124 protein-coding genes, 1 pseudogene and 2 riboswitches (2 of these 127 running past the window's edge) are annotated in these 115343 nt (G+C 43.3%); of the genes and pseudogenes, 96 read left to right on the top strand and 29 right to left on the bottom strand.

Going from position 1 to position 115343, the window contains the following annotated elements; translation table 11 throughout:
* The 7 genes from K2225_RS13605 to phoU all read left to right on the top strand — a co-directional run.
* Nucleotides 1-886: the 3' portion of an MFS transporter gene (locus K2225_RS13605; protein WP_220585250.1), read on the top strand. 350 nt of this gene lie to the left of the window's left edge; the window shows 886 of its 1236 coding nt (coding positions 351-1236); its start codon lies beyond the left edge, outside the window; it ends in the stop codon at nucleotides 884-886.
* A gap of 85 nt (nucleotides 887-971) precedes the next feature.
* Nucleotides 972-3119: a peptidoglycan D,D-transpeptidase FtsI family protein gene (locus tag K2225_RS13600; protein ID WP_220585249.1), complete on the top strand. Its 2148-nt coding sequence runs from the start codon at nucleotides 972-974 to the stop codon at nucleotides 3117-3119.
* Nucleotides 3120-3331: 212 nt separating this feature from the next.
* On the top strand, nucleotides 3332-4315 hold the full coding sequence (locus tag K2225_RS13595) for a PstS family phosphate ABC transporter substrate-binding protein (RefSeq protein ID WP_220585248.1): 984 nt from the start codon (nucleotides 3332-3334) through the stop codon (nucleotides 4313-4315).
* A gap of 79 nt (nucleotides 4316-4394) precedes the next feature.
* Nucleotides 4395-5342 (top strand): phosphate ABC transporter permease subunit PstC, encoded by a 948-nt coding sequence (gene pstC / locus K2225_RS13590; protein ID WP_220585247.1) that lies wholly within the window; start codon nucleotides 4395-4397, stop codon nucleotides 5340-5342.
* The gene (pstA, locus tag K2225_RS13585) at nucleotides 5342-6220 is read left to right on the top strand and encodes a phosphate ABC transporter permease PstA (protein WP_220585246.1); all 879 of its coding nucleotides are present in this window, start codon (nucleotides 5342-5344) and stop codon (nucleotides 6218-6220) included. Before pstC ends, pstA begins: the two co-directional genes overlap by 1 nt.
* Before the next feature lie 22 nt (nucleotides 6221-6242).
* Nucleotides 6243-7091 carry a phosphate ABC transporter ATP-binding protein PstB gene (pstB, locus tag K2225_RS13580; RefSeq protein ID WP_220585245.1) on the top strand — a complete coding sequence of 283 codons (849 nt, stop codon included), beginning with the start codon at nucleotides 6243-6245 and terminating at the stop codon, nucleotides 7089-7091.
* Nucleotides 7092-7111: 20 nt separating this feature from the next.
* Nucleotides 7112-7771, top strand: coding sequence for a phosphate signaling complex protein PhoU (gene phoU, locus K2225_RS13575; RefSeq protein ID WP_220585244.1), 660 nt, complete (start codon nucleotides 7112-7114; stop codon nucleotides 7769-7771).
* A gap of 108 nt (nucleotides 7772-7879) precedes the next feature.
* Here phoU and K2225_RS13570 read toward each other — a convergent pair whose 3' ends face one another.
* Entirely contained in the window at nucleotides 7880-8329 is a 450-nt protein-coding gene (locus K2225_RS13570; protein WP_220585243.1) for a hypothetical protein, read from the bottom strand.
* Nucleotides 8326-8712: a hypothetical protein gene (locus K2225_RS20090; protein WP_255574537.1), complete on the bottom strand. Its 387-nt coding sequence runs from the start codon at nucleotides 8710-8712 to the stop codon at nucleotides 8326-8328. The genes K2225_RS13570 and K2225_RS20090 overlap by 4 nt, the downstream gene beginning before the upstream one ends.
* A 183-nt stretch (nucleotides 8713-8895) precedes the next feature.
* Between K2225_RS20090 and rpmG the strand changes: the two genes are divergently transcribed.
* The 5 genes from rpmG to K2225_RS13540 all read left to right on the top strand — a co-directional run bounded on the left by rpmG (nucleotide 8896) and on the right by K2225_RS13540 (nucleotide 12647).
* Nucleotides 8896-9045 (top strand): 50S ribosomal protein L33, encoded by a 150-nt coding sequence (rpmG, locus tag K2225_RS13560; RefSeq protein WP_035509116.1) that lies wholly within the window; start codon nucleotides 8896-8898, stop codon nucleotides 9043-9045.
* Nucleotides 9046-9144: 99 nt separating this feature from the next.
* Nucleotides 9145-9714 (top strand): 5-formyltetrahydrofolate cyclo-ligase, encoded by a 570-nt coding sequence (locus K2225_RS13555; RefSeq protein WP_220585242.1) that lies wholly within the window; start codon nucleotides 9145-9147, stop codon nucleotides 9712-9714.
* 93 nt (nucleotides 9715-9807) lie between these two features.
* Nucleotides 9808-10791, top strand: coding sequence for an L-lactate dehydrogenase (locus K2225_RS13550; RefSeq protein WP_220585241.1), 984 nt, complete (start codon nucleotides 9808-9810; stop codon nucleotides 10789-10791).
* A gap of 30 nt (nucleotides 10792-10821) precedes the next feature.
* The gene (locus tag K2225_RS13545) at nucleotides 10822-11007 is read left to right on the top strand and encodes a hypothetical protein (protein WP_146812846.1); all 186 of its coding nucleotides are present in this window, start codon (nucleotides 10822-10824) and stop codon (nucleotides 11005-11007) included.
* A 110-nt stretch (nucleotides 11008-11117) separates the two neighbouring features.
* On the top strand, nucleotides 11118-12647 hold the full coding sequence (locus K2225_RS13540) for a rhomboid family intramembrane serine protease (RefSeq protein WP_220585240.1): 1530 nt from the start codon (nucleotides 11118-11120) through the stop codon (nucleotides 12645-12647).
* Here K2225_RS13540 and K2225_RS13535 read toward each other — a convergent pair.
* Complete coding sequence (locus tag K2225_RS13535) at nucleotides 12644-13495, bottom strand: hypothetical protein (RefSeq protein WP_370632765.1); 852 nt, start codon at nucleotides 13493-13495, stop codon at nucleotides 12644-12646. The genes K2225_RS13540 and K2225_RS13535 overlap by 4 nt on opposite strands.
* A gap of 136 nt (nucleotides 13496-13631) precedes the next feature.
* On the opposite strand from K2225_RS13535, the gene K2225_RS13530 reads away from it, so the two are divergent.
* From K2225_RS13530 to K2225_RS13505, 6 genes are all read left to right on the top strand, one after another.
* The gene (locus tag K2225_RS13530; protein WP_220585238.1) at nucleotides 13632-15113 is read left to right on the top strand and encodes a spore germination protein; all 1482 of its coding nucleotides are present in this window, start codon (nucleotides 13632-13634) and stop codon (nucleotides 15111-15113) included.
* A 65-nt stretch (nucleotides 15114-15178) separates the two neighbouring features.
* Nucleotides 15179-15397 carry a YqgQ family protein gene (locus tag K2225_RS13525; RefSeq protein WP_220585237.1) on the top strand — a complete coding sequence of 73 codons (219 nt, stop codon included), beginning with the start codon at nucleotides 15179-15181 and terminating at the stop codon, nucleotides 15395-15397.
* Nucleotides 15394-16350 carry an ROK family glucokinase gene (locus K2225_RS13520; RefSeq protein WP_220585236.1) on the top strand — a complete coding sequence of 319 codons (957 nt, stop codon included), beginning with the start codon at nucleotides 15394-15396 and terminating at the stop codon, nucleotides 16348-16350. The genes K2225_RS13525 and K2225_RS13520 overlap by 4 nt, the downstream gene beginning before the upstream one ends.
* A gap of 297 nt (nucleotides 16351-16647) precedes the next feature.
* Nucleotides 16648-18528 carry an LTA synthase family protein gene (locus K2225_RS13515; protein ID WP_220585235.1) on the top strand — a complete coding sequence of 627 codons (1881 nt, stop codon included), beginning with the start codon at nucleotides 16648-16650 and terminating at the stop codon, nucleotides 18526-18528.
* A 256-nt stretch (nucleotides 18529-18784) separates the two neighbouring features.
* Nucleotides 18785-19471, top strand: coding sequence for an ABC transporter ATP-binding protein (locus K2225_RS13510; RefSeq protein ID WP_220585234.1), 687 nt, complete (start codon nucleotides 18785-18787; stop codon nucleotides 19469-19471).
* A gap of 13 nt (nucleotides 19472-19484) precedes the next feature.
* The gene (locus tag K2225_RS13505) at nucleotides 19485-20273 is read left to right on the top strand and encodes an ABC transporter permease (RefSeq protein WP_146812854.1); all 789 of its coding nucleotides are present in this window, start codon (nucleotides 19485-19487) and stop codon (nucleotides 20271-20273) included.
* Nucleotides 20274-20327: 54 nt separating this feature from the next.
* Here the strand turns inward: K2225_RS13505 and K2225_RS13500 are convergent, their stop codons facing one another.
* The gene (locus tag K2225_RS13500) at nucleotides 20328-20501 is read right to left on the bottom strand and encodes a DUF2759 domain-containing protein (protein WP_307725367.1); all 174 of its coding nucleotides are present in this window, start codon (nucleotides 20499-20501) and stop codon (nucleotides 20328-20330) included.
* Nucleotides 20502-20685: 184 nt separating this feature from the next.
* Here K2225_RS13500 and K2225_RS13495 point away from each other — a divergent pair, with 184 nt between their 5' ends.
* Entirely contained in the window at nucleotides 20686-21309 is a 624-nt protein-coding gene (locus tag K2225_RS13495; RefSeq protein WP_220585233.1) for an MBL fold metallo-hydrolase, read from the top strand.
* 61 nt (nucleotides 21310-21370) lie between these two features.
* On the opposite strand, the gene K2225_RS13490 is transcribed toward K2225_RS13495, so the two are convergent.
* Nucleotides 21371-21616 carry a DUF2626 domain-containing protein gene (locus K2225_RS13490; protein ID WP_146812856.1) on the bottom strand — a complete coding sequence of 82 codons (246 nt, stop codon included), beginning with the start codon at nucleotides 21614-21616 and terminating at the stop codon, nucleotides 21371-21373.
* A gap of 246 nt (nucleotides 21617-21862) precedes the next feature.
* On the opposite strand from K2225_RS13490, the gene K2225_RS13485 reads away from it, so the two are divergent.
* Nucleotides 21863-22246, top strand: coding sequence for a Spx/MgsR family RNA polymerase-binding regulatory protein (locus tag K2225_RS13485; RefSeq protein WP_146812857.1), 384 nt, complete (start codon nucleotides 21863-21865; stop codon nucleotides 22244-22246).
* A gap of 31 nt (nucleotides 22247-22277) precedes the next feature.
* On the opposite strand, the gene K2225_RS13480 is transcribed toward K2225_RS13485, so the two are convergent.
* From K2225_RS13480 to comGA, 7 genes are read right to left on the bottom strand one after another with little or no spacing between them, the layout of a single operon-like run.
* Nucleotides 22278-22652: a hypothetical protein gene (locus K2225_RS13480; protein WP_220585232.1), complete on the bottom strand. Its 375-nt coding sequence runs from the start codon at nucleotides 22650-22652 to the stop codon at nucleotides 22278-22280.
* Nucleotides 22615-23037, bottom strand: a complete 423-nt coding sequence (locus K2225_RS13475) for a ComGF family competence protein (protein WP_220585231.1) — start codon at nucleotides 23035-23037, stop codon at nucleotides 22615-22617. Before K2225_RS13475 ends, K2225_RS13480 begins: the two co-directional genes overlap by 38 nt.
* Nucleotides 23021-23353, bottom strand: coding sequence for a type II secretion system protein (locus K2225_RS13470; protein ID WP_220585230.1), 333 nt, complete (start codon nucleotides 23351-23353; stop codon nucleotides 23021-23023). The genes K2225_RS13475 and K2225_RS13470 overlap by 17 nt, the downstream gene beginning before the upstream one ends.
* Nucleotides 23340-23792 carry a competence type IV pilus minor pilin ComGD gene (comGD, locus tag K2225_RS13465; protein ID WP_220585229.1) on the bottom strand — a complete coding sequence of 151 codons (453 nt, stop codon included), beginning with the start codon at nucleotides 23790-23792 and terminating at the stop codon, nucleotides 23340-23342. The genes K2225_RS13470 and comGD overlap by 14 nt, the downstream gene beginning before the upstream one ends.
* Entirely contained in the window at nucleotides 23764-24078 is a 315-nt protein-coding gene (gene comGC / locus K2225_RS13460; RefSeq protein WP_220585561.1) for a competence type IV pilus major pilin ComGC, read from the bottom strand. The genes comGD and comGC overlap by 29 nt, the downstream gene beginning before the upstream one ends.
* 19 nt (nucleotides 24079-24097) lie before the next feature.
* The gene (locus K2225_RS13455) at nucleotides 24098-25150 is read right to left on the bottom strand and encodes a type II secretion system F family protein (protein WP_255574533.1); all 1053 of its coding nucleotides are present in this window, start codon (nucleotides 25148-25150) and stop codon (nucleotides 24098-24100) included.
* On the bottom strand, nucleotides 25104-26114 hold the full coding sequence (comGA, locus tag K2225_RS13450) for a competence type IV pilus ATPase ComGA (protein ID WP_220585228.1): 1011 nt from the start codon (nucleotides 26112-26114) through the stop codon (nucleotides 25104-25106). Before comGA ends, K2225_RS13455 begins: the two co-directional genes overlap by 47 nt.
* A gap of 95 nt (nucleotides 26115-26209) precedes the next feature.
* Between comGA and K2225_RS13445 the strand changes: the two genes are divergently transcribed.
* Nucleotides 26210-26692, top strand: coding sequence for a shikimate kinase (locus K2225_RS13445; protein WP_220585227.1), 483 nt, complete (start codon nucleotides 26210-26212; stop codon nucleotides 26690-26692).
* 48 nt (nucleotides 26693-26740) lie between these two features.
* Nucleotides 26741-26923 carry a YqzE family protein gene (locus tag K2225_RS13440; RefSeq protein WP_089651741.1) on the top strand — a complete coding sequence of 61 codons (183 nt, stop codon included), beginning with the start codon at nucleotides 26741-26743 and terminating at the stop codon, nucleotides 26921-26923.
* A gap of 63 nt (nucleotides 26924-26986) precedes the next feature.
* Here the strand turns inward: K2225_RS13440 and K2225_RS13435 are convergent, their stop codons facing one another.
* Both K2225_RS13435 and K2225_RS13430 read right to left on the bottom strand, forming a co-directional pair.
* Nucleotides 26987-27808 carry a YqhG family protein gene (locus K2225_RS13435; protein WP_220585226.1) on the bottom strand — a complete coding sequence of 274 codons (822 nt, stop codon included), beginning with the start codon at nucleotides 27806-27808 and terminating at the stop codon, nucleotides 26987-26989.
* Nucleotides 27805-29448 (bottom strand): SNF2-related protein, encoded by a 1644-nt coding sequence (locus K2225_RS13430; protein ID WP_220585225.1) that lies wholly within the window; start codon nucleotides 29446-29448, stop codon nucleotides 27805-27807. Before K2225_RS13430 ends, K2225_RS13435 begins: the two co-directional genes overlap by 4 nt.
* Nucleotides 29449-29615: 167 nt before the next feature.
* Nucleotides 29616-29705, top strand: a riboswitch (glycine riboswitch).
* Nucleotides 29706-29708: 3 nt separating this feature from the next.
* Nucleotides 29709-29800, top strand: a riboswitch (glycine riboswitch).
* A 64-nt stretch (nucleotides 29801-29864) separates the two neighbouring features.
* Here K2225_RS13430 and gcvT point away from each other — a divergent pair.
* Genes gcvT through gcvPB form a run of 3 tightly spaced genes read left to right on the top strand, consistent with a single transcriptional unit; the run spans nucleotide 29865 to nucleotide 33789 of the window.
* Nucleotides 29865-30965 (top strand): glycine cleavage system aminomethyltransferase GcvT, encoded by a 1101-nt coding sequence (gcvT, locus tag K2225_RS13425; RefSeq protein WP_220585224.1) that lies wholly within the window; start codon nucleotides 29865-29867, stop codon nucleotides 30963-30965.
* Nucleotides 30966-30983: 18 nt separating this feature from the next.
* Nucleotides 30984-32333, top strand: a complete 1350-nt coding sequence (gcvPA, locus tag K2225_RS13420) for an aminomethyl-transferring glycine dehydrogenase subunit GcvPA (protein ID WP_220585223.1) — start codon at nucleotides 30984-30986, stop codon at nucleotides 32331-32333.
* The gene (gene gcvPB / locus K2225_RS13415; RefSeq protein ID WP_220585222.1) at nucleotides 32326-33789 is read left to right on the top strand and encodes an aminomethyl-transferring glycine dehydrogenase subunit GcvPB; all 1464 of its coding nucleotides are present in this window, start codon (nucleotides 32326-32328) and stop codon (nucleotides 33787-33789) included. The genes gcvPA and gcvPB overlap by 8 nt, the downstream gene beginning before the upstream one ends.
* Before the next feature lie 318 nt (nucleotides 33790-34107).
* Here the strand turns inward: gcvPB and K2225_RS13410 are convergent, their stop codons facing one another.
* A complete protein-coding gene (locus tag K2225_RS13410; protein WP_089651747.1) occupies nucleotides 34108-34488 on the bottom strand; it encodes a rhodanese-like domain-containing protein in 381 nt (126 codons plus the stop codon).
* A 371-nt stretch (nucleotides 34489-34859) separates the two neighbouring features.
* Here K2225_RS13410 and K2225_RS13405 point away from each other — a divergent pair, with 371 nt between their 5' ends.
* From K2225_RS13405 to K2225_RS13395, 3 genes are all read left to right on the top strand, one after another.
* Entirely contained in the window at nucleotides 34860-37433 is a 2574-nt protein-coding gene (locus K2225_RS13405) for a vitamin B12-dependent ribonucleotide reductase (RefSeq protein WP_220585221.1), read from the top strand.
* Between the two features lie 243 nt (nucleotides 37434-37676).
* Nucleotides 37677-38108: a transcriptional regulator MntR gene (mntR, locus tag K2225_RS13400; RefSeq protein WP_146812877.1), complete on the top strand. Its 432-nt coding sequence runs from the start codon at nucleotides 37677-37679 to the stop codon at nucleotides 38106-38108.
* A gap of 195 nt (nucleotides 38109-38303) precedes the next feature.
* Nucleotides 38304-39191: a patatin-like phospholipase family protein gene (locus K2225_RS13395; RefSeq protein ID WP_146812878.1), complete on the top strand. Its 888-nt coding sequence runs from the start codon at nucleotides 38304-38306 to the stop codon at nucleotides 39189-39191.
* A gap of 31 nt (nucleotides 39192-39222) precedes the next feature.
* Here K2225_RS13395 and K2225_RS13390 read toward each other — a convergent pair whose 3' ends face one another.
* Complete coding sequence (locus K2225_RS13390; RefSeq protein WP_220585220.1) at nucleotides 39223-39630, bottom strand: SA1362 family protein; 408 nt, start codon at nucleotides 39628-39630, stop codon at nucleotides 39223-39225.
* A gap of 346 nt (nucleotides 39631-39976) precedes the next feature.
* On the opposite strand from K2225_RS13390, the gene K2225_RS13385 reads away from it, so the two are divergent.
* From K2225_RS13385 to spo0A, 27 genes are all read left to right on the top strand, one after another.
* On the top strand, nucleotides 39977-40492 hold the full coding sequence (locus K2225_RS13385) for a YqhR family membrane protein (protein WP_220585219.1): 516 nt from the start codon (nucleotides 39977-39979) through the stop codon (nucleotides 40490-40492).
* 45 nt (nucleotides 40493-40537) lie between these two features.
* Entirely contained in the window at nucleotides 40538-40999 is a 462-nt protein-coding gene (gene aroQ / locus K2225_RS13380) for a type II 3-dehydroquinate dehydratase (RefSeq protein WP_220585218.1), read from the top strand.
* A complete protein-coding gene (locus K2225_RS13375) occupies nucleotides 40996-42057 on the top strand; it encodes a M24 family metallopeptidase (protein WP_220585217.1) in 1062 nt (353 codons plus the stop codon). The genes aroQ and K2225_RS13375 overlap by 4 nt, the downstream gene beginning before the upstream one ends.
* Before the next feature lie 18 nt (nucleotides 42058-42075).
* Nucleotides 42076-42633, top strand: a complete 558-nt coding sequence (gene efp / locus K2225_RS13370; RefSeq protein ID WP_220585216.1) for an elongation factor P — start codon at nucleotides 42076-42078, stop codon at nucleotides 42631-42633.
* 420 nt (nucleotides 42634-43053) lie between these two features.
* On the top strand, nucleotides 43054-44031 hold the full coding sequence (gene spoIIIAA, locus K2225_RS13365; protein ID WP_220585215.1) for a stage III sporulation protein AA: 978 nt from the start codon (nucleotides 43054-43056) through the stop codon (nucleotides 44029-44031).
* On the top strand, nucleotides 43976-44485 hold the full coding sequence (spoIIIAB, locus tag K2225_RS13360; RefSeq protein ID WP_220585214.1) for a stage III sporulation protein SpoIIIAB: 510 nt from the start codon (nucleotides 43976-43978) through the stop codon (nucleotides 44483-44485). The genes spoIIIAA and spoIIIAB overlap by 56 nt, the downstream gene beginning before the upstream one ends.
* A gap of 49 nt (nucleotides 44486-44534) precedes the next feature.
* Nucleotides 44535-44741 carry a stage III sporulation protein AC gene (gene spoIIIAC, locus K2225_RS13355; protein ID WP_008637060.1) on the top strand — a complete coding sequence of 69 codons (207 nt, stop codon included), beginning with the start codon at nucleotides 44535-44537 and terminating at the stop codon, nucleotides 44739-44741.
* Nucleotides 44742-44744: 3 nt separating this feature from the next.
* A complete protein-coding gene (spoIIIAD, locus tag K2225_RS13350) occupies nucleotides 44745-45137 on the top strand; it encodes a stage III sporulation protein AD (RefSeq protein ID WP_146812886.1) in 393 nt (130 codons plus the stop codon).
* Nucleotides 45138-45156: 19 nt separating this feature from the next.
* Entirely contained in the window at nucleotides 45157-46329 is a 1173-nt protein-coding gene (gene spoIIIAE, locus K2225_RS13345) for a stage III sporulation protein AE (RefSeq protein ID WP_220585213.1), read from the top strand.
* Nucleotides 46330-46339: 10 nt separating this feature from the next.
* Entirely contained in the window at nucleotides 46340-46939 is a 600-nt protein-coding gene (gene spoIIIAF, locus K2225_RS13340) for a stage III sporulation protein AF (protein ID WP_220585212.1), read from the top strand.
* Nucleotides 46932-47561, top strand: coding sequence for a stage III sporulation protein AG (gene spoIIIAG, locus K2225_RS13335; protein WP_220585211.1), 630 nt, complete (start codon nucleotides 46932-46934; stop codon nucleotides 47559-47561). The genes spoIIIAF and spoIIIAG overlap by 8 nt, the downstream gene beginning before the upstream one ends.
* Nucleotides 47562-47573: 12 nt before the next feature.
* Nucleotides 47574-48125 (top strand): SpoIIIAH-like family protein, encoded by a 552-nt coding sequence (locus tag K2225_RS13330; protein ID WP_220585210.1) that lies wholly within the window; start codon nucleotides 47574-47576, stop codon nucleotides 48123-48125.
* 450 nt (nucleotides 48126-48575) lie between these two features.
* Entirely contained in the window at nucleotides 48576-49082 is a 507-nt protein-coding gene (accB, locus tag K2225_RS13325; RefSeq protein WP_220585209.1) for an acetyl-CoA carboxylase biotin carboxyl carrier protein, read from the top strand.
* A 16-nt stretch (nucleotides 49083-49098) separates the two neighbouring features.
* Nucleotides 49099-50457, top strand: a complete 1359-nt coding sequence (accC, locus tag K2225_RS13320) for an acetyl-CoA carboxylase biotin carboxylase subunit (RefSeq protein WP_220585208.1) — start codon at nucleotides 49099-49101, stop codon at nucleotides 50455-50457.
* Between the two features lie 15 nt (nucleotides 50458-50472).
* Nucleotides 50473-50877, top strand: a complete 405-nt coding sequence (locus K2225_RS13315) for an Asp23/Gls24 family envelope stress response protein (protein WP_220585207.1) — start codon at nucleotides 50473-50475, stop codon at nucleotides 50875-50877.
* A 160-nt stretch (nucleotides 50878-51037) separates the two neighbouring features.
* Nucleotides 51038-51415: a transcription antitermination factor NusB gene (nusB, locus tag K2225_RS13310; protein WP_220585206.1), complete on the top strand. Its 378-nt coding sequence runs from the start codon at nucleotides 51038-51040 to the stop codon at nucleotides 51413-51415.
* A 22-nt stretch (nucleotides 51416-51437) separates the two neighbouring features.
* Nucleotides 51438-52289, top strand: coding sequence for a bifunctional methylenetetrahydrofolate dehydrogenase/methenyltetrahydrofolate cyclohydrolase FolD (gene folD, locus K2225_RS13305; protein ID WP_220585205.1), 852 nt, complete (start codon nucleotides 51438-51440; stop codon nucleotides 52287-52289).
* Nucleotides 52290-52300: 11 nt separating this feature from the next.
* Nucleotides 52301-53653, top strand: coding sequence for an exodeoxyribonuclease VII large subunit (gene xseA, locus K2225_RS13300; protein ID WP_220585204.1), 1353 nt, complete (start codon nucleotides 52301-52303; stop codon nucleotides 53651-53653).
* On the top strand, nucleotides 53643-53879 hold the full coding sequence (locus K2225_RS13295; RefSeq protein WP_089651772.1) for an exodeoxyribonuclease VII small subunit: 237 nt from the start codon (nucleotides 53643-53645) through the stop codon (nucleotides 53877-53879). Before xseA ends, K2225_RS13295 begins: the two co-directional genes overlap by 11 nt.
* 3 nt (nucleotides 53880-53882) lie before the next feature.
* Complete coding sequence (locus K2225_RS13290; protein ID WP_370632759.1) at nucleotides 53883-54761, top strand: polyprenyl synthetase family protein; 879 nt, start codon at nucleotides 53883-53885, stop codon at nucleotides 54759-54761.
* 705 nt (nucleotides 54762-55466) lie between these two features.
* Nucleotides 55467-56066, top strand: coding sequence for a hypothetical protein (locus tag K2225_RS13285; RefSeq protein ID WP_220585203.1), 600 nt, complete (start codon nucleotides 55467-55469; stop codon nucleotides 56064-56066).
* Between the two features lie 18 nt (nucleotides 56067-56084).
* Nucleotides 56085-57977, top strand: a complete 1893-nt coding sequence (dxs, locus tag K2225_RS13280; protein ID WP_220585202.1) for a 1-deoxy-D-xylulose-5-phosphate synthase — start codon at nucleotides 56085-56087, stop codon at nucleotides 57975-57977.
* 4 nt (nucleotides 57978-57981) lie between these two features.
* On the top strand, nucleotides 57982-58806 hold the full coding sequence (locus tag K2225_RS13275; protein WP_220585201.1) for a TlyA family RNA methyltransferase: 825 nt from the start codon (nucleotides 57982-57984) through the stop codon (nucleotides 58804-58806).
* Between the two features lie 63 nt (nucleotides 58807-58869).
* Nucleotides 58870-59319, top strand: a complete 450-nt coding sequence (ahrC, locus tag K2225_RS13270; RefSeq protein WP_089651776.1) for a transcriptional regulator AhrC/ArgR — start codon at nucleotides 58870-58872, stop codon at nucleotides 59317-59319.
* Nucleotides 59320-59335: 16 nt separating this feature from the next.
* Entirely contained in the window at nucleotides 59336-61060 is a 1725-nt protein-coding gene (gene recN, locus K2225_RS13265; RefSeq protein ID WP_220585200.1) for a DNA repair protein RecN, read from the top strand.
* Nucleotides 61061-61295: 235 nt separating this feature from the next.
* On the top strand, nucleotides 61296-62546 hold the full coding sequence (gene spoIVB, locus K2225_RS13260; RefSeq protein ID WP_370632758.1) for a SpoIVB peptidase: 1251 nt from the start codon (nucleotides 61296-61298) through the stop codon (nucleotides 62544-62546).
* A gap of 238 nt (nucleotides 62547-62784) precedes the next feature.
* Nucleotides 62785-63564 (top strand): sporulation transcription factor Spo0A, encoded by a 780-nt coding sequence (spo0A, locus tag K2225_RS13255; RefSeq protein ID WP_220585199.1) that lies wholly within the window; start codon nucleotides 62785-62787, stop codon nucleotides 63562-63564.
* Nucleotides 63565-63602: 38 nt separating this feature from the next.
* Here spo0A and K2225_RS13250 read toward each other — a convergent pair whose 3' ends face one another.
* Nucleotides 63603-63884, bottom strand: a complete 282-nt coding sequence (locus K2225_RS13250) for a hypothetical protein (protein ID WP_220585198.1) — start codon at nucleotides 63882-63884, stop codon at nucleotides 63603-63605.
* 207 nt (nucleotides 63885-64091) lie between these two features.
* On the opposite strand from K2225_RS13250, the gene K2225_RS13245 reads away from it, so the two are divergent.
* On the top strand, nucleotides 64092-65441 hold the full coding sequence (locus tag K2225_RS13245; protein WP_220585197.1) for an aspartate kinase: 1350 nt from the start codon (nucleotides 64092-64094) through the stop codon (nucleotides 65439-65441).
* Between the two features lie 228 nt (nucleotides 65442-65669).
* On the opposite strand, the gene K2225_RS13240 is transcribed toward K2225_RS13245, so the two are convergent.
* The 3 genes from K2225_RS13240 to K2225_RS13230 are packed head-to-tail and all read right to left on the bottom strand — an operon-like array spanning nucleotide 65670 to nucleotide 68596.
* Entirely contained in the window at nucleotides 65670-66410 is a 741-nt protein-coding gene (locus K2225_RS13240; RefSeq protein WP_255574529.1) for a 3'-5' exonuclease, read from the bottom strand.
* Nucleotides 66410-68317 (bottom strand): DUF294 nucleotidyltransferase-like domain-containing protein, encoded by a 1908-nt coding sequence (locus K2225_RS13235; protein ID WP_220585196.1) that lies wholly within the window; start codon nucleotides 68315-68317, stop codon nucleotides 66410-66412. The genes K2225_RS13240 and K2225_RS13235 overlap by 1 nt, the downstream gene beginning before the upstream one ends.
* A 42-nt stretch (nucleotides 68318-68359) precedes the next feature.
* Nucleotides 68360-68596, bottom strand: a complete 237-nt coding sequence (locus K2225_RS13230; RefSeq protein ID WP_220585195.1) for a DUF2627 domain-containing protein — start codon at nucleotides 68594-68596, stop codon at nucleotides 68360-68362.
* Between the two features lie 135 nt (nucleotides 68597-68731).
* Between K2225_RS13230 and K2225_RS13225 the strand changes: the two genes are divergently transcribed.
* The 8 genes from K2225_RS13225 to K2225_RS13190 all read left to right on the top strand — a co-directional run bounded on the left by K2225_RS13225 (nucleotide 68732) and on the right by K2225_RS13190 (nucleotide 78812).
* Nucleotides 68732-70807, top strand: a complete 2076-nt coding sequence (locus tag K2225_RS13225; protein ID WP_220585194.1) for a sigma 54-interacting transcriptional regulator — start codon at nucleotides 68732-68734, stop codon at nucleotides 70805-70807.
* Between the two features lie 102 nt (nucleotides 70808-70909).
* Complete coding sequence (yqiS, locus tag K2225_RS13220) at nucleotides 70910-71812, top strand: phosphate butyryltransferase (RefSeq protein ID WP_220585193.1); 903 nt, start codon at nucleotides 70910-70912, stop codon at nucleotides 71810-71812.
* Between the two features lie 13 nt (nucleotides 71813-71825).
* Nucleotides 71826-72929 carry a branched-chain amino acid dehydrogenase gene (bcd, locus tag K2225_RS13215; protein ID WP_220585192.1) on the top strand — a complete coding sequence of 368 codons (1104 nt, stop codon included), beginning with the start codon at nucleotides 71826-71828 and terminating at the stop codon, nucleotides 72927-72929.
* Nucleotides 72930-72943: 14 nt separating this feature from the next.
* Complete coding sequence (gene buk / locus K2225_RS13210; protein WP_220585191.1) at nucleotides 72944-74029, top strand: butyrate kinase; 1086 nt, start codon at nucleotides 72944-72946, stop codon at nucleotides 74027-74029.
* Between the two features lie 15 nt (nucleotides 74030-74044).
* On the top strand, nucleotides 74045-75466 hold the full coding sequence (lpdA, locus tag K2225_RS13205; protein ID WP_220585190.1) for a dihydrolipoyl dehydrogenase: 1422 nt from the start codon (nucleotides 74045-74047) through the stop codon (nucleotides 75464-75466).
* A 19-nt stretch (nucleotides 75467-75485) separates the two neighbouring features.
* Nucleotides 75486-76478, top strand: coding sequence for a thiamine pyrophosphate-dependent dehydrogenase E1 component subunit alpha (locus tag K2225_RS13200; protein ID WP_146812912.1), 993 nt, complete (start codon nucleotides 75486-75488; stop codon nucleotides 76476-76478).
* Between the two features lie 15 nt (nucleotides 76479-76493).
* Entirely contained in the window at nucleotides 76494-77477 is a 984-nt protein-coding gene (locus tag K2225_RS13195; protein ID WP_220585189.1) for an alpha-ketoacid dehydrogenase subunit beta, read from the top strand.
* A gap of 18 nt (nucleotides 77478-77495) precedes the next feature.
* Nucleotides 77496-78812, top strand: coding sequence for a dihydrolipoamide acetyltransferase family protein (locus tag K2225_RS13190; protein ID WP_220585188.1), 1317 nt, complete (start codon nucleotides 77496-77498; stop codon nucleotides 78810-78812).
* An 88-nt stretch (nucleotides 78813-78900) separates the two neighbouring features.
* Here K2225_RS13190 and K2225_RS13185 read toward each other — a convergent pair whose 3' ends face one another.
* Nucleotides 78901-79389, bottom strand: coding sequence for a hypothetical protein (locus K2225_RS13185; protein WP_220585187.1), 489 nt, complete (start codon nucleotides 79387-79389; stop codon nucleotides 78901-78903).
* Nucleotides 79390-79613: 224 nt separating this feature from the next.
* Between K2225_RS13185 and K2225_RS13180 the strand changes: the two genes are divergently transcribed.
* From K2225_RS13180 to K2225_RS13170, 3 genes are all read left to right on the top strand, one after another.
* Entirely contained in the window at nucleotides 79614-80045 is a 432-nt protein-coding gene (locus K2225_RS13180; protein WP_220585186.1) for a BrxA/BrxB family bacilliredoxin, read from the top strand.
* Between the two features lie 132 nt (nucleotides 80046-80177).
* Nucleotides 80178-81128 carry an aromatic acid exporter family protein gene (locus tag K2225_RS13175; RefSeq protein ID WP_220585185.1) on the top strand — a complete coding sequence of 317 codons (951 nt, stop codon included), beginning with the start codon at nucleotides 80178-80180 and terminating at the stop codon, nucleotides 81126-81128.
* 35 nt (nucleotides 81129-81163) lie between these two features.
* Nucleotides 81164-81682: a L,D-transpeptidase gene (locus K2225_RS13170; RefSeq protein ID WP_220585184.1), complete on the top strand. Its 519-nt coding sequence runs from the start codon at nucleotides 81164-81166 to the stop codon at nucleotides 81680-81682.
* Nucleotides 81683-81743: 61 nt separating this feature from the next.
* Here K2225_RS13170 and prli42 read toward each other — a convergent pair whose 3' ends face one another.
* The gene (prli42, locus tag K2225_RS13165) at nucleotides 81744-81857 is read right to left on the bottom strand and encodes a stressosome-associated protein Prli42 (protein WP_226590761.1); all 114 of its coding nucleotides are present in this window, start codon (nucleotides 81855-81857) and stop codon (nucleotides 81744-81746) included.
* A gap of 177 nt (nucleotides 81858-82034) precedes the next feature.
* On the opposite strand from prli42, the gene K2225_RS13160 reads away from it, so the two are divergent.
* From K2225_RS13160 to K2225_RS13115, 10 genes are all read left to right on the top strand, one after another.
* A complete protein-coding gene (locus K2225_RS13160) occupies nucleotides 82035-83690 on the top strand; it encodes an acyl-CoA mutase large subunit family protein (RefSeq protein WP_220585183.1) in 1656 nt (551 codons plus the stop codon).
* Nucleotides 83691-83705: 15 nt separating this feature from the next.
* Complete coding sequence (gene mce, locus K2225_RS13155) at nucleotides 83706-84518, top strand: methylmalonyl-CoA epimerase (RefSeq protein ID WP_220585182.1); 813 nt, start codon at nucleotides 83706-83708, stop codon at nucleotides 84516-84518.
* Between the two features lie 2 nt (nucleotides 84519-84520).
* On the top strand, nucleotides 84521-86068 hold the full coding sequence (locus K2225_RS13150; RefSeq protein WP_220585181.1) for an acyl-CoA carboxylase subunit beta: 1548 nt from the start codon (nucleotides 84521-84523) through the stop codon (nucleotides 86066-86068).
* A 70-nt stretch (nucleotides 86069-86138) separates the two neighbouring features.
* Nucleotides 86139-87263 carry a M20/M25/M40 family metallo-hydrolase gene (locus tag K2225_RS13145; RefSeq protein ID WP_220585180.1) on the top strand — a complete coding sequence of 375 codons (1125 nt, stop codon included), beginning with the start codon at nucleotides 86139-86141 and terminating at the stop codon, nucleotides 87261-87263.
* Nucleotides 87264-87415: 152 nt separating this feature from the next.
* On the top strand, nucleotides 87416-88663 hold the full coding sequence (locus tag K2225_RS13140; protein WP_220585179.1) for a DNA polymerase IV: 1248 nt from the start codon (nucleotides 87416-87418) through the stop codon (nucleotides 88661-88663).
* A 59-nt stretch (nucleotides 88664-88722) separates the two neighbouring features.
* A complete protein-coding gene (locus tag K2225_RS13135; protein ID WP_089651799.1) occupies nucleotides 88723-88851 on the top strand; it encodes a YpzI family protein in 129 nt (42 codons plus the stop codon).
* An 18-nt stretch (nucleotides 88852-88869) separates the two neighbouring features.
* Complete coding sequence (locus tag K2225_RS13130) at nucleotides 88870-89019, top strand: small acid-soluble spore protein P (RefSeq protein WP_089651800.1); 150 nt, start codon at nucleotides 88870-88872, stop codon at nucleotides 89017-89019.
* 120 nt (nucleotides 89020-89139) lie between these two features.
* Nucleotides 89140-89364 (top strand): DUF3892 domain-containing protein, encoded by a 225-nt coding sequence (locus K2225_RS13125; protein WP_089651888.1) that lies wholly within the window; start codon nucleotides 89140-89142, stop codon nucleotides 89362-89364.
* Nucleotides 89365-89586: 222 nt separating this feature from the next.
* On the top strand, nucleotides 89587-90288 hold the full coding sequence (locus tag K2225_RS13120) for an ABC transporter ATP-binding protein (RefSeq protein ID WP_220585178.1): 702 nt from the start codon (nucleotides 89587-89589) through the stop codon (nucleotides 90286-90288).
* Entirely contained in the window at nucleotides 90285-92519 is a 2235-nt protein-coding gene (locus K2225_RS13115; RefSeq protein ID WP_220585177.1) for an ABC transporter permease, read from the top strand. The genes K2225_RS13120 and K2225_RS13115 overlap by 4 nt, the downstream gene beginning before the upstream one ends.
* 92 nt (nucleotides 92520-92611) lie before the next feature.
* On the opposite strand, the gene K2225_RS13110 is transcribed toward K2225_RS13115, so the two are convergent.
* From K2225_RS13110 to K2225_RS13090, 5 genes are all read right to left on the bottom strand, one after another.
* Nucleotides 92612-93973 carry an aldehyde dehydrogenase gene (locus K2225_RS13110; RefSeq protein WP_220585176.1) on the bottom strand — a complete coding sequence of 454 codons (1362 nt, stop codon included), beginning with the start codon at nucleotides 93971-93973 and terminating at the stop codon, nucleotides 92612-92614.
* A gap of 15 nt (nucleotides 93974-93988) precedes the next feature.
* Entirely contained in the window at nucleotides 93989-94912 is a 924-nt protein-coding gene (rnz, locus tag K2225_RS13105; RefSeq protein WP_220585175.1) for a ribonuclease Z, read from the bottom strand.
* 105 nt (nucleotides 94913-95017) lie between these two features.
* Entirely contained in the window at nucleotides 95018-96034 is a 1017-nt protein-coding gene (gene namA / locus K2225_RS13100) for an NADPH dehydrogenase NamA (RefSeq protein ID WP_220585174.1), read from the bottom strand.
* A complete protein-coding gene (locus K2225_RS13095; RefSeq protein WP_220585173.1) occupies nucleotides 96031-97251 on the bottom strand; it encodes a glycosyltransferase family 2 protein in 1221 nt (406 codons plus the stop codon). The genes namA and K2225_RS13095 overlap by 4 nt, the downstream gene beginning before the upstream one ends.
* Nucleotides 97193-97939, bottom strand: a complete 747-nt coding sequence (locus tag K2225_RS13090; protein WP_220585172.1) for a glycerophosphodiester phosphodiesterase — start codon at nucleotides 97937-97939, stop codon at nucleotides 97193-97195. Before K2225_RS13090 ends, K2225_RS13095 begins: the two co-directional genes overlap by 59 nt.
* An 82-nt stretch (nucleotides 97940-98021) precedes the next feature.
* Here K2225_RS13090 and K2225_RS13085 point away from each other — a divergent pair, with 82 nt between their 5' ends.
* Together K2225_RS13085 and K2225_RS13080 are read left to right on the top strand one after the other, a co-directional pair.
* Nucleotides 98022-99647: a M20/M25/M40 family metallo-hydrolase gene (locus K2225_RS13085; protein WP_220585171.1), complete on the top strand. Its 1626-nt coding sequence runs from the start codon at nucleotides 98022-98024 to the stop codon at nucleotides 99645-99647.
* Nucleotides 99648-99656: 9 nt separating this feature from the next.
* Nucleotides 99657-100181 carry an AAA family ATPase gene (locus K2225_RS13080; protein WP_220585170.1) on the top strand — a complete coding sequence of 175 codons (525 nt, stop codon included), beginning with the start codon at nucleotides 99657-99659 and terminating at the stop codon, nucleotides 100179-100181.
* A 53-nt stretch (nucleotides 100182-100234) separates the two neighbouring features.
* Here K2225_RS13080 and K2225_RS13075 read toward each other — a convergent pair whose 3' ends face one another.
* Nucleotides 100235-101758 carry an AbgT family transporter gene (locus K2225_RS13075; RefSeq protein WP_220585169.1) on the bottom strand — a complete coding sequence of 508 codons (1524 nt, stop codon included), beginning with the start codon at nucleotides 101756-101758 and terminating at the stop codon, nucleotides 100235-100237.
* 223 nt (nucleotides 101759-101981) lie between these two features.
* Here K2225_RS13075 and K2225_RS13070 point away from each other — a divergent pair, with 223 nt between their 5' ends.
* From K2225_RS13070 to K2225_RS13010, 13 genes are all read left to right on the top strand, one after another.
* Nucleotides 101982-102947 carry an MBL fold metallo-hydrolase gene (locus K2225_RS13070; RefSeq protein WP_220585168.1) on the top strand — a complete coding sequence of 322 codons (966 nt, stop codon included), beginning with the start codon at nucleotides 101982-101984 and terminating at the stop codon, nucleotides 102945-102947.
* 4 nt (nucleotides 102948-102951) lie between these two features.
* Entirely contained in the window at nucleotides 102952-103746 is a 795-nt protein-coding gene (locus K2225_RS13065) for an SDR family NAD(P)-dependent oxidoreductase (RefSeq protein ID WP_220585167.1), read from the top strand.
* Between the two features lie 220 nt (nucleotides 103747-103966).
* Entirely contained in the window at nucleotides 103967-105241 is a 1275-nt protein-coding gene (locus tag K2225_RS13060; RefSeq protein WP_220585166.1) for a Y-family DNA polymerase, read from the top strand.
* Nucleotides 105242-105303: 62 nt separating this feature from the next.
* Entirely contained in the window at nucleotides 105304-105636 is a 333-nt protein-coding gene (locus K2225_RS13055) for an iron-sulfur cluster biosynthesis family protein (RefSeq protein ID WP_146812937.1), read from the top strand.
* Entirely contained in the window at nucleotides 105633-105857 is a 225-nt protein-coding gene (locus K2225_RS13050) for a YqkE family protein (protein ID WP_115822387.1), read from the top strand. The genes K2225_RS13055 and K2225_RS13050 overlap by 4 nt, the downstream gene beginning before the upstream one ends.
* Nucleotides 105858-106062: 205 nt before the next feature.
* Nucleotides 106063-106236, top strand: coding sequence for a hypothetical protein (locus tag K2225_RS13045; RefSeq protein WP_220585165.1), 174 nt, complete (start codon nucleotides 106063-106065; stop codon nucleotides 106234-106236).
* Nucleotides 106226-106567 (top strand): TIGR04104 family putative zinc finger protein, encoded by a 342-nt coding sequence (locus tag K2225_RS13040; protein ID WP_220585164.1) that lies wholly within the window; start codon nucleotides 106226-106228, stop codon nucleotides 106565-106567. Before K2225_RS13045 ends, K2225_RS13040 begins: the two co-directional genes overlap by 11 nt.
* A 66-nt stretch (nucleotides 106568-106633) precedes the next feature.
* The gene (locus tag K2225_RS13035) at nucleotides 106634-107083 is read left to right on the top strand and encodes a hypothetical protein (RefSeq protein ID WP_220585163.1); all 450 of its coding nucleotides are present in this window, start codon (nucleotides 106634-106636) and stop codon (nucleotides 107081-107083) included.
* Nucleotides 107084-107143: 60 nt separating this feature from the next.
* Entirely contained in the window at nucleotides 107144-107905 is a 762-nt protein-coding gene (locus K2225_RS13030; RefSeq protein WP_220585162.1) for a class I SAM-dependent methyltransferase, read from the top strand.
* Between the two features lie 10 nt (nucleotides 107906-107915).
* Complete coding sequence (locus tag K2225_RS13025) at nucleotides 107916-108125, top strand: DUF3951 domain-containing protein (RefSeq protein ID WP_220585161.1); 210 nt, start codon at nucleotides 107916-107918, stop codon at nucleotides 108123-108125.
* A gap of 408 nt (nucleotides 108126-108533) precedes the next feature.
* Nucleotides 108534-108935 (top strand): VOC family protein, encoded by a 402-nt coding sequence (locus K2225_RS13020; RefSeq protein WP_220585160.1) that lies wholly within the window; start codon nucleotides 108534-108536, stop codon nucleotides 108933-108935.
* Between the two features lie 75 nt (nucleotides 108936-109010).
* Entirely contained in the window at nucleotides 109011-109337 is a 327-nt protein-coding gene (locus K2225_RS13015; protein ID WP_255574525.1) for a YnfA family protein, read from the top strand.
* Between the two features lie 14 nt (nucleotides 109338-109351).
* Entirely contained in the window at nucleotides 109352-110284 is a 933-nt protein-coding gene (locus K2225_RS13010) for an alpha/beta fold hydrolase (protein WP_220585159.1), read from the top strand.
* Here the strand turns inward: K2225_RS13010 and K2225_RS13005 are convergent.
* Entirely contained in the window at nucleotides 110281-111417 is a 1137-nt protein-coding gene (locus K2225_RS13005) for a DUF2515 family protein (RefSeq protein WP_220585158.1), read from the bottom strand. The genes K2225_RS13010 and K2225_RS13005 overlap by 4 nt on opposite strands.
* Nucleotides 111418-111714: 297 nt before the next feature.
* Here K2225_RS13005 and K2225_RS13000 point away from each other — a divergent pair, with 297 nt between their 5' ends.
* The 4 genes and pseudogenes from K2225_RS13000 to K2225_RS12985 form a co-directional block, all read left to right on the top strand.
* On the top strand, nucleotides 111715-112191 hold the full coding sequence (locus tag K2225_RS13000; protein ID WP_220585157.1) for a GNAT family N-acetyltransferase: 477 nt from the start codon (nucleotides 111715-111717) through the stop codon (nucleotides 112189-112191).
* 11 nt (nucleotides 112192-112202) lie between these two features.
* The gene (locus K2225_RS12995; protein ID WP_220585156.1) at nucleotides 112203-112838 is read left to right on the top strand and encodes a putative glycolipid-binding domain-containing protein; all 636 of its coding nucleotides are present in this window, start codon (nucleotides 112203-112205) and stop codon (nucleotides 112836-112838) included.
* A gap of 240 nt (nucleotides 112839-113078) precedes the next feature.
* Nucleotides 113079-114005 carry a ferritin family protein gene (locus K2225_RS12990; RefSeq protein WP_220585155.1) on the top strand — a complete coding sequence of 309 codons (927 nt, stop codon included), beginning with the start codon at nucleotides 113079-113081 and terminating at the stop codon, nucleotides 114003-114005.
* Nucleotides 114006-114347: 342 nt separating this feature from the next.
* Nucleotides 114348-115343, top strand: a pseudogene (locus K2225_RS12985) (long-chain-fatty-acid--CoA ligase) (it continues 579 nt past the right edge of the window).

Raw genomic sequence — 115343 nt, 5'->3', positions numbered from 1 at the left:
TGTAGGGTATGGCTTTTATTGGCTTGCTTACAATGTTCTGACCTTTGAAATTACCGAGCCGGACACTCGGGATTTTTTCAATGGATTTCTTGGTGTGCTGCAATCTCTTGGTGGAATGACCGGACCGATACTTGCAGGTTATATCATTTCCAGGTTAAACAATTTTACTGGATATACCGTTATATTCACAATTTCTTTCGGATTGTTCATCATTGCGGTTCTTGTGAGTTTTGGTATATCAAGAAGAAAGGCTAAAGGGACTTTCTCCTTCCGCAGAATTGTATCAGAGAGAAAAAACAACTCAAATTGGAGGCGTATATTGAATGCTCATGTGTCGCAGGGCTTAAGAGAAGGGACCTTTTTGTTCGCTGTCTCCATCTGGATTTTCTTGATAACAGAGGATGAGTTATCTTTAGGTGTATTCAACTTGGTGTATTCTAGCTTTTCTTTTCTCTTTTACTTTCTTGTCAGTCGTTGGGTTAAACCCAGGCGAAGGAAGAAGGCCATGTTCATATCGGGATTGGCTTTATATTTGAGTGTATTGATTTTGCTCTTCAGTGATACGATGGCTCTCCTGCTTATTTATGCAGGGATCGCAGGAGTGTTTTTCCCCATGCTCTATGTTCCATATATTTCTTTGACTTATGATGTGATAGGGAAATCATGGAATGCTGCTGAAATGCGTATAGAGTATATTGTAGTTAGGGAGATTTTTCTTAACTTCGGGAGAGTGTTATCCATTGTGATTTTTCTCTTTGCGATAACCCTTATTTCTCCGGAAACTGGAATCCCCTATATCCTTTTGATTGTCGGAGGCGGTCATTTCTTCATCTATTTTTTTGTGAAGGGAATAGACACACAGTGCACAGAATCGTCACATAATTGAAACCAATAACCCATGAGCTTCATCTATTCTAAGGCGCATAAAAAGTGCTATAATGTATGAAGCATGATAAGAAGGAGAGGAGTTCATGGGAAAGAAGCACAAAAATAAATCCAAGCATAAGTCACACCTTTCTTTCCGATTGAACGTGGTGTTTTTTGTTGTATTCCTAATTTTCGCTGGAATTATACTCCAGCTCGGGGTCGTTCAAATTCTAAATGGGGAAGAGGCCCAGGAAGAAATTGACCGTACAGAAAACACAACGACCAGCATACCAGTACCGAGGGGAGAAATGTATGATCGGTATGGCCGTGTAGTGGTTGATAACCAACCTTTGTACTCGATTACCTACACACCCCCAAAAGGTGTTCAGCCGAAAGACAAGCTCCAATTAGCTGAAGAAATATCGAAGTATATAGATATGGAGTATGAAGGGAAGTTAACGGACAGGGATCTTAAGGAGTACTTCTTTCTTCAAAACCAGGAAGAAGTTACGGCGCGTATTGAAAATGAAGACACATCAGAATTAGATAATGGTGAAGTCTATCAACTTCAATTAGATAGCATTAGACAAGGTGAAATTGCCAGCTATGATAACCAAACGAAAGAAATCATCGCAATTAAGAAGGAATTAGATAAAGCCTATGCGCTTGCACCTCACGTTTTGAAAAACACGGATATTTCTGAGAGAGAATATTCTGTCGTTGCTGAGCACTTAGCTGAGTTGCCCGGGATTAATGTGACATCGGATTGGGAGCGTACATATCCGTATGATTCTGTTTTCCGCAGCTATATTGGCAGTATCACATCGAAAGAACAAGGGGTACCGAGAGATCAACTTGATTATTTCATGTCGCTGGATTACAGCCGTAACGACCGTGTGGGAACAAGTGGGCTAGAGCAAGAGTATGAGGATGTCTTAAGAGGCACAAAAGAGAAGGTCCAATACGAAACAGACAAGAACAACAATGTGATCAATTCCAAGGTGATTCGTGAAGGAGAGAAAGGGAAAGATCTCGTCCTGACGATAGACATGGAGCTGCAAGAACGAGTCAACAAGATTGTTCAGGAAGAACTGGAAGCAGCGATTCGCAAAGCCCCTGGTCCAAACAGACATCTTGAGAATGCGGTTGCGGTCGTCTCTAACCCAAATACAGGCGAAATTTTGGCGATTACGGGTCAAACTTATAATAGAAATCCTGAAGAAGGGGAATCCAGATTTTCCGACACGTCACATCAGGCGCTCTATAATTCCTATATGCCTGGATCGGTAGTAAAAGGAGCGACTGTTTTGACTGGATTACATGAAGGAGCAGTGACACCTAATACTTGGATTAATGATAGACCTATCACAATAAGAAATGATCAAAAAAGTTCTTATACTTCAAATATAGGGACAGTAAATGATATTGCGGCACTTCAGCAGTCTTCAAACGTTTATATGTATTTCCTCGCGATGTATTTGGGTGGGAATTACAGTAACAATTATGATATGAATTCACTATCATTAAAAGAAGGCACGTTTGACAATTTCATATATAATTTTAACCAGCTGGGGCTTGGTGCAAAAACGGGTATTGATTTTCCGTATGAAGGTTTAGGGGTTACAGGCGAACCTGGGAACCCAGGACACATCCTGGACTTCTCTATCGGCCAATTCAGCACATATACACCGATGCAATTAAACCAATATGTATCCACTATAGCAAACGGTGGTGACCGCATGAGGCCGAGATTAGTGAAAAGTGTTCATGAGCCATCCCAAGAAGATGGACTGGGTCCTGTGTATAAAGATTATAGTCCTCAGGTCTTGAATCAATTAGAAATGGACCAATCATATATTGAAAGAGTCCAGGAAGGATTCAGACAAGTCGCTCAAACGAATCAGGGAACGGCCAGTCATGTGTTCTCTAAAGAACCTTATGCAAAATATAATATGGCTGTAAAAACAGGAACAGCACAATCATTTAAAGCAGTGTTTGATGAAAATGGTGAAAGAACAACCTATAAGAATCTTTTGAATAAAACCTTGGTTGGATATGCACCTTCGAATGATCCAGAAATTGCTTTTTCCATTGTCTCTCCTTATTTAGGAGAAGAGGCATCAAGCACATTTAATATAAGTAATAACATTGGCGCTCGGATTGGACAAGCGTATTTTGAATTGAAAGAGGAACGTAAGGAGAACGGAATACAAACGAATAATTCCGAAAAAGAAGCAGAAACTGAGGAGTGATACGACTTGTATCACTCCATTTTTTTATATTAACAGAAGAGTCGGGTGTATGATCTAACTATAAAGGAGGGATTATTCAACAAAATACGCCAATTTACAAAACCTTTACGTTTGGTTCATATGTCATTAAAACTCTCTCGTTAATATATAAAATGTGAGTTGGCCAAGCCGTCAAACACAAAACATAACCACAGAAATAGGGGGAGAAAGAAATGAAAAACTTTAAAAGTTTAGCACTAATGCTTATGTTCATCCTAGTGCTGGGAGTACTAGCAGCTTGCGGAGGATCCGAAGAGGAGCAGGCAGCTGAAGAAGGCAACACATCAGAAGAAGGTTCTGAAGGAGTTTCCGGACCAATCGCTATTGATGGTTCTTCTACAGTATTCCCGATCATGGAAAACTTGACTTACACTTACAATCAGGAAAATCCTGATGTGAATGTAACTGTGAACGCTTCTGGTTCCGGCGGTGGATTCAAAAAATCTACAGTAGGTGAGATTGATCTAAGTAACGCTTCTCGCCCTATTAAAGAAGAAGAAAAGGCAACTGCTGAAGAAAACGGCATTCAATTAGAAGAACTAGAGCTTGCATACGATGGTCTTTCTGTTGTTGTTAGTCAACAAAACGACTTTGTTGAAGAATTGACAATTGAGCAACTGAAACAAATCTTCCTTGAGTCTTCAGACGCTACTAAGTGGTCTGATATCAACCCAGAATGGCCTGAAGAAGAAATCAAAATCTTCAGCCCTGGACATGATTCCGGTACTTTCGACTACTTCAACGAAGTAATCCTTGAAGAAGAGCCAATGAAAGAAGGTTCTAACACTACCCTTTCTGAAGATGACAACGTACTTGTTCGCGGTATTGAAAATGATCCAAATGCGATCGGATTCTTCGGATATGCTTACTATGCTGAAAACGAAGATGTCTTGAAAGTTCTTGGAATTTCTGAAGGTGGAAACGAAGCTGTAAAACCAGGTCCTGAAACAATTCAAGATGGTTCTTACACACCACTTTCCCGTCCGCTATTCACTTACGTAAACGTAAATGCTTATAAAGAAAAAGCACAAGTTCGTGATTTCGTTGAGTACACTTTGAACAATGCTGGGAAAGCTGCTGAAGAAGTAGGGTATGTAGCTCTTCCTGAAGACAAGTATCAAGAGCAACTTGAAACAGCTAAAAGCTGGGCAGAGTAATTGATTTGAAAACCTAACAAGGAAGGTGAGACTTAATTTGGAGTCTCACCTTGCCTTATGGATGAGAGGAGTTTTTAACATGGACAAGGGGTTACAATCAGAGGGAAAAATGATTGACGTCCAACAAATGATTGAAAGGAATAAGAACAAGAAGAGTTTCGGGGAAAGAATAGAGAAAATCATTCCTTTTTTCTTGCTTCTTTGTGCTGCAGTTAGTGTCTTAACAACTGTAGGGATATTGTTTACTTTGTTGAGAGAGTCTATTGGCTTCTTTTCCAATGTGTCCTTAATTGATTTTTATACTGGAACAAGTTGGTCACCATGGTCCGGTGAATATGGAGTTGCTCCATTGATTGGTGGTACGTTACTCATCACTTTGATCGCCACACTTGTAGCTGTACCTTTGGGACTTATGTCTGCCATATTTTTGAGTGAATATGCAAATGATAAAGTAAGACGCGTCATCAAACCTGTTCTTGAAGTATTAGCAGGAATCCCGACGGTCGTTTATGGTTATTTCGCTTTGACGTTCATTACACCAATGTTTCAAGCTTTCATTCCTGATTTAGGAATTTTCAACGCCCTGAGTGGTGGTTTTGTAGTCGGAATTATGATTATTCCAATGGTTGCATCTCTTTCTGAAGATGCAATGAACTCTGTTCCTAACGCTTTAAGGGAAGGAGCTTACGGATTAGGTGCTACAAAATTAGAAGTTGTATTTAAGGTTGTACTACCTGCCGCCCTATCTGGAATCATTGCATCCATCGTTCTTGCAATTTCAAGAGCGATCGGAGAAACAATGATTGTAACGATTGCAGCAGGAGCAACACCTAATCTGACGTTCAATCCGACAGAATCTATCCAAACCATGACTGCTTTCATAGTACAGGCAGCCACAGGGGATACCACTTTCGGATCTACCATTTACTACAGTTTGTATGCAGTAGGAATGACATTGTTTGTTTTTACGCTTGTCATGAATCTTATTGCTCAGTACATTTCTCGTAAGTTCAGGGAGGAATATTGATGCTTGGTCAAAATGAACAAAATATCAAGAAACGTATGGAAGGGAGAGTAGCCTTCAACAAAATCCTAATGGTTTTGTTTGGTATGGCTACTGCAGTGGGGTTAGTCTTTCTAGTCTTACTTTTTTATCGTGTATTGACTCAAGGAATTGGTTATTTAAGTCTTGATTATATTATGAACTTTCCAGCACCATATCCAGAAAAAGCCGGTATTTACGCTGGGTTAATCGGTTCAGTATTCTTAATGATTATTGTTGCGATTTTCTCCGTTATCATAGGTGTTGCAACGGCAATCTATTTGGAAGAATATGCAGCAAAAAATAAGTTTACCGACTTTATCAGAGTGAATATTCAAAACTTAGCAGGTGTACCTTCCATTGTATTCGGTCTACTTGGTTTGACATTCTTCGTTTATATGTTTAATTTCGGGTATACACTTATTGCAGGGGGATTGACAATGGCTTTGTTGATTCTTCCAGTTATTGTAGTAGCGGCTCAAGAAGCTGTTCGATCTGTTCCAGCCGAAATCAAGGAAGCATCCTATGGTATGGGAGCTTCTAAGTGGCAAACGATCGCACGTGTGATTTTGCCAGCTGCTATTCCAGGTATTCTTACTGGTGCAATCATCGCTTTGTCTCGTGCCATTGGTGAGACTGCTCCACTAATCATCGTAGGTGCAGCCACTGCGATCTACACGTTACCAGATTCATTACTAGCTAAATACACGGTTATGCCGATCCAGATCTATAACTGGACGGGTAGACCACAAGAAGAATGGCAGTACGTTGCAGGAGCAGGAATTATTGTTCTATTAGCTGTTTTACTACTCATGAATTCAATTGCTGTTTTGATCAGAAACAAATATCAACGTCGTCTTTAATTAGGATGAGGAGGGTTTCAACATGAATAAAGTAATGGAAGAGAAAACAAATAAAAATGTAAATCAAGGGACAAAGAAGCCTGAGGTTAAAAAAGAGGGAATAAAAAAAGAGAACGCCAATAGTATTATCGAAGTCAATGATTTGAACTTATGGTATGGTTCAGATCAAGCGTTGTATGAAGTAAGCATGGATGTACCAGAAAAACAGGTAACGGCAATTATCGGACCTTCTGGTTGTGGGAAGTCTACTTTCTTAAAAACATTAAACCGTATGGTTGAAATGGTACCAATCGTTAAAACTTCTGGATCAATTAAGTATCGTGACCAGGAAATCTTCAGCAGTAAATATAAAGAGGAATACCTTCGTACGAAGGTAGGAATGGTTTTCCAAAAACCTAACCCATTTCCTAAAAGTGTTTATGATAACGTTGCTTATGGACCAAGAATCCATGGTATTAAAAAGAAAGAAATATTAGATCAAATCGTTGAGAAAAGTTTAAAGGGTGCTGCCATCTGGGATGAATTGAAAGATCGTCTTCACGAGAATGCATACGGCCTTTCTGGAGGACAGCAACAGCGTGTTTGTATCGCTCGTGCTCTAGCGGTTGAACCGGATGTGATCTTAATGGACGAACCGACTTCAGCATTAGACCCGATCTCTACAGCGAAAGTAGAAGAGCTTGTTCAAGAGTTAAAAGAAAAATACAGCATTATTATTGTTACACACAACATGCAGCAGGCCGCGCGTATTTCAGATAAAACTGCTTTCTTCTTAAATGGAGAATTAATTGAGTTCGCTGACACAGATGACTTGTTCCAGAACCCTCACGATAAGCGAACAGAGGACTATATTACTGGACGCTTCGGCTAATATTTACAGGGGGGATCTCTATGTCAATCCGTGTTCATTTCGAGGAAGAACTCGAAGACTTAAAGAAACAAATTAAAGAGTTAGCTCATGATGCGAAAGATTCACTTGACCAAGCGATTTATGTCCTGTATCAAAGAGACGTTGAGGCTGCAAAAAAAATTCTCGAAGATGATGCAGTTATCGATCGTAAGGAAGAAAAGATAAACGATGATGCTATTCTAATGCTGGCGAAGCAACAGCCGGTAGCAAGGGATCTGAGAAGGATCATTATTGCGATTAAAATTTCCAGCGATTTGGAGCGTATGGCCGATCACTCGACCAATATTGCAAAGGCGACGATTCATTTAGGTGAAGAGCATGGGATTGAAATTGATCCTGAATTGCGTGAAATGGCAGTCCTAGCCATGGATATGGTGGATTTGGCAATTAAATCTTTTGAGTATGAAGATATATCGCTAGCAAAAAAACTTGCTGAAATGGATGACGTTGTAGATAAAAAATATGGTTCGATTGTAAAAGAAATGCTGGAATTGACGGCGATTAACCCAGAACAAATCCAGCACATTATGCAGATGGCTTATGTAGCCAGGTATATTGAGAGGTTCGCTGATCATATTACAAACATCGGTGAGAGTATCTTCTATCTGGTGAAGGGAAGAACTTATGATTTAAATAAGTAAAAGAAGGGAAGACATGAATCGATTTTTCGATTCATGTCTTTTTTGTTTGCCGTTTAATTATGAATATTAAGGATAAGGAGAAAAAAAAACCGCACGAGCGCGGTTTTTTTACTTAGATGTTATGGCTTCGGCGATTTCTTGTAGGGACATTCCTGAATTTAGTGTAGCCTGACCAATCTGTATATAGCGGCTGTAATCATTTTCTTTCATGAAAGTTTCAAACTTGGCAGCATCCTCAATGATATTAGCCTGTATTAATTTTTTACTGATTTCATCTGTAGTTGTACCGGAGGCAATGTCAATAGAAAAAGTGGTTACAGGCTCCTTAATAGGGGGAGGAGGCGTCGCCTCATTCTTATTCTTTTCCTGCAAAGTCTTCCACTCATCCATCGTTACCGTTCGATACCCTTCACTTTCGAGCTGGTCAATCAGCTCATCCGTTTTATATTCTTCTTCTGCGGCTGTTTTGGGTGTAGCATCTATATTCCAATAGGATATAGCAAACACAAGCGTAGCTGTAAGTAATCCTAGGGCATAGGATTGTATCCATTGTTTCATGTTTGAACACCACCGCTTTTCTGCTGTTGGATCATCGAATGGATATCATGTTCGCTCAAGTTCGTCTGTTTTGCTATGTAATGGGTTTTATAGCCTTTTTGATACATGGATAAAACAGTATCGATTAAGGGAAGGCTTTGCCGGCTTTGAGGGGGTTCCACTTTCCGCGGGGATTGCTTCATGATTTCCTGAGTTAAATCTTCGGCCAGAAGCTCTTCTTCCAGGACCTTCATTTTCTTTTTGAGCTGGTAGTTGCTTTGCATCATTGTCATGTTGATCTGTTCGACTTGGTTTTCGAGTTCCTTCATTCGATCATTCATGAAGTATGAAAGAACAAAAAGGCCAATGCCAACTCCAGCCAATGTACCAATCACATAAATCACTCTGTATCACTCCTTTGGTTGTCCACATTTATTTATATCATAGAAATAGATGCGTGACTATGGGATATTTCACCGTTTTTAGAGCAATAACTACTTGAAAGGTTTACTCGTTTTTGGTATTATGAATTAGTCTGATAATGTGAATGAGACAGTGAATAGCTTTTATGATTAGGAGGAATAATAATGCGCGTAAACATTACACTTGCATGCACCGAAACTGGTGACCGCAATTATATTAGCACAAAAAACAAGCGTAAAAACCCAGAGCGTCTAGAGCTTATGAAATACAGCCCACGCGTAGGGAAGCACACGCTTCACCGTGAAACAAAGTAAGCAGTAGGATTATTTCCTACTGTTTTTTTTATATCTAAAGCTCTGCCGTGTCCTGGTCTATAAATGGGTGAACAAAGATTTGAAGAGGAGGGGCGGAAAATGGAGAAGAACGAATTACGGTTCAAAGGAAAAAAGATCCTCCAGGATATAAGTGTGAAGGAGAAATCTCATATAGAGGGAAAAATACATGAACGTTTGTTCAATAGTGAAATATGGAAGTTAGCCGATGTCGTGGGGGTCACGTTATCGCAAACGCATGAATGGTCTACAGAACCGATTATTGAAGAAGGCTGGCGGTGCGGGAAGAAGATGGTCGTACCCAAATGTATTCCAGAGACTAGAGAGATGAAGTTTTACCATTTGGAGAAGTATGATCAGTTGGAGAGAGTCTATTTCGGTTTAAGAGAACCTAAGCCTGAACAATCAGCGGTTGTGAGCAAAAACGATATTGATTTGCTACTTGTACCAGGGTTATTGTTTGATGAAAAAGGTTACAGAATAGGATATGGCGGAGGGTACTTTGATCGATTCATTGAAGGCTTTCGAGGGAAAACCTTGATGATTGCTTCCGAGCGACAAAAATATTCCCCACTTCCTTTGGAGGAGTATGACCAGAGAGTCGAATATGTCCTTACAGAAAAAGGCGTCCGTTCTACATACAATCTTTAATTGGAAGGTTGTCACAAAACATTCAATCATTGTGAAGTGTTGAGCAATCTTTTGGGTTATAATGAGGTTAGATTCTATTGAGGAGGGATTGGGTTGGAACATGTAAATCGAGTGGCATTGATCGGTACAGGTGCAGTAGGTTCGAGCTATGCGTTTGCTTTATTGAACCAGGGAGTTGCAGATGAATTGGTCATGATTGATTTGAATAAGGAGAAATCAGAAGGCGATGCCATGGACTTAAATCATGGTCTTGCCTTTGCGCCTGCAAATAAGAAGATATGGTTTGGGGATTATGCCGATTGTGAGAGCGCTGATCTTGTCGTCATTACAGCAGGAGCGAACCAGAAACCAGGAGAAACAAGGCTGGACTTGCTTGAGAAGAATACAGCCATCTTTAAGTCCATTGTTGATTCTGTTATGAAAAGTGGTTTTGATGGGATTTTCCTTGTAGCCACAAATCCTGTAGATATATTGACTTACATGACGTGGAAGTTTTCCGGTCTTCCCACTGAACGTGTGATCGGGTCAGGGACTATCCTGGATACAGCTCGACTACGTTTCAAACTAAGTGAGTATTTTAACATCGATACCCGTAATGTCCATGCGTACATTATGGGTGAACACGGAGATTCTGAGCTACCGGTTTGGAGTCACGCTAATGTAGCGGGGCGCTCTGTGTTTGATCGTATTAAAGACCACCCTCATTTGTATGATGTAAAAGACCTTGAAGGTATTTTTGAACAGGTCAGGGATGCAGCCTATCACATTATCGAACGTAAAGGAGCTACCCATTATGGGATCGCAATGGGTCTTGTTCGTTTAACGAAAGCAATTCTTCACAATGAGAACGCCGTTTTGACTGTGTCCGGTTATTTACAGGGACAGTATGGCATGGATGACCTATATATAGGTGTGCCTGCCATTGTAAATCGCAAAGGAATTCAAGAAATTATTGAATTGAACCTCGATCAGGACGAAAGGGACAAATTTCATGCAAGTGCTTCCTTATTAAAAGAGGCGATGGAACCTGTCATTCATAACAACGTGTATAAGGATGACGACTCAGGCGAAAAATAAGTTCACCTAATCATAGAAGAGGTGGATGAGATGCGTCAATTTTTCAGGTGGGTCATGATTATCGGTTCGGTTATAGCAACGGTTTATAAATACCGTTATAAAGCGTTGGACTTCGTAACGAAGGTCCCTTTCCTTCGTAAGCTCCTTGTCCGGTTGTCCATGAACATTCCTTGGATTCGGCAGAAATTTCTTTCTCAAATGTTCCGTGGGCTATGAATATAATGAGCTGTCAGGGTGTAATTCCTGGCAGCTTTTTTTGATGCTTTCAATTAGCTCCTTAACAAAGGGGCATGATATGATGTAGGTGTTATTGAGGGGGTTGCAACGTGTTTATTGAACAAGAGTATTATTTATGGAAACTTACCTATGACTTGGTTGTATCACAAGATTTTCAAGTGCTTAATATAAGTGCAGAGCGAGGAGAAGTTTGGCTTGAGAAAGAACAGGATTGGCAAACCCATGTCGTCCGTTTAACTCATAAACAAGTCAATTGGAAGAATGAGCTGCGGAGGGATCTGGAAAAATCCTATCGGCAGTTGTCTCAAAATAAAAAATTATTCCGTGGCGGCAAAGTCCAATTCCACGTTGTGTATATTTCGGAATACCCTCCTGTGGAAGAGTGGGAAAGTGTTGAAAACGACATCTCTTCACAAAAAAATCCAATTCTGCTTTACTATATGGATGACGAAAACAAAACAATAGAAAAGAAAAAACTTTATGATACCTTTGAATTAGATGAGCCTCTCATTGATCAACAGGTTAGTGAAGCAGAAATGGAGGCTATGCTTCCATATTTGAAGCATCAGCTTGTTAAGAAACAGCAAGATCAGAGAAAACAAATCATGTCGATCTTCGATTATGGCAAACCTCGAATGACCTACTTTTTACTAGCTGTCAATGTATTGATTTTTCTTTATATTGAATGGGTGGGTGACAGTACATCTGTGGAAACCCTCATCCAGTACGGTGCGAAATTTAATCCAGCAATAATGGAAGGGGAATGGTGGCGAATTGCTACATCCATGTTTCTGCATATAGGAATTCTCCATCTGTTTATGAATATGTTTGCCCTCTATTACTTAGGCACAGCCGTTGAAAAATTGTATGGAACGTGGCGTTTCACATGGATTTATTTACTTTCGGGTTTATTTGGTGGTGTGGCGAGTTTTATGCTGAATCCTCATGTGGCTGCTGGAGCATCAGGGGCCATTTTCGGGTTGTTTGGGGCGCTCTTGTTTTTTGGTGTCCAGCATAAACAGTTGTTTTTCCGAACCATGGGTTGGAACCTCATTTTTATCGTCATCCTCAATATTTCATTCGGACTGCTCGTTCCACAAATTGATAATGGAGCACATATCGGGGGAATGGTAGGCGGTTTTATTGCAACTGCAGCCGTACGCATGCCTAAACGGATGAACAGGTCCAAACAGCTGGCTGCTTTTGTTGTCTTTTTATTACTTATTTCAAGCATGGCGTACACAGGCTATGTGGGGCTATTCAATGATGCGAAAGGATTTAGTGAGGTACAGGAAACACAGGAGCTAAATCAATCGGGGGCCTATGACGAAGTGATTGAAATCACGAGTGAAGCCTTGGATAATCCGGGTCAATATGAAGCTGCTCTGCGTTTCAACAGGTCGTTTGCGTATTTACAAAAAGGCGAGACCGCTGCAGCCAGGCAAGAATTGCTCCGAGTTATAGAACTTTCACCTAATATGGCAGAAGCCCATTATAATTTAGCCCTCCTATACCAACAACTAGGAGAAGAAGAGAAAGCGGCTGACCATGCGGAACGAGCCGCTGACATTAACCCTGATCAAAAGGATTTTAAAGAGCTATATGAAAACCTCCGTTAATAAGACTGAATAAGGCGATGTTTTTTGCCGGTATCATCCTCATACAGGACAATTAAATGTTTACCTTTTTTATCAAAGAGAATAAGAGGAATATAACTTTGAATCGGGTGGGAAGATTTTGTATCACTTATGCCCAGCACATAGTTTTTATACAAACCTTCCCATAGTTGTCCTTTTATTCGCTCTGAGTCATCCTCATTCGTTCCAGGCAGCGGCTTGTCTTTATAGTCCGCTAGATCAGTCAAAGGGACGAGCGTGTAATCTTCTTTGTTGATGCCATAATACGTTAGCAGTTCCTCCCATTGCACTTCCAGTTGTTGCTGGATGGAATGGTTCAGTCTCTTTTTCCATTCTTCCTCCTCCTGATTTGCTGGTTCTTTGAATGCGGTCCGCTTAGAATGAGGGGAATCAATGACGTAAAGCTCGTCCTTCGAGCTTGCCTGTATGCTTTTAATCGGTCCACTATCTTCATGTATTTCCCCATGATGAAAAGAAATGGCCTGATATTTCTGACTATCTTCCCCGTGAAGAGACGTTTCCTTATTAATTTCTGATGTATTTTCCTCCCACTTGCTTACTACACCTTTTAGTCGTCCATTTACATATAAAAGGGAGACGTCCTGTCTCAAGTACATGGCTTTATCACTTTCAGAAAACATGTTCCATAGGATTTCATACTCGTCCTCGTCTTCTTCGGCAGCAAAATTCAAGGAAGTTCCGTACGATTGAAAATCACTTCCTTCGTCCAAAGGGAAATATTTGATGACCTCTTCTTCATTGAAGTATTGAGTATAAATTGCGATGAATATGGCTAAGGCCAATGGACCAAGTACCCAATGTACCCACACTTTTCTCAAACCATCATCTCCTCATACATCCTCTCTGCATAGGTGATCTATAGTTCAGGATATGTTCCGTTTTCGAAGGACATGCGTATTATCCTGCCTCTTCCTTGTGTATGAATAATTGGATTTGGAAGAAACTATGCGAAGAAGGTTAAGAGGAGGATGCGTTTTGGAAGAACAACGCTTATTTGATAGTTATGAAAAAAATGTATCGTATCTCAAAGATCGGCTAGGAGTGGAAGAAAGCTTTGATATGGTTCATCTCGATCTTGTCTACGCTGGTAGAGGTATGTCTTTATTCCTTGTAGACGGCTTTGTAAAAGATGATATTCTTCACTATTTAATGAAGCTCCTCTCAAGATTAGACCCTGATCAACTAGACCCGGATCCTCTTGAAAAGTTATTAAAAACCCATCTTCCTTATGTGGAGTTAGAGAAGAAAAAAGATTTGAATGCAGCTGCGGATTGGGTGTTGGCAGGTCCTACAGCACTGGTCGTCGAAGGCGTCGATGAAATTATTATGATTGATGCTCGTACCTATCCTGTTCGTGGGCTTCAGGAGCCTGATCTTGAAAGGGTAGTGAGGGGATCGAGGGATGGATTTGTAGAGACCATTATCTTTAATACGGCTTTAACGAGAAGAAGGATCAGAGACCGTTCGTTGAGAATGGAATATTTACAAGTCGGACGCCGGTCATTGACGGATGTGTGTATTTGTTATGTCAAGGATATTGCGGATTCCGATCGTGTCGAAGAATTGAAGAAAGTATTGCAGGATATTGATACGGATGCGCTCCCTATGGCAGAAAAGACCATTGATGAATATATCAGCGGTCGTTATTGGAACCCTTATCCAGTTATCCGGTACACGGAACGTCCTGATACAGCAGCTGCCCACCTTTATGAGGGGCATATTCTTGTAATTATTGATGGATCCCCAAGTGTGATGATTACTCCATCCACCTTTTGGCATCATCTACAACATGCAGAGGAATATAGGCAAAAGCCGTTGGTAGGTGCTTATTTGCGTGCCGTTCGCTTTTTTGCTTTCTTTGCGTCCATTTTCATTTTGCCTCTGTATTTTCTTTTTTCTAAACGGCCGGATTTGCTTCCTGAAGCTCTGGCATTTATTGGACCTACGGACACGGGAACACTGCCGCTCATCGTCCAGTTTTTAATTGCGGAAATAGGCATTGACATGCTGCGTATGGCAGCCATCCATACCCCCTCTACGCTGGGCACCGCTCTTGGTTTAGTAGCTGCAATATTAATTGGTCAAGTAGCAGTGGAGGTTGGCCTGTTTTCAAGCGAAGTCGTTTTATATTTAGCCCTTGCTGCAATTGGTACGTTCGCTACTCCTAGTTACGAATTTGGACTTGCTGATCGAATAACAAGACTTGTGCTGCTTCTGGTTACCGGCTTATTCGGATTAAAAGGATATGTGTTGGGAATAACACTGTGGCTCCTCTACATTTCCAGCATGAAGTCTTTCAAAACGCCGTACCTATGGCCATTTCTACCTTTCTCATGGAAGCCTTTAAGAGATGTGCTGCTTCGTTCTCCGATTCCTTTAAAAAACCGGAGACCGGCCTTTTTGCACCCAGATGACCCTGATCGTTAAGTGATCAGGGTTTTTACGTTTTCAAGTCGTCAAGGTATTGGTATAATAAATGGTGGTGATGAAGAATGAAAACGATTTATGACATTCAGCAATACTTGAAAAAATTCGGCACGATTATTTACATAGGTGACAGGCTGGCCGATCTAGAGATGATGGAGGAGGAAGTAAGGGAGTTGTACCAAGCCCAATGTATGCCTTCAGAAGACTATCAAATGGCCATCCTGCTTTTAAGAAGTGAAATGGCGAAACAAAAGGATCGTCAAACAGGGGAGGAAAAGCGATGAGTCAATATTATGTCGGCGCAGACATCGGTGGAACAACAGTAAAATTGGCTATTATTAAGGAAAACGGTACAATTACGAAAAAATGGGAAATTCCGACCAATACAGACAATCAGGGAGAAGCCATTCCTTCTGATATCGCAACGTCTATTTCAAACACTCTTAAAGAAGAGAACATTGATCCAAGTATGGTGGTAGGTATTGGCGCAGGAGCTCCAGGGTTCGTTGATACCACGACAGGTTATATTCATGAAGCCGTGAATATCGGTTGGAAAGATTTTGACTTCGGAAACCTTCTTACAGACTTGACAGGAATGGATGTATGGGTAGATAACGATGCTAATTTGGCTGCTTTAGGCGAAAATTGGCTGGGTGCCGGAGCAGGGTGTACGGAACTGATTGCGGTTACCCTTGGTACTGGTGTAGGTGGTGGCATTATTGCAAACGGCCAAATCCTTAATGGAGCTAATGGGACAGCAGCCGAACTCGGACATGTCACTGTAGTACCTAATGGAGGGGCTCCTTGTAACTGTGGAAAGACCGGGTGTCTTGAGACTGTTTCTTCAGCGACAGGTATTGTTAGAAAAGCAAAAGAAGCTGCGGATCAACATCCTGAATCTAAACTTAATAAGTATATAAATGAGGGAACGTTGACATCCAAAGATGTATTCGAAGCATCAAAGGCTGGCGATGAGGCAGCAAGTGCTGTGATTTCAGAGATTACAGATGTACTCGGAATGGCGATAGCAAACATGGCCATTGCCATCAACCCAGAAAAAATCGTGGTCGGTGGCGGAGTATCCAAAGCAGGAGATTTGCTGCTTGATCCCCTGGAAAAAGCTTACCGGAAATATGCTTTACCGAGAACAGCTGAAGCATCGAGCTTTGGCATAGCTGAATTAGGGAATGATGCAGGTGTGATTGGTGGAGCGTTCTTAGTTAAAAAGAATAAATAAAGAATTGGAGCCTCGAGGCTCCAATTTTTTTGTGGACGCACGTATAAAATTTGTAAAAATAATTTAATCGCTAGGACTTCTTTTTATCATGTTTTTGTCTTATGATAAGAAAAGCTCCACCCTGTCATTTTGAAAATGATGGAAAATATAAATTTCATGAAACTTTTATGGGACCATTTACGTCATATATGAAGAAAGAGTTTAATATGGATTATAAGTGGAAATTGTTAAAGAAGATTAGGAACCTGGTTAATTTTTGTTAAAATGGACCAGTATCGTACTAGAGGAGGAACCATGATGCAATGGAGAATGAAGAACATGCCATTATTTATCATTGCGACATTGTTATTTGGTCTGAAGACGTATGTCGTTTATAGATTCATGTTCGACTTATCGATAGAGAACCCAATGCAAGAATTCATACTTTTATTTAATCCGATTGCCAGTGCCTATTTGATTTTTGCTATTAGTGTATGGATGAAACCTAAAAATCAAATGAAATATTTACGCTGGACGACATTGATCGGTTCATTGGTCTTATTCTTAAACTTGATTTTTTATAGGAACTTTACAGACTTTATTACCATCCCCGTGCTCTTTCAAGGAAACAATGCCGCAGACCTTACAGGAAGTTTTTTGACATTGCTTCATATTGAAGACATTTTCATCTTTGCCGATGTAGCGCTTGTATGGTATTTGAGCCGCAACAAGTTTGACCTTACCGTAAAGCTGCCAAAACGGGGGAAAATCGCGGCTACAGCAGTTACATTTTTGCTTCTGGCCGGAAATGTTGTGCTTGCAGAGATTGAACGCCCAATGCTTTTTGTACGGGCCTTTGACCGCGAATATCTGGTGAAGAATATTGGGATCTACAACTACCATCTGTATGATGCAACGATGCAGACAAAAACTAAAGCTCAGCGCGTATTTGCAGACGGCAGTGAAATCAGTGAAATAGAAACCTATTTAAAAGAAAACTCTCCTGATCATACAAATAAAGATTCGGAGTTATATGGAATTGCAGAGGATAAAAACGTCATTTTTGTAAGTGTCGAATCTTTCCAGAACTTTCTGTTCGATTCAGAGATCAATGGGACAGAAACGACACCATTCCTTAATGATTTGAAACAAAGCAAAGATACCATTACTTTCGAAAACTTCTACCATCAAACAGCACAAGGAAAAACATCGGATTCGGAGTTCATTGTTGAGAATTCCCTTTATCCGTTGGGCAGAGGTTCTGTGTATTTCACACATGCAGGGAACGAATACAATGCTTTGCCTGAAATATTAAATGAAGAAGGTTACGAAACATCCGTTTTTCATGCCAACAACGCAAGCTTTTGGAATAGGGACGTCATGTACGACAATATAGGGTACGACCAGTTCTATGATGAGAAATCATACGAAGTCACACCTGAAAACTCTTTTGGTTGGGGTCTGGAAGACAAAGCATTTTTTGAGCAATCCGTTAAATATTTGCAATCACAGGAAAAACCGTTCTACAGTAAATTCATAACTTTGACTCACCATTTCCCGTTTGAACTTCCTGAAGAAAAAGCAAATATCGATAAATACGACTCTAATTCAAAAACATTGAATTCTTATTTCCAAACGGCTCGGTATACGGATGAAGCATTGGAGCAGTTCTTTCAGCAGTTGAAAGATGCCGGTATATATGAAGATTCCATTATCGTTCTAATGGGTGACCATTATGGAATTAGTGATTTTCACAATAAAGCTATGGGACAATTCTTAGGGAAAGAAGTGGATCCTTACGTACAAACACAATTGCAGAGAGTTCCATTTATGATCCACATACCAGGATACGAAAATGGCGGAGTACAGGACAAAGTTGTCGGTCAAATCGATGTCAAACCGACATTGCTCCATCTCCTTGGCATTGAAGAGAATGGAGATTTAACCTTCGGTGATAATATGTTTGCTAAAAAGAATAAAGGCTTCGTGGCTCTAAGAGACGGCAGCTTCATTACTGAAGATTATTTGTATTCAAATGAAACATGTTATGATCGCTCTACAGGAGAACCACTTCCTGAAGAGAATGCAGAAGCCTGCCAGCCCATCAAAGAAGAAGTGAGTAAAGAAATGAATTACTCGGATAATATCATTTATGGTGACTTGTTCAGGTTTTACGATTTTAACCAATCAGGAAAATAAGGAAAGGCCGCTAGGAGACCATCTTAGCGGCTTTTTTGGTGGGAGAATGAGAAATTTCCCGATAAATGAATGGTTTAGCAAGCGGCATCAGAAAATCAAATCATCTTCCTACTTAGAAATTTTAAAAAACTGGTAAGCTTTGAAAAAGGAACAATGTTAAAACCCCTTACCAGCTTTTACTTCGCTATTCACATAAATTCATACATATAAGGGTAATGATATTTACAAACAACGTTTTATGGAGAGTGGGAAAAGTATGTTTCGTTTTGAGCATGTATACCAAGGGGTTCTACAAGATATTAATTTTACAATTGAAAAGCAGGATAAAGTCATTCTTTTCGGCCCTTCAGGGGCGGGGAAGAGTACCTTATTATTCTTATTGAATCGACTGAATGACCCGGAGAAGGGGGACATTTATTTTAACGGGAAACCGATTGAGGAACATTCAATCACTGCTTTGAGAAAACAAGTGGGTCTCGTCCTCCAGGCACCTAATTTATTTCCGGGAACCGTGTTGGATAACATTAAATACGGCCCATCATTGTTTGGTGAATGGGAAGACCACCAAGGGAAAAAATTATTGGATTACGTTCAACTTCCTTCCGACTATTTAGAAAGAGACGTGGATCAGCTCTCGGGAGGAGAGAGACAACGGGTATCCTTAGCGAGGACATTGGCCAATTCACCAGAAGTTTTATTACTCGATGAGCCGACCAGCGCTCTGGATTATCGTACGGCAGAAGAAATTGAAGAGGTACTGGAGTGCTTGATGGAAGAACATCAGCTGACTATGCTCATGGTTACTCATAATTTGAATCAAGCACGGAGACTCGGGAACCGTGGGTTGTTTATTAGTGATGGGAAAATTGTAGAAGACGGAAAGATACCAGATATGTTTGATCAGCCGAAAACAGAAGAACTTGCGAAGTTTTTAGAGCAGTAGGGAGGAAGAAGGTTTGGAACCAGAAATTTCGAATCAGTCGTTATTCTTTTTAATTATATTCGTCATTGTTCCTTTAGCTTTGTCTTATTATTATCAGCTTGGTGTAAGCAAAAATGTTATCTGGTCCACGGTAAGAGGAACGGTCCAATTGTTTGCCATCGGATACATATTAACATTCCTTTTTGATCTACCCGCCCGTTACGGGATTCCTTTTATGTTGACAGTCATGATTATCATTGCGACTTTTCATGCCAGGCAAAAGGGGAAGGACTTGCCTTATGTTGGGTTTATACTTTTTGGAGGACTTTTAGCTATAGAAGTTGGGGTGCTAAGTTTGTGGCTCTTGTTTGACATGATTCAGTTCAGACCTTCTGAGGTCATCCCCATGAGCGGCATGGTCATTGGTAACAGTATGACTGCTATGGGGCTGGCTCTTGAACGGATGAAGACTGAGTTCAAAGAGAACAACGGCCGGTTGCTCGCTTCCTTATCCTTAGGGGCAGAACCGAAACAGGCCTCTCACCTGATTGTTCAAAATACATTGCATGCTTCTTTGATACCTAACGTGGACAGGCTGAAAACCATCGGCCTTGTTCAACTTCCGGGAATGATGACTGGTTTGATACTTGGCGGTGTCTCCCCAGTTATGGCTATCAAGTATCAGTTAGTCATCTCTCTCAGTATTTTTTCTTCCGTTTCATTAAGTGCTATGTTCATCACATTATGTATGTACAGGTACTTTTTCAACAAAAACAAGCAGTTGTTGCAAACGGACGAAGAGATTAGAAGTTCTCGTTCATAATAGGAGCCCCGTAAAAAAGCAAGCAGACCTGATAGGTCTGCTTGCTTTCACTGTTTAACCGAATAAGTTGTACCAGATGGTCATGACTGAGAACCATCCGAAAATCAATGCTGATGCACCTGCAAAAAGAACAGCAAAGAAGTTTTTTGTTTTAAGTTCACGGAAAATTGCCCAAACACATAGGATTGTTACGAGTAAAAGAAGAATAGCTGTTACCAAATTCAGCACCCCCTAAGTCTCTTTTCATTATTATCATCCATAAAGGATAGATGTTATACTATATGTAGTTATTATTGGTACTTATCTATTCTATAGTATAAACAAAAAAATGTCGAGTTATCTACATCTTTTTTACCTATTGTACGATTAAGCCGGTAATTTGATAAGGAAATAATTAAATGAGGTGTAAAGAATGAAGAAAATAACCAGGTTACCGCTCGGTCCGATAGCGACGAATGCTTATGTCATTCATGAAGACCACAAAGCGCTGGTCATCGATCCGGGTGGGGATTTTGAAAAGTTACAGAACTACTTAAAAGAAAGAAAACTTGAGGTCATTGCTGTGCTGCTAACCCATGCACATTTCGATCACATTGGAGCTGTGGACGCAGTAAGAGATGCTTATGACGCTCCAGTGTACATACATGAAAAAGAAGCAGAATGGTTGGGGGACCCGGAAAAGAACGGCTCTGCATTATTCGGTTTAGGTGAAATTACTGCCAGGCCAGCCGATCACTACTTTGAAACAGGTCAAATGCAAATTGGAGACTTCCCATTTGAAGTTCGTCATACTCCGGGACATTCTCCGGGAAGTGTTTCCTTTGTCTTCAGGAACCAGCGTCTCACGATCGCTGGAGACACTTTGTTTCAAAGAGGTATCGGGCGTACCGACCTTCCTGGTGGCAGCCGTGAAGAGCTTGAGAAAAGCATTAGGGAACAGCTCTTCTCTTTACGTAATGATATGCGCATCTTTCCGGGACATGGTCAGCCGACCACAATAGGCGAAGAGCGGGAAGAGAACCCTTTTCTTAATTAATGGGTCATGAAAAACGTTAAAAAAGAACCTGTCACCCTCCATAAGGGTGACAGGTTCTTTTTTAGTGTCCGCCAAATCCTGGTACTAAGATAAAGGAACAATAATACGTAAATCCAATCATGAAGACTGTCAAGTATGAGAAGAATATGTACACATACATACGTTCTGACAGCTTAAGGTAACCAATAGTAAGGAAAAAAGCCGTTTGAACTAGTGATAATAAGGAAGCTTCCATCATATCGCCTGTATAGAACATGACAGCGAAGATACCTGTCCAAAAGGCCAGTACTCGAAACATTCGATCCATGCTTTTTCCCCCTCCTTTTCTATCGTTAAACTATCATTCATATTATAAACGACCCGGATACAATTGTAAATAAAACGTATTCATCTTTCATTCCTCAGTATTTGTATTCCCGCATGTCCTTATTCCTTAACCTTTCAAGTTGTGAAAATTATTTGTCTAATTATAAAAAGGAGTTTAAAATATTGTACAAAGGTTATACAATCAATATACAATAAAGCTATACAAAAAAAGCGAGGAGCGTTAAACATGGAAAAGTTAAAATTCTACACATACCCAAGTTGTACATCCTGTCGGCGTACGAAATCATGGTTAAAGAGTCAAGGGGTGGATTTTAACGAACAGCACCTGTTTCGTGAGACTCCTACCGCTGATGAATTAAGAAGAATCCTATCACTAACCACCCACGGAATAGATGAAATATTAGCGAAAAGAAGTAAGGAATTTAAAACGCTCGACCTTGATGTAGAAGACCTGACCTTGAATGAATTTCTAGAGTTGGTGATCGAGAAGCCTAAGCTGTTAAGACGTCCGATTCTCACAAATGGAGACAAGTTAGTCATCGGCTATGATTTGGATGGACTTCGTGGGATCACTGATAAACGGATGGAATATAAACAAAACATTTCATAAAGAATCGTCCCTCTTGAGAGGGGCGATTCTTTTAAGGGGTGTGGAAAGTTCTAACCTGAGAACGATGATCACCTACTACTATATCCGATAGGCATACCCAATGAGTTTCTCCCCGTGTGCATTCCGTTGTGCTTTCACCATCAGGTGTATAATAGGCAGTAGAGTATTTTATTTGATTGACCGGAACGGTCTTTAATCCTGTATCCAATTTCATTCGTGAAAAGTCTAGGATGTGTTGTTTTACAATAGAAGATTGATGACTACTGACTAGAAGAAGGTGGTTCTTATACTGATTGATGGTTGTAAATGTGACAATGAGTAGTAAAAAGCAAATGATAAGCACCCAGGGGAAGATGACCCCGCGGGCATTATGGAAGATGGATTTTTCTCGTGTAAAGTTGGTCATGAATTTCCACCTCCATAAGAATGGAAGGAGATTTATATTCAAAAGATATGGATTCTATATTTTGAATAAGTGTTTCATGGCCCGATCCGTCAACGGTTCGCCTGAATGTTCCCCCATATTTCTCCATGACGATATGTCGATCTTGTTTATCCATGATAGAAAGGGAATGATCTAAGAAGGTATAGGAACGGCCCTGGTTGATTTCCCATTGGATGACTGCGCTCAACTGATCAATCGATAATTCGGAGTAATAGTCATTTCCTTTCATTAAGGTAAATAAGGGGACGGAGATCGTAAATAGGATCAAAGTTGTCATGAGGGTGATCAATACTTCCGCTAAAGTGAATGCTCTTTCACCTGCACTTGACCTATTCCCGTTTATCATGCAAACAGAACTCCTTGTTTTCTTTTCTCTGGTTTTTCCACGACGCACAGCCTCTTATCCATTCTTCCTCTTGTGTGATGACTAGAGTGATTTCATGTTTTAATTGATGTTTGGATGTATAAGGAAGTGGACCATTTCTTGTCCTGTGTTCGAAGAATTCATTTTGGATCAATTTGGTGGCTTGCCTTTCTATTTGAAGGTCTTTCTGCGCAACCCTTAATTCAGTGAGCAAAGGAAGCGTAAATAATGTGATGACCATCAGAAGGATAAAAGCACTCAGGGTCTCAAGCATCGTGAAGCCCTCAGATTTCCTCAATACGTAACCTGCTCGATCCGAAAGGGAGGACGATTTTATATGTTTTATTTGGAGCATACAGGTACATCGTTCCTGCTCTTTGGATCATTCCCTTTTGATTGAATCGGACCGTTGGGTGTAGGGTAGTCAATCGGACCACCCAATGATCAGGAAATTCCCTAGTGAAAATTGGTTTTCTTTCTTTAGCGTCATATAGCATATACCCTCCTGAGTCTTGGTCGAAAATTAATGAATAGTAAACATGTTCATTCATGGAAAGGTGTTGGGTAAGGAGAAGGTCTTCCTTTAATTGTTGAAGGGTCATGTTGGCTTCAAGTTCCTGGTAGGTACGGTATTGCAGTGGAATAAAACAGGAAAGGAGAATGGACCAGCATAATAAAACGATAACTATTTCTGTAAACGTGTACCCGTTATGTTCCTTCTGCTTGGACTTGTTCACTTACTTTTCCTTCTGCACTTATGATCAATTTCGTACCATCTGGACATGTGTCCTGAGATACATAACCTTCATCGACCAATATTTGCATAGAGGCCGGGAATCCCCCTGTTTCAATAAAGTACGCCTGAGCTTGAGCCTCTACAGTTTTTTGTAGTGCTTCACACCCCTTTGATTTTACAGAATCACTGTTCTTAGACAAGTTGGGAATTGTGATGATCAGTAGTACAGAGATGACAAGCAAAACGATAAGCATCTCAATTAACGTGAACCCTTTTTCGTTTTTTATCACGACGGTTCCTCCTCGTTTAAATTTGGTTCATCCATTGGTATAGAGGCAGCATGATGGATGCGTAAATCAAAATGATGACAGTGGCGATGATGATGAAGAAAGCAGGTTGAATGACATGGAGCCATGTGGTTATTTTTTGGTTGAGGTATTCCATGAAGAATTCATTAAGAAGTTCAAGTTCATCCTTTAACGTCTCTATGTCGTTGGTATGGTGAAATATATTGGTGAGTTCCGGTCTAAATAAAGGGCAGCTGTAGACAGCTTGAGCAAAAGTTTTGCCGTTGGAGAGTTCATGTAGTAATTCCTTACAGTAATGAGAGAGCAATTCGTATTTTTTGTGGCTATAGATCATCTCAATTGCATCCTTAAGTGGAAGGCCTGTCTGTAGTAAAGAGTGGAGGTGGGTGGTGAAAAGAATGGAGACGGAATAGGAGTGGTAAAACTTTAGGAGAGAGACTCTTTCATATAAGGACAGCTTTTTTTTTAATGTCATACGCGGTAAGATAATCATAATACCTATAAGCAGGAGTCCCGTCAGAAGGACGAGGATGCCTATCCCATTCATGGCGTGCATAATGATGATCATCAGGTGGAATGTTCCGCCTTTCTCACCTTCAAACAGATGTAAAAAACTTGGAATCACGGTCCTTTGTAAGATTGTGAAGGCAATGATAAGGAAGACAAATAAAAAAACGGGGTAGCGGATAATCTTTAAGAATTTCTCTTGGTAATCTTTCTTTAACTGCAACATGTCTCTACACTGTTGAAAACTTCTGGACAAGTTATGGTGTACCTGACTGAAGTAGAGGAAGTTGGTAACAGAAAGGGAAAAGCGGGCTTTAATAAAAGCTTCATGGATGGGGTGCCCAGCGCTGAGGTGCTGTGTCAATATGTCACATGTGGATTTCAGTTTTGGATCCCACCCTGTCATTTGAAGAGCATCGAGGAGCGGATAGCCCTTGTTTAAAATATGACTGCATCTTTTGAAAAACAAAATTTGCTGAGTGATAGGGAGAGGCGGTTCACGAAAATGAGTCCATTTCATCTTTGGCAACGAAGCCAAGCGCATAGGCTTTCCTCCTCAACTGACTGAACGATTGAAAATTCTGCGGTTGGTTGGTCTGCCCATCAATGGCTCTTTTTAATTGAGTTCCTTCCAATAGTTCGAGAATAGCTGCTCTCTTTGGTAAATGCTTGGCTCCCTCGAGAGAAACAAGCTGTTGGGAGGCGATGGCGATCATGGTTTGATCGATATCGGTTTGTTTGATACTCATTTCCTTAAGACGGTGAATGGTCCCATGGGCATCACGGGCATGGATGGTACTGATGACAAGGTGGCCGCTTAGTGCAGCACGAAATGCGAATTGTGCCGTTGATTTATCCCGAATTTCTCCGACCATTAAGAGATCCGGGTCATGTCTTAAGGCTGCCTTTAATCCGGTGTCATAAGTCACACCTGCACGCTCATTCACTTGTACTTGAATGATGTTGTTTAAACTCTTCTCAATGGGGTCTTCGAGAGTAATGGCCTGAAAAGAACTGGTGGAGTTTAGGGATTGGAGCAGGGCATAAAGGGTGGTGGTTTTTCCACTTCCCGTCGGCCCGGTGAAGAGGATCATGCCACTTCGGTGATGCAGCCAACGCCGGATTTTACTTAATTGGTAAGGAAAAAGGAAAAGCTGTTCCAGTGGGGTGTGATCCATCGGTCTTAGAATTCGGATAGCCAAACTTTCCGTACCGGTTATGGGGAGGGTGGATAGGCGTAGGTCAAACGTGCTCTGGTTCGAGCGGTGCTGAAGGGTTCCATTCTGCGGCCGTTTGTGTTCTCCTATATCCATGCCTGAAGTGAACTTGAAGTAGGAAAGAAGCTTCTTGTATAGGGGAATTGGAGTGGTCGAGTGGAAAATTCGGTTGCCGTGAATGCGGAAATGAATGGAGGCTGTTTCTTCATAGGGAGAAAAGTGGATGTCCGTTGCGGTTTGCTGGATAGCAGAAACGAGAAGGTCATGGGCATAGTGAGCGATGGATTTCAATCATTTACCACCTCTTTCGTTAATATTTGGTCTTTTATAGTATTCGACATAAAGGGCCTAATTCCTGCATAGATTTTTCAAGGAGGGAAAGTATAGTGATTTTCTTAATAGGATTTATGGGAAGTGGGAAGTCTACAATAGCAAAAATGGTGAGTGAAAAAACGAATGATCCCTACATAGAAATGGACCAGGCCATAGAAGAAGATGAAGGTATGAAGATCCGGGATATGTTTGCTTTAAAAGGAGAAGAGTATTTCCGTGACAAAGAAACAGAATTCTTGAGGAACTTGAAGCATGATGTCGTCCTGTCTACAGGGGGAGGAGTCATCCTCCGGGAAGAAAATCGAATGCTGATGAAAGAGGGAACCGTAGTTTATTTAAAAGCAGAATGGGAGACGATTGTGGAAAGGCTGACTGGTGACACTGACAGGCCGTTGTGGAAAGGCGATTACACGGAGAAGAAAAAGCGGTTTGATGAACGTCTGCGCTTGTATGAAGAAGCGGCGGATGTAGTCATTAACGTGGATCGGAAAACTCCTGAGGAAATCAGTGAAGAAGTGTTCGAATGTCTAAAATAGAAGGGTTTTGAGCATACTAAAGGCAACAATGGAAAAAGAGGGGTTCTCATGAATCAGAATGATTATGTAAAGTTTTTGACAGAAGAAGTTGTCAAGTATATGCACATGTCTAAGGATGAGAAACAGCAACGAAAAGAATCCAAGCCCTCCAAGAAATCTTCCTTTTACTGGTTCGGATTGCTTCCTTTCGCTTTGAAAATGTTCAAAAGGAAACGAATTAACAATCATTGAAAGTATAAGAAAAGCCGCTGAATGTGTCAGCGGCTTTTTTCGTCTTTTCATAAGTCAGTCTGTTTAAGTGCTCGCGTCTTCATTCTTCATCCACGATTGGCTGGTTTCCTGGGAAATGTAAAATAATCCCCCATTAATGACTTCCATTTCTATATAGGGCTTGTACCGATTGTCGAGTTGTTCTCTTTCTTTCGTGAACGAATCCAAACCGATGTCTTCAGACTCATAAAAAGATTCCAACAAGTGGGTTTCTTTTTCAAGATGATGAAGAGAGTCCTTCGCCCATTGGTGATCCAGGGAACCTACATATGTTTCTATGTGGCGTTCCATGCGTTTATAAGCATGAGATAAAGAAATAACAGGCCTCATAGGATACGTGTAGTCTGAAACAGTTGTTTCAAAATTCATGTCCATCATTTTGTCCATCATTCCAAGCATCATGGTCCCGTGGATGAGGTTGATCCCTATAGAAACGGGTTCGTCCTTGGTATGTTTTCCCCGGTAATGCAGAAGCCCGTTTACGACCAGCCAGGGACTCATGGCTCGGTTTTGTCCGGTTGTTTGATGGACTACTTCATAAAGTCTAGCTGTCCGTGCTTTTGAAATTGCTGTATTGTATAAACGGTGAAGTTTAGGTGTTCCTGCATGAAGGTAAATGCCGTCTGCCTGTTTCTGATCCGTATCGCTGAAGGTCAGCTTCATAGGGGTGCCTTCTCGATTCATTTTCTTCATGTAATGCCAGTAGAAAGGCCGGTTCATGATTTCTTCATCCATCTCGTTTGTAAGTTGTACAGTGAAATGGGATGGAGCGTCGTTTATAATCGAACAACCATGGGAGATAAAGAACTGCTTGACGAATGTTTTGTATGGGTTTGGAGCATTCAACTCGATTCTCTCCTTTCATTCACCGTATGTTCGACATAACTGACCAAATTGTCGAGCTTAATGTCGATCTCTCCTTGACTTTCCGATTGTTTGAGAATGGACTGGATTTGATGCTCGAATGATCCACCTGGGATTTGCTCAAGGATATGATCGAGGTCACCGACCGCATTTTTAAACATTTCGATCTTCTCGTAAAGCATCTTCATGATATGATCTTCAATCGTATCTTTGATTGCAAAGTTAAAAATCTTCACATCGTGCTCTTGTCCGAAACGGTGAATGCGTCCGATTCTTTGTTCAAGGCGCATCGGGTTCCATGGAAGATCGTAGTTGATCATGTGATGGCAGAATTGAAGGTTGATGCCTTCTCCTCCTGCTTCTGTCGCCACCATCACTTGGGCTTTGTTTTTAAACAATTGTTTCATCCAGTCCCGTTTACTCTTATTGAATTTTCCGCTGAATGGTACGGAGGTGATTCCGTTCTGCTGAAGATACCATTGTAAATAAAATTGGGTTGCCCGGTATTCTGTAAATACAATAAATTTTTCGCCCGTTTTCTCAATGATTTCCGTCATCCGTTTTGCCTTCACATGATGAGGAACCTGTCCGATGGCTTCTATATATTCATCATAGATGGGTGCTTTTTCCTCAGGGGCATTCTTCTTCAACTGGTTCAGGGACATATAACAAGCTTCTCTCGATGAACATAATTCTTTAGCAAGTGTCAGCCACGTAAAGGATGGATGATTTGCTTTCAAACGTTCCAGTTTTTTGTACATGTCCATTTCCTCATCTGAAAACGAGAGTCTCTCATTAACTACTTTTCGCTTGGAAGAATCAAGGCCGGTGTCTTTTCTCCGGTTCCGGATCATTAAATGTCCGACGAGGGAATGGATGTGTTGGATATTATCCTTATCATCAGCATTTTCTTTATACTTTTTCTTGAAATCAGTCAAGTTTCCGAGGTAACCAGGTTTAAGAATGGATACTAAATTAAATAAATCACTCAATTTGTTTTGAATCGGTGTGGCTGTTAATAACAGGCAATAAGTTTTCTTTAAAGATTGTACGAATTGATAATTCTTCGTTTGATGGTTCTTTAGTTTATGCGCTTCATCAATAATAATAAGATCGTAGTCGATATCCAAAATGATTTCTCTATGGTTATCTCGCTTAGCCATGTCTATGGAAGTAACGGTCACATCCCATTCATTCCATGAGGCGTTTTTCTTTCTTGGAGAGGCAGCCTGGATATAAAATTTTTCATTTAACTCCTGGATCCATTGGTTTACAAGGGAGGCCGGGGTCAAGATAAGGACTTTTTTTGCTCTTCCCCTGATCATATATTCTTTTAATATCAACCCTGCTTCCAAGGTCTTTCCTAGTCCCACTTCATCGGCTAGGATGGCGCGTCCATTCATCTGATGGACCGCGGTTTCTGCGGCTTCAATCTGGTGTTCCATAAAATCTACATGAGGAAGGTGTTCAAGAGCCAGAAGGCCATCGAATTTAGGTACAGTTTTAAATTGAGCTGCTTGATATGCAAGCTTAAAACCATCCCAAGTTGTGAGTTTTTCGGGATGCTCCAGGTTCTCGCTCAATGATCCAATAAATGACTGGTCTGGATGAATTTCGATCATATTAGTAGCCCTCCATCAATAGGAATGATAAAAGATTGCGAATTATTGTAGAATTATCATGTCTTTTGTGAAAGACGCGTGATATAATGATGCTGAAAATACACAAAACATTGTGTGAACGTTACACAATAGTATGCCCGGTAAAATCTAGAAAAATACGAAAGCGAATGACTGTAGAGGGAGAGACCACCCACGTGGCGCCGAAGGAGCAAGCATTCATTTGTGAATCTCTCAGGCAAAAAGACCTCTATAGGACGCAACTCTGGAGAGTGTTTGCATTTTGTGTGCAAACCACCCAAGAAGCAAGCATCAGGTCTTCCTGTTGTGAAACTTTCTGGTGAAACGGACAGAGACTCCCGTGCAAGCGGCGGAGTCTCTTTTTTTATGGGCGAAATCAGTGACAAGGAGTGGTTCCAATGGCAGATTTGAAACGAACACCGTTATATTCTGAATACAAGAAACTCGGAGCGAAAACCATTGATTTTGGTGGATGGGATTTACCTGTACATTTCTCTAGTATCAAAGAGGAACACCAGGCCACACGAACAGCCGCAGGGTTGTTTGATGTCTCCCACATGGCCGAAGTGATGGTGGAAGGACCGGAAAGTCTTCCATTCCTGCAAAAAATGCTGACAAATGACGTGTCAAAGCTGGAACCAGGGAAAGCTCAATACACAATTATGTGCTATGAAGACGGAGGAACGGTTGATGACTTGATCGTCTATCATCTTGATCAAGATCAATACCTCCTTGTCGTGAATGCTGCGAACCGGCATAAGGACTATGAATGGTTGAAAAAACATCAGGAAGGCGATGTAACCGTGGAAGATGTCTCTGATGAATACGTACAGCTGGCTGTCCAGGGACCAAAAGCGGAAGAAGCGCTTCAAACCATCACGGAAACGGACCTTTCGACTATTAAGTTTTTCCGGTTTGAACAAGGCGTAACATGGAAGGGCGTCGATGGAGAGGCTCTTGTCTCCCGCACAGGTTATACAGGGGAAGACGGCTTTGAAATTTATCTGCATGCAGATTCAGGCGCCCAGCTGTGGCAAGCCATCCTTGAGGCTGGTGAACCGTTTGGGTTGAAGCCAGTTGGACTGGGAGCACGTGACACACTTCGATTTGAAGCGAACCTTGCGTTGTATGGCCAAGAGCTTAGTAAGGAGATTACTCCTATTGAAGCTGGATTGAACTTTGCTGTGAAAGTGAATAAAGAAGCAGACTTCATTGGTAAAGAAGTTTTGAAAAGACAAAAAGAAGAAGGGCCCGGAAGAAAGCTTGTCGGAATCGAGATGATCGACAAGGGGATTCCTCGTACACACTACGATGTCCTGAATGGGGAAGAAGTCATTGGGTTTGTTACCACAGGGACACAGTCGCCGACCCTTGGGAAAAACGTAGGACTGGCGCTCATTAACAGCGAATACACAACCGAAGGAACAGAAGTGACGGTACAAGTCCGCAAGAAGAAATTAAAAGCGAAAGTCGTTCAAACACCTTTTTATAAAAGATAAATCGAGGGGGATGGAAGCATGGAGTTTCGTTATTTGCCTATGACAGAAACAGATAAAAAAGAAATGCTGGATGTCATCGGTGTGGAGCAGTCCGATGAACTTTTCTCAGACATACCGGAGAGTATCCGTTTTAAAGGTGACTTAGAAATCAAAGAACCGAAAAATGAATTTCAACTTTTGAAGGAATTGACGGAGCTTGCTGAAAAGAACGTCCATTCGAAGTCACATACTTCTTTTCTTGGGGCTGGTGTGTATGACCATTACATTCCTTCTATTGTTGATCATGTGATTTCAAGGTCAGAATTCTACACGGCTTATACTCCTTACCAGCCTGAAATTTCTCAAGGGGAACTTCAGGCAATCTTTGAATTTCAAACGATGATTTGTGAATTAACCGGGATGGATGTGGCGAACTCCTCCATGTACGATGGTGGAACAGCTTTAGCCGAGGCGGTCAATTTGTCTGCCGGTCAAACGAAGAAGAAAAAAGTATTGGTTTCGAAAGCGATCCATCCTGAATCCCTAGCTGTTATCCATTCCTATGTAAAAGGACCAGGCGTTGAAGTGGTGGAGATTGACCATAAAGACGGCAGAACAGACCTTGAACAATTAGAAAGAGAAATAGATGAGGATACAGCAAGTGTTGTGGTCCAGTACCCTAACTTTTTTGGTCAAATCGAACCCCTGGACCAGGTTAGAGCTATTGTGGACACACAGAAAAAAGCGATGATGATTACATCAAGCAACCCCCTAGCCTTAGGATACTTAACCCCTCCGGGTGAATTCGGAGCTGATATCGTTGTCGGTGATGCGCAAGTGTTCGGAATACCAGCACAATATGGCGGCCCTCATTGTGGGTATTTTGCAACGACTAAGAAATTGATGAGAAAAGTACCAGGGAGACTTGTTGGACAGACGGTTGATGAGGAAGGACGCCGTGGCTTCGTGTTGACCCTGCAGGCAAGAGAGCAGCACATCCGTCGTGATAAAGCTACATCAAACATTTGTTCCAATCAGGCTTTAAATGCTCTCGCTTCATCCGTAGCGATGTCTTCGCTTGGTAAACAAGGACTGAAAAAGATGTCCTGGATGAACATTCAAAAAGCAGCTTACATGAAGAAGCAACTCCTGGAAAAAGGGATGAACGTCGTTTTTGATGGAGCATTTTTCAACGAAATTGTTGTCAAATTGAACAAAGACGTAAAAGAGGTCAACCACATGCTTCTTGATCAAGGGATCATTGGAGGTTATGACCTTGGCGAGGTCGATGCAGGACTGAAGAACTGTATGTTAGTAGCCGTAACAGAAATCAGGACGAAAGAAGAAATCGATATGTTTGTCGAGAAAGTGGGGGATCTTCATGTCTAATCAGGATTTTCCTTTAATTTTTGAATTAAGCCAGGAAAGCCGAACGGGTTACAGTTTACCAGCGTTCGATGTGCCGGAAACGGATGTCGATAATATGATCGGAGAAGCCTATGTTAGAAAAAGTGAACCGGACCTTCCGGAAGTGAGTGAACTCCAAATTATGCGCCATTACACCGCTCTTTCTAAAAGAAATCATGGCGTGGACTCAGGATTTTACCCTCTTGGATCTTGCACAATGAAATACAACCCGAAAATGAATGAAGATGTAGCACGGCTGACTGGTTTCAGTCATATCCACCCTTACCAGCCAGTGGAAAGTGTCCAGGGCGCTCTGCATTTGATGTATGATTTGCAAGAATCCCTCGCTGCGATTACTGGAATGGATACCGTAACTCTGCAGCCAGCTGCAGGTGCTCACGGAGAATGGACGGGATTGATGATGATCCGTGCATACCACGAAGCAAGAGGTGAAACGAACCGAACGAAAGTAATCGTTCCAGATTCGGCTCACGGTACAAACCCAGCTTCAGCAACAGTCGCAGGTTTTGAAGCGGTAACGGTTAAATCGGATGAGAGAGGTCTTGTGGATTTGGAAGACTTGAAACGTGTAGTCGATGAGCAAACGGCAGCTTTAATGCTCACCAACCCGAATACTCTCGGTTTGTTTGAAGAGGATATAGAAGAAATGGCAGCCATTGTACATGAAGCTGGTGGTAAGCTTTACTATGATGGAGCGAACCTTAATGCCATTCTAGGCTATGCACGACCAGGCGACATGGGCTTTGATGTTGTACACTTGAACCTCCATAAGACGTTCACAGGTCCTCACGGAGGAGGAGGCCCGGGATCAGGACCAGTGGGAGTGACCGCAGAATTCGCTGAATACTTACCAGCACCGATTTTGACAAAGGAAAAGGATTTGTATGTGTTCGATTATGATCGGCCTCAATCTATCGGAAGGGTGAAACCGTATTACGGAAACTTTGGAATCAATGTCCGTGCCTATACGTACATCCGGACGATGGGACCTGAAGGATTGAAAAAAGTGAGCGAATACGCCGTCATTAATGCGAATTACATGATGAGACGTCTTCAAGAGGAATTCGATCTACCATTCGACCGTCATTGTAAGCACGAATTCATTTTGTCAGGGAAGCGGCAGAAAAAACTGGGGGTCCGCACATTGGATATGGCGAAACGTCTCCTTGATTTCGGCTATCACCCGCCAACAATCTACTTCCCGATTAATGTAGAAGAGGCACTGATGATTGAACCTACAGAAACGGAATCAAAAGAAACGCTGGACGATTTCATTGATCGTATGATCCAAATCGCACACGAAGCGAAGAACGATCCTGAAAAAGTCCAGGAGGCTCCTCATACAACGATTGTGAGCCGTATGGATGAAACGCAGGCAGCACGTAAACCTGTCTTAAGATACCAAAAAGAACAATAACAGAAACCCGGCGTCCACCTATATGTGGACGCCGGGTTTTATCTCTTAAACAATATGGCAGGACTGTGGAAGACTCGATTTCGAGACTTTTATTGAGTGGATGGGGCTACGGGGAATAGCTCGCTTTCCGCGGGAGCGCGATGACCCTCCTCAGGCTGACGCCTTGCGGGGTCTCACCGCCCGACCCATGGAAAGCGAACCTTTTCCCGGAGCCCCTAGAATCCCACAAACATCTCGAAACTTAGTCTTCAACAAACAGGAGCTATTGTTTAATACGAAGAAAATAAAATCCCGGTTCTTAGGGAACCGGGAGGGTGATTACTTTTTCGCTTTGATTTTACCATTCCACTTTTTGAATCCACCTTCAAGCATATTAAGGTCTTCATATCCTTGCTTGTGGAGCATCATGGCGGCACGTGCAGAACGAGCACCGCTTTGGCAGTATAGATAAACTGGTTTGTCTTTGCGGATTTCAATAAGACGGTTTTTCATTTGAGACAATGGAATGTTTCTTGCCCCAAGGATGTGCCCGCCATCAAATTCCTTTGGTTCACGAACATCAATCAATTGGGCTTTTCTGTAGCCTTCGCGGAACTTGTCTTCCGGTAATGTGGTCATGATTTTTCTTGCTTTGAAGAATCTATACAAACCGAAAGCGATAACCAACAGGATCGCTGCGATTAAGATCCATAAATCCATCTTTCCATCCCCCTCATTTCTCTATTCCTCTATCTATTATAGGAGGGAATGAGGAGTATTTCAAAAAAATTTTTTCGAAACTTGAGGGAAAGTGTTATTTTGTCGAGGATTGTAGATGGTACGGAGATGCAAATAATGAAAAAGCTGAAAGAAACAATAGGGAGCAGGTTTTTCTTTTAATCTCTGGTTCATACGTTTGATATCTCAAAATTTTTCGATTGACAAGTTTCTACATATTCGTTCAACAGCACAATATATGGTGACTGAAAATTATCACAACACAATATATTGATTATCTTTTTGAGAATGTGGTATGTTACATATATCAAATGCAAATCATTTAGTTTTAGTTTAAAAGGGAGAGATGCAAAATGCAGACGACCACCTCCACAGATGTACACACGAAAATTAATGTGGACCGCCTCAATGCTGATATAAGACAGTTTCCACAGGTCCATGAGATTAATGAATCCATGACAATTACGCACAAAGGTGTTTCGAGACTTGTAATGCTCGACAGGTATGCGTTTAAAGATACAGAAAAGTTGACCCTTGGAGAAGGGGATTTCGTTGTTCTTACGGTTAAAGATGATCCGAAGTTTCCTGCCCGGGGATTTGGGTTTATTCACTCGATTGATTGGCAGTCTCACCAGGCGATTGTGAGAGTGGAAGATGAATTTTTGAATGTTCTTGAACATGAAGAGGAACGAGAAACCGGATTGATCAAACGAAATCTTGATACCATCGATAAGCCCTTGGAAGTCTATTACGAACAAATTGCCCTTCGTAATGCCTCGGGGCTTTCAGAAGTAGAAACAGATCCGGAAAAGAAACAACAAAGTTTTAACGAATTCTATGAAGAATTGTCGGAGTTGAATTTCATCCCGGCAGGACGTGTTTTGTACGGTGCAGGTTCCCAAACGGACGTAACATATTTTAATTGTTATGTAATGCCCTATATCCAAGACTCCCGTGAAGGGATATCGGACCACCGTAAGCAGGTGATGGAAATCATGTCCCGTGGAGGTGGAGTTGGGACGAATGGATCCACGCTACGCCCTCGGAACACGCTCGCTAGAGGAGTAAATGGCAAGTCTTCAGGTTCGGTTTCCTGGCTTGATGATATTGCAAAACTTACACACCTTGTTGAGCAAGGTGGTTCGAGACGCGGAGCCCAAATGATCATGTTGGCTGACTGGCATCCTGACATCCTGGAATTTATTATTTCTAAGATGCAAAATACAAGAATTCTTCGCTTCCTTATTGAGAATACCGAGGATGAAACGATCAAACAGTTGGCTAAAGATAAATTGAAGTTCGCGCCTCTTACTGAAACGGAGAAAGACTTATACCAGAGTGTGGTCAATTATAAGCACATTCAAGGGCAAGGTGGATTTACGGACCAAAGCATCCAAGAAGCGGAAGAAAAGCTTCACTTGGGTGGAAATTACACCGTTCACAATTCTGAATTCCTGACGGGGGCTAACATCTCTGTTTGTATTACGAATGAATTCATGGAAGCAGTTGAGAATGATGCTGATTATGAACTTCGCTTCCCGGATGTTGAGAATTATTCAGCGGAAGAAATGGAAATTTATAATGAAGAATGGCATCAAAGTGGTGATGTTCGTGAATGGCAGGAGCGCGGATTCGGTGTACGCACGTATCGGACCGTGAAAGCGAGCGAACTTTGGAACCTCATCAACATTTGCGCTACGTATTCAGCTGAACCGGGTATTTTCTTTATTGATAATGCCAATGAGAAGACAAATGCAACCGCATATGGACAAAAAGTAGTTGCTACGAACCCTTGCGGGGAGCAGCCACTAGCCCCATATTCAGTTTGTAATCTTGCTGCCGTCAACCTGGCAAATGTTGCAAATAAAGAGACGAAACAGGTCGACTTTGAAAAGCTTAAGAAAACAGTACGCCGCGGTGTCCGCATGCAGGACAATGTCATTGATGCAACACCTTACTTTTTAGAGGAAAATAAAGTACAGGCTCTTGGAGAACGAAGAATTGGACTTGGTGTTATGGGGCTGCATGACTTGTTGATCTACTGTGAAACTACCTATGGATCAGAGGAAGGAAATCAACTGGTCGATGAAATTTTTGAAGCTATTGCGACCACAGCTTATCGGGAGTCCATTGAACTTGCAAAGGAAAAAGGGAGTTTCCCATTCTTAACAGGAAAAACCGATGCAGAGACAAAACAGCTGCGTGAACGTTTTATCCAAACAGGCTATATGAAAGATATGCCAGAAGACATACGCCAGGATGTGCTGAGTTATGGAATTAGAAACTCACATCTCTTAACCGTTGCACCTACAGGAAGTACAGGTACTATGGTGGGCGTAAGTACAGGATTGGAGCCTTACTTCTCATTCTCCTACTACCGCAGTGGTCGATTAGGTAAATTTATCGAGGTGAAAGCAGATATCCTTCAGGAATATTTGGACGCTCACCCAGAACAAGACCCCAATGAATTACCGGATTGGTTCATTACAGCAATGACAATGAGCCCGGAAGCCCACGCAGATACACAGTGCATCATACAACGCTGGGTGGACAGCAGCATATCCAAAACAGTGAATGCTCCAAAAGGTTACACAGTCGAAGAAGTAGAGCGAGTGTATCAACGACTATATCGTGGTGGTGCTAAAGGTGGTACGGTGTACGTTGATGGAAGTCGAGATAGCCAAGTGTTGTCTTTGAAAGCAGAGGAAAATGACTTCGAGGGAGAACAGACGGAACTGTTTGAACCTGAAGACAAAAAACCACGCGTTGTTCTTATGGATACCATCCATGAACTGGACAAAACCAAGGTGACGATCGGATCCGAAGTAGGAGATACGTGTCCGGTTTGTCGTCAGGGTACGGTTGAAGATATTGGTGGTTGTAACACTTGTACAAATTGTAATGCCCAACTGAAATGTGGATTGTAAGAAAACAACCGGTCGTCTTAGGCGGCCGGTTATTTTTTCTTACGGTATGTTTAGCCTGGCCATGATCTAACCATCATGGTGTTAGAGACCCGAGAGAAAAGGCTCGATAAAATCATGAGTATAGGCCTTGCTTGTCACTGGTAGGAATCTGGTGTATCATTTTAATGTGGAAACATATGCTATTAAAACCGTCCACTATTCAAGATAGGACGTGTACATAAGACAGGGTATTGGGGGTTCAACATGCCGACACCTAGCATGGAAGATTATATTGAACAAATCTATATTTTGATTGAAGATAAAGGATATGCACGAGTTTCTGATATTGCTGAAAATCTCCAGGTGCATCCGTCATCCGTTACGAAAATGGTTCAAAAACTTGATCGAGACCAATACTTGAACTATGAAAAATACCGAGGATTGATTTTAACACCTAAAGGGAAGAAAGTCGGAAAACGTCTTGTTTATCGTCACGAACTATTAGAGCAGTTTTTAGAGATCATCGGGGTTGATCAAGCGAACATTTATGATGATGTTGAAGGCATTGAACATCATATGAGTTGGAATTCCATCGACCGCATTGGTGATCTTGTTCAATATTTTGATGAGAAACCGGAGCGTGTGGATTCGTTAAGAGAAGTACAGAAGAAGAATGAAGAACAAAATGAAGAATGAAAAAGATGCATGGGATTCCATGCATCTTTTTTTACTGTTGAACTCTTTAACAGCAACGATAAGATGTGTGTGGCTGTTATGTATTGAAAAAAGACATCATTTAGCAGTATAAACGGCCTTGCATGTGAATTCGTCTCCCTTCGTTCTAAACGGCTAAACGCGCGTTTATAATGAAGTAAAGTGGGGTGAAGCAGGATGAAAGTGGACGGAGTTTTTTCCGGTGGCGGTGTAAAGGCCCTTGCGTTCATTGGAGCTCTTGAAGAACTACAAGAGCAAGGATACACTTTCAAGCGAATGGCTGGTACATCCGCGGGTGCCATATTAGCGAGTCTGACAGCTGCCGGCTACACAGCGAAAGAACTGAAAGAAAGGATCAATAACCTTTCGTTTCTTAGTTTAGTAGACGTACCATTGTCAGACCGCCTGTTTCCATTTATGAAATGGCTTCTCTTGTATTATCGAATGGGGCTGTATAAAGGGAATCAGTTGGAAGATGTTTTAGAGGAGTGGCTTGGTGAAAAAGGTGTTCGCACTTTTGCAGACTTACCTCCTGGGTCATTAAAAGTCATATGTTCTGACTTGACGTTGGGTAGAATTGTGGTCATCCCTGATGATTTGAAGAAAGTTTACGGTATTGATCCGGCTACTTTTTCTGTAGCGAAAGCAGTAAGGATGAGCTCGGGACTTCCCTACTTTTTCATTCCAGTTAAAATTCATGGGAAACGCGGAAGGTCCATCATTGTAGATGGAGGGGTTTTGAGTAATTTTCCTCTGTGGATTTGGGAAAAGCAGGACGGCTGTCGTACTAGACCTGTGATTGGAATGAAATTAAGTGATGAACCTGATAAACTGCCCGAACAGAAGATTAAAAATGCGATTCAAATGTTCCACGCGCTTTTTAAAACGATGCAGCAGGCTCACGATGCAAGGTACATCTCCAAAACCTTGAGTAAGGATATCATTTTTATTCCTGTCAGTGGGGTGGAAACGACGGATTTCGATATGAGCAAAGAAGAAAAAGAAACATTGATGGAATTAGGTCGTGAACATGCGAGCAATTTCTTAAGAAGATGGAGCAGGTAATATGAAAATAGGAAATAAAAAAATCGAGCCATTAAAAGGTGGCTCGATTTTTTCCTTTGCTTTTATTGCCTTCAATAACACGAAGTTGTGGACCGTTCACACGTTTGCGGTTTTTTCGACCTAACGAAGAGGCCTTGGTTTGTGCCTTGGCTACAGGGCTTTTCTTAATGGCGGGGGTTGGTTGCTTGTATTTTTGTTTGGATTGTTTGACCGCTTGCTTATACTTTTTCATTTCATTTCGGTTTCCACCTGCCGATCCTCCAAAGCCGCGTTTGCGGAGGAAGAAGAAGTAGATGGCTCCATAAATGAGAGCGGCGATTCCGATCATCGTGACGATCGAAGTGAGAAAGCCAGTCGTGTTTGTAAACAGCTGGATGCCAACGAAGAAGATGGCTAAACCGATCAACGTGTAAATGACAGGAGTCATCCAATTACGCATGATATTTTCCTCCCTTCTCGTAGTGGTCGACTATGAATATCTGGTTATTGAACTATACCCTTATTTCAACACTATTCATCATCAGATGCGGCGGATGGTAGGTTGTTATGTGCTATTTAAGATTGTTTCCTTTATAGAATAAAATATGCAGGCCCATCTTAATTTTTGAATGGTGGAAGAGTACGTTTTAGTAAACTCTTTCCTTCAATCGGGCTGTTTAAACGATAGAATATTAAAATGGTTTGGAATTCTATTTTACCTCAAATCTCCATGAATCACTAGCCCAACAATTGAAAAGAGCATGAAAAAATTGGGGTTGGTTAAAATGAGAATAGAGGTGATGAAGATGGCTGAAAAACAAAAAGACCAAAGACAACAAGAGCCACAGCAAAGTGTCATAGCAAAAGCATTAGTCACAGGTTTCACAAGTGGGATTTTATGGAGTGGTTTAGGAGCAATCGCTTATTATTTCAATTTCACAGAGGTATCTCCTGCATCCTTCATTTTTCGTTCCTTCTGGCAGACAGATTGGACGGGAACGTGGCTTGCTGAAGTGTTAGCCGTTCTCATTGTCGGTATTTTATCTTTAGGAACGGCTCTCATTTACTATCTTCTATTGAAAAAAAGGAATGGAATGTGGCCTGGTGTCTTTTATGGAATCGGGCTATGGGCGGTCGTTTATTTTCTGTTGACTCCGATTTTTCCAGCCATCCCGGCTTTCATGGAACTGAATAGTGATACGTGGGTTACAACAGGCTGTTTATTTATTTTATACGGGGTCTTTATCGGGTATTCCATTTCCTATGAATACAGGGAGTTCAATGAGTCAGTGAATTCTTATTCAAATCAAGGGAGAGTATGATAAACTTAAAGTGTATGACAATTTTGGAAATGGTGGGATTGTTAAATGGGGAAGAAGCGGCTGTTTTTGATCAATGGGCCGAATTTGAATATGTTAGGCAAAAGAGAACCGGCGACCTATGGAAAAAAGTCTCTTGAAGATGTTGAGACAATGGTCAAAGAAGTGGCTGCCGAGCAAGGGTTTGAGGTCACATCTTTTCAATCCAATCATGAGGGGGATCTCGTAGACTGGATTCAGCGAGCCGAAGAAGAAGCTGAAGGAATCATCATTAATCCAGCAGCTTATACACACACAAGTATCGCTTTACGGGATGCCATTAGTGCCATCTCCAAACCTGTGGTAGAAATTCATATATCAAATGTCCATGAACGGGAATCTTTCCGCCATACCTCGATGTTAGCGCCGGTATGCTCAGGACAAGTGGTCGGATTTGGAATCGATGGCTACCGATTAGCGACATTGGGGATGATCCAAAAGATAGAAAGTGAAGGGAGAAATCATTCGTGAGTAAACTTTCAAATTTAAGAAAAGCGATTGCTTCAAAGGAATTAGACGGTCTCTTGATTATGAGTCCGAAAAACAGAAGGTATATATCAGGTTTTGTCGGTTCTTCCGGAGCTCTTTTAGTGACAAGAGATGAAGCTGTCTTAATTACAGACTTCCGTTATACAGAACAAGCGGCAGAGCAAGCCAAGGAGTTTGAAATCCTCGAACATAAAACACCTATGCCGAAAACGGTTGCTGAAAAAGCGAAAGAATTAGGTTTGAAACGGATCGGGTTTGAGAAAGACCATGTCACCTACACCCTTTTTGAACAATATGAAGAAGCATTAGACGCAGAGCTCGTCCCTACATCAGGCATTGTAGAAAAATTACGCTTGATTAAGACGGATGAGGAGATTAGTATATTAAAGGATGCCGTTAAGATTGCTGATGATGCTTTCGAACACATTCTTGGTTACATAAAACCTGGTGTGAAGGAGATTGATGTATCAAATGAACTTGAGTTCTTCATGCGCAAGCAGGGGGCGACTTCCTCAAGTTTTGATATTATTGTTGCATCAGGCTACCGTTCAGCTCTGCCACACGGAGTGGCCTCCGAGAAGGAAATCCAATCCGGAGAGCTTGTAACGCTTGATTTTGGTGCCCTTTACAAAGGGTATTGTTCTGATATCACTAGAACTGTAGCTGTGGGTGAGATTAATGACCAGTTAAAGGAAATCTATGATACCGTTTTACAGGCTCAGTTAAAAGGTATGGAAGGAATAAAAGAAGGCATCACCGGCAAAGAAGCGGATGCACTGACACGTGATTACATTAAAGAAAAAGGGTATGGCGAGTATTTCGGTCATTCCACGGGCCATGGAATCGGCCTGGATGTCCATGAAGGTCCTGGCCTTTCCTTCCGTTCCGATGTCACGCTTGAAGAAGGTATGGTCGTTACAGTTGAACCGGGCATTTATGTTCCGAACGTCGGCGGCTGCCGGATCGAAGATGATACAATCGTTACGAAAACAGGAAACGAACGATTGAGCAAGTCTACCAAAGAATTAATCACGTTGTAATTAAAAGGAGGAAGTCAAATGATTTCAGTAAACGATTTTCGTACAGGTCTGACAATTGAAGTGGATGGGGATATCTGGCAAGTGATGGATTTCCAACACGTAAAGCCAGGAAAAGGAGCGGCTTTTGTTCGTTCGAAACTCCGTAACCTGCGTAATGGGAATATTCAGGAAAAAACATTCCGCGGCGGTGAAAAAGTAGAACGTGCTCACATTGAAAACCGTAAGATGCAATATCTTTATGCGAATGGTGATATGCACGCGTTCATGGATATGGAGACTTATGAGCAAGTAGAAATTCCAACAGCTACCATCCAGGACCAATTAAACTATCTAAAAGAGAACATGGAAGTACAAATCCAGTCTTATGAAAGTGAAACAATCGGTGTTGAACTGCCGAAGAACGTTGAGCTGGAAGTTACAGAAACGGAACCTGGAATCAAGGGTGATACAGCAAGCGGAGGTACGAAGCCAGCAACGCTTGAAACGGGGCTTACTGTTCAAGTACCTTTCTTTATTAATGAAGGAGAAGTGTTGGTCATTAGTACCACAGATGGCAAATACGTATCCCGTGCATAATTATGATCTTCAAAAAGGACTTGTCCAAAAGGGCAAGTTCTTTTTTTTGAAAACATTTTTGTATTCCAACGTGAGCGATCCTTACTCTTTCCTACTTTCTTCTTATAGAATCAATATCAGAATCCATGTGTTAGAAGATGTTGAGTGGAAAGCGAACCTGCTCCCGGAACAACTAAACTCAAACAAACGTCTCGGAATTAAATGTTCGTTCATTCTGCTTTAGTGTGGTATAAAGCTTAGGAATAAGGTGGACACCTACGGACATATATTGATTAAGGCTTGTCTTCGCTGTGTCTATCAACCGCTCTATTACCTCTCTATTACCTCTCTCAAAATCTTCTAGTTTTATACTATTTCACAGTCATAAGCTCTCAGTCTGCACATACATATGAAGTAAACCAAATAAAGGAGTAGGAGAGGATGAAGGAGATTATACGTTTGTTTCCACCCTCTATCCAACATCTCTTAAAAAGTGAGGTCCGATGGAAGAGTGTGCAGGAGATCCGTTTAAGGATCGGTCGTCCGATAGAGATTCTTGATAATAATTGTGTTGACTCCATTGAGACTGCAGTGATGACTGTTGAGCATCTCTCTTTCGTCCTAAATCAGATCAGTCAGTTCTCCCTCTACCGTTTCAAGGAAGAGTTGAAAGAGGGATTTATTACGATTGAGGGTGGGCATAGGGTAGGTTTGGCTGGTAAGACAAACACTCATCAAGATCATGTAGAAACGTTAAAGCACATATCCTTTATGAACATCAGAGTTGCTAGAGCTACATCCGGGAATATTGACCCTCTCATTCCACATCTTTATCAATCTGGGCGCTGGATGAGTACACTGATCATCGGACCTCCGCAATCAGGAAAAACCACACTCCTGCGGGAATTGGCGCGTTACATTGGATCTGATCAACAAGGGTATCGCGCGGCGAAAGTGGCCATTGTGGACGAGCGTTCCGAAATTGCAGCAAGTATGAGGGGTGTTCCTCAACTGGATGTAGGGTTCCGTACAGATGTGATGGATGCTTGCCCTAAAGCAGAAGGCATGATGATGATGATCCGTTCTATGTCACCTGAGGTGTTAATTGTAGACGAAATTGGTGGACAAAAAGATGCAGAAGCGGTCCGAGAGGCGACTTATACAGGGGTTGAAGTTATTTGCAGTATTCATGGTCAAAGTTTTTCAGGTGTAAAGAAGCGGCCATCAGCCAAACAATTGATGGAGGAGAAAGTGTTTCAACGCTACCTCGTCCTGGACCGGATGTCACCTCAAACAGAAAGGAATTGGACAGTACTCGATCAATCGGGAGAACTACTGATTCAAGGCAAGGGGAGGGGATCGCATGCAATGGATCGGGGCCGTCATCGTATTGACCGTTACGACCTGGGCAGGGTTTGATATGGCTTCTCGTTTTAAGAAGCGTCCGGGACACATTCGGCAATGGAAAAATGCTTTACAGATGATAGAGGCAGAGATGGTTTATGGACAATCTTCGCTACTGGAAGTTTGTGAGAATCTATCTACACATTTACCGAAACCCATTAATCAGTTCTTTGAAGGGATTCTGAACGAAAATGGGGTTTGGGATGACTTTTATTCCTTATGGTCCAAACAGTTAAAGAAACACTGGTCTTTGAACGCATTGTCAAAAAACGAATATGAAATTCTGATGCAGTTTGGAAGGACGCTTGGACAGCACGATCTGGAGCAGCAGCAAAAACAGATTCAACTCACCATCCATCACCTTGACCGCGAACTGCATGATGCCCTGGAAGTCGGTGATCAATATCAAAAGATGGCGAAGGGGATGGGGATATTAAGTGGGCTGCTCGTCATCATTCTAATCATGTAGATGGTTTAGCAAGGTCTATATGGATTTTATAAAAGGGGGAAGAGGCATTGTGCTCCAAGATGCAACGATATTATTCCAAATAGCTGGTGTCGGTATTATTGTCGCGATGATCCATAGCATCTTGAAACAGATGGGAAAAGAAGAGATTGCACAGGCTGTGACTTTGACAGGTTTCATCATAGTATTATTTATCGTTCTCCACAGGCTCGCCGATCTGTTTCAACAAATCAAGTCTGTTTTTCTTTACCAGGGGTAACTCATGGATATTATTCAAATTGTTTCCTTAGGATTAGTGGCGGCTTTGTTGATCTTACTCTTAAAGGAACACAAGTCTTCGGTCGCTTTTCTTCTCCTTTTATTCACAGTCATCATCTTGTTCTTAACCATCCTTGATCAGGTCAGGCATATCTTTTCCCTGTTGTCTTACATGGCAGAAAAGGCCCAGGTCGAACCTGTGTACTTCAAGACCATATTAAAAATTATTGGTATTGCCTATATCGCAGAATTTGGAGCTCAACTAATTCGAGATGCCGGACTAAATTCCTTGGCTTCTAAAGTGGAACTTGCAGGGAAATTGTTCATCTTAATGCTTGCTATACCGATTGTGACAGCTGTGATTGAGACCATATTGAATTTTATTCCAGGGGCATAGGAAACTTGGGAGGGATGCCATGAAACGGCTCGTGTTGTGTTGTCTAATCATAATCGGTTGCTTGAACTCTCCAATCATCGTTGCTGCGTCTCCCTCCCCAGCCCCTGCAGATGCTGATATATCCATGCTCGACCAGGTATCTACAGAAGAGTTGGAGGAAAGCTGGAATCAATTGAATCAACAGTATGGAGATTACCTGCCTAGCTTTCATACGAATAATTTCCGTGAATTCATTCAAAGTGAAAGTTCCGTTCAATCATCCGGTTGGTTTTCTGGTATTCTGGAATTCTTTTTCCATGAACTTCTCCTCAACGGAAAATTGCTAGCTTCACTACTGTTTTTGACACTGTTCAGTACTTTGCTTCATTCGGTGCAGTCTGCATTCGAAAATTCTGTAGTAAGTAAGATTGCGTACATGGTGGTCTACCTTGTTTTATTGACACTTGCTCTTGAGAGCTTCCGGCAGGTAATTGAATACACGCTTGGGGCCATAGAACGAATGAGCAGCTTTATGATCGGGTTGATTCCCCTTCTGCTTGGGATCATGGCTTCATTTAGTCACTTGATGTCGATTTCCTTTTTTCATCCTATTATTATTGCACTTGTCCAGTCCAGTGGCTTGTTGGTCAAGTACTTACTCATCCCATTGTTTGCCTCCTCCGCGCTTTTGCTGATTGTTGGGAGTTTGAATGAGACATATAAAGTAGACCAATTGGCTGAACTTCTTAGGAAAACCGGAATGGCAATCATGGGTGTATTTTTAACCATATTTCTTGGAGTGATCTCTGTCCAGGGAACAGTGACGGCGGTACAGGACGGAATTACGATGAAAACGGCTCGTTTTGTCACAGGTAATTTCGTACCTGTGGTGGGAAGGTTGTTTACAGATGCCACCGACACAATCCTTGGAGCATCCCTTGTGTTAAAAAACACACTAGGTATTGCCGGTGTGGTGATATTACTTGGTATTGCAGTATTTCCAGCTATAAAAGTTTTAGCCATTGCGCTCATCTATAAAATAGCAGCAGCCCTTCTTCAGCCCCTGGGGGACGGGCCGATTATTCAGGCGATGGATGTTGTCAGCAGGCATATTTTTTATATATTCGCAGCACTATTAATGGTTTCTATGATGTTTTTTCTCGTTATCGTCATTATGGTGGCGGCTAGCAACATAACGATGATGGTCAGATAGGGTGGTGAACATGGAGTATCTCATTGAGTGGATTACAAAAATTGTCCTGTTTCTTTTATTGGCAATGGTAGCTGATGCACTTCTCCCTTCCGGGGTCATGAAGAAATACGCTCGTCTGGTATTGTCTATTTTGTTACTGCTGATCTTTCTGGGGCCACTTTTACAAATTTTGAATATTGATCCTGATCGCCTTGTCCAACAGGCAGACTTGACCATGCAGCAACAATTGGATGCAGAAGTTTTTGATGAAAACGTAGAATCAAAGAAAAATGAAATACTCGCCGGACAAGATGCATATAAATTAGAACAAGTTACCAAGGCTCTCGCAGCTGAAATTGAAACACCATTAAAAGAAGAACAAAACCTGGTTCTCGTCGATGCTGAAATGAGCTTCCATCAACAACCCTACAGTTTGGAATCGTTGGACAAGCTGACCCTCACGGTTTCACGTGATGAACTGACCCAGTCGGTCGAAGATGTAGAGATCTCTATTATGGAAGGTGAAACAGAAGAAGAGAAGCAAGATCCGGAATTACTTAAATGGGTCGCTGACTATCTCGACTTAAACCAAGAACAAATCATTATCCGCTGGGAGGATGAGGATGAATAAATGGTGGAACAAGCTGACGGAACCTCTATCAAACAAAGAGGGGAGAAAGCTGAATAAAACGAAGTACTTAATTGCCATTGGTATTATTGGAGTGCTCATTATTTTAACAAGCAATTGGTTTCAGCCGAATGATTCTCCTTCACCGGCTCTAGATGAAGGGAATGTCCAAAGTCAATCGGGTGAAGGCGCCTCGGCTGCACAAGCCCCAGAAATGACGGACTCTATTTCACAGTTGGAAGCTGAATATGAAAAACAACTCAAACCTCTTCTTGAAAACATACAAGGAGTAAGTGCTGTGGACATCATGATCAATCTGTCATCGACACATAAAAAAGTGTACGATAAAAATTTAATCGTCGGAAAACAAACCACCAAGGAAAATGATAAGAACGGAGGCGAACGTGAAATTGAGGATTATTCGAGAGAACAGCAGCTAGTTCTCGTCCGTCAAGGCGATCGGGAAGTTCCGCTGCTAACGCAGACATCTAAGCCAGACGTAAGCGGGGTTTTCGTAACAGCCGAGGGGGTCGATCAAATGCAGGTGAAAGCGTGGGTGGTGGAAGCTGTCTCTAGAGTTTTGGATGTCCCGACTCACAGGATTTCTGTCTTGCCTAAACAATAAGGAGGGGTTACTTTGGTTAAAAAACAAACGGTTTGGTTGTTGACAATGTTGAGTCTCTTGATTGTTCTAAGCGTATATTACATGACATCCCCGGACAATGGTGAAATGGCTTTTATACAGGAAGATGAATGGGCAGAGATCACGGAAGACGCTGCTGGACAAGAAGGCGTAGAAACGACAGGTGATGGCACCGTCATATCGCAAATTTCTACCGATGAACTTTTCTCAGCCATTCGTCTGGATATGCAGAATCAACGTGATCAAATGCAGGAACAATTATCCGAAATCGTTGCCTCCAGTGACTTTAGTACAGAAGAGAAAAATGAAGCCTTAGAAAAAATGGAGACAATCAAAGCAAATCAATCCAAAGAATCCATCATTGAAAATACCATCCGTGCAAGTGCTTCTTACGATGATGTCCTCGTAAGGGCTGAAGATGACGTCGTCCACGTTACAGTAAAAGCGGATGAGTTATCGAAAACAGAAACGAACAACATCATTCAAATGGTATCTGACGAATTCGGGAAGAAAGAAGTCCAAGTACAATTCCAGCCAGCAGGCTGAAAATGAAACAAAAGCCTCACTCCTTAATAAAGGAGTGAGGTTTTCTTATTTTTTCCCTTCATTAGGCATCGGAACCGGATATCGAAGAAGAAAAAAGTGCATGGTGAGACCCCACGGGACGCAGTCCGAGGAGGCTCAAAAGATTAGAGGAAGTTCGATTAAGTTCGGCACGTCCTGTGCCAACATCGGACGACCCCGCCTCGTGTGGGGCCCCGCGGAAAGTGAGCCATTCCCCCTCAACCCCATCCACTCAACAAAAGTCTCGAAACTGAGTCTTCAAAGAATAGGAAGCTAATATGGAATAAAGGTGGGGTGATGGGATAGTTGTCAGAATATTACTGGAAGTTATTCTTGTAGCGAGTTGCAGGGAGGTGGTAATGTATAATAGAATATGAAGAGGTATTAGTACCAGTTTATAAAAAGTAACTTTACATAAGAGGGGTGCCACAAATGCTAAAGGTACAAGAAATCAGAGAAATCATTAAGTTGATTGATCAGTCCAATATTGATGAGTTTTCTTATGAAGCAAACGGAACAAAAGTTCACATGAAGAAGCCACAGGGACAGGTTGTTTCTGAACCTGTACAAGTTCAACAACCTGTACAGGCTCCGGCAAAACCAGAGCCAAAACAAGAAGTTGAGCAAGCACCAAAACAAGAAGTGAAAGAAGAAACAGCTGAGAATGAAGCTCCAAAAGCACAAGGAAATGCCGATTATGACGCAGAGGTGAAATCACCAATGGTCGGAACTTTCTATGCATCTCCTTCCCCTGAAGAGGATGTGTATGTAAAAGTCGGAGATACAGTAAAAGAAGATTCCGTCGTCTGTATCGTTGAAGCCATGAAATTATTTAATGAGATTGAAGCGGAAGTTTCTGGAGAGATCGTTGAGATTCTCGTTAAAGACGGTGAATTAGTGGAATATGGTCAGCCGTTGTTCCGCGTGAAGTCCAAGTAAACGGGGGTTTGAGACGTTGATTAAAAAAGTTCTGATAGCAAACAGAGGAGAAATCGCTGTCCGGGTCATCCGCGCTTGCAAAGAGATGGGGATTGAAACCGTAGCGGTTTATTCTGAAGCCGATAAAGAAGCGTTGCACGTCCAGATGGCTGACGAAGCGTATTGTGTCGGTCCGACGCTGAGTAAGGACAGTTATTTGAATTACACGAACATTATGAGTGTAGCTACATTAACGGAAACAGATGCGATCCATCCAGGTTACGGGTTCCTTTCCGAAAATGCAGAGTTCGCTGAGATGTGTGAAGAGTGTAACATTACTTTTATTGGACCTTCCTCTTACGCCATCCAAAAGATGGGGACGAAGGACGTCGCTCGTGAAACGATGAGAGAAGCAGGAGTACCAGTTGTTCCTGGCTCAGCGGGCATTATTAAAGATGAAGAAGATGGGTTGAAAGTTGCTGAAGAGATCGGTTACCCGGTCATTATTAAAGCAACAGCAGGCGGTGGAGGAAAAGGAATCCGTGTAGCCCGCAATGAGGAAGATTTGAAAAAAGGGATTCGTATGACCCAGCAGGAAGCAGAAACTGCTTTCGGAAATCCTGGGGTCTATATCGAGAAATTCATTGAAGATTTCCGCCACGTAGAAATCCAAGTTCTTGCTGATAACCATGGGAACGCTGTTCACCTTGGTGAAAGGGATTGTACGATTCAACGCCGCCTTCAGAAGCTGATTGAGGAGACACCGTCCCCTGCTATTTCTGAAGCCATGCGTGCCAAAATGGGAGATGCTGCAGTGAAAGCTGCTCTTGCCGTAAACTATTCGGGCGCAGGTACCGTTGAGTTTATCTATGACAAAGAAGATGATTCTTTCTACTTTATGGAAATGAATACAAGAATCCAAGTTGAGCACCCTGTGACGGAAATGGTGACAGGTGTAGACTTGATTAAAGAAATGTTGTTGATTGCAGATAACCATGAACTTTCCTTTAAGCAAGAAGACATTGAATTTGAAGGTTGGTCCATTGAATGCAGGATCAATGCGGAAAACCCGCACAAAAACTTTATGCCTTCGGCTGGGAAGATCGATATGTACCTACCTCCAGGTGGTCTGGGTGTAAGGGTTGATTCAGCAGCTTACCCTGGTTATATGATTCCGCCTTATTATGATTCTATGGTCGCTAAACTGATTACGTATGGTCGTGATAGAGATGAAGCGATTCGCCGGATGAAGCGTGCCCTCGATGAATTTGTTATTGAAGGTGTACACACAACCATCCCATTCCACCAACGGATGATGGAACATGAGGTGTTTGTTGGCGGAGACTTTAACACAAAGTTTTTAGAGAAATATACTATAATGAAGGATGAATCATAAAAAGGAGTGGTCATTGTGAGTGATAAGCAATTGTTGAATGTGACAGATGGATCGACATTAGGTAACATCGAGATTGCTCCTGAAGTCATTGAAGTGATCGCTGGAATCGCTGTTTCTGAAGTGGCCGGTGTTGCTTCTATGAGAGGCAATTTCGCATCTGGCGTGGCTGAGCGCCTGGGTAAGAAAAACCACGGAAAAGGCGTGAAAGTGGAGCTCACTGAGAATGGCATATTAATTGATGCATATGTAGTCATGGACTATGGAATTTCCATACCTGACACTGCACAAAAAATCCAGGACAACACAAGGCAAGCGCTTAAAAACATGACAGCACTTGATATTAATGAGATCAATGTCCACATTGTCGGAGTACAAATGGAAACAGGGAAAGAGGAAGAAGTAGAAGCAGAAGAATTGTGAGAGTAATCAGAAAGGGGCCCTCCCCTTTCTGATTTTTTTGTTTTTTCTCCTCCCCTCATGCTTAAGGGACGGCAAAAATTTACGATCACCTGATTACAATGGCTTTTATCAAGCTAAAATGTTATTATTCTAACGGATATTACCTTAAAGGAGAATGAAGATGAAACGACGTACAGCACGTGAAAAAGCTTTTCAAGCGCTTTTTCAAACCATTACGAGTGATATTGAAACGAATGAGGCCATTGCTCATGTAGTCGAAGGCCAGGAAGTGGACGAGTTTTTATATGACCTCGTACATGGAGTCATCCAAAATCGAGATGAGTTGGATCAATGGATTTCTGACAATCTCGACAATTGGACGTTTCCACGGTTAGCCAAAGTAGAGAAGACCGTCCTGCGAATGGCTGCCTATGAAATGAAATACAAAGAAGACGTTCCTTCGCAGGTAGCTATAAACGAGGCAATTGAGCTTGCGAAAATTTTCGGTGAAGATGAATCAGGTAAGTTTGTGAACGGCGTATTATCCAAAATGGTATAAACAAATAAGGGGGAAACGGGATATGTCAGCAGAAGTCATTTACGGAAAACAATTGGCAGAAGATCTACGTCAAGAAATGAAAGAGGAAGTGAGTGCACTCCATACAAAGGATATCCGTCCGAAGTTGGTCGTCGTCATTTTAGGTGAGGATCCTGCTTCAATGTCTTATGTAAAAGGAAAGCAGCGCGCTTCTGAAAAAATCGGTATGGATTCTGAACTCATTGAATTACCTGTAGAAACTTCAGAACAGGAACTGCTGGATTTGATTGAAAAGTTGAACCAGGACTCTACGGTTCATGGAATTCTTGTTCAATTACCAGTGCCTGACCATATATCTGACCAAAAAATCATTGAAGCCATTCACCCAGATAAGGATGTGGATGGATTTCATCCGGCAAATGTCGGGAAAATGATGACAGGCCAGGAGACCTTTTTCCCGTGTACACCTTATGGAATACTCGTCATGTTGAAACGTGCAGAGATTACTCTGGAAGGAAAGCATGTCGTGATCATTGGCCGTAGTAATTTGGTCGGGAAACCTGTAGGCCAACTGCTGCTCAACGAGAACGCAACCGTTACCCATTGTCACTCCCGTACGAAACAACTACAGTCGCATACCAAGCAAGCAGATATTCTGATTGTTGCTGCAGGTAAACCATCCCTGATTTCGGGTGAAGATATCAAAGAAGGGGCAGTTGTAATCGATGTTGGAGTCAATCGAGTGGATGGTAAACTAACAGGAGATGTCGACTTTGAGTCTGCAAAACAGGTAGCCTCCCATATCACTCCAGTCCCTAAAGGTGTAGGGCCAATGACTATTACTATGCTCCTCCACAACACGATTAAAGCAGCTAAGCGAATTCACAATCAGTAAGGAGGATGGGTATGCAGGATCAGTACTTGAGTGTTACGGCACTAACGAAGTACATCAAGCGTAAACTTTCAGGGGATCCGCATTTGAAGACGGTTTGGTTAAGAGGAGAAATTTCGAACTTTAAGCACCACAGCCGAGGCCATATGTACCTCTCCTTGAAAGATGACCAGGCCAGAATTCAGTCCGTCATGTTTGCCGGGAATAATCGTTCCCTCAAGTTTGTCCCTGAAAATGGAATGAACGTCCTCGTTAAAGGGGAAATCAACGTTTACGAACCGATGGGTCAATACCAGCTGTATATTAAGGAGATGCAACCGGACGGAATCGGAGCTCTTTACTATGCTTTTGAGCAATTGAAGGGAAAATTGGAAAAAGAGGGCTTATTCTCTCTTGAGCGTAAAAAGCCTCTTCCTACATACCCAAAACACATTGGTGTCATCACTTCACCAACTGGGGCAGCTGTACGAGATATTATGACCACGATCAAAAGGCGTTACCCTATTGTGCCAGTCACTGTCCTGCCTGTCCTTGTCCAGGGAGAGCGGGCAGCTTCTTCTATTGTAAATGCCATCAAATATGCGAACGAAAAAATGGATTTTGATGTGTTAATTGTAGGTAGGGGCGGTGGTTCCATCGAAGATTTATGGGGGTTTAACGAAGAGGTTGTGGCAAGAGCGATTGCAGCATCCGAAATTCCCGTTATCTCAGCCGTTGGTCACGAAACGGATACGACCATCAGTGATTTTGTGGCAGATGTAAGAGCGGCGACACCAACGGGAGCTGCTGAAGTTGCTGTACCATCCATTGTAGAATTGCGGGATCAGGTGAAGGCGTTGGACCATCGCCTCCGTAGGGGAATGGAAGTTAAGAAGACAGAGGCGAAGCAACATTTGGAGCGTTTAAAAAAATCCTATGCTTTCAAGTACCCTGAACAAATGATGAAGCAAAAAGAGCAGGACTTGGATCGGGTCATCGAACGCATGGCGGTTCAAATGAAGCACCTTCATCAAACAAGTCACGTTCATTGGGGTAATTTGTCTCGAAGGCTTCGACAGCAGGGGCCTGAGTTGAAAATTAGAGAAGGTGCGGAATCTCTAGAACGTCAGACGAACCAGCTGCAGAAGCGGTTTGAAGCTCTCCTGCAGCAAAAAAAGGAACGTTTCTATACAAATGTTGATAAACTGACCTTGGTTAATCCTTTAGACATTATGAAGCGGGGCTTTGCTTTGCCCTTTGATTCTGAAGGAGACGTCATAAAAAGTTCTTCTGAGATTACAAAAGGCCAATTCCTCTCCTTGAAAATGCAGGATGGAATCGTTGATTGTCACGTAACGGATGTAAAGGAGGATGAAAATGACAGATAAGCAGGAAACCATCAGTTTTGAGGAAGCGATGAAACAGCTCGAGGAGATTGTAGAGAAATTGGAAACAGGAGAAGTTCCATTGGAAAAAGCGATTCAGTATTATCAGGAAGGCATGAAACTATCCAAGCTCTGCAGTGAAAAACTAGGGAATGTAGAGACTCAAATGCAGCAAATTATGAATGAACACGGAGAGTTGGAACCGTTCTCTGTCCAGGAGGAAGACTGAACGGTGCATTTAGCTGAATATCTTAAAGAAAAAAGACAACGAATCAATCAGCAGTTGGAAATGCTTGTCCGCGATTATACGGTTTCAGGACGACTTCAGGATTCCATGTTATATTCCATTCATGCTGGAGGGAAAAGGCTTCGCCCCATCCTATTAATGGCGACTGCTCAAGCTTTTCATGTTCCTGAGGAAAGAGTGATGGGAGTCGCATCAGCCCTTGAAATGGTTCATACTTATTCCCTGATCCATGATGATCTACCTGCCATGGATGATGACGACTTAAGGAGAGGGCAACCAACCAACCACAAGCGCTTTGATGAAGCAACCGCCATTCTTGCAGGGGATGCATTATTGACACTGAGCTCCCAGGTGATTGCGGAGGACGATGGTTTAAGTGATGCTGAACGTGTCTTTTTAATTCGTGAACTGACGAAAGCCAGCGGTGCGAAAGGCATGGTTGAAGGACAAATGCAGGACATGCTCAGTGAAGGGACTGAAATCTCTTTAGAAGCTCTTGAAAATATTCATAAGAATAAAACGGGCCAATTGCTGAAATTCTCTATCCTCGCCGGAGCTTATTTAGGCGGAGCATCTGAGAAGGTTCTCCAAGAAATGACCGAAATGGCTGAAGCCCTTGGAATTTTATTTCAAATTCAGGACGACATCCTGGATGTAACTGGAGACTCTGAGGTTTTAGGGAAGCCTGCAGGAAGTGATGAAGGCAACCATAAAAGCACTTACCCCCAGCTTCTGGGATTAGATGGAGCGATCGCTCAAAAGGATAACTACGTTAAAAAAGCACAGCAGGCTTTGAAAAATGCAGGTGTTGAGGGGACTACTCTTTCTGAGCTCATTCATTATTTGAGCACCCGGGATCATTGAGCTGAATGATTTCGATTGAGCCACGTGACAAAATGTGATATATTATGATTACAAAAGGAATGGTGCAGTATTCTAGTCGGCCCTCCGTTCCTGAAGGCGGGCCTAAAAATCCGCCGAAGGGCACATCGATGAAGTTCCTTGTGTTGGCTTGAGGCGCCCAGCCTTGGGTCGATGCTGGGAGTTAAGGTCGCAGGGCGATCCACAAAGGCATGTGGGCGTTGACCCTGCTTCCGCGGAGGCCCATTATTGTAACGGCATCTGAGCCAGATGCTGTTATGAAATGGGGTATGAACCTGCAGCATATGGAGTAAAATCTATATGCGCAGCGTAGCCTGCCTTGAGTGGTTCTTGAGGGGATTATAGTCAGTGAACACCATGCAGCTTCAGATGGCCACTGAGGTGCTGGTGCAGAAACTATATGAAATCAGAACTGCAAAAGAGGCTAAGGAACGGCTAAAGGCTGTCGGGGAAATCCCCTAGACTGTTCTATGGACATGATTTAGGAATTATAGTGCGGACTAAGTGGCAATCTAGTCCAGCTGCCGGAGACGGGGCTGAGTCGAGTTTAAAGGGGAACCGCCAGAATGGTGACATTCGGTACTCGGCTGGGAAAACCTACTAGACCTAAGCCGCAATTTTTACTTGAATCGTGACCATTCCTTTCCTTACATAAGACACGTCAATTTAGTGATATAGAGGGTATATATGGATAACAAATTAAAAAAATCTTTAAAATTCAGTTTGAGTATCGCCGTTATCACATTTGTGTTAGCGGCTATTTTTTCAGTTATATCTTCTTCCGTATTAAGTGGAGTCATTTGGATCATTGGCCTCGTTATTGTATTCATGATCGTCTTTACGGGTGTCATCTTCGATATGCTCGGTATCGCTGCCACAGCTGCTCAAGAGCAGCCTTTTCACGCAATGGCGTCTGAAAAAGTGAACGGAGCTAAAGAAGCGATTGCTATTGTCAGAAACGCCGATCGATTCGCAAGTTTCTGTAATGACGTAATAGGGGATATATCTGGTATAGTTAGTGGTACGGCGTCAGCAGTTGTGGTCATTCAGCTGGCCAACAACTTCGGCTATAGTGACGGGTCAACAGTTCAGATTGTGATATCTGTCATTTTGACCAGTATTGTAGCTGCACTTACTGTCGGTGGAAAAGCCCTTGGTAAATTTTTTGCCATCAATAAGTCCACAGATATTATTTTCTTCGCTGCGAAGGTTATTTCATGGTTAGAAAAGCGGCTGAAAGTAAGAATAGTAACAAGTGCACCGTCATCCACTAAAAAATCAAGATAAATACAAGGGGGTCCTTCAATGGATCTGTGTAAAATTAAAGACCCTTCAATTTTGAAGGATATGAATACGAACCAACTTGAACAATTGGCAGATGAAACGAGACAGTTTCTCATAGAAAACCTGGCTACGACAGGAGGACACCTCGGGGCAAACCTTGGGGTCGTTGAGCTTACCCTCGCTCTTCATAAAGTATATAAAAGCCCGGAAGACCGTTTTCTTTGGGATGTTGGTCACCAATCCTATATCCATAAGATTTTAACAGGTCGTGGTGGTCAATTTGAAACACTCCGCCAATATAAGGGACTGTGCGGCTTTCCGAAACGAGACGAAAGTGAACATGATGTATGGGAGACAGGTCACAGCTCCACTTCTTTATCGGCAGCCATGGGAATGGCCATTGCAAGGGATCTGAAAAAAGAGAATCATTCAATATTACCGATTATCGGTGATGGAGCACTCACAGGTGGGATGGCTCTAGAGGCCTTAAACCACATCGGACACGAGAAGAAGAATGTAACTGTTATCCTGAATGACAACGAAATGTCAATCGCAAAAAATGTAGGGGCTCTTCACGGTGCGCTCGGGAGAATGAGGAGCGCTGGGAAATATCACCGCGTAAAAGACGACCTCGAATGGGTATTGAAGAAAATCCCCGCTGTTGGAGGAAAAATTGCGCAGGCCGCTGAGCGGTTGAAGGACAGCATGAAATATTTTGTTGTTCCAGGAATGTTTTTTGAAGAGCTTGGATTTACTTATTATGGTCCTGTTGATGGACATGACTTCAATGATCTTATCGAAAATCTGAATTACGCCAAAAAGACGGACGGACCAGTCATTGTCCACGTGATGACACAAAAAGGAAAAGGCTATCATCCTGCAGAGACGGATGTGAAAGACAAATGGCATGGTGTTGGACCATACAAAATTGAGTCTGGTGAAAAAATTAAGCCGGTGGATGCACCACCCGCATGGAGTTCCGTCATTAGTGAAGCTCTCCGCCAAGAAGCGAGGCAGGATGATCGGATTGTTGCTGTCACACCTGCTATGATTCTAGGTTCAAAATTAGAAAAATTTGGAGAAGAATTCCCTGATCGTCTTTTTGATGTAGGAATTGCCGAACAGCATGCAACGACAATGTCAGCTGGTCTAGCTACGCAGGGAATGAAACCATTTTTGGCTATATATTCCACATTCTTACAAAGAGGATATGACCAAGTCGTCCATGATGTAGCAAGACAAAAGCTGAATGTCATTTTTGGAATCGATCGAGCTGGATTGGTAGGGGCTGATGGCGAAACCCACCAGGGAGTTTTCGATATTGCCTTCCTTCGATCTGTTCCGAACTTTGTGATTTCAATGCCTAAAGATGAAAATGAGGCTCAGCATCTTGTTCATACAGCCACTCACTACGACGACGGTCCTTTTGCCATTCGTTATCCAAGAGGCAATGCCAAAGGTATACAAACAGATGAAAAGCCCGAAATCATCCCGATCGGAAGCTGGGAAGTGTTAAAAGAAGGAACAGATGCTGTCATCCTGACGTTTGGTACTACCATTGATATGGCTCTTGAAGCTAGTGAAAAGATGGAAAAGGATGGCCGATCAGTAAAAGTTGTGAATGCACGGTTCATTAAGCCACTGGACGATGCGATGCTTCATGACATCATGAAAGCAGGGATGCCGATCCTAACTGTAGAAGAAGGTGTCCTTCAGGGTGGATTCGGTTCAAGTGTATTGGAGTTTGCAGAGGAACATGAATACTCCTCACAGTGGGTTAAACGTATGGGTGTACCGGACCGCTTCATTGAACATGGCAGTGTCGATAAACTCTGGGAAGAAATCGGGTTAACGACCGATCACATACTGCAAAACTTGAAACAAATGATACCGAATAAACAGCAAAGGGCTTAAGGATATGGGAAGAAAAGTAAGGCTAGATGTATTATTAGTAGAAAAAGGCTACGTGGAAACACGTGAAAAGGCAAAGAGGACCATTATGGCCGGGCTTGTGTTTCATAATCAAGTCCGCCTGGATAAGCCTGGTCAAAAAATCGAAGAAGACACAGAACTCACAGTCAAAGGGAAAGCTATCCCTTACGTAAGCAGGGGTGGGCTGAAACTAGAAAAGGCCCTTAAGTTTTTTGACCTTACCGTGCAGGATAAAGTAATGATTGATATCGGTTCTTCTACTGGTGGTTTCACAGATTGCGGTCTTCAAAATGGTGTGAAACTTAGTTATGCGATTGATGTCGGTTACAATCAGTTGGACTGGGGTCTTCGTAACCATGAACAAGTTGTTGTCATGGAAAGAACAAATTTCAGATACGTGACAAAAGATGATTTGAAAGAAGGACAGCCACAATTTGCTTCGATTGATGTTTCCTTTATTTCGTTACGAATCATCCTCCCTGTATTAGCGAATCTTTTGGATAAAGAGGGCGATGTCGTTGCTTTAATCAAGCCTCAATTTGAAGCTGGACGTGAGCAGGTCGGAAAAAAAGGAATTGTCAAGGACCCGTCCATACATAGACAGGTGATTGAAAATATTCTTGATTTTGCAACTCAACACGGCTATTCTGTACATGGACTCACTTTTTCGCCGATCACCGGCGGAGACGGGAACATCGAATTCCTAGTCCACTTACGGCTGGATGGAGATGGACAAGGCAGGATTACAGAAGAGGTTAATATTGAAGCGGTGGTTGAAGAAGCGCATGAAGCGCACCGCAAAAACGCATAATGAACGTAAAAGGGCTTATGAAAAGCCCTTTTCTTATGGAAGGACTGGAAACGGAGGATGGTCATGAACAAAGGACAACGTCATATCAAAATCAGGGAATTGATTACGAATGACGACATTGAAACCCAGGATGAGTTAGTCGATCGATTAAAGGGTATGGGCTATAATGTAACTCAAGCTACAGTTTCAAGAGATATTAAAGAATTGCATCTTGTAAAGGTGCCTATGATGGATGGACGCTACAAATACAGCCTGCCGGCAGATCAACGTTTTAACCCTTTTGAAAAATTAAAACGATTGATGATGGATGCCTTTGTCAGTATCGATCGCGCTGGTCATTTCATCATCTTGAAAACTCTTCCAGGAAACGCGAATGCAGTAGGGGCACTCGTGGACAATTTGGAATGGGATGAAATCATGGGCACGATTTGTGGAGATGATACATGTCTGATCATTTGCCGCAGTGCAGAACAAACAGAAACGATAAGTGAGCAGCTGCTCAATATGTTATAACTGAGGTGAAAGTTTCATGCTAACAGAATTGTCTATTCGTGATTTTGCAATCATTGATCGAATTTCAATTACGTTCAAAGAAGGTCTCACCGTACTCACAGGGGAAACAGGTGCGGGTAAATCGATCATTATCGATGCCATACAGCTGCTATCTGGTGGACGAGGGTCTGTCGAGTTCGTGCGTCATGGAACAAAAAAAGCTGAAATTGAAGGATTGTTCACCGTAGGAAACAATCATCCCATTCATAAAGTGGGAGAAGAGTTTGGCGTTGATATTGATGAAGATGGAATGGTCGTACTTCAGAGGACCATTACGCACCAAGGTAAGAGTATTTGCAGGGTAAACGGGAAACTGGTTACGCTTGGGATTATGAAAGAATTCGGTCACTCTTTAATCGATATCCATAGCCAGCATGAAACACAATCACTAATGGATCCCGACCGTCATATCGAACTCCTGGATATTTTTTCGGATGACGATATGAAGTCTTCTTTGGAAGAATATCATCGAGTATATGACAAATACCGTTTACTGAAGAAACGTTACAAGGAATTGAGTGAAAATGAGCAGGAGATGGCCCAACGGTTGGATTTGCTTGAGTTTCAACTGAGAGAACTGCAAGAAGCTGAAATGCAGCCACTGGAAGATGAGGAACTTTCAGAAGAACGTAAAAAGCTGATGAATTATGAGAAGATTTATCAAGGAATTCATGATGCTTACTACTCTCTATATGGGGAGCAAAAAGGCCTGGACTGGCTCAGCCATGCCATGACTTCTCTAGAGAGCACAGCAGACGTGGATGACGAACTGGCTAAGCTTTCTGAAGAAATGTCGAATTCCTACTATATCATTGAAGAATTGACTTTCCAATTAAGTAATCAAATGGCAGCGCTAGAATTTGACCCCGAACGCTTAAATCAAATTGAATCACGTTTAAACGAATTGAACCGTTTAAAAAAGAAGTATGGAGCTACAGTCGATGATATGCTTCAATACGCTTCAAGGATCGAAGAAGAGATAGATGAAATTAGGAATAAGGATTCTCATTTGAGTAAGATGGAAGATGAAATTTATGAACTGGGGCAGGATGCTGTGATGGAGGCGAAAGCACTCCATGACATCAGGACGAGCTCAGCAGCGAATTTGTCTGAATATATCCATGAAGAGTTGAGGGATTTATATTTAGAAAAAGCCTCTTTTGCTGTCGATATTAATTTGAAAGAAGGAAGGGAAGCTGACCCTGAACTTGACGGCCATCCGGTACAGCTGCTCCCGAATGGGATAGACATCGTAAAATTCCTAATCACCACAAATCCAGGTGAACCATTAAAAGAACTACATAAAGTTGCATCGGGAGGAGAAATGTCGCGGATCATGCTTGCTTTGAAGCGGATTTTTTCACGACATCAGGGCGTCACAAGTGTGATTTTCGACGAAGTAGATACAGGGGTCAGCGGTCGAGTGGCCCAGGCGATTGCTGAAAAAATCTACGGGATATCGGAAGGATCACAAGTCTTGTGTATTTCACACCTTCCCCAAGTAGCTGCTATGGCCGATACTCACGTTAGAATTGAAAAGCGAGTGGATAATGATCGTACTCATACAGCTGCAAAAGAATTAACATATGATGAGAAAGCAGACGAGATCTCCAGAATGATCACTGGTGCAGAACTTACAGAAACAACGGTTGAACATGCGCGTGAACTGCTTCTCATGGCTGAAAAACATAAGAAACGATGAAAAAACAAAAGATAAGCGTATGGATTTTACAATCCATACGCATTTTTTATCTATACGTAGTTTCCGCAAAATTTCATATGATATTCCAATCTTTGCATATACGTTGGAGAATGTTTCTACACAAGGGAAAGGGTACTATAATTACTGTGATTATGCTCGTTTAAAAATGCTTGTGGAAGACCACATTATAAGTAAGCCATTTAGTTGGTACTGGAGTGATAAGGAGTGTGAACCCGTGAAAGATCAACAGACATTTAAATATATTTGCGGTTCCGTTCTCCTGCTGTTCATGCTCATTTTACCTTTGATAGCCCCTGTTCATGATTATCTTTCCATCCCTACCGATGTGAAAATCAGTGCATCCAATGATACAGAAGTCCTTTCTGAAGGGGAAGAGACAGAAGCATTGACTGCTTTTTCATCCACTGATGATCATCAAGTCTTTTATGAGTTCGCCGGAGTTCCGCTCAAGAAAACAGATGTAACGCAAATGCGTGACATCCGTTTGATTCCTGGCGGTCAGTCGGTGGGGGTTGAATTGCATACAAAGGGAGTTCTAGTCGTCGGACACCATTTAGTGAATGGAGAAAAAGAGGCGAAGAAATCACCGGGTGAGGAAGCGAATGTCCTTGTTGGTGACATTCTCCTTGAAGGGAATGGTCAGGAACTCAATAGTATGGAAGAGCTGTCCTCCATCGTCAAAGAGTCTGGCGAAGCGGAGAAACCCATTGAACTTAAAATCAAGCGAGGGAAAGAGACGATCTCCACCTCTTTAACTCCGGTTTTTAACGCCCAGGAGAACGAGTTTCAAATTGGTCTCTATATCCGTGATTCAGCTGCAGGTATTGGGACAATGACGTTTTATGATCCAGAAACGAAAAAATATGGAGCACTTGGCCATGTAATTTCGGATATGGATACGAAGAAACCGATTGAAATTCATGAAGGGACGATTGTTCGTTCCCATGTAACCTCTATTGAAAAAGGAAGCCAGGGAATTCCTGGTGAGAAAAAAGCGAAATTTTCATTACGTGATGATCGGCTAGGTACGATAACTAAAAACACACCATTCGGCATTTTTGGTGAATTGGATGGGGATATGACAAATGACACGTACCCTAAAGGTGTCCCTGTCGGATTTGCAGAAGAAGTCGAAGAAGGACCTGCACAAATTATGACCGTGTTAGATGGTGAAGAAATGCAGACCTTTGATGTGGAAATCGTCAGTAATATGCCGAAAAAATCAGCAGTAACAAAAGGGATGATTGTAAAAATCACTGATCCTGAACTTCTTGATAAAACAGGAGGCATTGTTCAGGGGATGAGTGGAAGCCCTATTATTCAAAATGGAAAAATTATTGGTGCAGTCACTCATGTGTTCGTCAACGATCCGACAAGCGGATATGGGGTGCACATTGAATGGATGCTACAAGAAGCCGGGATACCATTATACGAAGATAACATCACTAAACAAAAAGCGAGTTAGAAGAGCCTTATTAAAGGCTCTTCTTTTTATGTATCAGCATTGTATTTAATCGACAAATTTCGACAATTGTTATGAGGGTATGTCGAATTTGTACGAATTCATGAGTATTTTAAAGCATTTTCAAGATAATCTCAAATATTGAAATTTTTTTGTTATAATAAAAGAGGGTTAAATTCCTGGATGTCGAATATGTGTATTACGGAAAAAAGAAGGACTATTTTGTAAGGAGGAAAAATAAATGGAAAAGATTCGAGTTTGTTTGGCTGATGATAACCGTGAGCTTGTAAAGCTACTTGAGGAATATTTTGATGATGCGTCGGATATTGATGTTGTAGGGACGTCCTATAATGGGAAAGATTGTCTTCAAATGGTAGAGGAGAAGAAACCGGATGTGTTGATTCTGGATATCATTATGCCACATTTAGACGGGCTAGCAGTCTTGAACAAATTAAAAGACATGGACAAGCACCCAGAAGTCATTATGTTGACGGCTTTCGGTCAAGAAGAAGTCACGAAGAAAGCAGTAGAACTTGGTGCCGCTTACTTCATGATGAAGCCATTCGATCTCGACCATCTTGGTGAACAAGTTCGTCAGATTAAACATGCGGGTGACCCGATCAATCGTGCATTGGGGAACAGCTACACATCAACCAAATCGAGAAAACCGGACCTTGACACAAGTATTACTCACATTATCCATGAAGTGGGAGTACCAGCCCACATTAAAGGTTATCAGTACTTGAGAGAAGCCATTACGATGGTCTACCATGATCTTGAACTTCTTGGCTCAATTACAAAAGTCCTCTATCCGGATATTGCAACGAAATATAACACGACGGCATCCCGAGTAGAACGTGCCATCAGGCATGCGATTGAAGTAGCTTGGAATCGAGGAAACATCGATGCCATTTCTTCCTTGTTCGGCTACACGATCTCCAACACAAAAGCAAAACCGACGAATAGTGAGTTTATAGCGATGGTAGCGGATCGCTTACGCCTAGAGCATAAAGCGAGTTAAATAAAAAGCACGAGAGGTGGAAAGCATCTCTCGTGCTTTTATTTTTCTGCTGCCATCAATGCTATAATTTCTTTTGCAAGCTCAACATCTTCATATATACCCGCATCAATCTCCTCGATTTGCTTATACAAGAAATCGTAAAGCTCTTCTTCAAGTAAAAAAAGTCCGTCTCTGTTAATCAACCGGTAACTAAAGGGAAGGTCCAAGTATTGAATGATTACAAAGGTGTGTCCCTGATCCTCGTATGTACAAAGTATGGATAATTCACTATCCTCGGGATAATACCTGGATCCACCAAATCCATCCCTTTTCAAAACCATAGAACCACCCTTCCTCTTATCATCCATCATATCTAAAAATACCAAAAGATGTAACAATTTTGTAGAATAAATGTAAAAATTCCCATGGATACGTCAATTTTCGCAGCCTGTATGTTTTTTTCTAATTTTTTATTCAATTGTGCACCTCTTTTGTGATACAATTCTTAATTATTAATTACTTTCGTTCTTTAATGGGGTGTTGTATAAATGAAGGTTGTAAAATTTGGTGGCAGTTCTTTAGCAGATGCCGGGCAGATTAAAAAGGTGAAAAATATTATGGAGTTAGATGAAGACCGACGCGTTGTTGTCGTTTCAGCTCCAGGGAAACGTCATAGTAAAGATGAAAAAGTGACGGATCTCCTTATTGCTTTAGGTACATCCATACAAATGAACCAAATGGATGAGACCGTTTATAAAAAAATCATCAATCGCTTTCAATCGATGACCGAGGAGCTCGAGCTCTCCTTCCATGTGGTGGAACAAGTAAAGGATAAAATTGATGAAGCGATCCAATTGGTGAAAGATCGTTCTGAGCATGCGCTTGATGCTTTGAAAGCTTGTGGAGAGGATGGATCTGCTCATATTGTGAGTGCATACTTGCAGAAGACGGGGGCTGAAGCTTCTTATGTAAATCCAAAAGAAGCAGGAATTCTCGTTCGGGATCAACCTGGTGGAGCGTTGGTTTTAGAAGAAAGCTTTGAAAAATTGTACAGTTTGAGACATCGTAATGAAATTCTTGTTATTCCAGGATTTTTTGGTTATACGCCTGAAGGTGAATTGGTGACGTTCTCCCGCGGTGGATCTGATATTACCGGGTCGATTGTAGCAGCTGGTTTAAAGGCAGACTTGTATGAAAACTTTACGGATGTCGATTCTGTTTATTGTGTGAATCCCATGTTCGTGGACCAGCCAAAACAGTTGACCTCTTTAACTTATCGAGAGATGCGGGAGCTTTCCTATGCAGGCTTTTCCGTATTTCATGACGAAGCGCTTATCCCAGCGTTTAAAGAAAAAATTCCTGTATGCATTAAAAATACGAATAACCCTGCGGCTCCTGGGACAATGATAGTAGCGGACCTCCCTGAAAGGGAAAGTCATGTCGTAGGTATTGCAAGCGATGACGGATTTTTGAACTTATACGTAAGTAAATACTTAATGAACCGGGAAATTGGCTTTGGCCGCAGGTTGCTTCAAATATTAGAAGATGAAGAAGTATCCTTTGAACACGCTCCTTCTGGAATCGATGACATGTCCGTTGTCATTCGTGAACATCATCTTCCACCTGAAAAAGAGGAAAAGGTTATAAAGCGGATTAAGGAAGAACTTGAAGTAGATACTGTCTTGATTGAAAGAGAAATGGCTATGATTATGATCGTAGGGGAAGGTATGAATCAGACGATTGGTATCGCCAGCCGTGCAGCGGCAGCTTTCCGTGAGGCGGAGGTCAATATTGAGATGATTAACCAAGGGTCATCTGAAGTTTCCATGATGTTCGGTGTCAAGTCCTCAGGCTTAGGCAAAGCCGTCCAATCCCTGTATCGCACGTTTTTTGAATAGGCTTCCTAACTTTTAATGCAGATAGAGTTATTGAGAATATTGGCAGGAGTGATGAATTCTTCAACGTTTCGAGGTGTGTGCCGGGAACATATCCTGCTTGAGCGTCAGAGAATGGCTGTGAAGCGCTTTATTTCCCACAGACCCATCCACTCAACAAAATTTTTGAAACGGAGCCTTCCACAATCAGGAGTTTATATGTAAGAAGACAGAAAAACGAACCAGTGATGTTCACTGCTTCGTTTTTTTCTGTTGAGCTAAAACTTCATTTAATTGTTCCAATGTGTGAACGTCATAATCAATCGTTTTTGAAAGTAAATACCGAAATAGTTCTGCCGTCATAATCGCATCATTCAATGCATGGTGTCGTTCCCTTTTATCAATACCTACGTACTTCAGCAAAGGATCAAGCTGATGCCTTACGTTCGGCAGAAGCCATTGGGCCATAAGTTGGGAGTCGATCACGTGTGGTTCATAATCAGGAAGCTTCCACCTTTTTAACATAGCCCTTAAGAAACGCATATCAAACTTAGCTGGATGGGCGACAAGAACAGAACCCTCGCTGAAGTCCATGAAGTTGCGGAAACCTTCAATGAAAGGGCTGGCATTGTCCAGACGGTCCCGGGATAGTCCTGTTAAACGCAGTGTTTGTTTATTAACAGGACGGATGGGCCGGATTACCTGATGAAATTTCTCCATTCGGCAAGCATGCAGTCCTTGCAGTCTGATTGCCCCGATCGATATGATCTCATGCCCGATTTCCGGTAAGAACCCGGTTGTCTCAAGGTCAAAGATGGTATAGTCCAAGTCCTTCAATAGCTTCTTGTGAAAATGTCCCTTTTTATTGAAAACGTGCAGCTGCTTTTCTAATTCATGGTAGGTGTGCCATTTCAGGTAAGGTTTGATCTTGAAATAGTACATCGGTTTCTCAAAAAGCAGATACTTTATTATTTGTAAGTCGACTGGAAGCATTATACCACCCGATTTCGGTTATAGCTCAGTTCTAACACCTGCTGCAGGCGTTTTGCGATAATGAGCGCTTCTCTGAGTGATCGACGTTCTTCTTTTTTCATGGGGCCGAGTTTTAAATCATTGCTTAATGGTTCTTCGTCGTCCAACTGTTGAAGATTAGCTTTCAAACGAAACAACATAAGACGATGCAAGGCTGTTTTCGCATTTTCCACATCACGCGGGTGGAAACGCTCCTGTTCAGCTAAAGCTTCAAGCCTGTTTACGGTATTAATCTCTTCAATTCCATATTTCATACTGTATATACGGATGGCATTGACGATTTGCATAATCGCTGATTTCTTCAAGTTGAGCGTCCGCTTTTTACCAATTCCTGAAATTCTTCCAAATGGTTGGACAGGGACCCGGAAACGAAGTGTATCTTTCATAAGCAATTGATGAAGGTTCAAGGACTTCTGAACGCGTTTCGTTACGTATTTCTTTAAATCATAAGCAAGAGAATAATCGCCGGTAATCGGACGGAAATCCATGAAGATGGTGAAATCTCGGATTTCTTCTGCGTCCATTTTGTTGATCCACTGGTCGATACTTCCCTGCCAATCGCTCATCTGTTGACGCCACTTCGGTTCCTTTGCCATTATACCGCCTGTGCAGTAAGGAAAGCCGCATTCATTCAACATATCATTGATTTTACAGGTGAAAGTTTCGAAGTACTCTTCGATTTTCGCTTTATGCTTACTTTTGTCGTAGTCGGCAAGAATAATGGCGTTATCCTGATCTGTGGAGAAAGCCTGTTCTTTCCGTCCTTCACTGCCCATAACAAGGAAACAGTAATTGACCGGAGGAGCTCCATGACCTTCACGGATCATTTCGTCTTCTGCAATTTGTACGACTTGTTTGTGAATCCGATCGTTATAGTTCGTCATCAACTCCGCAATGTCATAAGCGAACATGTGATCTTTAATCAAACTCGCCACGAATTTTTGGAACCGTTCATTATGAATCGGGGACAGCGGTTTAATTTCTTCGATCGTCGTAGCATTTGAAATCTTATAGGTCAGGTCGAAGTACACGGAATTTTTTATAGTGAAAAACGAGGACTGCCTCAAAATTCCAACGACCTTGTCTTTATGAAGAACAGGGATGATTTCTGTAGGATGGTGCTTCAAATAACTCAAAGCATCATAGATGAATTCCTGCTCATTGATCTCATAGGCTTCTTCAGACATATAAGCTTTGACAGGGTTTTTGTGATCGTTCTCAAAGTAAGCCTTCAATATTTCACCATATCCAATCATACCAAGCATGGATTGTTGGTCATCACTTACAATCAGTGCTTCTATCTTCTGCTGCTGCAGCATGCGGGCAGCTTTCTCGATTGAGGCTTCAGGATGTATAAAAGTAGGAGGCTCCATATAAGCGTCTGCACGCTTCTTGTACAGTTCGCGATCATCCTGTTCATCTGTCGTAGAGCTTTTATATTTTACTTCATCGTATAAACTTTTCATTAAATGGCTGATGCCATCCATCACAACTTTTGAGAAGTGATTGTTGTTTGACATCACTTTCAAGAAGGATTCACGTTCAAAGCAAATGGTTTTGATCGGTTCTAATGCCTGAACAGAAAATCGCATCTCCCCGCTTGTGAGGAGGATCATTACACCTACCAGGTCTCCCGGATAATAGAATCTTACTGATAATTGGCGGCCGTTCGACCGGTGCATGATATTTTTAGCAAGTCCGGAGACCATGAAGTGGATATCGATCGTATCATCTTCCTGATCTTCATGGATGATGAATTCGTTCTTTGAGAATTCTCTGACCATGGCTTTCCCAAACACTTCTTCAAACTCTTCCTCAGAAAGCAAATCGAAAGGATATTGCTTTCTAAACATTTCAAACTCTGTCACAGAGCAAAACTCCTTCATCATAGTTGTTATTTTCACTATGTCCTAATCCTTTTGTTTGAACCGCCCTTTGGTCAAGTTGCGCTTTCTGTCTCTGTGCAGGATAAAACCTCCAATGAAGGCCATTCCGCCAGCAACAAAGAGAATTCCAACAAGTCCTTGAATGGCGATGTGAAAGAAGATCGAGTGAAATTCACCAAAAAGGGCATCCCGAATCAATTTTATCCCATAAACGGCGATCAAACCGGGGGTAACTAATAAAAGTAAAGCAATTAATCGCATACTCATAACTCCTTTAATTCAATCCATGAATAAGTATATCAAATGGCAGGACAGGTTGGAACTATAGACGTACTTGCTAAAACGTGCAGATTAGGGTACGATATAGTTACGCAAAAAGTTGCAGGGTGTGGTGAAATGAAACGTGTGTTAATTGTCGGAGCGGGGAAAGGTGGAACCGCCCTGTTGAAATTGTTGAAGAAAATGGATCGTATGTTAGTGGTTGCCGTAACAGACATCGACCCGAATGCACCGGGAATAGCGCTTGCTGAGAGTTACGGAATTTCTACAGACCGACAGTGGCAGGATTGGATACATAGAGAAATTGATATCGTGATCGAAGCCACGGGGGATGAACGAGTGTTCAACGAAATTCGGGAAACCAGAAAACGCTCAACGGTTGTCATTCCAGGTTCCGTCGCTTATGTGACCGCAGAATTACTGGATGAAAAGGAAACACTCGTGCAAAAACTGAAGCAGCAGACGGAAAATCAACACCTGATTTTGAACAGCATTCATGATGGAATGATTGTTATAGATGAGGATGGTAAAATTTCATTTATCAACCGAAGTGCAGAGCGCATTATAGGGATGGGGCGTTCATCTATGATTGGAGAACCCATCAATGAAATCATTCCGGATTCAAGGCTGCCTCAAGTCCTGGCCTCCCGCGAAGAAGAAGTGAATCAGAAGCTTGCTTTAGGGAATGGGAAGAAAGTAGTGACTACAAGAATTCCGATGATTGGGCAAAACCAAAGGGTGATCGGTGCTTTTGCTGTTTTCAAAGATATTACGGAAGTTGTCAATCTCGCTGAGGAAATCACAGACCTAAAAGAAGTGAAAACGATGCTTGAGGCCATCATTCATTCTTCGGATGAGGCGATTTCGGTTGTCGACGAAAATGGAAGCGGTTTAATGATTAACCCTGCATACACGAGGATTACCGGGCTTTCAGAAGAAGAAATCGTTGGAAAGCCGGCAACGGTCGATATATCTGAAGGCGAAAGTATGCACATGAAAGTTCTCCGTACAAGAAGGCCCGTCCGGGGAGTACGTATGAAGGTTGGACCTTCTAAAAAGGACGTTCTCGTTAATGTCGCCCCTGTGATCGTCGATGGAAAGTTAAAAGGAAGTGTGGGAGTTCTTCACGACGTTTCTGAAATTCAAGCGTTGACGAGTGAACTGAAAAGAGCGCGACAAATCATACGCAGTTTGGAAGCGAAGTACACGTTTGATGATATTATCGGAGACTCCCAGGAAATGACCTTGGCTCTTGAGCAAGCGAAAGTCGGTGCGCGCACGCCAGCTTCTGTCTTGTTGAGAGGGGAGTCGGGAACGGGAAAAGAACTTTTCGCCCATGCCATTCATAACGAGAGCAAGCGGCGCCATAATAAGTTTATCCGTGTCAATTGTGCGGCCATAGCAGAATCCTTACTTGAAAGTGAATTGTTCGGTTACGAAGATGGTGCTTTCTCAGGTGCAAAACGAGGCGGTAAAAAAGGGCTTTTCGAGGAAGCGAACCACGGAAGTATTTTTCTTGATGAGATCGGTGAATTGACTCTGCCGATGCAGGCGAAATTGCTGCGGGTGCTGCAAGAGAATGAAATCATCCGGGTCGGTGGTACGAAACCCGTCAATGTGGATGTTCGTGTAATTGCTGCCACGAATGTGAATTTGGAAAAAGCGATTATGAACAAGAATTTCCGTGAAGATCTTTATTATCGTCTAAACCGGCTTCCGATTTACATTCCTCCTCTTCGTGAAAGAATCGAAGATGTTCAGCTTTTGACGGACCATTTGATCCAAAAGCTGAATGAAGACTATGGAAGACATGTAACCTCAGTAGATGAGGAGGCTTTTCGGATTTTGAAAGATTACGATTGGCCGGGAAATGTAAGAGAGTTAGAAAACATTATCGGCAGGGCGATGATTTATATGGAGAATATGGAAGATACGATCAAGGTGGAACATCTTCCCCGGCTTAAAAAGGCAACAGCGGAATCAGGCGGACCCACGGAAAATGCGCCATGGCTGGGAGAGACTTTGCAAGAAGCCGTAGATGAATATGAAAAGAGTTTGCTTGCCGATGCTTACCGGTCCCATGATTTTAATAAAACGAAAACAGCTAAAGCTTTAGGGATTTCCATTCGGAATTTATATTATAAATTAGAAAAATACCAACTGGACAAAAACAGCATGCAAAATTTTTCATAGTGCAGACTTTTGCATAGGTATGAACCTCCAGGAGAAGCTGTTTTCGTGTTCGTAGGAGTTGGCATAAATATTGCATGTATAGAAGAGGGGAAGAGGTGACGCATGAAAAAGTTAGATGAACTAGTTGATCAAATTGACCGTCGCTCACCGAAAACGGTCGCTGTTGCTCAAGCAGCAGATGATGAAGTATTGAAAGCAGTTAAATTGGCCCGGACGTCCAACCTGGCTGAATTCTTTCTTGTAGGAGATCAAACAGAGATTGAAAACAAGTCAAAAGCTGTTGATTTGGATTTATCACAGGAAGGTATTGAAGTGATCCATGCAAGTGAGAGGGATAGTGCACGAGTGGCTGTGAAAGCTGTTCACTCCGGCGATGCTCATGTTGTGATGAAAGGCCATATCGATACAAAATCTTTGTTGAAAGCAGTTCTTGATAAAGAGTACGGACTCAGAAAAGGTTCGGTACTGTCTCATGTGGCTTTGTTTGAAATTCCAGGTAGGGATAAACTGATTTACCTTACTGACGCAGCGATGAATATCGCGCCAAGTCTGGAGGAAAAAGTACAAATCATCAACAATGCCGTGGAAGTAGCTACACGGGCTGGTTGGGAGAACCCGAAGGTAGCTCCACTAGCTGCAGTAGAAGTAGTAAACCCTTCCATGACAGCCACTCAAGATGCCGCTATGCTTACGCAAATGAACAGGCGCGGGCAACTGAAGAACTGTATCGTTGATGGCCCTCTTGCCTTTGACAATGCTGTTGATCCAAAAGCAGCAGAACAAAAAGGAATTGTATCAGAAGTAGCGGGGCAGGCGGATATCCTCGTTGTGCCATCCATAGAAGTGGCCAATGCCTTGTACAAGTCATTCATATATTTCGCCAATGGAAAAGTGGCGGGCGTGATCAGTGGGGCTAAAGCTCCGATCGTATTGACGTCGAGAGCAGATGATGCCCAGAGCAAAATTTATTCACTGGCTTTAGCTTTACAAGCCAGTCAACAATAGGAGGAATCACACAATGAAAATTTTCAGCTATATGCAAGAGTACGATTACGAGCAGTTGTTATTCTGTCAAGATGAACAATCCGGTTTAAAAGCAATTATCGCTATCCATGATACAACGCTTGGGCCTGCTCTCGGAGGCACACGTATGTGGACATATGCTTCAGAAGACGATGCAGTAGAAGATGCGCTGCGTTTAGCAAAAGGAATGACCTATAAAAATGCAGCTGCTGGCCTGAATCTCGGTGGAGGGAAAACGGTCATCATCGGGGATCCTAAAAAAGATAAAAACGAAGAAATGTTCCGTGCTTTCGGTCGTTATATTCAAGGTCTGAATGGCCGTTATATTACCGCAGAGGATGTAGGAACAACCGTACAGGATATGGATTTAATTCATGAAGAAACGGATTATGTGACGGGAATATCCCCTGCTTTCGGTTCTTCAGGAAATCCTTCACCAGTGACTGCTTACGGGGTTTACCGTGGCATGAAAGCTGCAGCTAAAGAAGGTTTTGGCACGGATTCCTTAGAAGGAAAAACAGTCGGTGTGCAGGGTGTTGGAAATGTAGCCTTTACTTTATGCCGTCATCTCCACGAAGAAGGAGCAAATCTTGTTGTAACAGATATCAACAAAGAAGCGGTTCAGCGTGCAGTTGAAGAATTTGGTGCTAAAGCGGTTGATCCGGACGATATTTACAGCGTGGATTGTGACATTTATGCACCTTGTGCCCTTGGAGCAACGATAAACGATGAAACGATTCCTCAACTAAAAGCGAAAGTCATTGCTGGTGCAGCAAATAACCAGCTGAAGGAAACCAAGCATGGCGATATCCTGCATGAAAAAGGCATCGTCTATACTCCGGATTACGTAATCAACGCAGGGGGCGTCATCAACGTAGCAGATGAGCTTCACGGATATAATAAAGATCGTGCGATGAAGCGGGTAGAAACGATTTATGACAACGTATCCCGCGTATTTGAAATTTCACGCCGTGATAACATTCCAACATATGCAGCTGCAGACCGCATGGCGGAAGAACGCATCGAGCGTATGCGCAGATCCCGCAGTCAGTTCCTTCAAAATGGTCAACACATCTTAAGCAGAAGACAGAACGGTTAACGGGGGTTTAGGAATTGCAAACACATCGTATTCTGGTCATCAACCCAGGTTCCACATCTACGAAGATCGGAGTCTTTGATGATCAGGAAGTGGTTTTTGAAAAAACGATCCGTCACACGGCGGAGGAAATCAGTTCATACAAGCGAATTATTGATCAATATGAATTCCGTAAACGTGTCATTCTCGACGAGCTTGACCGTGAAGGCATCAACATCAGCAAATTGAGCGCAGTTTGTGGTAGAGGCGGATTGCTACGTCCTATTGAAGGTGGGACGTATGAGGTCAATGAAGCGATGCTTGAAGACTTAAAAAATGGATACAATGGAGAACATGCTTCAAATCTTGGTGGAATCATTGCCAATGAAATTGCTCAAGGCTTGAACATTGGAGCCTATATCGTCGACCCTGTGGTGGTGGATGAACTCCATGAATTGGCCAGAGTTTCTGGTGTACCTGAAATCCCAAGGAAAAGTATCTTTCATGCCTTGAATCAAAAAGCTGTCGCAAGAAGAGCGGCAGCTGATCTTGGTCTGTCCTATAAAGATGCCCGCCTGATCGTCACTCACATGGGGGGCGGGATCACGGTAGGTGCCCATGTCGGAGGCCGAGTGATTGATGTCAACAATGGTTTACACGGAGATGGACCTTTCTCCCCTGAGCGGGCAGGGACCGTTCCTGCTGGTGACCTTGTTTCCCTATGCTTCTCCGGCCAATATTATCGTGATGAAGTCATGAAGAAACTGGTCGGGCAAGGGGGCCTAATGGCGTACTTGGACACAAACGATGCCCGTGAAGTCGAAGAGATGGTTGCCAATGGAGACCAAAAAGCGAAAGTTGTGTTTGACGCCATGGCTTATCAAATTGCCAAAGAAATTGGAAGCATGAGTGCTGTGATGGAAGGTAAAGTGGATGCGATTGCGCTCACGGGCGGACTTGCCTACGGGAAAGCGTTCGTTGAAGAGATATCAAAACGTGTGCATTGGATTGCAGATGTCCTTGTGTATCCTGGTGAAAATGAGCTGGAAGCGTTGAATGAGGGGACGCTGCGTGTCCTTAATAAAGAAGAAGTTCCGAAACAATATCCTAACTTTCAAGAATAGGAAGGAGAATCCAAGGTGGCACAAGAATACGATTTGGTCATTCTCGGAGGTGGCACAGGCGGTTACGTCGCCGCCATCCGAGCTTCAAAATTAGGTCTGAAAACAGCGATTGTAGAAAAAAGAGAACTTGGGGGGACATGCTTACACAGAGGGTGCATCCCTTCAAAAGCATTGCTTCGAAGTGCTGAAGTATTCAAACAGACGAAAGAAGCTGACCGGTATGGGGTTTCAACAGAAAACCCAACCTTGAATTTTACAAAAGTCCAAGAACGGAAACAATCAATTGTAGACACACTACATAAAGGCGTTCAAGGATTGATGAAAAAAGGAAAGATCGATGTCTATGAAGGCTTTGGCCGTATCTTAGGTCCTTCTATTTTTTCACCAACAGCAGGAACGATTTCTGTGGAGATGAACAATGGGGAAGAAAACGAAATGTTGATTCCGAAAAATGTGCTAGTGGCAACAGGTTCGACTCCAAAGTCACTGCCTGGACTTGAAATCGATGGTGAAGTTGTCATGAGTTCTGATGAAGCTCTGCATATGAAAGAACTACCTGAATCCATCATCATCGTCGGTGGAGGGGTCATCGGAATCGAGTGGGCCTCTATGCTTGCAGATTTCGGTGTTAAAGTGACGGTTCTTGAGTATTTGCCACACATCCTTCCTACCGAAGACGAAGATATTTCCAGGGAAATGTTGAAGCAGATGAAAAAGAAAGGCGTCGACATTGTTACAAGCGCTAAGGTCCTTCCTGATACGATCGAGAAAGACACTGGTGTAAAAGTTGATGCAGAAGTGGACGGCGAAACGGTTACTTATGAAGCAGAACGCATGCTGGTTTCTGTCGGGAGATCAGCGAACGTTGATAATATCGGTCTTGAAAACACGGATATTCAAGTTGAAAACGGGACCATTCAAACCAATAAGGTCTACCAAACGAAAGAAAGTCACATTTACGCGATCGGTGATGTCATCGGAGGCATGCAGCTTGCTCACGTAGCTTCTCATGAAGGAATGATTGCTGTTGAACATATGGCAGACCAAAACCCACATCCGATGAACCCGGAGCAAGTGCCATCCTGTATCTACTCCAATCCGGAAGTTTCAAGTGTTGGTTTGACGGAAAAAGCGGCAAAAGAGAAAGGGTTCGATGTGAAAGTAGGCAAGTTTCCATTCCAAGCGATCGGGAAAGCGCTCGTACACGGAGAAACCGATGGCTTTGTCAAAATCGTAGCTGACAAAGAAACCGAAGATCTATTAGGTGTGCATATGATCGGTCCACATGTAACGGACATGATTTCAGAAGCAGCCTTGGCTCAAGTTCTTGATGCTACGCCTTGGGAAATCGCTGAAACGATTCACCCACACCCAACGCTCTCTGAAGCGATCGGGGAAGCGGCTATGGCCGTTGACGGCAACCAAATCCATGGATAAATAAGAAGGAGGGATCCTCATGGCTGAAAATCGCCATAAAGCTTTAGGCTTAAGTGATGATCAAGTGTTGGACATGTTTCGCACGATGTTGTTAGCAAGAAGAATCGATGAACGGATGTGGTTATTGAATCGCGCGGGTAAAATCCCATTCGTCATTTCCTGTCAAGGTCAGGAAGCTGCCCAAGTAGGGGCTTCGTATGCTCTTGATCGTGAAAAAGATTATGCTCTGCCTTACTACCGTGATATGGGTGTCGTTCTGTCATTCGGTATGACTGCTCAGGACTTAATGCTCTCCGGATTTGCTAAAGCAGAAGATCCAAACTCGGGTGGACGCCAAATGCCGGGTCACTTTGGTCAAAAGAAAAACCGGATCGTTACCGGTTCCTCACCTGTTACTACACAAGTGCCGCACGCCGTAGGTATCGCTCTGGCAGGGAAGATGGAGAAAAAAGACTTTGTTTCTCTCGTAACCTTCGGTGAAGGTTCTTCCAACCAGGGGGATTTTCACGAAGGGGCGAACTTTGCAGGGGTACACAAGCTTCCTGTTATCTTTATGGTTGAAAACAATAAATATGCTATTTCTGTTCCAGTATCCAAGCAGCTTGCCTGTGAAAAAGTTTCTGACCGCGCCATCGGTTATGGTATGCCAGGTTTCACCGTAGACGGCAATGATCCTTTAGCTGTTTATGAAGCGGTAAAAGCAGCGGCGGATCGTGGACGTAATGGAGAAGGACCGACATTAATCGAGACTGTGTCCTACCGTCTTACTCCGCACTCAAGTGACGATGATGACCGCACATACCGGGAGCGAGAAGAAGTGGATGAAGCGAAGAAAAAGGATTCGATCGTCACTTTCGCGCAGTACTTGCGTGATACAGGTGTACTGACGGATGAGAAGGAAAAAGAAATGAATGACGAAATCAGCGAAATCGTCAATGAAGCGACCGATTATGCTGAGAATGCGGCCTATGCGGAAGCAGAATCAGCAATGAAATATGTATACGAAGAGTAAGGAGGGGGAGCAATAATGGCAGTTATATCTTATATTCAAGCCGTCACTCAAGCTTTAAAAGAAGAAATGAAGCGGGATGAAAAAGTGTTCGTCCTTGGTGAAGATGTTGGAAAACGTGGGGGCGTATTCCGCGCGACAGATGGTCTCTACGATGAATTTGGTGAAGACAGAGTCCTTGATACGCCACTAGCTGAATCCGCAATCGCAGGAGTTGGGATCGGTGCAGCGATGTACGGCATGCGTCCGGTAGCTGAGATGCAGTTCGCTGATTTTATCATGCCGGCGGTTAACCAGATTATTTCAGAAGCCGCTAAAATCCGTTACCGTTCCAATAATGATTGGAGTGCTCCAATTACGATCCGTGCCCCTTACGGTGGCGGTGTCCACGGAGCCCTTTACCATTCTCAATCCGTTGAAGCAGTTTTTGCAAATCAGCCAGGATTGAAAATTGTGATGCCATCGACCCCTTATGATGTTAAAGGTTTATTAAAAGCGTCGATCCGGGATAATGATCCGGTCCTTTTCTTCGAACATAAACGTGCGTACCGCTTGATTAAAGGTGAAGTCCCTGATGAAGATTATACACTTCCAATCGGAAAAGCAGATGTGAAGCGCGAAGGTTCTGATATTACAGTCATTACGTACGGCCTTTGTGTCCATTTTGCTTTACAAGCTGCAGAAAAACTCGCAGAAGAGGGCATTGATGCACATATTCTCGACTTGCGTACAGTGTATCCACTGGATAAAGAAGGAATCATTGAAGCTGCATCTAAAACGGGTAAAGTCCTGCTTGTTACGGAAGACAATAAAGAAGGTGGAATCATCTCAGAGGTGTCCGCAATCATCAGTGAGAACTGTCTGTTCGATTTGGATGCGCCTGTTCAGCGACTGGCCGGTCCAGATGTGCCAGCGATGCCTTATGCTCCAACAATGGAAAAGCACTTCATGATGAATCCGGATAAAGTAGAAAAAGCGATGAGAGATCTCGCGGAATTTTAATAGAAGGAGGAGATTCCTGTGGGTGTAGAAAAAATCAATATGCCTCAGCTTGGTGAAAGTGTCACAGAAGGAACGATCAGTACATGGCTTGTCCAGCCTGGAGATCAGGTGAATAAATACGATCCCATTGCAGAAGTCATGACAGACAAAGTGAACGCAGAAGTCCCGTCTTCTTTTTCCGGGGAGATTAAAGAACTTGTCGCATCTGAAGGAGATACCATTGAAGTCGGTGAACTCATGTGCTACATCGAAGTAGAAGGAGCGGGATCTGTCGAAGAGCCTTCATCAAAGGAAAATAAACAGGCGCCCGCACAAGAAACGCCGGTGGCTGATGAAAAATCGACAGCTCCCAAAAAGCCTGAGAAAAAACAGGACAAAGGCAGTAAAAAGAGATATTCTCCAGCGGTTATGACGCTTGCACAGGAACATGATATTGACTTGAATCAAGTCGATGGTTCCGGTCGTGGTGGACGTATTACGCGTAAGGATATCGAGAAAATCATTGCAAGCGGAGATATACCAAAAGAAGGCGAAGCAAAAGCTGATGCGCCTGCCGAACAACCGGCACAAGCAGAGCAGAAAGCTGCTCCATCACCGGCCCCAGCCACGCAAACGCCGAATGTACAAGCCGGTGAAGGAGACATCGAGATCCCTGTCACTGGTGTGCGTAAAGCCATTGCAGCGAACATGGTGAAGTCCAAGACTGAAATCCCTCATGCCTGGATGATGGTTGAAGTGGATGTCACGAATTTGGTTGAACTTCGCAATGCAAAGAAAAACCAATTCAAACAACAGGAAGGCTTCAGCTTAACTTATTTCGCTTTCTTTGTGAAAGCTGTTGCTCAAGCATTGAAAGAATATCCACAATTAAACAGTATGTGGGCAGGAGACAAAATCATCCAGCGCAAAGCGATCAACTTGAACATCGCCGTGGCTAAAGATGACCAATTGTTCGTTCCTGTTATCAGAGATGCCGATGAAAAGAGCATTAAAGGAATTGCAAAAGACATTACAGATCTTGCAGGCAAAGCTCGCCAAGGCAAGCTGACATCGAAAGATATGGAAGGCGGTACATTCACCGTCAATAACACAGGTTCTTTCGGTTCCGTTCAGTCCATGGGTGTCATTAACCACCCTCAGGCCGCTATTTTGCAAGTGGAGTCCATTGTGAAAAAGCCGGTTTACCAAAATGGTATGTTCGGAGCACGTGACATGGTCAACTTATGCCTATCCTTAGACCACAGGGTTCTTGACGGACTTGTTGCCGGTAACTTCCTTGCACGCGTGAAAGAGATCTTAGAGAAAATGTCAGAAGACAACACATCTGTATATTAAGTGAAAAAAGCTACCCTCCACTTTGGGAGGGTAGCTTTTTTGAGATGTAGACGCTGGTAAAGAATAGATTATTTAAATTGAATCAGGCTCAGTGGGGGAGAGAAACACTTTTTTCAAAAGCCATTCCCAGATAGCTATAACTTATCATTACTTCTCTTATTTCTTGATTGTTAATGATGGTTAATCCATAGCTTAAATCTTCTTTGGTAGCTGTTCCATTATTTAATTTTTCTAACTGTGAAGATGGCGAAGTATTTGGCTTTATGGTGACGTCTTTGATATCGGTCAATCCATACTCTATGGCGGAGCCATCAAAGCGGTCTGCTATTATAAAGCCTTGAAGTGGATGACTGACTTGAATTTTTTTATCCACTGGTTCCTCGTCATTATTAATTTGAACGTCATGAATCTTTATATGACTAAATCCTTGATTTCCTATACTAATAACTACGGATTGTTTATCAGCCGAAGAGGCAATCGCACCGCTTACTAATGGTGTATGAAATCTAATAAAAGAAAGAATTCCAATTGAACATACGGCAATCATCAGAACGATCATCATACTTACTTTCTTCAAGTCTTCTCCCCCTTTTGTCAGCTCGCTTCTAAATTTAAATAAAGCATGGTGTTTAGACCATTGGATGGATTCAGATAACATTAGCGTATCACACGTTTGTTATGCTTAAGAAGTCATACTAGTTTAAACCCTGGGTTTCACTCTCTAAACTAGACAATTCAATTGAAAGATGTCAGATATCTTGGTAAAATGTTCTTAGCATTTCTATAAAGGGGCCATGTCAAATGGATTTTAATATTTTTATGAACGATGTTGTTTCAAAAGCACGTGAAGAAATTACACAAGCAGGGTATACGGAACTGACGACACCTGAAGACGTCGATCAGGCTCTAAATAAAGAAGGTACGACACTTGTGATGATCAATTCTGTATGTGGATGTGCAGGCGGTATTGCCCGTCCGGCGGCTGCTCATGCGATTCACTACGATAAGCGTCCGGATCAGCTTGTTACTGTTTTTGCTGGGCAGGACCGTGAAGCGACGGATCGTGCTCGCGAATATTTTGAAGGATACCCACCTTCCTCTCCATCTTTCGCATTGTTGAAGGACGGCAAAATTCAGACGATGGTCGAGCGTCATGATATTGAAGGGTTTGAACCGATGGAAGTCATCGGAAAGCTTCAGCGCAGTTTTGAAGAGTATTGCGAGGAAGTATAAGAATACAATAAACGTAGGATCTTTGTTTATAAAGCAAAGATCCTTTTTTACGTAATGGCTGTATATACATAACCGGATGCCTAAACTTTAAGCAGGTATCGCTATATAGAAAGAACAGGAGTGAAGATAGGATTGAAAATAGGATATCGTACCATTAAGACGGCACTGGGAACACCATTTGCCATATGGGTTGCTCAGATGCTTCAGCTGGAGAATTTCGCTTCAGCAGGGATCTTAACCATTCTCTGTATCCAAATTACGAGAAAACGTTCCTTCTTAAGTGCGTGGCACCGTTTTTCCGCTTGTATATTAGCGATGGGGTTTTCTTTCGCTTTTTTTGAGTTATTAGGATACAATCCCATTTCAATCGGATTAATGTTATTTGCTTTTATTCCTACGACGGTATGGTTCAAGATCACACCTGGAATTGTAACCAGCTCAGTGATCATCCTTCACCTCTACGGTTCAGGGGATATTGGCTGGAGCATTATATGGAACGAAGTGCTGCTCATTACAGTAGGGATAGGAACAGCCTTGCTGTTGAATTTATATATGCCTAGCCTCGAGAAAAAGTTGAATCAGTATCGAAGGCAGGTGGAAAGTAACTTTTCCATTATTTTGAGGGAGATTGCTCAATTTTTACGAAATGGCGACAATGATTGGACAGGCAAGGAGTTAACAGAGACCGCTAATCTTCTGGAGAAAGCCAAATCTCTCTCCTATCGTGACGTAGAAAATCATTTGCTGCGTTCCCATAATCATTTTTATCACTACTTTCATATGCGGACTAAACAGTTTGAACTCCTGGAACGCATGCTTCCTCTCGTCAGTCGTATATCGTCCTCTGACATCCATGGCGTTCGCATGGCGGAGTTTTTCGATGATTTAGCTGATGCAGTTCATCCCGGGAATACGGCTGTCATTTATTTGAGGATGTTAAAAGAGATGAAAGAAGATTTTCGTGAGGATCGACTCCCGGAAACTCGGGAAGAGTTTGAAGTAAGAGCGAGCCTATTCCATTTATTAAATGAAATAGAAGACTATCTGATCATTAAGCGATCGTTCAAGAAGAGTGATGTATAGGGGGAAACCTTGAGGGGAAACTTTAGTAAAAGAGGATGATTCCGTTGTACAGCTTCCTTTTACTTTTTAGCTTATTAAACCCTTTACTTCCTCCTCACACACCTGCTGAGTCCGTAATTATTGTAAATAAAGCGACCCATGAGGTTGTGCTTTACCAAAGCGACAAAGTTCTCTTCAAGGCTCCTGCAGCCATAGGGAAGACGAAAGACTTGACGCCGGAGGGCCGGTTCAATGTGAAAGTGAAAGCCAAAGATCCGTATTATCGAAAAAAAGACATCCCAGGCGGTGATCCAAAGAATCCACTCGGAAGCCGGTGGATCGGCTTTGATGCCAGGGGAACAGACGGTAGGATATATGGCATTCATGGAACGAATCAGCCGGATTCTATCGGTAAATCAGTCTCGGCTGGTTGTATTCGAATGAGAAACAAAGATGTTGAGACTCTATTTGACATGGTTCCTACTGAGACAGACGTACTGATTGTGGATAGTGAAAAGGAAATGTCCGATTTATATCGCTTCTGGGAAGAATCGAAACTAAAGGAACAATTTTAGAAACTAAGAAAGCCGAAAAGATGGACGCCCATCTCTTCGGCTTTTTTCATTCATTCATTTATTATAAGAAGAAACTCGCGCCAGCCAATGCACTAGATAGAAGCATAGACAAGATCATGACATAGATCACGACTTTCATACGGCGTTCGCGTTTTGAACGTTTTTTTGTAGCCAAGGTGTGTAACCTCCTTCTCAGTCAATCCTACTGACATTCTACCTAAAAAAGAGAAATTGGACAAGGGCGTGAAATCATTTACAATAAAATTGTGAATGATAGTAATTTTTAGATAGGTAAGCGCTTCATTTCTGGTATGCTAGTAGTGTGAATGGACTGAATAAGGAGGCCTTTCTTATGAACAGATCATCAAATGACCAACACCCTAAACAAAAATGGGAAAAAGATGTAGAAAAAACGACGGAGCGTTTTCCGGAACGTAAAGAAGCCTTTCATACAAGTTCCGATATTCCGGTTGACCGATTATACACGCCGGAACAGATGGATGAGGACTACATAGAGGAGATCGGCTTTCCGGGCCAGTATCCTTATACGAGAGGGATTCAGCCGACCATGTATCGCAGCCGCTATTGGACAATGCGTCAATATGCGGGTTTCGGTTCGGCAGAAGAAACGAATGAGAGATTCCGCTATTTATTGAAACAAGGTCAGACCGGGTTATCGGTCGCTTTCGATTTGCCGACACAGATCGGCTATGATTCTGATGACCCCATGGCTGATGGGGAAGTGGGTAAGGTCGGTGTAGCTATTGATTCATTAAAGGACATGGAGCAATTATTCGATCAGATCCCACTCGATCAAGTAAGTACGTCAATGACAATCAACGCACCGGCCAGTATTCTTCTTGCGATGTATATCGCTGTTGGAGAAAAGCAGGGAGTCGCTCCTGAGAAATTGACAGGGACGATTCAAAACGACATCTTGAAAGAATATATTGCCCGAGGTACGTATATCTATCCACCGAAACCTTCCATGAGACTGATTACTGACATATTCGGCTACTGTCAGGAGCATTTACCGAAATTCAACACAATAAGCATCTCCGGCTATCATATCCGCGAAGCAGGATCTACAGCTGTGCAGGAAGTCGCTTTTACCATTGCGAACGGCATGGCTTATGTAGATGCAGCGATCGAGGCTGGACTCGAAGTCGACCAGTTCGCGCCAAGACTTGCTTTCTTCTTTAATGCTCACAATCAGTTTTTTGAGGAAGCGGCCAAGTTCCGTGCAGCTCGTCGCATGTGGGCCAAAATTATGAAAGAACACTATGGAGCAGAAAATCCGAAAAGTTGGAAGCTCCGTTTCCATACTCAAACAGGTGGAAGTACCCTGACGGCTCAGCAGCCGGATAATAATATTGTACGTGTCACATTACAGGCACTTGCTGCAGTCATGGGAGGGACACAGAGTCTGCATACCAACTCCCGGGATGAAGCTCTTGCCCTTCCGACAGAAGATTCCGCACGAATTGCGTTACGAACACAGCAGATCATTGCCAATGAAAGCGGTGTGGCGGACACTATAGACCCACTCGCTGGCTCTTACTATGTAGAGTCGCTCACAGATCAGATTGAAAAAGAGGCAAATGCTTACTTAGAGCGCATCAAAGAATTCGGTGGAGCTGTCCAGGCAGTGGAGGAAGGGTATATGCAGCGTGAAATTCATAAAGCTGCGTACGATGCTCAAAAACGAATTGAATCCAAAGAGGATATTGTCGTGGGAATGAACGAATTCAAACTTGAAGAAGAAATCCATGCAGACTTGTTACGTGTGGATGAAGCGCTGGAACAAGCACAAATCAAGAAAACACAGGAAGTGAGATCTTCCCGCGATCAGGAATCCGTCGATCAATGCCTTAAAGCTCTTAGGGAAGCGGCAAAAGGGACGGAGAATGTCATACCGCATATTGTGGCGGCGGTTAAGGTTTATGCCACAGTAGGGGAGATCGCGAACGTTTTGCGAGAGGAATTTGGAGAATATACCGGAATGTAGGAAGGGATGATGAGGATGAAACCAATACGTGTACTTATAGCCAAACCAGGGTTGGATGGACATGACAGAGGGGCTCTTATAATCGCTCAGGCACTTAGAGACCATGGGATGGAAGTCATTTATACAGGCCTGCGGCAATCCGCGGTGCAAATCGCAAGAGCTGCTATTCAGGAAGATGTAGATGTCGTCGGACTTTCGTCTCTTTCCGGTGCTCACAAATCATTGTTTCCTAAAGTAGTCCAGGCACTGGAGGAGCAGGGAGCATCTGATATTCCTGTCGTCGGGGGCGGTGTCATACCTGCAGAAGATATTCCTTTTCTTGAGGAAAAAGGTGTGAACAAAATCTTCACCAGCGGGTCACCGACAGATGCAATTGCCCTTTATATTAAGCAGCTTCTGAACAAGGAAACGATTGAAGCACCGAAACGGATCGCCCATATCGGAATTGCTGTGGAAAGCATTGATACAGCCCTGCCGTTCTATCAACATAACCTCAGCTTAGAGCTTGAAGCTGTTGAAGTTGTCGAATCAGAACAAGTGCGTGTGGCTTTTCTAAGAATCGGTGAAACGATGTTCGAATTGTTGGAGCCTTTGAGTGATGACTCTCCGATCCAATCGTTTTTGACGAAAAAAGGAGAAGGTGTCCACCATATCGCATTGGAAGTAGACGATCTTAAAAAACGTTTAGATCAGTATAAAGAACAAGGGGTCCGTCTCATTCATGAACAACCGAAACAAGGGGCCCATGATAGTCAGATCGCCTTTTTGCATCCGAAAGCAGCCAATGGTGTCCTATTTGAACTATGTCAGCATGGGGAGGAGGAGTAAGAATGGACATTTTTGATAAAATCAATGAATTATACGATAAACGCCGCCAAGTTGAACTAGGCGGCGGTGATGAAAGAATTGATAAACAGCATGATAAAGGGAAGTGGACAGCGAGGGAACGCATCGAACACCTGTTGGATGAAGGCTCTTTCATTGAGTTGAATCCTTTTATTGAACATCGGCATGATGCCTTTGGAATGGACGGGAAATCGGCTCCGGGTGAAGGGGTCGTGACGGGGTTTGGTAAAATACATGGGCGTGATGTGTATTTGTTCGCTCAGGACTTCACGGTTTACGGTGGAGCCTTAGGGGAAATGCACGCGAAAAAGATTGCCGCTGTCATGGACCTCGCGGCGAAAAATGGAACCCCTTTTATTGGCTTGAACGATTCTGGAGGGGCACGCATCCAGGAAGGTGTTTCTTCCTTGGATGGTTACGGGCAGGTCTTTTACCGCAACTCCATTTATTCTGGGGTTATTCCACAAATATCGGTCATAATGGGACCATGTGCCGGAGGAGCCGTTTATTCTCCAGCCATCACTGATTTCGTCATCATGGTGGAAAAAACATCGCAAATGTTTATTACAGGTCCCAAAGTTATTGAAACAGTGACCGGTGAGCAAATTTCCGCAGAAGACCTCGGTGGTGCCGGTGTCCATAATTCTTTGAGCGGGAATGCTCACTTGAAAACTCCTGATGAGGCTTCTGCTTTGGATGCTGTAAGGGATCTCGTCAGTTACCTTCCCCAGAACAATGAGGAACTGACCCCTGAAGTCGAAGTAGAAGTTGAAGATAATTTCAGACCTGACATCACAGATAAAATACCTTTTGATCCGATTCGACCTTATGATGTTCGTATCGTGATCGACGAGTTCGTTGACGAGGATTCCTTCTTCGAAATTCATAAGGATTTTGCAAAAAATATTGTCGTCGGATTTGCACGTCTGCAAGGGAAGACCGTGGGACTCGTTTGTAATCAGCCGAAATATATGGCTGGAGGCCTTGATATCGACTCCAGTGATAAAGCTGCCCGTTTTATTCGTACATGCGATTCTTTCAATATTCCTCTCATTACATTTGAAGATGTGACCGGCTTCTTCCCTGGGATTAAACAGGAACATGGGGGAATCATCCGCCACGGAGCCAAAATTCTATACGCATACTCTGAAGCCACCGTTCCTAAACTGACGGTTATTACGAGAAAAGCTTATGGTGGAGCTTATGTGGCGTTGAACAGTAAATCGATTGGTGCAGACCTTGTTTATGCCTGGCCAAACGCGGAAATTGCTGTCATGGGTCCTGAAGGGGCGGCGAATATCATTTTCGCAAAAGAAATCAGAGAAAGCGAAACCCCAGAGGAAACACGACAAAATAAAATCAACGAATACAGAGAACGATTCGCAAACCCTTACGTGGCAGCAGGACTTGGGATGATTGATGATGTCATCGACCCAAGAGAAACACGATCCACACTAATTAAAGCCCTGGATATGCTTAAGAATAAACACGAAGAACGCCCGTATAAAAAGCATGGCAACATCCCTCTATAATTGACACAGTCCTTTCGTTCCGCTAACGTACTAAGAGGAATGTGTTTACATATGAAGGAGGCAGACATAGATGGTAGCCATTAATAAAGAACGCTTGCTGAACGAATTTCTAGAGTTGGTTCAAATCGACTCAGAAACCACACAGGAAGCAGAAATCGCTAAAGTATTGAAAAAGAAATTCCAGGACTTAGGTTTGGAAGTCCTAGAAGATGATGCAGCCTCGATTACAGGTCACGGGGCAAACAACCTGATTTGTAATTTAGAGGGTTCAAAGAAGGACGCAGAGACGATTTACTTCACCTCTCACATGGATACCGTGGTTCCTGGTAACGGTGTGAAACCTTCTGTTGAGGATGGTTATATCGTAACCGATGGAACAACAATCCTTGGAGCGGATGACAAAGCTGGTGTCGCAGCGATTCTTGAAGCGATCCGTTCTCTTCAGGAACAAGACGTAGAGCATGGAAACCTGCAGTTCGTGATCACCGTAGGAGAAGAGAGCGGTCTTGTTGGTGCGAAAGCTCTTGATGCTTCCATGCTCAAGGCAAAATACGGATATGCCCTCGATAGTGATGGTCAAGTCGGAAATATTATCGTAGCGGCTCCTACCCAGGCGAAAATTAATGCCATCGTGAAAGGGAAGACCGCTCATGCAGGAGTTGCCCCTGAAAAAGGGATCTCAGCAATCACCCTGGCTTCCCGCGCGATTGCTAAAATGCCGCTGGGACGGATCGATGATGAAACAACGGCAAACATCGGACGTTTTGAAGGCGGTCAAAAAACGAATATCGTTTGTGACCACGTAGAAGTATTAGCCGAAGCCCGTTCTCTAGACGCTGAAAAAATGGAAGCGCAAGTAGAGAAGATGAAAAAAGCGTTCATAGAAACAGCAGAGGAAATGGGCGGGGAAGTCGAACTCGATGTTGAAATCATGTATCCAGGCTTCAAGCAACAAGCTGGAGACCAAGTCGTCGAAGTCGCGCGTTCTGCTGCTAAACGGATCGGTCGTGAAAGTGAATTGCTGACAAGTGGCGGCGGAAGTGATGCCAATGTGATCGCAGGCCACGGTGTCCCTACAGTGAACTTGAGTGTAGGATACGAAGAAATTCATACAACCAACGAGCGCATGCCTGTTAGTGAGCTTGAAAAAATTACAGAGTTCGTAACAGCGATCGTTGAAGAAGTCGCACAATAACAAGCCAAGACTCCCTGACCTCAGGGAGTCTTTTTGTGATACTACACGAAAGTTTTAGGACTTAGACACACAATAATTGGTGTGTGGAGGAACATTAATGAAGCTTAGCATGGTATAATAGAGAACAAATGTTCCAATGGAGGAAGAGCGTTATGCAGTCCAAATGGTATCCAAAAAAAGGACGCGTCATTTTTCATGTCGATATGAACAGTTTCTATGCTTCTGTGGAAGCAGCTTTTGAGCCATCTCTAAAGGGAAAGCCGCTGGCCATCGCTGGAAACCCTGAAGAAAGACGCGGAATCATTGTCACAAGCAGCTATGAAGCCCGCAAATACGGCGTTAAAACGACGATGCCTTTAGGAGAGGCTCGACGGTTGTGCCCTGAGCTAATCGTGATGGGACCGACGTTTGAACGGTACCGAACGGCTTCCAAAGAAATGTTCAAAATTCTAGCTGATGTAACACCCCTTGTTCAGCCGGTTTCCATAGACGAGGGTTATATGGACATTACCGACTGCGCGGACCAAGGTTCTCCTCCAGAAATAGCTGAGCGCATCCAGCAGCGAATCAATGAAGAGCTTGATCTTCCTTGTAGTATTGGGATAGCGCCAAATAAGTTTTTGGCAAAGATGGCTTCCGATATGAAAAAGCCAATGGGAATTACGATTTTACGGAAAAGAGATCTTGAAACAAAATTATGGCCATTACCAATAGAAGAGATGTATGGAGTCGGTTCAAAAACAGCTGAGAAACTAAGAAAAATCGGCATTGAAACGATTGGTGGTTTAGCTGAACATCCTGTCCTTGAGTTGAAGGGTGTTCTTGGAATTAATGGAGAACGATTGAAAAATAGGGCGAATGGAATGGATGACCGCCCCGTCGATCCTGACGCGGTCCACGAATTCAAAAGTATCGGCACTTCAACAACGCTTCCACAAGATACGACGGATGACACGGAGGTACAAACGGTTATTCGCAGACTTTCCAGTAAAGTGGAAGGTCGCATGAAGAATAAAAAGGTCCTTGCAAGAAATGTGCAGTTGACGATTCGTTATCACGATCGGAAAACAGTCACACGCAGCCGGCAGCTGCAGGAATTCATCCATTCATCAGAAGACCTTTTTCAAGTAGCGATGCAGTTATTCGATGATCATTGGAATCAGCAGCCTGTTCGTCTGCTCGGCGTTACAGCGAGCGACCTGGCGGAGAAATCAGAAGTGAGTCAACAACTGGATCTCTTTAATTTTGAACAATACGCCAGCAAGGAAAAGCTGTATAAGACGATTGATGATCTGACTGAGAAATATGGCAAAAACCCTTTCCAAGACCTTAGTAATCCGACGAACCCTCAGGTGAATACGAGCTTTCAAAAAGACTTTCTCGATGATTTTAAAAAATGATTCCCAGGCATAGCCTCCATCTTCTTTTCCATACTAAAAGAGAAGGGAGGCGTTCAAGAATGGGTAGAGATCGACAAGAGAAAAAGTTGAAAAAATCCGGCAGAGTGGAGTCCGATCGTGATCAGCGCTTAAGTTATCCAGGTGCGACCGCGATGGAGGGGCCAGAAGCAGCTCGTAAACGCAGATAATCAAGGAGGCGGATTTTTATGGGTAGACGCATGGGACCAAAACAGCAAGAACAACCGAACTTACCACTAGGGCCGAAACAAGCATACGGGGAACCGGCTCAGGGATCTCATAAAGTGAAAAACAGACAGCATTCGCGTCAAAAACAAAAATCTTCTCACGATATGTAAGAAGAAAAGGCAGCCAATTGGCTGCCTTTTCTATTTTTATACTTCCATTTATCACCACTGGAATGAGAGTCATATTATCTGGGTTCTTGGACAAAATAATTCTTGAGGAGGTTGAGAATGATGCCAGAACGAATTGTCGCCGTTAGAAAAAACGGGCAAGGTAGCATTGTTGAGATGCAACTGTCGTCAGGTCAGGTGATCGATTATAAACGAGCACATGAAATGGCACGCAGTGGTGAACTGGAACACGTGAACCTCATTCGAGGTAAAGATGGAGAAGACCATCTGCGCAGTGAACCGGATGGCATTCAATCCAACAACTTGGACAACCTTCCATCTTTTTAAGAGAGAACCCAGGCAAAGCCTCGCGCTTGCCTGGGTTTTCTTTTGTTGAAGTTCCATAAACCTGCTGTTATGTACAATAAAAATAGTGAGCGGGATGATAAATAATGAAATATATACATATAAATATTTCAAAAAGTTGTTGACTTCTTTTTTTATTGCGGTACACTAAAAATGAAATAATTGATGTATTTCATTACAAAACTTTTAATTGGAGATGATGGAATGGCAATCTTCGCAAATCAAGTCAATAAGACGTATCAGAGCGGAGAAGTGACAGTTCAGGCGCTGCGCCAGGCGTCATTAGAAGTACAGGATAAAAAAATCATAACCATTCTTGGTCCTTCGGGATCAGGGAAATCAACCCTACTCAATGTTATTGGGGGAATCGACCGTTACGATTCTGGATCAATTAAAGTAGGAGGCACGGTCCTTGATCAATTGAAGGATCGTGAACTCACGGACTACCGTCGGAAATTCGTAGGGTTCATATTTCAACAGTATAACTTAATCCCAACCCTGACCGTCGAAGAAAATGTTGAAGTCGGGCGGGAATTGAGCCAGCAGCCGCTCGACATGAAAGATACGCTTGAAAAAGTAGGCATGTGGGATAAGAAAGATAAATTTCCTTCTCAATTGAGCGGGGGTGAACAGCAGCGTGTTGCAATCGCGAGAGCACTGATTAAGAACCCGCAAATTCTGCTCTGTGATGAACCAACAGGTGCTCTTGATGAAGAAACGGGTAAAAATATCCTGAAGTTGCTGAAGTTTGTTAATGAGCAGTACGGGACGACAGTTTTAATCATTACTCATAATCAGGGGATCGGTGAAATGGCTCACTCCGTTATCCGAATGAAAAGCGGTGAAATTGTGGATTCCTTTGAAAACGAAAATCCTGTCGATCCAGAGAAGGTGACATGGTCATGATTTTAAAGAAATCTGTGTACAGGACTTTAAAAGAAAAGAAGTTCCAATATGCCGGGGTGGCTGTTCTTCTTTTATTGGCTGTTATGCTTTATGTATCCTTATCCATGGCTATCACGACACTGGAATCAAGAAATGAAACATTCTCGGAGGACTATAAACAGGAAAGCTTTCATTTTGTAGCTGGTGGAAGTGTTACAGATGAACAGCTCTCTTTATGGGAAGATGAGTACAATGTGACTTTGGAGAAACGTAAGTATGCAGATTTTGAGGTCGATGATTCGACGGTACGTGTGTTTACGACTACAGAATCCGTAAATACCCCTTATATCGCTGAAGGGAGAGCGCCAACGAGCGGTCAAGAATTGGCGATATCCAAAGTGTATGCGGAGAAACATCAGTATCAGATTGGAGACGCTATTACACTCGATGAACGTGAGTTTGAAATTACAGGCTTCGTCTATTTGCCTGATTATATTTATATGGTCGAACAAATGACAGATTTGTTAGCGGATGCTGAAAAATTCGGAGTCGCAGTCGTTTCCAGTTCAAGTTTTTCCGTAAATGCACAAACAGAAATTCTTGGCTGGACGGGGAATGGAGACGTTCCTGATGGGTTTAGGGAAGCGGTAAGTGAAGAAACGTCTCTTTTGCAATTCGTGAACTCAGAAGAAAACCCGCGCATAGGTTTTGTGGAAACAGAAATTGAAGGCGCAAAGGGAATGACGACGACATTGCCGCTGTTCATTCTTGCTCTCTCCATCGCTATGGTTTTGATGCTGATGAAGCGTAGAATGGAAATGCAGAGAAAAGAAATTGGTACGCTTATGGCCCTTGGTTACCGTAAGAAAGAACTAGTCCGTCATTATTTGGGTTATGCCTGGGTCATTGGGTTGGTAGGAACGGTCGGTGGTTTAACTGCGGGGGCTGGTCTGTCTGTACCGCTTTCGAACCTTTATGCGAACTACTTTAACTTACCCGCCCTCTCCATGTTTGACTGGGATCCTTTTGTTCTTGTGATAGGTTTTGTCATTCCCTTATTGCTTTTGATCTTACTTACGACCTTCGCCATCAGTCGGACGTTACGAACAGAACCACTGACTCTACTGAGGCCCAAAGAGGTCTCCAACGGTAAAAAATCCTGGCTTGAAAAACTTCCACTTTTACAAAAAGGAGGTTTTATTCGCAGGTTCCGATTGAGGTTACTTGTGAGAAACAAAGCGAGAAGTGTCTATATTTTTATCGGGGTCATGTTCTCTACCGTTTTATTACTATTTGGATTGATTACGTTCAACAGCATGGATCAGCTCGTAGAAACGACGTATAAGGAGATTTTGAAATACGACTATGCTGTCCACTATCAATCGTTAATGACAGAAGAAACGGATGAAGAACAAAGTCCTTTTATAATGAACGAACTTGGTCTTGTGGATGAAGACGTGAAAATTACGGCATATGGTATCGAAAACGATAACGCGTTTATTCAATTGAGTGCCCAAGGAGAAAGCCTGCAATCCAATTTATCAGAAGGGGCGATTATCAGTGCTCCTCTAGCCGCCGTTCTTGGTGTAGGGGAAGGGGATGAAATTCACCTCCAAAATTCATTGAACTCGGATACGATGCACGTAGAGGTTGCTGCAGTGGCCGACCTTTATATTGGTAATAACCTGTATCTTCCTCGCGAGGAATTGAACGATTTCCTTGGTTTCCCTGAAGAGGCCTATACAGGTACATGGCAGAAACAGCCCCCGGAGAATAGTGGGAATGTTTATATGGTAGAAGATAAGCAGAAGGCAATCGACAATTTTGAATCGACGACAGGAGCAACTAGAGCGTCTGTTGCAGGGATGGCCATTTTCGCTGTATTAATTGGAGTGATTGTTCTTACTTTGCTCACCAATTTGATCGTTGAGGAAAATTCACCTTCCATTTCGTTGTTTAAAGTGATGGGCTATCATGACAAAGAAGTTTCTAAACTTGTTTTGAGTGTGTACACCCCGATCGTACTCATCGCTTACTTTGTTTCCATTCCGCTCGCTAGTTTAAGCTTGGAGCAAACGATGAACACGCTGGTTCAAGAGACCGGTTTTCTTATGCCGACTGACGTAGCATGGTGGATGGTTGTGATCGGATTTATTGTCATCCTGCTTACGTATTGGCTCTCGCTTGGGTTATCAAAACGAAAGTTGAAGAATGTATCGTTGCAGGAAGCGCTGAAAAAGCAACAAGATTAGAGAAAAAGGACAGCGGCCGGGCCGCTGTCCTTTTTTTGCGCGCAAGAAGCCGAGACAAGCGCAAAAAAAGCGAGCGCAATGCTCGCTTTTTACTATCCAAAGAATTTTTTCAGTACCGCCATACCTAATTGAGATCCGGGATAGCGGAAATTCTGGTCGAATCGTGTGGTTTGTTTCGTGATGCTTTTCTCGTGTGTAAACGTATCAAAACTACGTTTGCCGTGATAGCTTCCCATGCCACTCTCGCCGACGCCTCCAAATGGAAGGTGTGGATTAATGATATGGTATAGAGTATCGTTGATGCACCCGCCGCCGAATGAAATCGAGTTGAGGATGCGCTGCTGTTCAATTTCGTTTTCTCCGAAGTAATACAAGGCAAGCGGCTTCGGACGGCTGTTTATCTTATCAATCACTTCATCGAGCTCATGATAAGTTAAAACAGGAAGCACGGGACCAAAGATTTCATCTTTCATGACCTGATCTTCCCAGGACACCTGGTCCAGAATGGTAGGCGCAATTTTGTGTTTGGATTCATCTAAAGCACCGCCGACAACAACCGTACCGGAGTCCAGGTAGGAAGCTACTCGTTCAAAGTGCGATTGGTTCACGATTTTGGTGTATGCTTCATTCTCCAAAGGATCCTCACCGTAAAACTGCTGGATGTACTTTTTCATGGCACGGATCAAGTCCGCTTTCACTTCATGGTGGACGTAAAGATAATCAGGCGCGATACACGTTTGACCTGCGTTGGTGAATTTTCCCCAGACAATTCGTTTGGCGGCAAGGTCGATATTTGCATCTTTGTTTACGATTGTCGGGCTCTTTCCTCCGAGTTCCAGCGTTACAGGGATCAGCTGTTTGCTCGCTTTTTCCATAATGATTTTACCCACGGGGACGCTCCCGGTGAAGAAAATATAATCAAGTGGTTGTTCAAGCAACTCCTGAGTCACCTCTTTATCGCCTTCAATCACGGCAATAAAGTGTGGGGGAAAGTATTGTTCAATCATCTTTTTCAACACCCATGAAACAGTGGGAGTAAGCTCAGATGGTTTGATGATGACCGTATTTCCTGCCGCAATTGCACCGATCACCGGGGCGAGGGCAAGCTGGACAGGGTAGTTCCATGGAGCAATGACCAGGACAGTACCATAGGGTTCTTTTCGAATGAAATTTTTGGAGCCTGTATGGGTGAGTGGGGTCTTCACTTTAGTCGGCTGCATCCATGATTTCAACTGTTTCACATGCTGATCGATTTCACTTTTCAAAAAGGCGATTTCTGATGCGTACGCTTCATATTCCGATTTGTTCATATCAAATTTCAAAGCATTGAGAATCGGTTTTTCAAAGGTCGTCAGCATCTTTTTCATTGTTAACAGCTGTTCTTTACGGAAAGCATAGCTCTTCGTATGTCCTTCTTGGAACCATGTTTTTTGTAGCTTCACCTTTGCGTGCATACAGCTCCTCCTTTATTAAGTACGTTTGATGGGATGTTGATAAAAATCGTATGCGATCGTGGTGTTTGGGAATATCTGCTGTGCTTCGTTCAGAAGCTCCTCTACGGAATTTCCCTGGTACCTGGAAGAAACGTGATTAAGGATCAATTCCCCAACATTTGCTTTCTCTGCAAGGGTGGCGGCTTGTTTGACGGTGGAATGAAAATAATCGTAAGCCATCTTTTCTTCATCCCCGGCAAATGTCGCCTCGTGAACGAGGACGTCGCTATCTTTCAAAACCTCTTCAAGATGAGGGAGGTAACGTGTGTCCCCCAAAATGGCAACTTTCCGCCCTTTTTTAGGTGGTCCAATGACATCTTTGCGGTTAATGACATTTCCATCTTCAAGGACCGTCCTTGGTTGGTTTTTAATCTTTTGATAGATCGGTCCAGGTTTGACACCCAGCGCTTTCAGCTTTTCTGGCTGGAGTTCGCCAAGTTGGTCTTTTTCTTTAAGGATATATCCATAGCTCTCGAGCCCATGTTCAAGTTTGACGGCTTCAACGATGAACTGTTCGTCTTCAAAAAGTTCTCCTTCTTCCACTTCTTCAATGTAGAGGGGATAGCGAAGGTGCGTTCCGCTCAATTCGAGACTGATATCAATATAATCTTTTAACCCTCGCGGCCCGTAAACGGTTACAGGGGTTTCTCCACCCTGGAAAGAACGACTGCTCAATAATCCGGGCAGTCCGTAAATGTGATCTCCGTGAAGGTGGGTGATAAAAATGACTTCAATTCTTCGCGGACGTATGTTCGTATTTAATATTTGCTGTTGTGTGCCTTCTCCACAGTCGAAGACCCATGTCGTGCCCCGCTCTTCAAGAAGGCGGAGGACAAGGGAGGAGACATTTCTTTCTTTTGATGGGACACCAGATCCCGTACCTAAAAAAAATAGTTCCATTGCCAACACTCTCCTACACTTATCATGATACCACCAGAAAGGGGAGAACACACTTGAAATGCCATAAAAAAACTGCCGGATGCGTTTCCGGCAGTTCACAGGTATTTACCAAGCGCGGGTATATTGTCTTGGACCTTCTAATGGGTAGCCAAGTTCATCAGCTGCTTCTTTCGGCCAGTACGGGTTTCTTAAGAGAGCCCGTGCAAGGAAAATCAGGTCGGCCCGTTCATTTTGCAAAATTTCTTCTGCCTGGTTTCCACTTGTAATCAGACCGACAGCCCCTGTGTCGATGTCGGCTCCTTGTTTGATTTGTTCTGCAAACGTGACCTGGTATCCTGGGTAAGGGTCGATTGCGGCAGGAACGACACCACCTGAGCTGACGTCGATGAGGTCTACGCCCTGGGACTTCATTTCACGGGCAAAATAGATGAAATCATCCATCGTGTTTCCGTCTTCATGATATTCTTCCCCTGAGATTCTGACGAACAGCGGGCCATCCCACTCTTGCTTGACGGCTTCAATCGTCTCACGCAGGAAACGATATCGATTTTCACGGGTGCCTCCATATTCATCGTCCCGCTTGTTCGTAAGAGGGGAGAGGAATTGGTTGATCAAATACCCGTGGGCTCCGTGAAGTTCAATCACATCAAAGCCCGCTTTTTTAGACCGGCCAGCTCCCACACGGAAAGCTTCTACTGTACGCTGGATGTCTTCTTTTGTCATCTCTGTCGGGACCTTCATGGATGCACTGAAAGCTTCAGCACTGGGGGCGAAAGTTTCATCCCTTAAGTTAGCTTTTCGTCCGGCGTGAGCCAGCTGGATGCCGGCTTTAGCCCCGTGACGATGAATACCTTCATTGATTTTTTGTAAACCTTCGATATGCTCATCGCTCCAGATGCCAAGGTCTTCATGTGAAATACGGCCTTCGGGTAGAACAGCCGTCGCTTCTGTAATGATCAGTCCCACTTGTCCAGCCGCGCGGCTTTCGTAATGGGTAAGGTGAAAAGGCTGAGCATAGCCATCCTGATCGTCTGAAGAATACATACACATCGGAGACATGACGATTCGGTTTTTTAACGTGATGTTTTTTATTGTATAAGGTTCGAATAATTTATGTTTCAACGGTGATCCTCCTCCGAGTTACGGAAAAATTGTTTTAGTTCTTTGATGGAATACCGGTTCCCACGCCATTCAATTCCCCCACGTACCCATGTCAGGATAAGTGCTCTACCTAGCATAAAAACAAACAAAAGAGCAAAAATCGGCAGACCGAAAATCATCCCCAATGGATAGTTTGTGAAAGAACGCGTCGTTAAACCATATAAACAAAATAACAAAAGGATATTGATTGCGCTAATGATTTGAACGGAAGGACTTCCGAAAAAGACGAAAATGAATGGAAACACTTGCGAAATCAGGACCCCAAAAAGAGCAAACAAAGACAGGGGAATGGAATAATTCAAGCCAGCAAAGGCATTCTTTTCGAACCCTTTTAGAGCAGACTTGAAGTCGGGATACCATTCGACACTAAGGAGCTGCTTGGCCGTTACGAGTTTTTGTCTGAAGCCAGCCGCCTTGATCCTCTGCCCAAGGGCAAGGTCATCATCAGGTCGGAAACGCACCGCTTCATGGTTTCCAATCTGTTGATAACAGGATTTTTTCATCATTTGGAAAGCCCCGATCCCCATCCCACCTCTAGGTTTCTTTTGGTTCGCTGTCCAAGGGCGTTTTAAATAACCGAAACCAAACAAGAAATAGGAAATCAAACCCCGTAACGCGAAGGAATGGGCTTTTAAGTCCGGCGCGGCTGTGAGGTGGTCGAGCTCATCAACTTTCATAGCTGTCATCGCTTTAGCGAGGGTTTGTTCATGAAATTGAATGTCGGCGTCTGTAAAAAGCAAATAAGCGCCAGAGGCAAACTCGGCGCCTTTTTTAAGAGCATGATTTTTCCCAAGCCACCCCTCTGGCAGGTGATTGATATGAACAGCCCGAATTGTAGAGGATGAGGCTGCTGTTTCATTTATGATTTTACCCGTTCGATCACTGGAGCGGTCGTTCACAGCGATGATTTCACACCTCACGTTTTTTTGCTGCGCAAGGGTGTGCAGCGTTTCGCGAATCGAGTCTTCTTCGTCTTTGGCCGCAATGATAACAGAAACGAGCTCATCCGTTTGCGATGGAACGGTATCTTCAAGCCTTGGAATTTTCCTGATTCCTAGAAGGAAGTCCACAAGGAGAATCATCCATACAAACAGAAGTCCAAAAAATACCCAGAACATATTAACGATTTCTCCGTTTTCGATAAAGGTCACGGTATTCGATTGCTTGGTGGGGAACATCTGTGAAAATCCCGTTCACGCCCAGGCTGTAACACTTTTTCATCATGGAAGGGCGGTTGACCGTATAAATGCGGAGTTCGAGATTTTCCTTGTGGCAGCGTTTTACGAGTTTTTTATCCAGAAGGCGGTGTTTCACATGCAAAGCGTCACACCCTTCGGACTTCGCGTATTGAGGGAGGTTCCGCATTTTCGTGGATGTAAGGAATGCTGTCTGTATGGATGGATTGATTTCTTTCATGCGTGTGAGGGAATCGGCATTGAAACTCGAAATAACCGTTCGCTCCAGAACGTGGTATCGTTTTAGAGATTCATAGACAATCCGCTCGATGTTTTTGTAAGCAATGACATTGGTTTTCAATTCGACATTTAAAAACATGGGCTGGTCCCGAAACCAGCGAAGAAACTCGTCCAGTGTTACAATATAAGTGTCAGAAAATTTAGGAGAAAACCAGCTTCCTGCATCAAGCAGGCGGAGCTGAGCATATGTATAGTCTTGTACGAACCCTGTTCCATTGGTGGTGCGTCTAAGATTTTCATCATGGATGAGGACGGGGATTTGGTCTTTCGTAAGCTGCACATCGGTCTCGATTCCGTCAGCCCCGGCTGCACGTGCCAGTTCAAAAGCGGGCATTGTATTTTCGGGCGCCAGCTTACTCGCTCCTCGATGAGCGTAAATAAGGGTTTTCATCGTTACGTTCACCTCTTCCAAGTAGCTTATGAGTTTGATTGTGTTTGATAATCCAGCAAAAGTCAATAAGGAGTGTGACCCCATGACAGTTTGGCAGACAAAAGAGCAATTGACAGATCTCCTATGTTCTCTTGTAGAGTACCCTAGTATAACGAACAGCAATGAGGAAATCGCGATCATCGAATACTTATATTATATTTTGGAAGATCGCGATTATTATAAAAAACGGCCAAGTCACCTTAACTTGCACCCGCTGGACGATGGGCGTCAATTACTCACAGCCTTAGTGAAAAAGGACGAAGCCAAGGAGACGCTTGTGTTGATTTCCCACGTCGATGTGGTAGGGATTGAAGATTACGGCTCCTACCAGAACCTTGCTTTCTACCCGCGTGAGCTCACTCAAGAGCTACATAAGAATATCGAAGATCTGCCAAAAGAAGCTGCCCGTGACTTGGAGTCCGGGAATTGGCTTTTTGGTCGTGGAACGATGGATATGAAAGCAGGCCTTACCGTCCACCTGTCCCTTTTAGAAAAAGCGATGGCCGGGGAATTTGACGGAAATCTGCTTCTCGTTGCTGTCCCTGATGAAGAAGTAAACTCGGAAGGAATGCTGGCTGCTCTTCCAGCTCTCGCTGAGATTCGTGATAAGGAAGACCTTGTCTATAAAGCTGCTCTGAACGGGGAGCCGATGTTCAGCAAATATCCCGGCGATCCAGCTTATTATTTGTACACAGGGTCCATTGGAAAGACGCTGCCGGGTTTTTTATGTTACGGAAAAGAAACACATGCGGGTGAACCGTTCGGTGGATTGAATGCCAATCTGATGGTCAGCTATTTAGCACAGGAAATGGAATTGAATGAAGCGTTTATAGAGAAGGTTGGAGGAGAGCGGACACCGCCCCCGCTCAGTCTGATGCAGCGTGACTTGAAATTTGAATATTCGGTGCAGACACCTCAGGCAGCGGTCGCCATGTATAACGTCCTCTATATGAAGCAGTCGATCACTGAACTGAATGAAAAGCTTTTACAGGCAGCACAACGGGCGAAAGCTAAAATCATCAATCATTATCACCATCAGGCCTCTTTTTACCTGGAAGGAACACAAACGTCCGCTTTCCATCCCGATATCACTATTCTGACGTATGATCAATTGTACAAAGAAGCGGTCGCACGGTATGGAAAAACGGAGGTAGACCGCCGTCAGAATCGGTTAGTTAATTTAAGAGACCAGGGCGATCGTGATTTCTCTACAACACTTGTCCAAAGTCTGGCGTCCATATGTAAAGATATCAGCCCGATGATTGTGCTTTTTTACAGTCCACCTTTTTATCCTGCGGTGTCGTCGAACGATGACCCTTTCATCCAGCATGGGGCCAAAACGGCTATCGATTATGCCAGGGAGAAGTTCGGAGAAGAGCTTGAAGTGGTGGAGTATTTTACAGGTTTGAGCGATTTGAGTTTTATCGGACCGACATCTTCCACGTCTTCACTCTCAGATTTGACGAAGCAGATGCCGATTCACGGCAATGGTTTTGAGTGGCCGACAGAAGTGATGGAATCGATTACAATGCCAATTATCAACATCGGCCCATTAGGAAGGGATCCGCATCAATGGACGGAACGCCTGGAATTATCCTACAGTTTTGAAAAGCTGCCGCAGATTTTGACGCAGGTCATTCATGAGTTCTTTAGGAAGGACCGAGGATGAGAGATTCTTTTGAGCAAACTTTTCAAAAAGGTCGGTGGTAGGATGGGAATTATTTTTGTTACAGGGTTATCTGGTGTGGGTAAAACGAGTGTACTGCAGAGGTTGGAGAATGAAGGCTATGATGTGGTGGATACCGATAATCATGGCTACACGAAGAAAGTCCCTACGGTAGAGGGGGAGGAATTCGTGTGGGATGAAGAAAAGATTTCCCATCTCATCGAGAGGAGGAAGCGTCCTCACATAGTCTTATCAGGGTGCTATTCAAATCAAGGGGAATTTTATCAATCTTTTGATTATGTTGTTCTACTGGAGGCTCCTTTGGATGTGATGCTTGATCGTGTGAATCAAAGAAATACAAACCCTTATGGAAAGCATCCTGATGAGAGAAAGGCAATCCTAGAAAGTTTCACTCATGTGCTTCCAAAATTGCGTGCCAGCGCAAATGTGGTGATTGATACTTCAAAGGTGGGCATCTCTGAAACGGCTGATCGTCTGAAGAGTTTAATGATCATGGCACATCAGGTCAGGATTTAGGTATAAAAAAAAGCGTCCGGAAATCAATTCCGGACGCTTTTGTTCATGATGGATTACCCATTATATTCGAATCCTGCTCCAGGACCGATTGGTGCGCCGGTCAGCATCCAAATTAACAGCATCAGTGTCCAAATGGCAAAGAATGCAATGGAATAAGGAAGCATGGTAGAAATCAATGTACCAATACCGACTTTCTTATCATACTTTTGGGCAAACGCAATGACAATCGCAAAGTATGGCATCAATGGTGAAATGATGTTCGTTGTAGAGTCGGCAATCCGGTAAGCAAGTGTCGTGAGCTCCGGAGAGTAGCCGAGCTGCATCATCAACGGTACGAATACGGGAGCCATAATCGCCCATTTTGCTGACGAGCTTCCGATAAACAGGTTAATGAAACCGGCCACGAACATGAACGCAATGATTAGACCGATGCCTGTGAAACCGATGGAATCCAAGAACTCGGCACCGCTGACCGCAATGACTTTTCCGAGATTCGTATGGTTGAAGTAGGCAACGAATTGACCAGCCGTGAAGGCAAGGACAATGTAGATTCCCATGCTTGCCATCGTTTCAGACATTTGATTGGCTACGTCCTTATCATTTTTGATCTCCTCTGTAATCTTCCCGTAAACATAACCAGGAACGAAGAACATGATCAGAATGACAGGCACTAAGCTATGGAAAAATGGAGATGCTAAGAAATCATCAGGGTTACGCAATGGTCCCCAGGATGGTACGACGAGCAGGGACAGTAGGCCGATGGTCACGATAAACGCGATCAGCGCACCAATCATACCCTTTTTCTCGAGTGGAGAAAGGTAGTTGACTTCCTCTTTTACGCCACCTTTGTATTCTCCAAGGCGCGGCTCGACGATTTTGTCTGTTACGAGTGTACCGACAACCGTAAGGACGAAAACAGATACGATCATGAAGTAATAGTTCATCGTATAAAGGATCGTATCCGCATACGCAGGATCGATGGTCGCTGCCGCTTGAATCGTCAAATCACCAAGCAATGGGTCGAGCGATGTAAGGAGCAAGTTGGCACTGAAACCAGCGGAAACCCCGGCAAATGCTGCAGCAAGACCTGCAAGTGGGTGACGGCCAAGACCGGCAAATAGAACCGCTCCGAGTGGTGTCAAAACAACGTAACCGGCATCGGCTGCCATACTGGACATGATACCACCGAATACGAGTGCTGCTGTCATCAGTGAACGTGGGACGGATGTAACGAGTCCACGAAGCATCGCACTGATCAGCCCTGAACGCTCGGCAATTCCGATACCAAGCATCGTAACGAGGACGGTACCAAGCGGCGCGAAGCCTACGAAGTTTTCTACCATGCTTTCAAACATATATTGAATGCCGTCACTGGAAAGCAAGTTGACGACTTGTAATGTTTCGCCGGTCGCTGGGTCTTCGACTTCCACGTTCATCGTGGAGAAGATCCAGGAAGCGACGACAACCATGAGTGCAAATATTGCGAACAATGTGACAGGGTGGGGCAATTTATTCCCGACGCGCTCAATCCAGTCGAGTATGCGCATTGTCAACCCTTTCTTTTCTTGTTGTTCCATGATCTTCCTCCTTATTGACCTTTACATTTCTTTTAAATTTACAATGACGCGTTAAAGTATAATGGTATGTAATTTTTATTTGAAGTCTTTTGGAAAAAGTCCCACTAGAAAAAGAATTATGAATAATGAGACGTTCGTAATCTTTGTCATATAGGAGGAAAATATATGGCAGTCGTGCTACAATGTAGAAAAGTGAATGATCATTCAGTATGGAGGAAGTGTTATGAAGACATTGAAGGATACCATTACACAGTTCACATTGCCGACCCCATATGCGGTCGGGGATGTGCATGTTTATTTAGTAAAAGGTGACCGGCTGTCTCTAATTGATGCAGGTGTGAAAACAGAAGAGTGCTGGGAAGCGTTGGTTGAACAGTTAAAGGGAGCGGGATACCAGCCGGAGGATATCGAACAGGTAATTTTGACTCATCATCATCCCGATCACATGGGGCTTGTCGAACGGCTGCCCAATGTAGATGTTATCGCTGGCCACCCGAACTTGAAACCCTGGCTTGAACGGGAAGAAGAATACTTCTCTCATTATGAGGAATTTTTCAAAGGCATGTACAAGGAATCTGGAGTACCTGAGCGCTTTTTTCCATTGTTAAAGGGATTGAGGAAGACATTGAATTGGACGTCAGAAGGAAAGCTTACCCATGAGTTGACCGAAGGCGACCGGTTACCAGGTCATGAAGAATGGATCACGATCGAAACACCCGGTCATGCCCAGAGCCATTTATCCTTTTATAGAGAAGGCGATGGGGCATTGATTGGTGGAGATCACCTCCTGTCCCATATTTCGTCGAATCCTTTACTTGAGCCTCCCCACAAGGAAGGAGAAGCACGTCCACGACCGTTGCTCGACTATCGCCTATCTATGGAAAAGTTGTTACAGTGGGAGATTGGTACGGTCTATCCAGGGCATGGAGAAACTTTTGATCATGCGCACGAGCTGATCCCAGAACGATTGAAGAAGCAGGAGCAACGGGCAGAAAAGGTGCTTCGGATGTTTAGCGAGGGGCCATTACGTGCATATGACGTATGCAAGCGTCTCTTTCCGAAGCACATCGAGAATCAATTCGGTTTGACGATGTCAGAAACAATCGGACAACTGGACTACTTAGAAAGCGTGGGGAAACTTAAGATTTCTTACGTAAACGGAGAGAAATTCTATCAAGCAAATAGGTGATCGAATGAATGAACGAGTAAAAGGGAAAAAAGTGCTGATTACTGGAGCCTCAAGTGGAATTGGGGAATTTCTAGCCATTCACGTGGCGCAGCAAGGCGGGACCCCGATCCTTGTTGCACGGACCGCCCACAAATTGGAAATCATCTCAGGGAAGATTGAAGAAGCCTTTGGTGTCAAAAGTCCATGGTACCCTGCAGATTTATCGAATGATGCCGAATGGAAAGATACGATCGACCGGATTTGTTATGAACACGGCTCGATCGACGGGCTGATTAACAATGCAGGGATTGCTGTGTTCGATCCTGTGGCCGAATCGAATTGGCAGGACATCGAGCGTATGCTCTCTGTTAACGTGAAGTCACTGTTCCGAGCCACGCATCAGCTGCTGCCCCATTTGGTGCAGCATGGAGAAGGACACATTATCAATATTGCATCACAGGCAGGCAAAATCGCCACACCAAAATCAGCGGTTTATGCAGCGACTAAACACGCAGTCATAGGGTTTACGAATGCGTTGAGGATGGAAGTAGAACCTTTAGGCATTTATGTCACTTCCGTCAACCTTGGACCTGTGAGAACAAATTTCTTTCAACAGGCGGACCCGAGCGGAAAGTATGAGAAATCGGTCGATAAGATCATGCTTGATCCAAACCGTGTAGCAAGGACTGTCGTCCATCATTTATTTACAAAACAGCGAGAGATCAATATGCCTTCCTGGATGGACTCCGGCAGTAAAGTCTATTCTCTCGCACCAGTCGCAATGGAAAAACTCATGCAAAAACAATTCAACAAAAAATGATCCAAACCACACAAAAACCTCTTTCCTCTTTAGGGAAGAGGTTTTTGTGTGGGGAGAGTGAATGGGAGGTGGGAAAATATGTATGACCTGGTACACCAATATTTGTAAGACCTGGTCAGACAGGAGGTCAGACAGGAAATGGTAGCAGGAATTGGCACTTGCAAATACGAACATATATTCGCATAATGAGGATATACTAGGTAAAGGAGGTGGAGGCGACATGGGAAATCCGAGCATTGATTATGGGAGGTATCCGGACAGAGGGATTTTGTGTGTGGACATGAAGAGTTTCTATGCGAGTTGTGCGGCCATTGATCGGGGACTCGATCCGCTGACGGTGCCGCTCGCCGTCGTTGCGGATACGAACCGTAAAGGAAGTGTCGTATTGGCTGCGACGCCGGCGATGAAAAAGAAGTACGGCATCCGCACAGGAAGCCGCCTGTTTGAAATTCCTTCCGCGCCGGAAATTGTCATCGTCTCCGCGCAAATGAGAAAATACTTAGAAGTATCCACCCAAGTAACGAACCTTTTTCACAAATTCGTTCCAAAAGAAAAAATTCATACCTACAGCGTCGATGAAAGCTTTTTGGAAGTGGGGGATAACAAAGGGAAATTTGGCGTCCCGGAGGAAACGGCTCAAATGATCGTCGATGAATTAAAAGAAACGTTCCATCTGGATGCAGCAATCGGGATCGGTCCGAACATGCTGCTTTCCAAACTCTGTCTCGATCTTGAAGCCAAAAAGAAAGGCATCGCCCGCTGGACGTACGGCAACTTTCGAGAGAAGCTGTGGCCGGTCGCTCCCTTGTCAGAAATGTGGGGGATTGGACCACGACTTGAACACCGTCTGAATCGTATGGGCATCTGGTCTGTTGGCCAACTGGCAAAATTCCCACTCGAACGCCTTGAAAAAACGTTTGGCGTAATGGGAAACCAGCTGTACTACCACGCGAACGGCATCGACTTGTCTGACCCTGGAGCACCGATCATCCACGGGCAAGTGAGCTACGGGAAAAGTCAGATTCTCCTTCGTGACTACCAAGATCCGGAAGAGGTGAAGTACGTCATCCTTGAAATGTGTGAAGAAGTCGCCCGTCGTGCAAGGAAAAAAGGCCATGCAGGGAGGACAATTTCCCTTGGAATCGGCTATAGTAAAAGTGAAGGTGCGGGCGGCTTTCACCGCTCTGTATCCATTGAACATCCGACGAGTATCACGATGGATATCTACCACGCCTGCCTCACCTTGTTCCACCGCTTTTACAACGGCGGAGTCGTCCGCCGCATCTCCGTTACCCTCGGAAACATTACGGAAGATGCCAACGTCCAACTCGACTTGTTTGATAACGGCCGCGATAAAAAAAGGGACCTCGGTTATGTGATGGATGACATTCGCGAGCGCTACGGACAGGATATGCTTCTCCGCGCGGTTTCCTGGACCAATGCAGGGACCGCACGCCATCGTAGCCGTCTGGTCGGCGGGCACTACGCAGAATAAAACAGAACCGTTGCCTCTGAAGCTCTGTTTTCTTACAATAGAAGAAACAGGAGGGATGAACGATGAAATTACGCATCACCGAAGAAGCGAAGCAGCAGCTAGAACAAATTCAGGATCCTGAGCGTCCGCTCATCCGACTTTTCTATGACACTGAGGGATGTGGGTGCGGCGTGAATGGGCTACCAACCATCCGTCTGGAAAAAGAGGAACGCCCTACCGATCGAAAAGTGGAAAATGAGGACTATTCCGTCATCATTGATGATCAGCAGGCGACTTTTTTCAAAAAAGACATGAAGCTTGATTTTATGAGAGGCACGTTCCGTCTTTCCAGCCCGGACGGGATCCTGAATCCGATCATCCCGATCAAAGACGTGAAAGAAGGAGCGACTGTATGAGTAAGAAAAAGCCACAATCTGGATCACTCGGAGACCAGCTGAATGCCGATGTTCTTTCAAAACTGAAATCAAAAAAGACGGAGCTGAAACAGCAGGCCGTCGAGCGGGAAGAACAGGAAAAGCAGCGTCGCATTGAAGAGCGCAAGCGCGCAGAAGCGAACAAAAGCTTTGAGGAATTGCTGAACGAAAGTGAGCTTGATTGGAAATCCTTCAAAAAATAAGCACTCCACACGGGGTGCTTATTTTTTGTGTTTGTTAAGTTCAGTCGCTATGAATTAGAGTAGGGCGTTACTTCCTCTTGTTAGGGCGCTATTGCGTTCTATAAGGTCGTTATTTCTTTTGCTCAGGTCGCTATCCCTTTGATTTTTTGGAAAAATTGAAACATTCGGAGCATATGGACCGTATAGAGAAGCAGGAGGGAACAAAATGATTGATTTTTTCCTTGTATTCTTCATTGGAACGGTAGGAGTGACGCTCGCTGTCATCGGGTGTTTTCTTGCGGTTGTCCGTAACATTGGATCAACAGGCGAGGCGGAGCGGATCCAACGTGTGGAAAAAGAAGTGGAAGCATTGAAGGAGAGTGGACGGAGTGAGGTGTAAGGCATGCGGACGCAGCTGGCCATTTGGAAAAGCGCTGCTTTCATCGATAAAAGTCACCGGAACGAAAGAGTGTCCGTATTGTGGAGCGGAGCATTATTCTACGAGACGATCCTATCATCGTTCAGGGATATTAGCAGTTTCGGCATTTTGTGTGTTTATGTTTTTAATAGAAACGTTCCACATGCGCCTGACGTCAGCCTTGTTTTTCGCTGTCATCCTTTTAGTGATCGTCCTATTTGTCCAACCGCTGGTGATCCACTTGTCTGATGAGGAAGTCTTGGATAAGGAGTCTCATCTGGATGATTCTGGAATAATACAAGAAGAAACTTGAAGCAGTCTTTTCATCGCTGCACCTGGCAGAACAGTTTAGCAGAAAGAGGTTTAAGAAGGTGATGTCTTGAATTATAAATATAGCAACAAAGAATTATGGAGAAAAAAAGCGAGAGGGTCCTTGTTTAACGTTTTTACAGGTATATTGCCGGTAGGACTGTCTCTGTATTTGCACGGACGTGTTGAATTGTTTATCGTTTTCGCATCAAGTGTCATCTTTCTATTAGGGCTATGGCAAATGATTCACTATTACAAAATGCCTGAGCGTAATTATGTGTGTGTAGAGGAAGATGTTCTCGACATACGGATTGGAATCGCTGATCCAAACACGCGCCTGACAGATGAGGAAATTCATCGTATTCAAAAAATGGATGATCTCATTTCTATAAAAGTAGACAAAGGGAAGGAAGAGAACATTTACTTAAAACATTTATCCGATGAGGATGCAGAATCTCTTGTGGACGAGCTGAAACACCAATACGGAAACCGTATGCACACGAGCGACCACTCAGCTTGATCTCCCATCATTTAAAGATGGAAGCAAACTTACGAATGGAACAAAGAGAGGAAGAAATAGATGAGCCAAACGACAGAACATAACAGTAAAGCATGGGACAAAAAAGTGGAAGACGGGGTACGTTACACCCAAAGCGTCACGCATGAAGCAATCGAAAAAGCTCGTAGCGGGGAGTGGTCAATCGGTGTGACCGCTGATCGACAGGTGCCGAGAAGCTGGTTCCCCGAATCGTTGAAAGGGATGAAAATCCTCTGCCTAGCATCAGGAGGCGGTCAGCAGGGACCTGTTCTCGCTGCTGCTGGCGCTGACGTCACCGTTTTTGACTTATCGGAAAAACAGCTACACCAAGACGAAAGCGTAGCGGAACAAGAAGGACTGGAATTGAAAACGGTTAAAGGTGACATGACTGATTTATCAGCATTCCCAGATGAGACGTTCGATCTGATTGTCCATCCTGTCGCTAACGTATTCATCGAGAATGTACGACCGGTTTGGAAGGAAGCGGCACGTGTTTTGAAGGACAAAGGAACGCTCATTTCAGGCTTTATGAATCCTGTCCTTTATTTATTTGATGCAGATAAAGAGGACGAAGGCAAGTTGGAAGTGGCTCATACAATTCCTTACTCCGCACTCGAAGAGGAAGAAGTGATCGAAGGCGAAACGCTTGAGTTCGGTCACACACTGGAAGACCAACTGCAAGGCCAGACGGATGCAGGCTTCGTCATTGCAGGCATCTATGAGGATGACTTCGGTGGTGGAAGAACGATTGATCACCATATAAAAACAATGCTTGCCACAAGAGCCATTAAATTAAAAGTGTAAGGAGTGGTTTATGGTTTCCATAATCATTACAGTGCTGTTTTCCTGCTTAATTGTTTCTGTTGTCCTGCGTACCGCATATCGTATGTTTGTGAAAAAGCAGTACCCAGACAATTCCTATACTCCATTCGATTACGTAAGCGGGCAGACAGAAACGACTTTTCATGAAGAAGAAAGGGAAGAGGAAGCAGAAAATGACAGAACAGGGCAGCGTTATCACTAAACGTATGCCCTGTTTCTTTAGTACTGAGTTATTAAAGAATATGGCAGGATTGTGTAAGACTCAGTTTCGAGACTTTTATGGGAGCTTAGGGGCTCCAAATCCCTCTTAAAGTAACATGCCTAGTTGTGTTGTGAAATCCTGCTTAATCTGCATCGGTATAGGATTCCTAACTACAAAAGCTCTTATTACTGGAAGGTAGTTTCGAGAATGTCTTACGAAAAGTGGGCGGAGGGGAATGGGGAGACTCCTGCGGGAAAAAAGTGCAGGGTGAGACCCCACAGGACGAAGTCTGAGGAGGCTCACCGCGCTCCGCGGAAAGCGAGCTTTTATAATATAAGAAATCTATAGTGAAAGGAGGAATTTCAAGGGTTTGGTGGAATACATAGATCGATAGGAGGACGACGTATCATGAACCATTCATTATTCCGAGTAGGGACCATTTATTTACCAGTCCAAGAGGTAGATGAATCTGCAATCTGGTATCAAGAAAAGCTTGGAGCTGGTATCAATTATAAAGATAACCAGAAAGCCATCATAGGTTTAGCAGGCATCAGTATATTCTTAGTGAAATCATCGCCGGAACAAACATCCAACTTCTTGGATGTGGTCGGAAGCTCTCGTTTTGCGATCACATTCGAAGTGAATGGAGTAGAAGCTTTGAGGGCTTTACATAAAGAATTAAAAAACAAAGGAGTCTCGGTCGGCGAAATAGAAGACAGGGGCCATCCTGGTTTGAATTTTGTATTTGAGGATCTACAGGGGAACCGATTGGATGTCTGGAGTGAGTTGAGTCCTGCTTATGGAGTTTGATGGTGGGTGGTCTGTGACGGTCGTTGGTTCTCCTGAAAATGATGATAATGATAGCTTTTTACAGGAGTGATCATAATGATCCAACCATTCGTTTTGTTTTTATTAGCAGGATTGGCTGAAATCGGAGGAGGGTATTTGATTTGGCTATCCATCCGTGAAGGAAAACCACTTTCCTGGGGAATAGCAGGAGGATTGACACTTGCCTTGTACGGCGTGATCGCTACGTTTCAAAGCTTTCCATCTTTTGGTCGTGTATATGCTGCCTATGGTGGTGTGTTCATCATTTTATCGGTGTTGTGGGGGTGGGGCGTGGATCGTAAAACGCCTGATTTATATGACTGGATTGGTGCAGGGATCTGTATGATCGGTGTATGTGTGATGTTATTTGCGCCAAGACAATAGGAGATGAAAATCGAATGAAAAAAGGAATTCGTGGTTTGGTGGCAGGCTTAGGGTTTCCATTAACGGTTTGGAATATGGTCATGAATGAAAAAAGCAGGGTGCTCCCTCCAGGAATGATGGTCCATACGGAAACCAGTGATACACATGTCATTTCCGAGGGAGAAGGGCCTGTGACCATTGTTTTGGAAGCAGGGTTCAGTTCGATTTCCCTCGACTGGCTTTATGTTCAGCCGGAGCTTGCACGTCATGCGAGGGTGATCGCCTATGACCGCGGAAACTATGGGTGGAGCCGTTCAAAAAGGAAAAGCAGGACGATCCTAGATTCTGCAGAAGAATTGCATGAAGTACTTTCAAGAATGGAAGCAAAGCCTCCCTATATCCTCGTCGGTCATTCATATGGAGGACTCATTATTCGTCTTTTTGCTTCTCTATATCCAAATGAAGTAGCCGGTCTAATTCTTGAGGATGCGGCACATGAGCATTATTACCTTCCGACAAAAGAGAATGTCCAAAGGCTGAAAAAATTCCAGCGAATACTGACGTTTGGGTTTCTCACATCATGGGTCGGCTTACCAAGACTAATGAAGCAGAGAGTGGGACGTAATGAGTTAAATGAAGAATCTAGTCAAGCTTTAAACTACATCGGCTATCGGCCGAAAAGCTTTCTTGCGGCATATGAGGAATATCAAAACGCAGAAAAAAGTGCAAGGATCATTAACGAAAGCCAGCCTTTACAGCCATCTTTGCCTGTGATTGTGATCAGCGCGAATCATCCTTCCGAACATTGGCAGGAGTATCAGGAACTGTTAGCAAAACTCACCCCGTGCACAGAGCAAGTTTTTGCTGATACCGGCCATTCTGTTCATTTGGAGAATCCGGACCTTATCGTTCGTAAGGTTCTTGAACTGATCCAACAAACCTCTCATAGAAGCCAGTTACATAGTTAAGGGCGGTCTTCGGGCTGCCCTTCTGTCTTGTGAAAGAAGGTTTGTTTCGTTTGAGAGGCGAACTCAATTTCTTCCAACGTCCGGCAATAGACCAGTTCAATGTCTCCATCGAATTCTTTTGCATTCTTTTTCATTATGTCCAGGACGCTTGCATTTTTGAACCAATCCCCTGTCTCCGCTTCTGAATGGACCCAGTCCTCCCAGACAATATTCAGTTTAGGGCTGTAAATTTTGGGCCCGTTCTGCTTTCGTCTGCATGGGCTTACGGTCATTTCATGAACATGGCCCGGGGGTGTTTCATTGACATCATTAAATAGTTGCGGCCAGTAATCCTTGCGCGAGCCCGTGTGCGTATGAGCAGAGCACCATTGGACAATTTGATCCAGACGTGACCGCACCCCATAAAGAAGCTCGTAAAGAGATCTTCCGAGAAGAATGCGTTCATTCACAGCCGAGAAGTGATGGACTGTTCCTCCGACCAGTTTGATCTTTTGTTGGAGAGGAGTCACATAAGGAAAAAGGATATGATTCATTGAAAGCACATCTTGAAGTTTGAACATCACTTTATCCATAACCGTCGCCATATAGAGATGATTTCTTATTACTCGATCCTCGATATAATGCTGTTCATTGACGATCAGCGCTTTAGTCAGTTCTTCACTGTTTCCATTTTTCCAAAAGCGTTCCCAAAAAGGTTTCATGAACTTGGAAACATTCAAGGCATCTAATAGGTGGTAGAGGGGGCGGCCATGCTTCAAACTGGCATCATACAATAATAGTTGTGGATAAGCATCCTGAAAAATGAGCCAATTTCCCCGTTCTAAAAAGACGAAGAAGTCTGTGGCTTCTTTTCCTGTCAACAACTTCGGCAGGTATTCCCCCTTAAGGTCAGTCATGTTCCATCCAGCGTTTCTGGATACAAGATGAGCGAGCAGTGCCCAATGAACTTCAGGATGTTTTTCGAAAAAATGAAGGTACGCCATCGTACGCGTGACGTTGTTTCGATTTTTTTCCTGGGTGATCCTTCTTATTTCCTTCACCAACGCTTCTTCTTCCGTCGTCAATGGGGACGGGGGCGATTTCAATGCGGCCTTCAAGTCTTTTTTCAGCATGCGCCATTTGGATGAAAACATATCCTTCTCACCTCCTACTACGAATATATTTCCGAATGGAATGCAACATGATTAACTTAGTATTTGTCCGCCATCATTCTCTATGTAAAAAAAGGAAGGAATATCAATTTGGATAGCGAATTTTAAGAGAAGGAGGAGCGAGATGGATTACGCTTTGAAGAAAAAGATAGCCAATGACATCAGCTGAGGGGCAGGGCTTTTTGGAGAGGAGGTTTTTTGTCACGTTGCAACGAGACCATATCACGTAACTCCCCCCATACTTCTCCAGTGTCCATGTGAAGAGATGGAGGGTGAAAAATGGTTCAATTCCGAACGATTGATTTGAGGAAGGATCGGCAGGCTATTATCGATTTCCGCAAAGATTCGTTTATGGTGAGCTTCGGAAACACCGAAGGCTTTGATGTACAAGCTTACTTATTCTATGTGCTTGAAAAAGTAGAGCGGTATCCTGATGGTTTCGTCATGGCAGAGGTAGATGGAGGAGTCATTGGTCAGCTCGAGTTATCCGTGAAAAAATATAAGGGGCGGAAAATCGGATATATTCACTTGTTTTACCTGATTCCTCGCAAGCGTGGGGAAGGCATAGGAAAATCCCTTCACAACTACGCGGTCGATTTTTTCAAAAAACATAACCTGGAGGAATATCATTTACGGGTAGCCCCTGATAATCGTCAAGCGCGGCGATTTTATGAGAAAGCAGGGATGGAAACGATCGGTCCTGAACTTGATGGAAAAGTCATTCGGATGAAAGGGTCTGTCACAAAAACCATATAGGAGGGAATCATATGGAGCAGCGTGTGATTTGGAATCACCTGGAGTCTGCTGGAGCGGAACATTTAACTCTGAAAAAGTTGACCAATCATATGGAGGTGCGAGGGACGGTATTACTTGTCGATCGGGGAGTGCCGCATCATCTTACTTATGATTTGAAGCTCGGGCTAGATTGGAAGACGAAAAAAGTGAAGATTTATCAAGAGCAGGAGACAGAGCCCTTTGTAGTCCAGGCGGAAGACCAGGATAAGTGGTGGGTCAATGGCAGGTACGACGAGAATCTGGATGGTGCGACGAACGTTGATTTGACGATCACGCCTTTCTCGAACACATTGCCGATCAATCGTGTGACCTGGCATATAGGAGAACGACGGACGTTCAAAATGGTTTTTATCGATGTTTTAAAGAAAGAAGTATTTCCCCTGCTTCAAGTGTATACGTATTTGGGAGACAACGATGGCTATAGGATCTTTCAATACCGCTGCAGGGATTATGAGACTGCTCTAGTCATCGATGAAGAAGGCTGGGTCGTTGAGTATCCGGGTGCGTTTGAAAGAAGAGCGCTGTTGACAACTGGAGACCGGATGATAGATAAACGGCCACAGCCTCTTCTCGCTAATGCGCCCTCATCGTCCGGTGTGTTTTATTAAAAGGTGTAAAAAGTGAATACGACTCTATAAGGAAACCATGCTAGAGTTTTCCCGCAGAAGTGTGATGAAGCGAAAGTCTTCCTCACACTTTTTTTGATTTCACGAGCCTTTATTCAAACGTTTCTTCCCCAATGTCAAATTCCGTTGAATAATAAATGGCAGGAGATCTTCGACTTGCACACAAAACTGCCCAAATTTCATAGGATAGGTTGATGACTTCTAAAAGGAGGTTGGATTCGATTGTACCGGAATCAGTATGGATATACATTCAACCCTTATGGTTATGATGGTTATTTCCGCATTCAAAATGATCAGTCCCTCGTCAAAGATGTGGAAAAAGCCATTAATGGGGAGTACAGTGCGATTGCTTGCTACAATAAATTGGCTGATTTAGCTCCTACACAGCAGGCAAGACAGCAAATTTATGAGATTCGCCAGGATGAAATCCGTCATTATGAGGCCTTCAGCAATATTTATAAGCAACTGACGGGAAAGCAACCATCACCCAAAATTACCGAGCCGTGTCCCGATCAATACAGGGATGGAATAGAGGGGGCGTTTTTCGACGAACAAAAGACGACAGACTTTTATCATGAGATCGAGCGGAAAGCTCAGGATCTCTCCATCAAAGAAACGTTCCGTCAGGCTGCGGCTGATGAACAGAATCATGCCGTTTGGTTTCTTTATTTTCATACATTTCCCCAAATGGGTCGTTCTGAGATAAGGCAGCAGGAATATAGAGCAACTGGTGCCTTAAGCGCTTCTTCATTAACCCTTGCGGACATGTTGATCTATGCCGTCCAGGATGAATATCTTGCACAAGCCCGGTATGAAGATATTAGAAGGGAATTCGGGGATATACAGACATTCGTCCGTATCCAGGAAGCAGAGAAACGTCACATTTCAGCCTTAAATACACTTTTCACAAGATATCAAATTCCAATACCATCCGATGAGGCAAGTCAGTATGTAACTACTCCTGCCAGTGTGAAAGCCGCTTATGCAGCTGGTGTTCAGGGGGAAATTGAGAACATATCCATGTATGAGAAGTTCTTATTGTATGATTTGCCAGAGGATGTAAGAACTGTTTTTACACAATTAAGGAATGCGTCATTGAATCACCTCGCCGCCTTCCGTCGCGGCCTTGCACGGAAGGGAGAGTCATAAGAGCTGCAAGACAGCTCTCTTTACATAATTTCCTGAAACCTTCACCTTAAGCCGTTCAGCCTGTATCCCGCCAATTCTAAATACATCCGTGATTACCAGACAACGGATGGTCAGGAGAGTACAGAAGATCCTCAAATGATCGAGGGACTTGGATTTACAATAGACGTGATTAATGAAGAAAAAGTGATGATGTGAGAAAACTGCCAAACGGCAATTTTTCTTTTTGAGGTAAAAACATCTGTTAGTGTACACAAGATACAATAATCTGTTGATATAGTACAGATTACCAATTAGAATAATATGTAAGATATTAATAATTTTACTAAAAGGAGAGGGTATCCGATGCATGTTCCATTGATATTGACAGAGTTTCTGGACAGGGCAGTAACATTATATGGGGACAAGCCGGCGATCATTGATGATGAATGGACACTGACATACCAAGAGATGAACGCTAGGGTTAATCAGCTGTCTAGAGGTCTTGAATCCTTAGGTGTGAAAAAAGGGGATTAGGTGGCATATCTTGCTCCGAATTCCACGGAGATGCTTGAAGGATTTTACGGTGTCTTTCAGCTGGGAGCTGTAATGACCCCATTGAATACAAGGTTGAAGCCGGCCGACTATCATTTCATTTTAGAGCACAGTGAAAGTAAAGTGCTTCTTGTCGATCATACTCTTCTGCCCTTGGTAGAAGAGGTAGTGCAGGACCTATCTTCCTTAGAAAAAGTGATTGTCCATGGAGACGATTCTAAGGAAGGATATGAGTCATGGCTGTCCCAATTTTCACCGGATCGTTTTGAACGGGAGCCTATAGAGGAGACAGACATTGCGTCTTTACTTTACACGAGCGGAACGACCGGAAATCCCAAGGGGGTATTGTTAAGTCATCGGTCCAATTACCTCCATGCTCTGTCATCCATGCATCACCTGAGAGTTTCGGATCAGGATACTCTTCTCCATGTCCTGCCCATGTTTCATGTGAACGGATGGGGATCTCCTTTTTACTATACGGCGAACGGGGCTACACAGGTGATGCTTCGAGAAACAGATCCACAATTAATCGTAGATAAAGTAGAGAAACACCAAGTGTCTGTGCTACATATGGCGCCTACCGTTCTAAACATGGTTATTGGGGCTTACGAAGAGGAGCAGCCATCGATGGATCACGATGTAAGAGTCGTGATCGCAGGTTCTGCCCCTCCACCAGCTTTTGTCCGTAAAGTGGAAGAAGACTTGAAGTGGAAATTCGTTCAGGTGTACGGCATGACGGAAATTTCACCACTGATCACTACTTCAGAACTCCGATCTATGGATGTGGACCGCCCTGCGGAGGAGCGT

The organism is Halobacillus sp. Nhm2S1, assembly GCF_019599545.1.
Classification (GTDB): domain Bacteria; phylum Bacillota; class Bacilli; order Bacillales; family Halobacillaceae; genus Halobacillus.
Note: the sequence above shows the minus strand (reverse complement) of the source record. Positions and strands in the feature narration are given on the sequence as shown.

Bases quoted from the DNA above. Each gene is read 5' to 3' on its own strand.
- K2225_RS13600 (WP_220585249.1), top strand. From the start codon at position 972: ATGGGAAAGAAGCACAAAAATAAATCCAAGCATAAGTCACACCTTTCT.
- K2225_RS13595 (WP_220585248.1), top strand. From the start codon at position 3,332: ATGAAAAACTTTAAAAGTTTAGCACTAATGCTTATGTTCATCCTAGTG.
- pstC (WP_220585247.1), top strand. From the start codon at position 4,395: ATGGACAAGGGGTTACAATCAGAGGGAAAAATGATTGACGTCCAACAA.
- pstA (WP_220585246.1), top strand. From the start codon at position 5,342: ATGCTTGGTCAAAATGAACAAAATATCAAGAAACGTATGGAAGGGAGA.
- pstB (WP_220585245.1), top strand. From the start codon at position 6,243: ATGAATAAAGTAATGGAAGAGAAAACAAATAAAAATGTAAATCAAGGG.
- phoU (WP_220585244.1), top strand. From the start codon at position 7,112: ATGTCAATCCGTGTTCATTTCGAGGAAGAACTCGAAGACTTAAAGAAA.
- K2225_RS13570 (WP_220585243.1), bottom strand. From the start codon at position 8,329: ATGAAACAATGGATACAATCCTATGCCCTAGGATTACTTACAGCTACG.
- rpmG (WP_035509116.1), top strand. From the start codon at position 8,896: ATGCGCGTAAACATTACACTTGCATGCACCGAAACTGGTGACCGCAAT.
- K2225_RS13555 (WP_220585242.1), top strand. From the start codon at position 9,145: ATGGAGAAGAACGAATTACGGTTCAAAGGAAAAAAGATCCTCCAGGAT.
- K2225_RS13545 (WP_146812846.1), top strand. From the start codon at position 10,822: ATGCGTCAATTTTTCAGGTGGGTCATGATTATCGGTTCGGTTATAGCA.
- K2225_RS13530 (WP_220585238.1), top strand. From the start codon at position 13,632: ATGCGAAGAAGGTTAAGAGGAGGATGCGTTTTGGAAGAACAACGCTTA.
- K2225_RS13525 (WP_220585237.1), top strand. From the start codon at position 15,179: ATGAAAACGATTTATGACATTCAGCAATACTTGAAAAAATTCGGCACG.
- K2225_RS13520 (WP_220585236.1), top strand. From the start codon at position 15,394: ATGAGTCAATATTATGTCGGCGCAGACATCGGTGGAACAACAGTAAAA.
- K2225_RS13515 (WP_220585235.1), top strand. From the start codon at position 16,648: ATGCAATGGAGAATGAAGAACATGCCATTATTTATCATTGCGACATTG.
- K2225_RS13510 (WP_220585234.1), top strand. From the start codon at position 18,785: ATGTTTCGTTTTGAGCATGTATACCAAGGGGTTCTACAAGATATTAAT.
- K2225_RS13495 (WP_220585233.1), top strand. From the start codon at position 20,686: ATGAAGAAAATAACCAGGTTACCGCTCGGTCCGATAGCGACGAATGCT.
- K2225_RS13490 (WP_146812856.1), bottom strand. From the start codon at position 21,616: ATGGATCGAATGTTTCGAGTACTGGCCTTTTGGACAGGTATCTTCGCT.
- K2225_RS13485 (WP_146812857.1), top strand. From the start codon at position 21,863: ATGGAAAAGTTAAAATTCTACACATACCCAAGTTGTACATCCTGTCGG.
- K2225_RS13480 (WP_220585232.1), bottom strand. From the start codon at position 22,652: ATGACCAACTTTACACGAGAAAAATCCATCTTCCATAATGCCCGCGGG.
- K2225_RS13475 (WP_220585231.1), bottom strand. From the start codon at position 23,037: ATGATAAACGGGAATAGGTCAAGTGCAGGTGAAAGAGCATTCACTTTA.
- K2225_RS13455 (WP_255574533.1), bottom strand. From the start codon at position 25,150: ATGCGCTTGGCTTCGTTGCCAAAGATGAAATGGACTCATTTTCGTGAA.
- K2225_RS13440 (WP_089651741.1), top strand. From the start codon at position 26,741: ATGAATCAGAATGATTATGTAAAGTTTTTGACAGAAGAAGTTGTCAAG.
- K2225_RS13430 (WP_220585225.1), bottom strand. From the start codon at position 29,448: ATGATCGAAATTCATCCAGACCAGTCATTTATTGGATCATTGAGCGAG.
- gcvT (WP_220585224.1), top strand. From the start codon at position 29,865: ATGGCAGATTTGAAACGAACACCGTTATATTCTGAATACAAGAAACTC.
- gcvPA (WP_220585223.1), top strand. From the start codon at position 30,984: ATGGAGTTTCGTTATTTGCCTATGACAGAAACAGATAAAAAAGAAATG.
- gcvPB (WP_220585222.1), top strand. From the start codon at position 32,326: ATGTCTAATCAGGATTTTCCTTTAATTTTTGAATTAAGCCAGGAAAGC.
- K2225_RS13410 (WP_089651747.1), bottom strand. From the start codon at position 34,488: ATGGATTTATGGATCTTAATCGCAGCGATCCTGTTGGTTATCGCTTTC.
- K2225_RS13405 (WP_220585221.1), top strand. From the start codon at position 34,860: ATGCAGACGACCACCTCCACAGATGTACACACGAAAATTAATGTGGAC.
- mntR (WP_146812877.1), top strand. From the start codon at position 37,677: ATGCCGACACCTAGCATGGAAGATTATATTGAACAAATCTATATTTTG.
- K2225_RS13395 (WP_146812878.1), top strand. From the start codon at position 38,304: ATGAAAGTGGACGGAGTTTTTTCCGGTGGCGGTGTAAAGGCCCTTGCG.
- K2225_RS13390 (WP_220585220.1), bottom strand. From the start codon at position 39,630: ATGCGTAATTGGATGACTCCTGTCATTTACACGTTGATCGGTTTAGCC.
- K2225_RS13385 (WP_220585219.1), top strand. From the start codon at position 39,977: ATGGCTGAAAAACAAAAAGACCAAAGACAACAAGAGCCACAGCAAAGT.
- aroQ (WP_220585218.1), top strand. From the start codon at position 40,538: ATGGGGAAGAAGCGGCTGTTTTTGATCAATGGGCCGAATTTGAATATG.
- efp (WP_220585216.1), top strand. From the start codon at position 42,076: ATGATTTCAGTAAACGATTTTCGTACAGGTCTGACAATTGAAGTGGAT.
- spoIIIAA (WP_220585215.1), top strand. From the start codon at position 43,054: ATGAAGGAGATTATACGTTTGTTTCCACCCTCTATCCAACATCTCTTA.
- spoIIIAB (WP_220585214.1), top strand. From the start codon at position 43,976: ATGCAATGGATCGGGGCCGTCATCGTATTGACCGTTACGACCTGGGCA.
- spoIIIAD (WP_146812886.1), top strand. From the start codon at position 44,745: ATGGATATTATTCAAATTGTTTCCTTAGGATTAGTGGCGGCTTTGTTG.
- spoIIIAE (WP_220585213.1), top strand. From the start codon at position 45,157: ATGAAACGGCTCGTGTTGTGTTGTCTAATCATAATCGGTTGCTTGAAC.
- spoIIIAF (WP_220585212.1), top strand. From the start codon at position 46,340: ATGGAGTATCTCATTGAGTGGATTACAAAAATTGTCCTGTTTCTTTTA.
- spoIIIAG (WP_220585211.1), top strand. From the start codon at position 46,932: ATGAATAAATGGTGGAACAAGCTGACGGAACCTCTATCAAACAAAGAG.
- accB (WP_220585209.1), top strand. From the start codon at position 48,576: ATGCTAAAGGTACAAGAAATCAGAGAAATCATTAAGTTGATTGATCAG.
- nusB (WP_220585206.1), top strand. From the start codon at position 51,038: ATGAAACGACGTACAGCACGTGAAAAAGCTTTTCAAGCGCTTTTTCAA.
- folD (WP_220585205.1), top strand. From the start codon at position 51,438: ATGTCAGCAGAAGTCATTTACGGAAAACAATTGGCAGAAGATCTACGT.
- xseA (WP_220585204.1), top strand. From the start codon at position 52,301: ATGCAGGATCAGTACTTGAGTGTTACGGCACTAACGAAGTACATCAAG.
- K2225_RS13295 (WP_089651772.1), top strand. From the start codon at position 53,643: ATGACAGATAAGCAGGAAACCATCAGTTTTGAGGAAGCGATGAAACAG.
- K2225_RS13285 (WP_220585203.1), top strand. From the start codon at position 55,467: ATGGATAACAAATTAAAAAAATCTTTAAAATTCAGTTTGAGTATCGCC.
- dxs (WP_220585202.1), top strand. From the start codon at position 56,085: ATGGATCTGTGTAAAATTAAAGACCCTTCAATTTTGAAGGATATGAAT.
- K2225_RS13275 (WP_220585201.1), top strand. From the start codon at position 57,982: ATGGGAAGAAAAGTAAGGCTAGATGTATTATTAGTAGAAAAAGGCTAC.
- ahrC (WP_089651776.1), top strand. From the start codon at position 58,870: ATGAACAAAGGACAACGTCATATCAAAATCAGGGAATTGATTACGAAT.
- recN (WP_220585200.1), top strand. From the start codon at position 59,336: ATGCTAACAGAATTGTCTATTCGTGATTTTGCAATCATTGATCGAATT.
- spo0A (WP_220585199.1), top strand. From the start codon at position 62,785: ATGGAAAAGATTCGAGTTTGTTTGGCTGATGATAACCGTGAGCTTGTA.
- K2225_RS13250 (WP_220585198.1), bottom strand. From the start codon at position 63,884: ATGGTTTTGAAAAGGGATGGATTTGGTGGATCCAGGTATTATCCCGAG.
- K2225_RS13245 (WP_220585197.1), top strand. From the start codon at position 64,092: ATGAAGGTTGTAAAATTTGGTGGCAGTTCTTTAGCAGATGCCGGGCAG.
- K2225_RS13240 (WP_255574529.1), bottom strand. From the start codon at position 66,410: ATGCTTCCAGTCGACTTACAAATAATAAAGTATCTGCTTTTTGAGAAA.
- K2225_RS13230 (WP_220585195.1), bottom strand. From the start codon at position 68,596: ATGCGATTAATTGCTTTACTTTTATTAGTTACCCCCGGTTTGATCGCC.
- K2225_RS13225 (WP_220585194.1), top strand. From the start codon at position 68,732: ATGAAACGTGTGTTAATTGTCGGAGCGGGGAAAGGTGGAACCGCCCTG.
- yqiS (WP_220585193.1), top strand. From the start codon at position 70,910: ATGAAAAAGTTAGATGAACTAGTTGATCAAATTGACCGTCGCTCACCG.
- bcd (WP_220585192.1), top strand. From the start codon at position 71,826: ATGAAAATTTTCAGCTATATGCAAGAGTACGATTACGAGCAGTTGTTA.
- K2225_RS13200 (WP_146812912.1), top strand. From the start codon at position 75,486: ATGGCTGAAAATCGCCATAAAGCTTTAGGCTTAAGTGATGATCAAGTG.
- K2225_RS13195 (WP_220585189.1), top strand. From the start codon at position 76,494: ATGGCAGTTATATCTTATATTCAAGCCGTCACTCAAGCTTTAAAAGAA.
- K2225_RS13180 (WP_220585186.1), top strand. From the start codon at position 79,614: ATGGATTTTAATATTTTTATGAACGATGTTGTTTCAAAAGCACGTGAA.
- K2225_RS13170 (WP_220585184.1), top strand. From the start codon at position 81,164: ATGATTCCGTTGTACAGCTTCCTTTTACTTTTTAGCTTATTAAACCCT.
- K2225_RS13160 (WP_220585183.1), top strand. From the start codon at position 82,035: ATGAACAGATCATCAAATGACCAACACCCTAAACAAAAATGGGAAAAA.
- mce (WP_220585182.1), top strand. From the start codon at position 83,706: ATGAAACCAATACGTGTACTTATAGCCAAACCAGGGTTGGATGGACAT.
- K2225_RS13150 (WP_220585181.1), top strand. From the start codon at position 84,521: ATGGACATTTTTGATAAAATCAATGAATTATACGATAAACGCCGCCAA.
- K2225_RS13145 (WP_220585180.1), top strand. From the start codon at position 86,139: ATGGTAGCCATTAATAAAGAACGCTTGCTGAACGAATTTCTAGAGTTG.
- K2225_RS13140 (WP_220585179.1), top strand. From the start codon at position 87,416: ATGCAGTCCAAATGGTATCCAAAAAAAGGACGCGTCATTTTTCATGTC.
- K2225_RS13135 (WP_089651799.1), top strand. From the start codon at position 88,723: ATGGGTAGAGATCGACAAGAGAAAAAGTTGAAAAAATCCGGCAGAGTG.
- K2225_RS13130 (WP_089651800.1), top strand. From the start codon at position 88,870: ATGGGTAGACGCATGGGACCAAAACAGCAAGAACAACCGAACTTACCA.
- K2225_RS13125 (WP_089651888.1), top strand. From the start codon at position 89,140: ATGCCAGAACGAATTGTCGCCGTTAGAAAAAACGGGCAAGGTAGCATT.
- K2225_RS13120 (WP_220585178.1), top strand. From the start codon at position 89,587: ATGGCAATCTTCGCAAATCAAGTCAATAAGACGTATCAGAGCGGAGAA.
- K2225_RS13115 (WP_220585177.1), top strand. From the start codon at position 90,285: ATGATTTTAAAGAAATCTGTGTACAGGACTTTAAAAGAAAAGAAGTTC.
- K2225_RS13110 (WP_220585176.1), bottom strand. From the start codon at position 93,973: ATGCACGCAAAGGTGAAGCTACAAAAAACATGGTTCCAAGAAGGACAT.
- rnz (WP_220585175.1), bottom strand. From the start codon at position 94,912: ATGGAACTATTTTTTTTAGGTACGGGATCTGGTGTCCCATCAAAAGAA.
- K2225_RS13095 (WP_220585173.1), bottom strand. From the start codon at position 97,251: ATGTTCCCCACCAAGCAATCGAATACCGTGACCTTTATCGAAAACGGA.
- K2225_RS13090 (WP_220585172.1), bottom strand. From the start codon at position 97,939: ATGAAAACCCTTATTTACGCTCATCGAGGAGCGAGTAAGCTGGCGCCC.
- K2225_RS13085 (WP_220585171.1), top strand. From the start codon at position 98,022: ATGACAGTTTGGCAGACAAAAGAGCAATTGACAGATCTCCTATGTTCT.
- K2225_RS13075 (WP_220585169.1), bottom strand. From the start codon at position 101,758: ATGGAACAACAAGAAAAGAAAGGGTTGACAATGCGCATACTCGACTGG.
- K2225_RS13070 (WP_220585168.1), top strand. From the start codon at position 101,982: ATGAAGACATTGAAGGATACCATTACACAGTTCACATTGCCGACCCCA.
- K2225_RS13065 (WP_220585167.1), top strand. From the start codon at position 102,952: ATGAATGAACGAGTAAAAGGGAAAAAAGTGCTGATTACTGGAGCCTCA.
- K2225_RS13060 (WP_220585166.1), top strand. From the start codon at position 103,967: ATGGGAAATCCGAGCATTGATTATGGGAGGTATCCGGACAGAGGGATT.
- K2225_RS13055 (WP_146812937.1), top strand. From the start codon at position 105,304: ATGAAATTACGCATCACCGAAGAAGCGAAGCAGCAGCTAGAACAAATT.
- K2225_RS13050 (WP_115822387.1), top strand. From the start codon at position 105,633: ATGAGTAAGAAAAAGCCACAATCTGGATCACTCGGAGACCAGCTGAAT.
- K2225_RS13045 (WP_220585165.1), top strand. From the start codon at position 106,063: ATGATTGATTTTTTCCTTGTATTCTTCATTGGAACGGTAGGAGTGACG.
- K2225_RS13030 (WP_220585162.1), top strand. From the start codon at position 107,144: ATGAGCCAAACGACAGAACATAACAGTAAAGCATGGGACAAAAAAGTG.
- K2225_RS13025 (WP_220585161.1), top strand. From the start codon at position 107,916: ATGGTTTCCATAATCATTACAGTGCTGTTTTCCTGCTTAATTGTTTCT.
- K2225_RS13020 (WP_220585160.1), top strand. From the start codon at position 108,534: ATGAACCATTCATTATTCCGAGTAGGGACCATTTATTTACCAGTCCAA.
- K2225_RS13015 (WP_255574525.1), top strand. From the start codon at position 109,011: ATGATCCAACCATTCGTTTTGTTTTTATTAGCAGGATTGGCTGAAATC.
- K2225_RS13010 (WP_220585159.1), top strand. From the start codon at position 109,352: ATGAAAAAAGGAATTCGTGGTTTGGTGGCAGGCTTAGGGTTTCCATTA.
- K2225_RS13005 (WP_220585158.1), bottom strand. From the start codon at position 111,417: ATGTTTTCATCCAAATGGCGCATGCTGAAAAAAGACTTGAAGGCCGCA.
- K2225_RS13000 (WP_220585157.1), top strand. From the start codon at position 111,715: ATGGTTCAATTCCGAACGATTGATTTGAGGAAGGATCGGCAGGCTATT.
- K2225_RS12995 (WP_220585156.1), top strand. From the start codon at position 112,203: ATGGAGCAGCGTGTGATTTGGAATCACCTGGAGTCTGCTGGAGCGGAA.